Raw genomic sequence first — 115,006 nt, forward strand, 5'->3', positions numbered from 1 at the left:
GTGGGGACGAGGGCCGGGCGGGCGGGGCGTCCGTGAGGACGTGCGGGACTCGCATCGGCGCCCCCACGGTGCCGACGACCGTCGCGGCGTCGACGAGCACACCGAGGGAGGTGGCGAGGAGCAGGACGTCGCGCCACCGTTTGCGGCCGGTGCCCGCGGCGGCCGCGACCGCGTAGGTCTGCTCGCGCGTCAGCGAACCGTCGAGGCCGGCGAGCAGCGCCGCCTCCCCGGGCGTGACGCCCTCGACGACGGGAGCCCCTGGCAGCAGGCCGAACTGGACCTCACCGGGGCGGCGCACGTACGGGCGCAGCCACGCCGGCAGGCGAGGACGGTCGGGGACCGGGGAGGGGGACATCGGGACCTCCAGGGCGGCTCGGGCGGCGACGCCGAGGCCCGCGGGCCGGGCGTCCGGCTCCGCTCAGGCTGGCAGCCGCGTGAAGGGCCGCGAGCGCGTCGTCCACAGGTCCCCGGACGCGCACGAGGGGCGGGACCCGTGCGGGTCCCGCCCCTCGAAGTACGGCGTCAGCGACGCCGTCGCGACCTGGTCAGGCCTTGCCCAGAATGCGGTTGAGGTTCGTGCCACAGACGGGGCACTGGCCCTTGGCCATACGGCGACCGTTGTCGGAAACGACAACCTTGCCCTCGGCCTCGCGCTTCTCCTTGCACTTCACGCAGTAGAACTCGCCCTTGTAGGTCTCGTCAGCCATTGGTGTCTCCTTGTAGCTGGCGCCCATCCGACGGGCGCCTCGACTCCTGCAACCCTAGAGCACGCTGAGCACGAAATCATGCTCATCCCCCGCGGGGCGCGCGCGTCGGGGATGAGGTACAAGCCGTGCTCGACGACGCCCGCGCCCCCCGCGGTGCCGCCCGGACCCCGTGAGCACGGGCTGAGCACGCGCTGAGCACGACGAGAGCACGGCGTGAGCACGACCCCAGCACGACGTCAGCACCGGGCCCTCCCGGCCCCGTCCCGGCGCCCGAAACCCACGTCGACTGAGCACTGCGTCACCCCCGTACCAGTGACCCGTGTGAAGAGAGTGATGAGTGGGGCGGAGTGCTCACTCGACGGGGTGAGGTGGGTGTGGGAGGTGTGACGTGTGGGGCGGAGTGCTCACTCGAGGGGAGGTAGCCTGCGACGCGGCGCTACCGCGCGTCCGCAGCGTGCTCCCGCGCGCTGTCGGCGGGCTGGCCTAGCCTGCCCCTATGGCAGTGGCGTCGCGCGAGGTGGTGCACACGGTGGTCGACGGTGTCGCCGTCGAGGTCCGCCGCAGCCCGCGCCGCCGTCGCACCGTCTCGGCCTACCGGCAGGAGGGGCGGCTCGTCGTCCTCGTCCCGGCGCGGATGAGCCGCGCCGAGGAGGGGGAGTGGGTGCGCACCATGGTGGCGCGCGTCGCCGCGTCCGAGAAGCGCCGCCAGCGCAGCGACACCGACCTCCAGCGCCGGGCGCTCGAGCTGTCGCGCGAGCACCTCGGTGGCCGGGCCGTCCCCTCGAGCGTGCGCTGGGTCGGCAACCAGGCGAGCCGCTGGGGTTCGTGCACGCCGGCCGACGGCACGATCCGCCTGTCCGACAAGCTGCACGGGATGCCGTCGTGGGTCGTCGACTACGTGCTCCTGCACGAGCTCGCGCACCTGCTCCAGCCCGGGCACGGCCCGCAGTTCTGGGCGCTGCTCCAGGGCTACCCGCGCCTCGAGAGGGCGCGCGGCTACCTCCAAGGTGTCTCGGCCGCGGCCGGACTCGACCTCAGCGACGACTGACCGGCGTCGTCGGCCCGGCCCTGCACAGGTGGTCCCGGCGCGGACCGACGCGTCAGTGGCGCAGGGCGCGCAGCCCCGCTTCGACGAGCGGCCGCAGCTCGTCGCGGGTGCCCTCGGGCAGGTCGTCGACGGGCCACCAGCGCACGTCGAGCGACTCCTCGCTGACGCGCGCCCTGGCACCGCGCGGCACCACGGCGGCGAAGCGCACGTCGAGGTGCTCCCGGCACGCGCCGAAGTCGCCGACGAGCTCGTGCCGGTCCAGCTGGACGATCCCGGGCAGGACGGTGAGCCCGTCGATGCCCGACTCCTCCGTGGCCTCCCGACGCGCCGCGTGCCACACCGAGGCGTCCCCGGCCTCGTAGTGCCCGCCGAGCTGGAACCAGGCCAGGGCCCGGCGGTGGTGCGTGAGGAGCGTCGAGGTGCCGTCGGCGTCGAGGACGACGACGCTGCCGGTCAGGTGCGCGGGCGGCCCCTGCTTGCTCATGGCGTCGGGGTGGGCGGCGAGGTGGTCGAGGAACTCGGCGCGCAGGCGCTCCTGTGCAGCGTCGGGGGCCTGCCACGCCTCGAGCCGGGCACGGGCGTCGTCCCTGAGCCGCAGCCAGGCGTCCTCGACCGCGGCCGTGCCGTCCGCCTCCTGCTCGAGCGCCCTCCCGGTGCGTCGATCGGTCACCGCGACGGGCCGGGACCGTCGCCCGGCTCGCCCGGCTCTCCCGGCGCGTCGCCCGGCGCGTCGCCCCGGCGCTCGCGGTCGGCGTCCTCGAGGATCCCGCGCAGGACGGCGTCGAGGTCACCGAGCTCGCCGGCGCCGGTCGGCTCGCCCACGCCCGCGGCCGAGCCGCCACGGACCCGCTCGACGTAGCCGATCGGGTCGTCGAGGTCTGCCGAGGTGGGGGCGAGGTCGGGGTGGGCCCACCGGCCGTCGCGCAGCTCGGCTCCGCCCGCGCTCTCGAGGGCGGCCCAGAGGTTCGCGGCGTCGCGCAGCCGCCGCGGACGCAGCTCGAGGCCCACGAGCCCGGCGAACGTCTTCTGCGCCGCACCGCCGACCCGCCGCCGGCGGATCGTCTCGGCGAGGGCGGCCGACTGCGGCAGGTGCCTCGAGGTGGCGCGGTCGGTCACGTGGTCGACCCAGCCCTCGGCGAGGGCGAGAAGCGTCTCGAGGCGCTCGAGCGCGGCCTGCTGGGCGGTGGTGGGCTGGGGCCGGAACAGGTTGCCCTGCAGGGCGGCCCGAAGGGCCTCGGGGTCGGAGGGGTCGATCGTCGAGAGCGCCGACTCGATGGCGTCGGTGTCGATGGTGATGTTGCGCGCGTAGTCGGACACGGCCGACAGCAGCTGCGGCCCGAGCCACGGCACCTCGGCGAAGAGCCGGATGCGCGCGGCCTCGCGGACCGCGAGGTAGAGGCGCACCTGGGCGACGTCGATCTCGAGGGAGTCGGCGAGGGCCGCGACGTTGCCCGGCAGGAGGGCGACGAGGCCGGGCTCGGTCAGGGGCAGACCGACCTCCGTGCCGCCGACGACCTCGGTGGCGAGGGTCCCGACGGCCTGGCCCAGCTGGGCCGAGAACATCTGCCGGCTGAGGTTGCCGAGCATCGGGGCCCACTGGTCGACCATGGCGCGCGGGTCGAAGCCAGCCGGCAGGTCCTCGGGCAGCGCGTCGCCGAACGCCTCGGGGCCGAGCTCGCCGACCTGCTTGCGCAGCGCGTCGGACGTGGCGGCGGTGACGCCGTCGGAGACCGGCTCGATGAGCTCGAACCAGCGCGGCATCGTCGCCTCGACCCACTCGGCCCGGCTCAGGCCGGTGGCCCGCCAGGCCGGGGTCGACAGGGTGGTCTGCTCGTCGAGCCACAGCGAGGCGACCGACACGGCGTCGACGACCGCGCGCGAGGCGGCGTCGTCGTGCACGTCGTTGCCCTCGGCCGCGCTCACGTGCTTGCGGGCCACGTCGGTGGCGAGGTCGCGCGAACCGGTGGGGGAGTCCTGGGCGGCCATGAAGCTGCCGAGCTGGGCGCGCATCGCGGCCTGCGTGGCGGGGTCGGTGAGGTCGACGCCCATGCTGCGCATCGCCTCGGCGAGCTCGGGGTTGCCCGCGGCCTCGCCGAGCACGTGCTCGAGCATCGCGCTGAGGTCGCCCGTGGGCATCTCACCGCCGGCGCCGGGCCGGCGCAGGGGCAGCCCGAACGGGCTGTCGGCGCCGAAGAGGGCCGACGGGTCCGACGGGACGGGCGGCATGTCGGGCACGGCAGGCTCGGTGGGGCCCGCGGGCTCGGTGGGCTCGGTGGGCTCGGAGGTCCCGGCGTCGGGAGCGCTGCCCTCGACGCGGCCGTGCCCGCCCTGCCCGCGCTGCTCGTCGCGCTGTTCGTCGCCCTGCTCGTCGTCCTTGCGGGGGCCCTGGTCGTCGGCCATCCTGCTCATCCCCATCGCCGCTGTCGGTTGTCTCTCCAAGACAACCACGGACGCGTCCGGTTGGTTCCCCGCCGTCGCGCACACCGGGCGCGTCCCACGGCCGGGCAGCATACGATGGCCCGCGTGACGGTCACCCTTGCCGAGATCCGCGAGGCACCCCTGTCGGTCGACGAGGTGCTCGCGAGCGTGTCCGACCCCCGCGCGGGGGGCACGTGCCTCTTCGTGGGGACCGTCCGCGACCACGACGGTCCTGCCGACGCGTCCCCGGACGCCCCGGAGGCCAAGGGGGTCAGCCACCTCGACTACTCGGCGCACCCGCAGGCCACCGACGTCGCCCGCGAGCTGGCCGAGAAGCTCGCCTCCGACGGCCGGGTCGTGCGGATCGCCGTCGTCCACCGCGTCGGCCACCTCGAGGTCGGCGACGTCGCGGTCGTCGTCGGCGTCAGCGCCGAGCACCGCGGTGAGGCCTTCGAGGTGTGCCGCGCCCTCATCGACGAGTTCAAGGCGAACGTGCCCATCTGGAAGCACCAGCAGTTCACCGACGGCGCCGACGAGTGGGTCGGCCTGCCGTGAGGACGATCAAGCGGGTGCCGGACGAGCAGCCCGGCACGTTCCCGGGCGCGCCGCCCGACGGCACGGGCGCGCACGGCGCGGGCGCGAACCCCGGCGACGACGGCCGCCTCACGCGTGGCAACAAGGTCGTCCTCGGGCTGTTCTTCGCCTTCCTCGTCGCGATGGTCGTCGGCTCCCTCGTGCACCTGCCGTACGCCGTCATGAGCCCCGGCCCCACGCAGAACACGCTCGGTGTCTCGGCCGACGGCAAGAAGACCCCGATCATCTCGATCTCGGGTCTGCCCACCTACCCCACCGACGGTGCCCTGCGGTTCACGACGGTCCGCGTCGAGGGTGGTCCCGGCTACCCGGTCGACCTCTGGGACGTCCTGCGCGCGTGGATCGACCCGGCGCGCGACGTCTACCCGGTCGACGACGTCTTCGACCCGCAGGTCAGCGAGGAGCAGGTCGCCGAGGAGAACGCCGTCCAGATGGCCGGCTCGCAGGAGGAGGCCACCGCGGTGGCACTGCGGGCGATCGGCAAGGACGTGCCCACGCACATCGCCATCGCGGAGCTGACCGAGCAGTCCAAGGCCAAGGACCTGCTCAAGCCCAAGGACCGCATCGTGCGCGTCGACGGCACCGCGATCACCTCGGCCGACGACGTCCGCACGGCGCTGCAGCAGCGTCGCCCCGGCGACACCGTCGAGCTGACGGTCGCGCGCGACGGCAAGGACGTCACCGTGTCGGTCCCGACCATCGCCGGCCAGGGCGGGCGCACGGCGCTCGGCGTCATCCTCAGCCTCGAGCACGACTTCCCGGCCACGGTCAAGATCGACGCCGGGTCGATCGGCGGCCCGTCGGCCGGACTGATGTTCAGCCTCGGCATCTACGACAAGCTGACGCCGGGTCCGCTGGCGAACAACCACCAGATCGCCGGCACCGGCACCATCGACGACAACGGCGACGTCGGCCCGATCGGTGGCATCCGCCAGAAGCTCGCCGGGGCCCGGGCCGACGGCGCCACGTGGTTCCTCGCGCCGTCCGACAACTGCAACGAGGTCGTCGACCACGTGCCCGACGGCCTCCAGGTGGTCAAGGTGTCGACCTTCGACCAGGCCAAGACCGCCGTCGAGGCGATCGCCGCCGGGCGCACGGGCTCGCTGCCGCACTGCTGACGGCGCGCCGGTGCGGCGCGTCGGGACCGTTCGGCTCCGTGGGGTGTCGAGGGGCGGTCAGTCCGTCAGCGTGGCGCGCAGCGCCTCGACGAGACCGGGCGCGAGGTCGCGCCCGGTGGCCACGGCGTCGTCGGAGTCGTGCTCGCGCTGGCGCAGCAGGCAGATCGAGGAGCCGTCGCGCAGGACCGCGACGAGAAGGCGCACGTCCTTGCGGTCCGGGTGGGAGGCCAGCGCCTCGACGGCGTCGTCGGATCGGGTCGGCAGGTCGCGCTCGGCCTCCGGCGGCACGACCATCCGCTCGATGGCGAAGGCGCAGCCGTCGACCTCCTGCGGCCAGGCGATCCGGCCGAGCAGCGTCTCGAGCGAGCTCGTCTGCGGCAGGCCCTCCTGCTCGATCGCGGTCAGCGCACCCTCGGCGAAGTCGGCGGGCCCCATGCCCGCGCGCAGCTGGGGCTCGCGCTCGAGGAGGTCGGCGGTGCGCACGAGGGCGAAGAGGCGGGCCGGCTGGTCCCACCCGGACGCGGCGACGTGCCGCTCGGTGTCGAGGGCGGCGACGGAGAGGGGATCGATGACGGGCTGGGAGCTCACGCGTCCATGCTGCCGCATGAGGTCGCACGCGCCACCTCCGGACCCGCCCGAGTCACGGTGCGGTATCGGCTCGGTGGACCGCACGGGTCGCCGGGTTATGGTTTGGCTGGCGGTCCCGGCCGCCCCGTCGGCGGAGCCGAACCCGCCGACCGCCCTGCCCGACCCAGCACCCGAGGCAACTCCACGTGAGCGACAGCAACTTCGGTCCCCCTCCGCGCAACTTCGACGACGACGACGCGGGCCCGCCACGGCGCCCCGAGGGTCCGACGCTGCCGCCGGCGCGCCGTCCGCTCGTCACGGCCCTCGTCGTGGCCGGCGCCCTCGTCGTCGTCCTCGCCATCGCGGCCCAGTTCTGGACCGAGGTGCTCTGGTACCAGTCGGTCTCGTTCTCCTCCGTCTTCACGACGCAGCTGGTGACCAAGGTCGTCCTCGGCGTCGTCGGCGGCCTGCTCACCGCGGCCGTCGTGTGGTCGAGCATCCACGTCGCCTACCGCACGCGGCCGATCTACGCGCCCTCGCCCGACACCCAGGCGATGGAGCACTACCGCCAGCTCGTCGAGCCGATGCGGCGCACCGCCACGGTCGCGGCCCCGCTCGCGATCGGGCTCTTCGCCGGCCTGTCCGCCGCGACCCAGTGGGACACGTTCCTGCTGTGGCGCAACGGAACTCCGTTCGGCACCACCGACCCCGAGTTCGGTCTCGACGTCGGCTTCTTCGTCTTCGACCTGCCGTGGATCAACTTCGTCATCGCCTTCCTCACGATGATCCTCGTCATCGGCTTCATCACCGCGGCCTTCACGCACTACCTCTACGGCGGCATCGTCGCGAGCCAGAAGATGCGCTCGACGCAGGCGGCCCGGGTGCACCTGTCGGTCATCGCGGCCGCCCTCGTGCTCGTGCGCGGCATCGCCTTCTGGGTCGACCGCTACAACCTCGCCACGGCTCAGGGCACGAAGATCACCGGCATCCAGTACACCCAGGCGCACGCCGACATCCCGACCAAGGGGATCCTCGCCCTGGCCGCCGTCATGTGCGCGCTGATGTTCCTCACCGTCATCTGGACCCGGTCCTGGCGCCTGCCGGTCGTCGGCGTCGCGGTGCTGGCCGTCATCGTCGTGGCCGTCGGTGGCATCTACCCGGCGCTCATCCAGTCGCTCAAGGTCCGCCCGTCGGAGAAGTCGCTCGAGGTGCCGTACATCGCACGCAACATCGCGGCGACCCGGGCGGCCTACGGCTTCGACAAGATCGACGTCAAGTCCTACGACACCAAGACGGTGGCGCAGCCGAACGCCCTGCGCAGCGACGCTGCCACCGTTCCCGGCATCCGCCTCATCGACCCGAACATCGTCAGCCCGACGTTCAAGCAGCTCGAGGCGAGCAAGGGCTACTACCAGTTCGCCGACGTCCTCGACGTCGACCGGTACAAGATCGACGGCAAGTCCCAGGACACCGTCATCGCGGCGCGCGAGCTCGACCTCAACGGCGTGCCCGACCAGCAGCGCAACTGGCTCAACGACCACACCGTCTACACCCACGGCTACGGCGTCGTCGCGGCCAAGGGCAACACCCGCGACGACGACGGCGCCCCGACGTTCTTCGAGTCCCAGATCGGCACCCAGGGCGCCCTGGGCAAGTACGAGCCGCGGATCTACTTCGGCGAGTACTCGCCCGACTACTCGATCGTCGGCGGTGGCAAGAAGGAGTTCGACTACCCCGACCCCAAGGGCACCGGACAGATCCAGTACGCCTACCAGGGCACCGGCGGCGTCCAGCTGGACGGGCTGCGCCGGCTCGCCTACGCCGTCAAGTACCGCGAGATCAACTTCCTGCTCTCCGACGCCGTCACCAACGACTCGCGCATCCTCGACTACCGCACGCCCCGCGAGCGCGTCCAGCGTGTCGCCCCGTGGCTGACGCTCGACGGCAACGCCTACCCCGCGGTCGTCGACGGCCGGGTGCTGTGGATCCTCGACGGCTACACGACGTCGGCCAACTACCCGTACTCGCAGACCACGACCCTCGACGCCGCCACCGAGGACGCCGTGACGAGCACCCGCACCGCGGTCCGCGCCGTGCAGGGCGGGCAGGTCAACTACGTGCGCAACTCGGTCAAGGCCACCGTCGACGCCTACGACGGCTCGGTGACGCTCTACCAGTGGGACGAGCAGGATCCGATCCTCAAGGCCTGGATGTCGATCTTCCCGGGCACGGTCAAGCCGCTGTCCGACATCAAGGGCTCGCTCATGGAGCACCTGCGCTACCCCGAGGACCTCTTCAAGGTCCAGCGGCAGCTGCTGCAGAAGTACCACGACAACGACGCCAACTCCTTCTACGGCGGCCAGAACTTCTGGCAGGTGCCGGAGGACCCGTCGCAGACCGAGTTCGTCCAGCCGCCGTACTACCTGTCGCTCGCCATGCCCGGTCAGTCGAGCCCGGCCTTCTCGCTGACCTCGACGTTCATGCCGACCGGTGACCGGAACGTCCTGTCGGGCTTCCTCGCCGTCGACGGCGACGCCGGGTCCGAGACCGGCAAGAAGTCAGCCCAGTACGGCACGATGCGGCTGCTCGAGACCACCGGCGGCACCGTCAACGGCCCGGGCCAGGTGTACAACGCCATGCGCAGCTCGGCGGTGTCGTCCAAGGACCCGGAGCTGCCGACCACCCTCGCGCAGTACATCGGCACGACCAACTCCAACGGCAACTCGGTCATCTTCGGCAACCAGCTGACCCTGCCGGTCGGCGGTGGCCTGCTCTACGTCCAGCCGATCTACTCGCAGGCCCGGGCACAGTCCGGTTCCTACCCACGCCTCGTCGCGGTGGCCGTCTCCTTCGGCAACAAGATCGCCTGGGCCGGCTCGCTCGACCTCGCCCTCAACGACCTCTTCGAGGGCCAGTCCGGTGCGTCGGCGGGCGACACCGGGACCAACACCCCGTCGACGCCGGGCACGGGCGGTACGCCGACCCCGACGCCCACCGGCACGTCGACGCCGGGCCCGACGACGTCGCAGCCGGCTCCGACGGGCACACCCGACGCGGCCGCGCTGGCCCAGGCGATCAAGGACGCCCAGGCGGCCTACTCCGAGGGGGAGGCGGCGCTCAAGCGCGGCGACTTCGCCGCCTACGGTCAGGCGCAGGCGCGTCTGCAGCAGGCCCTGCAGCGGGCGGCGGACGCCGCTCCGCAGAGCAGCGCGACGAAGAGCCCCTGAGGCGCCGACCTCCGGTGCGATACCGCCGGGGCCGTTCCCGACTCGGGGACGGCCCCGACGCTCGTTCTCCCGGGCGTCCCGAGGGCGTCGCCGCCCGTTCACCCTCCGGCCCTAGCCTGCTGGCTCGTGCTGAGCTCACCAGGGTCGCTGCTCCGGGCCTGGCGCCGGGCGAGCGGACGCACCCAGGCTGAGCTCGCGCAACGCCTGGGCGTCACCTCGGCGGCCGTGAGCGCCTGGGAGACCGGTGTCCGAGGCATCCCCGTGCCGGCCCTCGAGCAGCTCGATGACGTGCTGGCGGCGGGCGGCTGCCTCGTCGGTCTCTGCCTCGCCCTCGGAACGATGCTGCTCGAGCCGCGGACCCGCTGGGGCCACGCCTTCCGCGAAGGCTCCGGCCCGGTGTGGGCGTGGGTCAGGCCGCGGTCGGCCGGGCGGGTGCGAGGGCTCGCGCGCCTGCGTGTCGTCGCCTTCGGCCTCGACCACGAGGTCGGGCCCGACGGGCTCTTCGTCGTGGCGCCTCGCCTCGACCCGAACTGGACGGTCAGCGTGCAGACGGAGACGCCCGTCTGGGTCGACTTCGGCCGCGGGGTGCCGCCGGACTGGTTGGGGGTGCCTCGCGTGTCATCCGTCGGACTGCGCGACATCGTGCTGACCCACCCGAGCGACCCGATGCTCGACCTGCTGCTCGACAGCGTCCGCCGGCAGGCCGGGGGAGACACCGAGTCGCTCCGGAGGCGGTTGCGCGGGCTGGTCGAGGACGTTCGCTGGGACGCCCTGGAGGAGCAGTGGCGCAAGGGCACGGACCTCGTGCCACCGCAGGGGGGCGACGACGCCGCTCCGCCTCGTACCCCCGAGGGCCGCCGCGCCCTCCACCGGCGCCTGCGGGCGGCGCGGGGCATGTCGCAGGCGGACGCCGCAGCGGCGACCACGCGTCTGCTGCAGTCGCGCGTCCGGCGTCCCCACCACGCCCGGGAGGTGCCGAGAGCCGTCTCGGCCATGCAGATCCACAACTACGAGACCGGTCGGCGTGGCCGGGTGCCCCACCTGCCGGCTCTGCTCGACCTCGCCTACGACGCGTTCGGGACCAGCTGCTTCGAACCGGTGCGAAGCACCGACCTTCGTCCGGGAGCGCTCGGGGTCGCCTTCCCCGACTTCTGGGTCGGGCCCGTGACGGTGACCGCTCGTCCCCTGCTGCGTGCAGGCGCGCCCGGCCCGATGACGCTGCGGTGGCGCGGTCGCCTCCGACAGGAGCAGCTGTGCTCGGCGCCGGTGACGCTCGGCTGTGTGCGCCTCGCCGAGGACGGCGATCTCATCGTGTCGCTGCCCCCGGGCTGGCGGCTCGACGCGTGGATGGGGCACGACCCGCGCGCGCGAGAGCTGGTCAGCGACTGGGTGCCGGTGAGCCCCGAGGCTGGTCGGGCGGCCGTCGAGCGGGTCCTGTCCAGCGTCTGCCGCGCCGTCGGGGTCGCGGAGGAGGACCTGAGGCGCGCCATCGCCGGGACCGCCGACGGGCAGGTCCGTCATCCGGATGCCCCGGACCCGACGGCCGCGTGCACCTCAACACCCTCTTGCACGACCGACCGGTACGCCCCGACCCGTTAACCCGGAGTTCGTCCGCGCGCCCCGTCGATTCCGGCCCCGGTCCCTAGGTTCCTCGGTGTCCCATTCGTCCACCGACGGGATCGACATGCAGACGACGCCGGCCGTGAGGGCCCGCCAGCTGACCAAGTCCTTCGACGACGTCGTCGCCCTGGACGGCGTCGACCTCGACGTCGCCGAGGGCGAGGTCCACGGGCTCGTCGGGCCGAACGGCGCGGGCAAGACGACGCTGCTCGGGCTCCTGCTCGGTCTCGCGGTGCCCGACGCCGGCAGGCTCGAGATCCTCGGGGTGCCCGTCGCGCGGGCGCTGGCGGTGCCCGACGGCGTGGCCGGCTTCGTCGACGGTCCGGGGCTCTACCCGACGCTGACCGCACGCCAGAACCTCTCCGCCCTGGTCCGCCTCCACGGCGGCGGGGCGGCATCACGGGCGGTGACCGACGCGCTCGATGAGGTCGGCCTCGACGCCGTCGCCGACGACCTGGTCCGCGGGTTCTCGCTCGGGATGCGCCAGCGGCTCGGGCTCGCCGCCGCGCTCCTGACCGGACCGCGTCTGCTCGTGCTCGACGAGCCAGCCAACGGCCTGGACCCGGCCGGCAAGAACCACGTGCACGGCGTCATCGCCCGGCTCGCCGACGCCGGTACCGCGGTCGTGCTGTCGAGCCACCGCATGGACGACGTCGCCGCGCTCTGCTCGGAGGTGACGCTCCTGGCCACCGGGCGGGTCGTGTTCACGGGTCCGGTCGACAAGCTGGCGCTCGAGAGTCGCGAGGCCGACTACCGGGTCGTGACCTCCGACCCCGGCAAGGCCGCGCGGATGGCCCTCGAGGTGCCGGGCCTGCGCACGCCGCCGGCGGACGAGCCAGCCGGCCGTCCGGCGAGCCGCGGACTCGTCGTGCGCGGCAGCGTCGCGTCGATGGACGAGCTCGTGGTGCGGCTCGTCGGCGCCGGGGTGGCGGTGCGCGAGCTGGCGCCCGTCGTGACGCCGCTCGAGTCCGCCTACCTCGCCCTGACCGCCACCGAGGAGTCCCGATGACCCCGACGATGGCTGTCCCCCGAGAGCAGGTACCGGCCCACGGCGCCTCGAGGCCCCGACCGGCGGCCCTCATCGAGACGTTCCGATTCGAGCTGCGGAAGACCCTGTCGCTGTGGAGGATCCGCCTCGTGCTGGTCGTGGCGCTCGTCGGCCCCGGCGTGCTCGTCGCTGTCATGGGCAACCAGACCTCGCTGCCCGCGGACACCGTGTTCGGGCGGTGGATGGGCACGAGCGGGTGGGCCGGGGCGCTTGTGGTCCTCGACGCCGCGTGCTCCTACGGCCTGCCGCTGCTCACCTCGCTGGTCGCCGGCGACGCGTTCGCGGCCGAGGACCGCATCGGCACGTGGCGCCACCTGCTCATGGCCGTCCGGTCGCCCCGGCGCATCTTCGCCGCCAAGGCGCTCGCCAGCCTGACGGTCATCTGGCTCGTCGTCCTGCTGCTCGCGGTCTCGAGCGTCGCCGGCGGCCTGCTCGGCATCGGCAACCACCCCCTGGTCGGCCTCGACGGATCGGTCCTCGAGCCGGCCGCGGCGGCGCGCGGCGTCGCGCTCGCCTGGCTCGTCGTTCTCGTACCGACGGCCGCCTTCGCGGCGCTGGGCCTGCTCGGTTCGGTCGTGCTCGGCCGGTCGCCGATGGGGCTGCTCGTGCCTGCGGTGGTCGCGTCCGTCATGGCCCTGGCCCAGCTGCTGCCGCTCCCCGTCGCGCTGCGGATGGCGCTGCCGACCCAGGCCTTCGTCGCCTGGCGCGGCCTGTTCACCGAGCCGCCGCAGACCGGCCCGCTCGTGCTCGGCCTCGTCGTCAGCCTCGCGTGGGCGGCGCTCGCCACCGCGGTGGCCCTCCGGCTCTTCCTGCGGCGCGACTTCACCGACCTCGCCCACGACGGGTCGGGCCGCCGGGCCACCCTCGCAACCGCCCCGCTCGTGGGCCTGACGGTCGTGACCGGCCTCGTCGTCGCCGTGGCGGCGCCCGGCGGGGGCACGGGCTCCGGCATCGAGCGTCCGAAGCTCGAGGCGTCGCTCGCCACGTCGTTCGCCCACCTCTACCGGCTCCAGACCGAGGAGCTGCACCGGGCAGCGGTCACCGAGGCGCAGCTGGCCACGACGGCCTCGTGCGACAAGGGCGGCAGCCGCCTCGAGGACACCGGACCCGGTGCGGACTGGCGCTGCGTCGTCACCTGGCACCTGCCCGGCGCGAGCGCCGTCGGCACCGCCGTCTACCAGCTCGACGTCACCGCCGACGGGCGGTACGTCGCCGACGGGGACGGACCCAAGGAGGTCAACGGCAGCTTCACCGTCCGCTCCTCCCGCGGCGACGCCCCCAACCCGCTGTGGCAGCTCGACGGCACCGTCGACCTGCTCGACCCCACCCCGAAGGGATGACCCACCCATGCACGTGACCAGACACAGACGCGAGCACGCCCAGCGCGGCGCCGCCTTCGCCCGAGGCCGTCGGGCCCGGATCGTCCTCGCCTCCACCGCCGCCCTCGTCGTGGCCGGCACCGCCGTCGAGGCCTACGCGAGCACCGTCGGGTTCGGCGACCAGCAGGTCGGCACCGAGTACGCCGCCGGGCTGCAGGTCTCCTCCAACCAGGTCGTCAAGCCGTACGGCGAGCGCCTCGTCACCGAGCTCGGCAAGTTCATGGGCTCGACGGTCAGCGCCGACGGCCGCTACCTCGCCGCGACGAGCAACGACCGCTCGATCTCGGTGCAGGTCTTCGACCTGCGCACCTACAAGCTCATCTGGACCGTCGGCAGCGCCGCCGCGGCCGACCAGAAGGTGTCCGACAACAGCGTGGGGCAGGATGGCCCGACCTACTCCCCGGACGGGAAGTTCCTCTGGGTGCCGCAGGCCACCGGCCTGACGCGCTACCCGGTCAACGCCGACGGCACGCTCGGGGCCGGCACGAAGGTCGCCATCCCCGCGATCGACGGCGCCCAGGCGCTCACCGGCAAGGCCGCCTTCTCGCCCGACGGCTCCCGGCTCTACGTCGCCGTCAACGGCCAGAACCGCGTCGTCCTCATCGACCCGGTCGCCGGCACCGTCACGCGCAGCTGGACCACCGGCATCGCGCCGCGCCACCTCACCTTCGTCGGCGACAAGCTGTACGTCAGCAACGAGGGCGGGCGCTTCGCACAGTCGGGGGAGACGACCATCAACTCCTACGGCACGCAGGTGCCGGCCGACGGCAACCTCGGCACCGCCACGACCGGCACGCTCAGCGTCATCGACACGAGCACCCCTGGGGCCCAGGTCCGTTCGATCCCGGTGGGGCTGCACCCGACCGCGATGTACGCGTCCGGCAAGGCGCTCTTCGTCACCAACACCGTCGACGACACGGTCTCGGTCGTGAACACCGACTCCGACAAGGTCGTCCAGACGATCAGCACCCAGCCGTGGAAGGGCTCGGAGGTCGGGTACCAGCCGAACGGCGTCACCCTGACGCCCGACGGGCGTCTGCTCGTGACCCTCGGACGCGCCAACGCCGTGGCGGTGTACCGCTACCACGGCGACCCGCAGGAGCCGGTCAACTTCATCGGCCTGCTGCCGACCGACTACTACCCCTCGGCGGTCGCCGGCGTCGGTGGCCAGGTCGTCGTGACGAACACGCGGGGGATCGATGCCCGCGGTCCGCTCATCACCTTCAAGCAGGGTCCCGGCACCGACCCGGCCACCGGCCACGGGACGCACGGCACCACGGCATCGCTGACCCGCTTCACGCTGCCGAGCGACGACGCGATCGCCCGTGCCACCGGGGCGGTGTTCGCCCAGAACGGCTGGGGCCCGGGCGACACCGACGTCAAGCAGGCCTCGGGCAACAAGCAGAAGGCCGTACCCGTGCCGAAGCGCATCGGCGACCCGTCGACGATCAAGCACGTGTTCGTCCTCGTCAAGGAGAACCGGACCTACGACCAGGTGTACGGCGACGACACCCGTGGCAACGGCGACGCCTCGCTCGCACAGTTCGGCGCGACCGTCACCCCGAACCAGCACGCCCTCGCCAGGCAGTTCGGCCTCTACGACAACACCTACGACGTCGGGACCAACTCGGCCGAGGGCCACAACTGGCTCATGCAGGGTGACAACCCCGAGTACACGGAGTCGAGCGCCGGCGAGTACACGCGTAGCTACGACACGGAGGACGACGTGCTCGGCCACCAGCGTTCCGGGTTCCTCTGGACGGCGGCCACGGCCGCAGGCCGGAGCGCCCGCAACTTCGGTGAGTTCATGATGTGGGAGAACAAGCCCGCGGGCGCGACGTGGCAGAAGTACTACTGCGCCACGAAGAGCGTCGACGCCGGGGGCGACCCCGCGCAGCTGGTCGACCCGACGCTGCGGCTCGACGTCCAGTCGCCGATCCCGTCGCTCAACGCGATCTCGAACCACGACTCGCCGATGTTCGACACGAACATCCCCGACATCTACCGCTTCCAGATCTGGAAGCAGGAGTTCGAGAAGAAGGGGCCGGCGAACCTCAACATGATGTGGCTCTCGAGCGACCACACCGGTGGCACACCGGACGCCCGCGCGCAGGTCGCGGACGGTGACCTCGCCGTGGGTCGGGTCGTCGACGAGATCTCGCACAGCCCGTACTGGAAGGACTCGGCGATCTTCGTCGTCGAGGACGACAGCCAGAACGGCGCCGACCACGTCGACGGCCACCGCGCCCCGATCCAGGTCATCAGCCCCTACGCGGCCCACGGCAAGGTCATCAGCACGTACTACTCACAGATCTCGATGATCCGCACGATCTCGCAGATCCTCGGGGCCCAGCCGCTCAACCAGAAGGTGGCCGCGGCGTCGCCGATGTTCGACGCCTTCCAGTCGACGCCCGACTACACCCCGTTCGACGCGGTGCCCAACCAGGTGCCTCTCACGGAGGGCGTCGCGTCGGCGCCGGCGTGCGGCGCCGACACCCTCGGGACCACGGGCGCGGCCGCTCGGGCGGTCGACGCCGAGGTGGCTGCCCAGACGGCCATCCCGGCGTCGCAGAAGCGGGTGGCCGCGCAGTGGGACGCCTGGCGCCAGTCGAAGAAGCTGGCCGGCAACGGTGCGGTCGCCGACTTCGCCAACCCCGAGCAGATGAACCGGTTCACCTGGTACCAGGCGCACGGGTGGAAGACGCCCTACCCGGGCGACGCATCGGTGCTCGCGCCGTCGCAGGTGCCCGGCGCCGACCTGCCGCCGGCGGAGAACGAGTGACCGGAGTCGCGAAAGCGGATCGAAACGCGCTGGGGCAGCATCGGATTCGGGTGCTGCCCCAGTTGCGTACGCCCGTGCGGTGGCATCCGCACAGCCTTCGACGTCGGGGCCCAAGGGTGCCGGCAGGGCCGATTTGGTCTTTCCCGGGGGAGTCGTCTAGGGTTAAGACATACCGACGCGGGGTGGAGCAGCTCGGTAGCTCGCCGGGCTCATAACCCGGAGGTCGCAGGTTCAAATCCTGCCCCCGCTACCAATCGCGTCAGGCGAGACGAAGGCCCGGACCAACAGGTCCGGGCCTTCGTCGTTCTCCGCGCCTTCGTCGTTCTCCGGGCCGGTGTCCGGCCCGGCCCGGTCGCGGCCCGTTCAGTCCTGGGCGGAACGGGCCGCGGCGATGACCGTCGTGAGCGAGCGGTGCAGCTCCTGCAGCTGCGACACGTCCATGCCGAGCCGGGCGATGACCTGCGGCGGCACGCCGAGAGCCTGCCGGCGCAGGTCGCGACCCTCGGTGGTCAGGGTCACGTGCAGGGCCCGGTCGTCGTGGGGGTGCGGGTCGCGGCGGACCAGCCCGGCTCCCTCGAGGCGGCGGACGAGCGGCGAGACGGTGGCCGGCTCGAGGCTGAGCAGGTCGCCGATCTCCTTGACCGTCAAGGGTGCCCGCTCCCACAGGGCGAGCATGACGAGGTACTGCGGGTGCGTCAGCCCGAGGGGCTCGAGGACGGGTCGGTAGAGGCCGATGACGTTGCGGGCGGCCACCGCGAGGGCGAAGCACACCTGCTGGTCGAGCCGCAGCAGGTCGTCGGGGGAGTGCGCCTCGGTGTCCGGGTCTGCTCCTCGGCCGGAGTCCGTCGTGTGCTCCTCGTGGGTCGCGTCGTGCTCGGGTGCCGTCACCGCGTCGCCTCCTGTCCTCGTGGCTGCTCCGACAGGATAGTATGTGCACTAATCATCAGTGCACTAACGATCTTTCCGAGGTGGTCCTCCATGCCGCGATCCTCCCGCACCGGGCGCCTGTCCCTCGCCTACCGCGTCGGCTATGCCCTGCGGATGTTCGGGCTGTCGATCTTCGGGCCCGCGCAGCTCGGCGAGAGCAACGACCCCAAGGAGCGGCTGCGCCGCGAACGGGCGGCGCGCCAGGCGGCGGCCGACTCCGCCCGCGAGGCTGCCCGCCACTGACACGCGCCGGAGCGCGCGGGCGGGTTCCGCAAGAAAGGCGCGATCCTCCGACGCCGCCACCCCACGTCTGCCACAGTGCTCGCCTCGGGATTCATCCGTCCGGTTCGTCCGGCGCTCTTCGGAGGTGGGACCGATGCATCAGCACGCACCCGGGCGATGCGTGACCCGGGGCCGGCCCGCGGGTCGCGCCGCCCGCTCCCTCACGGCCGCCGTGGCCGCCGTGGGCGCGGTCGTCGGCACCGCTCTCGCCGTGGCGCTGCCTGCAGCTCCGGCGGAGGCGGCCACCGCGCCACCGCGCGCCATGTACGTGTGGCAGTGGCAGGACCCGCAGGCGGTCGTGTCCGTGGCGACCCAGCGCGGCGTCGGCACCCTCTTCGTCGCGGTGCCGCCCGACCTCCCGACCTCACCGCAGCTGCCGGCCGTCCGGACGCTCGTCGCCGCGGCGACCGCGAGCGGGCTGCGCGTGGACGCCCTCGGCGGCGATCCCGGCTGGGTCGACCAGCCCACGTGGGCTCTGGACCACTGGCTGCGCCCCACGCTCGCGACCGGCCTCTTCGCGGGCGTCCACGCCGACGTGGAGCCGTGGACCACCTCGGCCTGGACCAAGAGGCAGGCCACGACGGTCTCGCGCTACCTGACGCTGCTCGACTCGCTCGTCGCGGCAGCGGGCCCGCGGCCGGTCGAGGTCGACATCCCCTTCTGGTTCGACGGCATCGCCGCGGGCAAGCGCTCGACGCTCGATCGCGAGGTGTTGCGCCGGGTCGCCGGCGCCACCGTGATGGCTTATCGCAACACCGCGACGGGCAGCGACGGGACGATCGCCCTCGCGGCCACCGAGCTCGCGGTCGGCGCCTCGCTCGGCAAACCGGTCCGTGTCGGGCAGGAGACGATGTTCCTCGGCACCGACCCGGTCTCGGTCAAGCAGACCTTCTACGGCCAGACGCTGACCCGGATGGAGTCGCAGCTGGCGCTCGTCGACGCCGGGGCCGGGGCGTACGCGAGCTACGCCGGCATCGCCGTCCACGACTACACGGCGTGGTCGGCGATGGCGCCCTGACGGGCGCCCTGACGCCCGTCAGGGCGCCCGGGCCAGCCGGCCTCAGGGGCGGCCGGTGACCAGGCTCGTCGCGGGCAGCTCGAACCAGCGCAGGTGGTCGAAGTCGACGTCGACGCTGCCGGCGTCGCACGTCACCGGCCGCGCGTCGGCCAGCACGCGGCGCGCGTCGGCGAGGTGCTGCTCGAGGGCCTCCTCGCCGAGCCGGTCCGCGTGACGCGGGTAGCGCAGCCCCTCCGGCCCGAACGAGACGTCGCGCAGGCGCAGCGGCGGTTCGACGGGGCCGTTGCCGTGGCGCCAGAGGCCGGTGGCGGGCTCGAAGGAGTAGTCGCCGAGGAGGCGCCATCCCTCGCGCGCCACGAGCCGGACGGCCTCGATGACGTAGTCGGCCACGGCGTCGGAGATGAAGTAGTTGAAGTTGATGCGCACCCAGCCGGGCTTGATGCCCTCGCAGCCGCGACCGATCTCGCGCTCGAACTCCTGCGAGCGCTCGAGGTCGATGCCGAGCAGGTGGTGGCCGTACGGGCCGGCGCACGAGCACCCGCCGCGCGACTGGATGCCGAAGAGGTCGTTGAGCACCGCGACGACGAAGTTGTGGTGCAGGTAGGGCCCGCCCGGCGCCCGCACGACGAACGAGACGATCGACAGGCGCTCGGCGTCGAGGTTGCCGAGGATCTCGATGGCCGGCTCCTGGGTCCAGGCCTGCACGGCGCGCTCGAGGAAGGCGTCCTCGCGGGCACGGATGGTCTCGACGCCGACGGCCTCCTTGAGCCCGAAGACGAGCCCGGCGCGGATCGACTCGACGATGGCCGGGGTGCCGCCCTCCTCGCGGTGGGCGGGGTCGGTGAGGTAGTCGTGCGCGGTGGGGTTGACGTAGGCCACGGTGCCACCACCCGGCACGTCGGGGACGCGGTTGGTCAGCAGCTCGCGGCGCACGACGAGGACCCCCGGCGTGGCCGGCCCGCCGATGAACTTGTGGGGGCTCAGGAAGATGGCGTCCTTGCGGGCGAGCTCGCCTGCGACCCCACGGCCACCGCGCCCGTACATCTCGATGTCGACGTAGGGGCCTGCTGCCGCGAAGTCCCAGAAGGCGAGGGCGCCGTGCTCGTGCAGGAGGGTCGAGATGGCGTCGGTGTCCGTGACGATCCCGGTGACGTTGCTCGCCGCCGAGAACGAGCCGATGCGCAGCGGCCGGTCGGCGTGCTCCTCGAGCCGGGCGCGCAGGACGGCGAGGTCGACGTGGCCGTCGAGGTCCTGGGGGATGACGACGACGTCGGCGACGCACTCGCGCCACATGACCTCGTTGGAGTGGTGCTCGTAAGGCCCGATGAAGATGACCGGACGCTGGTCGGCAGGCACGAGATCGCTCGCGTGCCAACGGTCCTCGAAGTTCGAGGGCACCCGCAGGCCGAGGATGCCGACGAGCTTGTCGATGGCGCCGGTGCACCCCGAGCCGGCGAAGACGACGACGGTCTCGTCGTCGCCGCCCACCGCGTCGCGGATGGTGCGCCGGGCGTCCTCGCGCAGCCGGGTGGTCTGCAGGCCGGTGCCCGAGCTCTCGGTGTGGGTGTTGGCGTAGCGGGGGAGCACCTCGTCGCGGATGAAGTCCTCGATGAACCCGAGCGCCCGGCCCGAGGCCGTGTAGTCGGCGTAGGTGACCCGCCGCGGGCCGTAGGGCCCGACCATGACCTGGTCGTCGCCGATGACGCTCGCGCGGATCGTCGCGAGCAGGTCGGGCTGCGGTGCGGTGCTCATGCCCCAACCATAGCGCTAGGTGATGCTAATCCGCACACCTATAACCATTAGTTAGGGACGTGGGAAGCCGGACAGCACGACGCCCCGCCGGCCGGGGCCGGCGGGGCGTCGCGGAGGAAGACGGCGTCAGCGCACCGCGCCGAGGCAGATGACGTTGCCGTTCGTCTCGCCCTCGCGGTACTCGAAGTACGTCGTCGTCGTGGCCTCGTACGGCGCGCACGTCTGGTCGGCGAGCGACTGCACGGTGTCCTTCTTGATGAAGACGACCTTGTACTCGGCCTTCGCGTCGCCGCAGTCGACCTTGGCGATCGAGTCGTCGTCGCCGCTCTTGACGCACTGGCCCACCGACAGGGAGTCGGCGACCGGCTGGTCGGCCAACATGTAGCCGAGGCCGAACTTCACGGCGAGCACGACGACGACCGTGGCGATGGCCGAGAGGATCTTCTTGCGCTTGGAGCCGGCCTTCGGTGCCTCCGGGCCGGGGGTGGCGGGGGCGGCCGGGTCGGCCGGGGCGGCGGGCACGGTGGAGGCCCCGGGTGTCGCAGGCGTCGCAGGCGTCGCGGACGCGTCGGGCGTGGCAGGCATGCCGGACGCGTCGGGCGTCGCGGGCGCGTCGGGCGTCGCGTCGGAGGTGGGCTGCTCGGGCATGGTGAATCGCTCCTCATGGAGAAAGTTGGGACCCCTGGTGATGGCCGCAGTGCGGCCCCGACGGCGGCGCGCGCGGTCGGCCAGCAGATCATGGCGGGTCCACGGGGCCCGTGGTGCCCGATGAGGCCCCGGACCGGTAACGACTTCGCAAAAGTTGTCGCATAGGGTCGAGCGCGTGACGTCGATCTCCTACCCGCTCGCGGAGCGCACGCTGGACAACGGCCTGCGCGTCATCGTCAGCGAGGACCACGCCGTGCCCAACGTCGCCGTCAACCTCTGGGTCGGCGTCGGTTCGCGCCACGAGGCCCCAGGCCGCACCGGTTTCGCCCACCTGTTCGAGCACCTGATGTTCCAGGGCAGCCGCAACGTCGCGTCGGGAGAGCACTTCTCGGCGCTCATGGACGAGGGGGCACGCCTCAACGCGACGACGTGGTTCGACCGCACGAACTACTTCGAGACCGTCCCCACCGGCGCCCTCGACCTCGCCCTGTGGCTCGAGGCCGACCGCCACGGCTACCTCCTCGACGCCGTCAACCAGGAGAACCTCGACAACCAGCGCGACGTCGTCAAGGAGGAGAAGCGCCAGCGGTACGACAACGTGCCCTACGGCACCGCCCTCATCGACATCTACGCGACGGCGTTCCCGGGCGACCACCCCTACCACCACCCGACGATCGGGTCGATGGAGGACCTCGACGCCGCGACCGTCGAGGACGTCCACGCCTTCTTCCGCGCCCACTACGGCCCGAACAACACCGTCCTGACGCTCGTCGGCGACGTCACCCCCGAGGACGGGTTCGCCGCTGCGGAGCGCTACTTCGGCCACCTGCCGGCCATCGCGCTGACGGAGCGGCCGCGCCTGCCGCAGCTGGCCCCGCTCACGGCGCCGGTGCGCCTCGACCGCGTCGGCGACGTGCCCAACGACCGCCTGTACGTCGCCTTCCGCCTTCCCGTCGACACGACGCCCGAGTACCACGCGTGCCAGGTCGCGGTCGACGTGCTCGGCGGCCTGGCGAGCTCACGGCTCATCCGTCGCCTCGTGCGCCGCGACGAGACCGCGGTGGCCGTCGGGGGCTGGACCATGGGGCTCGTCGACGGCGTCGGGCTCGGGGCCTTCACCATCGACGTCGCCGAGGGCGCCGACGTCGAGGCGATCGAGGAGGTGCTCTGCGAGGAGCTCACCGCGCTCGCCGAGCACGGTCCTGACGCCGAGGAGATGGAGTCGGTCGTCGCCGACACCGAGCGCTCCTGGCTCAGCGCCCTCGCCAGCATCGAGGAGCGCGCCGACCACATCAGCCACCACGCCCTGCTCACCGGCGACCCGGGGTACGTCAACGCGTTCGTCGACCACGTGCGGGCCGTGACGCCCGAGGACGTCCGGGCCGCCACGGCTGCCTGGCTGGCCCCGGAGTCGCGCGCCGTCGTGCGCTACCTCGCCGACCCCGCCGGTGCGGGCGACGAGGGGGAGGAGGCGGCATGAGCACCCCCGACGCCACTCCCGCGGTCGCGCGCCCGGCGGTCGCCCCGCCGCAGCCGTGGGCGTTCCCGGAGCCGGTGACCCACGACCTGCCCAACGGCCTGCACCTCGTCACCTACGACGTGCCCGGCCAGTACGTGCTGTCGGTCCGGCTCGGCCTGCCCGTGTCGCTGCGCGACGAGTCGCGCGACCGTGAGGGCGTCGCGACGATCATGGCCCGCACCCTCGACGAGGGCACCGAGCAGCACACCGCCGACGAGTTCGCGCGCCTGCTCGAGCGCAAGGGCGTCGGGTTCGGCGCCGGCTTCTCCGAGGCGGGCCTCTCCGTCGACCTCGACGTCGTCAAGGGCAACCTCGAGCCCGCCCTCGACCTGCTGCGCCAGATCCTCACCGAGCCGGTGTTCCCCCAGGCCGAGGTGGCGCGGCAGGTGCGCACCCGGCTCGCGGAGATCGAGCAGGAGCGGTCGGTCGCGGCGCACCGGGCGATCCTCGAGTTCGTCCGCACGTTCTACGCCGCCGACGACCGTGCGTCCCGCCCCACCGGCGGCACCCGCGACACCGTCTCGGCGATCACCCGCGAGGACGTCGTCGCCTTCCACGCCGAGCACGTCGTCGCCGCCGGGGTGACGATGGTCGTGGCCGGCGACCTCGAGGGGCTCGACGTGCCCGCCCTCGTCGAGGCCTCGCTCGGCGGCTGGCAGCACGGGCCGCGCGATCGTGGCCGCCACCTCGACACCGCCGCCCGGCTGGCCGAGGACCGCTCCCGCGTCGTCTTCGTGTCGCGGCCCGGGTCGGTGCAGACCGAGCTCGTCGTCGGGGCCCCCGGGCCGGACCGGTCGGTGCAGGGCGGCTGGGCGCCGTTCCCGGTGCTCGGCTTCGTGCTCGGCGGGTCGCCGAACGCCCGCGTCGACGCCGTGCTCCGCGAGGAGAAGGGCTACACGTACGGCATCCGGTCCAGCTTCCGTCCACGACGCCGAGGCGGCCTGTTCCTCACGACCGGCTCGGTCCGCTCCGACTCCACCGAGGACGCCGTGCGCACGCTGCTCGAGATCCTCGGTGGCGGCTCGACCGGGTTCAGCGACAAGGAGATCCGCTCCGGCGTCGACTTCATCTCGAAGACTGCGCCGGGTCGCTACGCGACGGCCGACACCATCGCCGACGAGGCCGTCGGCATGGCGCTCGACGGTCGCACAACTGCGTTCACGACCGAGAACCTCCGCGACCTCGCGACCGTCGACGCCACCCGCGTCGACGCCGCGTTCCGGCGCTTCGCCGCGGAGGCGGGGATCACCGGCGAGGGGCTCGGCACCGGGTGGACGATCGTCCTCGTCGGCGACACCGACGCGCACCTCGAGGCGGTCCGCGGTCTCGGCCTCGGCGAGGTCACCGTGGTGCGCGACTCCGCCCGCTGAGGCGGCGTCCGTGCGGGGTCAGGCGAGCGGCTGCTCGAGGACGTAGTCGTCCTCGTACTGGCCGCCGACGAGGAACCGTTTGGTGCCGACGTGCTCGAAGCCGCTCTTGGCGTAGAAGCGCTGGGCACGCTCGTTCTGCTGGTTGACGCCGAGCCAGACGCCGGCCGCGCCGGTGGAGCGGGCCCAGCCGATCGACTCGGCCATGAGGCGCGAGGCGGTGCCGCCGCCGTGGGAGGTGGGCAGGACGTAGATCTTGCTCAGCTCGACGGTGGGGCGGTGCCGGATCGCCGCCCGGACGTCGTCGTCGGCGGGCTCGCCGGCGACGAGCATCGCGTAGCCGACGGCCGTGCCGCCGTCCTCGGCGAGCAGCAGGTGGCGTGCCGGGTCGGCGAGGTAGCCGGCGAACCGCTCCGGTGAGAGCACGTCGGCGACGAAGGCCTCGACCCGCTCGCGCGACATGCTCGGGGGGCACGCGAGCCCGAACGTCTCGGCAGCGACGGCGGCCAGCGCCGGCACGTCGTCGGGCAGCGCTTGGCGTACGAGCAGGCCCATGGCTCAGGCGTTCTCGTGTCGGGACGGCATGCCGATGCGCTCCAGGACGGTGTCGTGGAGCAGGCCGTTGGTGGCGAGCGCGTTGCCGCTCCAGCAGCCCGGGCGCCCGTCGAGACCGGTGAAGCGCCCGCCCGCCTCCTGCACGATGGCGACGAGGGCGGCCATGTCGTGCACCTCGAGCTCGGGCTCGGCGGCGATGTCGACCGCGCCCTCGGCGACGAGCATGTAGGACCAGAAGTCGCCGTAGGCGCGGGTGCGCCAACAGTCGTCCATGAGGTCGAGGACGTCGTCGCGCCGCCCGCGCACCCGCCAGCCGGACAGCGAGGAGTAGGACAGCGACGCATCGCCGAGGCGCCCCACCTGGGAGACGCCGATGCGCTTGGCCGAGGCCAGCGAGCGGCCGGTCCAGGCCCCGCTGCCGACGGCGGCCCACCAGCGGCGCCCGAGGGCCGGTGCCGACACGACGCCGAGCACCGGCTCGTTGTCGACGACGAGGCCGATGAGGGTGGCCCACACCGGCACGCCGCGCACGAAGTTCTTCGTGCCGTCGATGGGGTCGATGATCCAGCGGCGCGGTCCGTGGCCGGTGGTCTCGAACTCCTCGCCCTGCACCGCGTCGCGGGGGCGGGTGCGCTTGAGCTGGGAGCGGACGAGCTCCTCGGCGGCCCGGTCGGCGTCGGTGACGGGGGTGAGGTCGGGCTTGCTCTCGACGACGAGGTCGGCGGCTCGGAAACGGGCCATCGTCACGCGCTCGACGGCGTCGGCGAGCACGTGGGCGAGGCGGAGGTCGTCGTCGTAGGAGGTCACCGGCTCAACCTAGCCTGCGGTGGTGTCGTGCGGCGGCCAAGCCTGCTCCGGGGGGGTCGCGTCCGGACGCAGGGGTGGACCGGTCGTACGGGCACGACTGCGGCTCAGCGTTCCTCGCCCGAGCGGCTCGACAGGAGCCGGCGCAGGGACGCCAGCCGCGACGGGCCCGCCGGGCCCGCGTGCCCACCCGCCACCCACGCGTCGAGGGCGCACTCCTCCTCGTCGTGCGTGCAGCCGCGCGGGCACTCGGCCGTGCCCTCGGCGAGGTCGGGGAAGTGGTCGATGATCCGGTCCGGGTCGATGTGCGCGAGCCCGAAGGAGCGCACCCCCGGGGTGTCGATGACCCAGCCGTCGTCGCCCGGCAGGCGCAGGGCCACGGCGTTGGTCGAGGTGTGCCGCCCGCGGCCGGTCGTGTCGTTGACGTCGCCCGTGGCGCGCATCGCCGTGGGCACGAGCCCGTTGACGAGGGTGCTCTTGCCGACGCCGGAGTGGCCGACGAGCACCGAGACCCGGCCCGAGAGCCGCTCGCGCAGCTCCTCGAGCCCGGTGAAACCGTCGGCGGTCCGGGAGGTCACGACGTGCTCGACCTCGAGCGGCGCGTAGCTCGCCAGGAACGGCGCCGGGTCGACGAGGTCGGCCTTGGTCAGGGCCAGGAGCGGTTCGAGGTCGGCGTCGTAGGCCGCGACGAGGCAGCGGTCGACCATGCGGGGCCGCGGCTCGGGGTCGGCGAGCGCCGTGACGATGACGAGCTGGTCGGCGTTGGCCACGATGATGCGCTCGTAGGGGTCGGTGTCGTCGGCGGTGCGTCGCAGCACCGAGCGGCGCTCCTCGATGCGCACGATGCGGGCCAGCGCGTCGGGACCGCCGGCGAGGTCGCCGACGAGCGCGACGTCGTCACCGACGACGACGCGGGTGCGCCCGATGTCGCGGGCCTTCATCGCCGTGACGACGCGCTCGGGCTCCTTGCGGCCGAGCGCGCCCTTCGGCACGAGGCACGTGTAGCGGCCGCGGTCGATGCCGATGACCATCGCCACGACGGCGTCGGCGTGCGCCGGCCGCTCCTTGGTGCGGGGCCTCGAGCCCTTCCGGCTGGGACGGACGCGGACGTCGCCCTCGTCGAGGTCCCGCCAGCTCATCGGGGCAGCACCACGGGCGCCGTGCCGGCGAGCATGCCCTGCCACAGGCCGACGAAGTCGGGGAGCGTCTTGCGGGTCGTCTGGACGTCCTCGACGTGGACCCCGGGCACGCGTAGGCCGAGGATGGCGCCGGCCGTGGCCATGCGGTGGTCGTGGTAGGTGCGGAACCGCCCGCCGTGCAGCGTCGCGGGCGCGATGCGCAGGCCGTCGTCGGTCTCGGTGACGCGGCTGCCGAGCGCGCCGAGCTCGGCCGTCAGGGCGGCGAGGCGGTCGGTCTCGTGGCCGCGGATGTGCGCGACACCGCGGATCCACGTCGGGCTCGAGGCGAGCGCCGCGAGCGCGGCGACGGTCGGGGTCAGCTCGGCGGCGTCGTGCAGGTCGATGTCGATGCCGGCCAGCTCGTCGCCGCCGCTCACGGTGAGCCCGGTGCGGTCGAGTCGGACGTCGGCGCCCATCGAGTCGAGGATCTCGCGGAGCATGTCGCCGGCCTGGGTCGTGTGCTGCGGCCAGCCGGGCACCCGGACCGTGCCGCCCGCGACGAGCGCGGCCGCGACGAACGGCCCGGCGTTGGACAGGTCCGGCTCGACCGACACGTCGAGCGCGTTGATCTCCGACGGCTCGACGCGCCACGTGTTGGGCTCGCTGTCGTCGACGATGGCCCCGGCGTCGCGGAGGGTCTCGACGGTCATGAGGATGTGCGGCTCGCTCGGCACCGGCTTGCCGTCGTGGTGCACGGTGACGCCGTCGTCGTAGCGGGCCCCGGCGAGCAGGAGGCTCGAGACGAACTGCGAGGACATCGAGGCGTCCATCGTGACGCTGCCGCCGGCGAGGCCGCCGCGGCCGTTGACGGTGATCGGCAGGTGCCCCTCGGCGTCGTCGATGTCGGCGCCGAGCGCGCGCAGGGCGTCGACGACCGGGCCCATCGGGCGCACCCGCGCCTGCGGGTCGCCGTCGAGCAGCACGGGCCCGTCGGCGAGCACGGCGACGGCCGGCAGGAAGCGCATGACCGTGCCGGCGAGGCCGCAGTCGACGCGGCCGCCGCCGCGGAGGGTCTCGGGCGGCGTGACGAGCCAGTCGTCGACGGCGCCGGGCGACGCGTCGCCCTCGGCGGGCACGTCGTCGATGCCGACGCCGAGGCTGCGCAGCGCGTCGGCCATGAGGAGCGTGTCGCGCGAGCGCAGCGGCGCCCGGAGGCGCGACCGGTCGCTCGCGAGGGCCGCGAGGACGAGGTAGCGGTTGGTCAGCGACTTGCTGCCGGGCAGCACGACCGTGGCGTCGAGCGGGCCCGACGCCGTCGGTGCCTCCCAGTCGCCGTCGGGGTCGGCCGTCAGGACGCCCGCGGCCGAGCCATGGTGCGGGCGGTGCGGGTCGTGCAGGTCGTGCGGGTGGGGCTGCAGGTGCTCTTCGGGGAGGGGATCGGCGGGACTCAAGTCAGCTCACGACGTCCTGGGCTCGATGGGCGAGGAGGCGGGCCTCGCGCGCGGCGGTTGCCTTGGCGTGGCGTGCCTCGCGGCGGGTGGTCTTCGTGGCGTGCTGGGCGCGCCAGGCCAGACCGGGGCGGCCCTCGGTGTCGACGGCCGCGAGGAGCAGGCCGCCGAGGAGGCCGACGTTCTTGAGGAAGAGGCTGCGGCTGGCGGCCTTGCGGTCGGGATCGGTCTCCTCCCAGAAGGCGTGCTCGATGGCCGTCGTCGGCACGATCGAGGCGGCCAGCACGGTGGAGGCGAGGCGGGGGAGCCGGCCCGTGGCGAGGAGCAGGCCGCCACCGAGCAGGGCGGCGCCGTTGGCCCGGACGACGAGGTCGGGGTCCTTGGCCGCGCGGGCCACCTTGTCGGCGCCCGGCACCTGGTCCGGCACCTTCTCGAGCAGGTGCGCCGCCTGGTCGGTGCGCGCGGACGGGTTGCGCAGGGCGTCGACACCCGCGGCGATGAACACGGACGCGAGCAGGGGACGAGCGAGACGGCGGACGATCATGACCTTCCTCCTCCGGCCGGGCCGTGCGTGACGGGCCGCGGCCATCGTGGACCAGTGGGACCTACGGTAGCGACATACCCAAGGCGGCACGCCCGATGCCCGTGACGGTGGACGCACCTAGGCTGGGCGCCATGTGTGGGAGGTACGCCGCCAGCGCCCGGCCGGACGAGCTCGTCGAGGCCTTCGACGTCGACGAGGACCACACCGGCGACCCCGCCCGCAGCATCCTGAAGAACCCGCAGAGCCCGCCGGCCGGCGAGCCCGACTGGAACATGGCGCCGTCCAAGCAGGCACCGGTCGTGCTGACGCGGGCACCGCGTCCGGTGGACGGCGAGCCCGACGCCGACGCCCCGACGCGGCAGCTTCGCCTGCTGACGTGGGGGCTGGTGCCCGCGTGGGCCAAGGACGTCAAGATGGGCCTGCGGATGACGAATGCGCGGGCCGAGTCGGTGCTCGGCAAGGGCGCCTTCGCCAAGGCCGCTTTGTCGCGGCGCTGCATCGTGCCGGCCGACGGCTGGTACGAGTGGCAGGCCTCGCCCACCGCGGTCGACGCCAAGGGCAAGCCGCGCAAGCAGCCCTTCTTCATCCACCGCGCCGACCGCGAGAAGGTCGGCTTCGCCGGCCTCTACGAGTTCTGGCGCGACCGCGACCGGCCCGACGGCGACCCCGACGCGTGGCTCACGACGTTCACGATCATCACCACGGCCGCCGACCCCGGCATGGACCGCATCCACGACCGGCAGCCCCTCGTCCTCGAGCCCGACCAGTGGGAGCGCTGGCTCGACCCCGCCGAGAAGGACCCCGACTACGTGCAGGGCGTCCTCGACTTCGCGCGCCCCGGCCGGTTCGAGGCCTACCCGATCGGCCGCGGCGTCGGGGCGACGGCGAACAACGGCGCCCACCTGCTCGACCCCGCGCCGCGCGAGGAGCTCGTCGGGGTGCTCGACCCGATGACCGGTGAGGTGATCGGGTCGTGACCGGAGGGCTCGAGGCCACCGTCGGGGGAGTGCGGCCCCGTGTCCGCGAGATCGAGACGCCGCAGGGGCCCGCGCGCGTGCACGTGTGGCGTCCGGTCGGGGCGGGCTCGACCGTCGTCCTCGGGCACGGCGCCGGCGGGGGGCTGCGGGCGCTCGACCTCACCGTCGCCCGCGAGGTCCTCGTGGCGTCGGGGCGCGCGGTCGCGCTCGTCGAGCAGCCCTGGCTCGTCGCCGGCCGGAAGATCGCGGGGCGCCCGCCGACGCTCGACGAGGCGTGGGTCCCCGTCGTGGAGGCGCTCCTGTCCGGGCGGGGGAAGCTGCCGCGTCCGCTCGTCGTCGGCGGCCGGAGCGCCGGGGCCCGGGTCGCCTGCCGCACCGCGGCGACCCTGGGCGCCGACGCCGGCCTGCTGCTCAGCTTCCCCCTCCACCTGCCGGGCCGCCCCGACCGGCTCCGGGCCGACGAGCTCGCCCTCGCGCCCGACCCCACCTGGGTCGTGCAGGGCACCCGCGACAGCTTCGGCACGCCCGAGGAGGTGCGCCAGCACCTGCCGCCGGGGGCCACGCTCGTCGAGGTGCCCGGCGCGCACAGCTTCCCGACGGGGTCGCGGGCCCGGCTCGTCACCGAGCTCACCCGCATCGCGGGAATGCTCCCCGGCACCTGACCGTTGCACCGGGCATGGTTCCCAGCCCCTGCGTCGCCCCAGAGCGCCCGTCCGGATCGCCCCACGAGGGGCTCCGCGCGGGCGCAACCGTGACGACCCGCCCGGCGCGGCTAGGCTGGGAGGCGATGGCAAAGGACAAGCAGACCGACCCGACGGCCCCGCTGGGCCTCGTGGAGCCCGGCCCGGGTGCCCCTGTGGCGAACGGGGCCGACGTGATCGACGACGCGACCGACGACGCGATCGACGACGTGACCGGCGCCGTCACCGACGCCGAGGCCCAGGCCCGCGCGGACGCGTCCGTCGACGTCAAGGCCGAGACCTCCGAGCAGCGCCGCGCCCGCTTCGAGCGCGAGGCGATGCCACTGCTCGACCAGCTCTACAGCGCCGCCCTGCGCACGACGCGCAACCCGAGCGACGCCGAGGACCTCGTCCAGGAGACCTTCGCCAAGGCGTACGCGGCCTTCCACCAGTACCGCCCGGGCACGAACCTCAAGGCGTGGATGTACCGCATCCTCACCAACACCTACATCAACAGCTACCGCAAGAAGCAGCGCCAGCCGCTCGAGTCCGACGCGTCCGACATCGAGGACTACCAGCTGGCCCGCGCCGAGTCCCACTCCTCGTCCGGGCTGCGCTCGGCCGAGGCCGAGGCGCTCGACCACCTGCCCGACAGCGACGTCAAGCGGGCCCTGCAGGCGATCCCCGAGGAGTTCCGCCTCGCGGTGTACTTCGCCGACGTCGAGGGCTACTCCTACAAGGAGATCGCCGAGATCATGGAGACGCCGATCGGCACCGTGATGAGCCGGCTGCACCGCGGGCGGCGCCAGCTGCGCGAGCTGCTCTCCGAGTACGCCGCCGGTCGGGGCTTCGCCCAGGCCGGCGCCTCCAGCGCGACGAGCGGGGCGGCCGGCAGCGGCCGTCCGGGCACGGAAGGAACCGGGTCATGAGCCACCACGACACCACGGGTGGGGACAGCGGGCGCACCGACTGCTCCGAGGCGCTGCTGCGGGTCTACGAGTACCTCGACGGCGAGCTCGGTCCGGAGGACTGCGCCAAGATCCAGGCCCATCTCGACGAGTGCGGGCCCTGCCTCAAGGAGTACGACCTCGACACGACGCTCAAGGCGCTCATCAAGCGCTCGTGCGGTCGCGAGGAGGCGCCCGACTCGCTGCGCACGACGATCATGTCGCGCATCTCGATGACGGTCATCACCGTCGAGCGCGGCCAGTAGCAGGCCAGCAGCAGGTCCGGCACCGCCCGGGAACGACAAAGGCCCGCCTCCCCTCGGGGAGGTGGGCCTTTCGACGTCTTCGTGGCTCAGGCGTTGGGCTTGCGGCCGTGGTTGGCGGCGTTGCCCTTGCGCGAGCGACGCTTGCGGGCGCGCTTGCTCATCGGGGTCTCCTCGTGGATGCTTCTGGGGTGCTGCCCGGTACGGGCACGAGGCAGCAAGTCTCCCACACGCGTGACGCGGCGCCGAATCCGCAGGGGGTTGACGCGCACAAACGTAAAATCTTGGTATAGATCCGGGCGCTACCGACCGGCTCTACTTCCGTGCGCCTTCACGCTGGTGCCACGATGAAGCAGAGGGAAACCTCTGTGTTCTTGTGCTACCGCGGCAACGTCCCTCCATGGCGCACGCATCCGGAACATCACCACCTGAAGGAGCCCCCCACCATGTTCGCTGCCCTCCTGTCGGCCCTCGCCGCCACCAACGACTTCACGACCCGCGCGCTCATCTCGTTCGCCAACACGTGGACCTGGAGCTGAGCGCAGACCCTCGCCACGTCCAACGGTTCGGTCCTGCCACTCGCCAGAAGTTGCGGGACCGATCCGTCGTGTCGTACGCCTAACACGTGACCAGCAGACCCGAGCCCGACTCCTCGTCGCGCCTCCTGCCGTACTACATCACCCTCGTCGTCACCCTGTCGCTCGCCGTCGGCCTCGTTGCGTGGGTCTTTGGGCGGCGGCCCGAAGCAGGTCCCCTCGTGCTCCTGGTCGCGATGGGCGTTCTGAGCTACGTCCTCCGTGAGCCGGACGTCACCTCACGGATCGGGTTCTCGTTCCTCTCGATCATCCTGCTCGCCTCCGGGGCGATCCTCGGGCCCTTCGGTGCCTGGTTCGTCGGGCTGAGCTCACAGGCCATCGAGCGCCAGCAGATGGAGTGGTACAAGCGCCTGTTCAACGCGGCGATGACGAGCATCATCGGCTTGGTCGGGGCCACGGCCTACATCCTCTGCGGCGGGGCGTCCTCGCTCGAGCAGGTGACCGGCTTCTCCGACCTCGCGCTGCGGGTCGGGCTGCCCCTCATGGTGGCCGACGTCGTCCAGTGTCTCACCAACGCCTTTCTGGTGGCCGGCGCCGTCGCGCTGTCCCAGCCGGTCCCGTTCTGGGTCTTCGTCCGCCGGATCCTCGTCAGCTCGGGCGTCGCCTACATCGGCTACGGCATCATCGGCTTCCTTTTCGTCGTCCTCTGGTACCCGGCCGGCCTCGGGGCCTTCAGCGCCCTGCTCGTCATGGCGCCGCTGCTCGCCGCCAGGTGGGCCTTCGTGCAGTTCGGCGAGGAGCAGCGCTCCCACGAGCGTGTCGTCGAGACGCTCGTGACCTCGCTCGGCACCAAGGAGCCGCCCGCCGTCGAGCGGAGCGCCCGCGTGGCGCAGCTCGCCGAGTGGACCGCAGAGGAGCTGGGGCTCGGGCCCCGCCAGATCGCGACGGTCACCTACGCCGCCACCCTCCACGAGATCGGCCACCTCGGCGTACCGACGCGCCTGCTGCGCCGGGCGCCAGGTGCGCTGACCGAGTCCGAGCGGCGCATCGTCGACCGGCACAGCGTCATGGGCGCGCGCATGATCGAGGGCATCGAGTTCCTCGAGGAGGCCCGTTCCGGTGTCCGCCACCAGCGTGAGCGGTTCGACGGGCGCGGGCTTCCCGACGGGCTCGCGGGCGCCGACATCCCTGTGGCGGCGCGCATCGTCGGCGTCGTCACGGCAGTCGAGGCCAGTCTGCCCGAGGACGTCGGAGGTGCCCCGCCGTCGGCCGAGCTCTACCGCATGCTCACGACCGACGCCGGCCGCTTCGACCCGGCCGTGGTCGACGCCGCGTGGGCCGCGCTCCACAAGCACGGCATGCCCACCGGGGCGGGGGCGGTGAGCGCGTCATGAGGCTGGCGCTCTACCGCGACCCCGTGGCCCTCGTCGTCGGCCTGCTCGGCCTGGTCCTCAGCGTGGCCGTGGCCGTGGGCACGGGCGACTCGCCGGGCCTCGACGGGCAGGTGTCGTTGCTCGTCACCGCGGCGTTCGCCGTGACCATCGTGCTCGGGGAGTGGTTCCAGCTGTCCGCCCCGGGCTTCCGCGGATCGGCCCCGATCGCCACGGCCACCGCGCTCGCGTTCGCCTTCGCCGTCCAGGTCGGGCCCGTCGAGGTGGCCTTCTCGACGCCGTACGTGCTGGCGGTGACGTCGGTGTCCATGGCGCTCGGCGCGGGCGCGCGGGTGCTCGGCGGGCGGGAGGTCAGCCTCGTCGAGACGACCGGCCGCTTCATCGCCGTCGCCGTCGCGGCGCTGCTCTACCGCAACGTGCACCTGGGGCAGAGTCCCGGCGGCCCGCCGCGCGACGACACCCTGGTGCCGTGGCAGCGAGCCATGTTCATGCTCGCTGTCTGCGTCGCCGCCCTCGTCGCCGACACCCTGTTCACCTCGGTCCTGCGGGCCACGGCCACGGCCGACCTGCGCCGCACCTTCGTCGACGAGGCGCGGTCCTCCTTCGCCCTCTCCGGCGCGGTCGCGGTCACCGGGGTCCTCGTGGCGCTCGCCCTGCCGACGCTCGGCGTCATGGCCCTGCCGCTGTTCATCCTGCCGCTCGTGCTCACCCTGTTCGCCTTCCGTCGCTACGTCAGCATCCGCGCCACCTACCTGCAGAGCATCCGCACGCTGTCGCGCCTCACCGACGCCGCCGGCTACACGCCCTCCGGGCACTCGGAGCGGGTGGCTGCCCTCTGCGTGCGCGTCGGGCGGCAGCTGGGCGTGTCCGAGCGCGACCTGCTCGACCTCGAGTACGCGGCCCTGCTGCACGACATCGGCCAGGTGGCCCTCGTCGAGCCGATCCCGGGCGGGGCCACGGTGCTGGCCGCCCCCGCCGACCAGCGGCGGATCGCCGCCGACTCGGTGGCCATCGTGCGCGAGACCGGCGTCTTCGAGGGGGCGGCCCGCATCCTCGAGCACCAGACGACGCCCTACCGGCAGGTGCGCGAGCTCGGCGAGGAGATCCCGCTGACGAGCCGCATCCTCAAGGTCGTCAACGCCTACGAGGACCTCACGGCCGGGGCTCGGAGCGCCCGGGCCCGGGAGGCCGCGGTTGAGCGCATCTACCTCGGCCTGGGCTACGAGTACGACCCCCGCGTCGTCGACGCGCTGCTCGGCATCCTCGGCTCGACGCAGCAGGACTGAGACCCCCGCCACACGTCGGCTGCGGCCCTTGGGTGGCGCGGCGGCCTGTGCCAGACTCTGCGGATCGGGCAACCCCCGGACGCGTACGACGACGTGCAGGCAAGACCCCCGCACCGCTCCACCCAGCGAGGGCAGCCCTGCCCTCCTTCCTCCCACGCGAACGAGGTGTTCCGTCATGAGTGCGTTGCCCACCAGCCAGCTCGTCGACCCGAGGGACCCGGTCTTCCGGGCCCACGTGGGCGGCAAGCTCGGGGTACACGCCACGTCCGAGCTGCGCGACGCAGCCGACCTGTCCCTGCTCTACACCCCCGGCGTCGCCGACGTCTCCCGCGCCATCGCCGCCGACCCGACGCTCGCGGCCGTCTACACGACGCGTCGCAACACGGTGGCGGTCGTCAGCGATGGCACCGCGGTGCTCGGCCTCGGCGACGTCGGCCCGCTCGCCGCCATGCCCGTCATGGAGGGCAAGGCGGTCCTCTTCAAGCACTTCGCCGGCGTCGACGCCGTGCCGGTGTGCATGGAGACCGGCACCGTCGAGGAGATCGTCGACGCCGTCGCGCGCATCGCCCCCACCTACGGCGGCATCAACCTCGAGGACATCTCGGCGCCGCGCTGCTTCGAGATCGAGCGGCAGCTGCGCGAGCGCCTCGACATCCCGGTCTTCCACGACGACCAGCACGGCACGGCGATCGTGGCCCTCGCGGCGCTCGTCAACGCAGTGCGCGTCGTCGACAAGGCCCTCGAGGACGTCACCGTCGTGGTCTCCGGGGCCGGTGCCGCCGGCGTCGCGGTGAGCCGGATCCTGCTGGCCGCCGGCGTCGGCGACGTCGTCGTGGCCGACTCGCGCGGCGTGCTCGGACCCGACCGCGAGGACCTGGCCCCGCACAAGGCCGACCTCGCCGCCGTGACCAACCGTCGCGGCGTCACCGGGACGCTCGGTGACGCGCTCGAGGGAGCCGACGTCCTCGTCGGCGTCTCGGGCGGCACGGTCCCCGAGCGCGACCTGCTGCGGATGGCGCCGCGGGCCGTCATCTTCGCGCTCGCCAACCCCGACCCCGAGGTGCACCCGAGCGTCGCGACGCGGTTCGCCGAGGTCGTCGCCACGGGCCGCTCGGACTTCCCGAACCAGATCAACAACGTCCTCGCCTTCCCCGGCATCTTCCGCGGAGCGCTCGACTCGGGTGCCCGCGAGATCACCGAGGACATGAAGCTGGCCGCGGCGTACGCCATCGCCGGTCTCGTCGAGGAGCCCACGGCCGACTGCGTCGTGCCGAGCGTCTTCGACGAGCGCGTCGCCCCCACGGTGGCGCGGGCCGTCGCGGCGCTCGCGCCGTAGCCCCGGCCGCTGCCGGGCCGAGCCTGACGTGTCCGTGCGACCGGACGCGTCAGGCCGGCTCGGTGTCGGCGCGCTCGGCCACGTAGGGGTCGGTGAGGCCGCGGGCCGCGAGCGCCTCGCCCGTGGACCGGGCGAAGGCGACGACGTGCAGCGCCGTCGGCACGACGACCGCACGCGGGCTCCGTTCGAGCCCGCGCGCCCGAGCCGCGTCGCGCACCGAGGCGAACGACCCGGCCACCCACGGCACCGAGCGCACGACGACGGCGAGCGTCAGGGCCACGACCTCCGGGTCGACGAGGCGGCGCAGCGGGCGCGCGCCCCGGACGACGCCGTCGAGCAGGTCGGTGACGGGCGTCGTGGCCGTGAGGACGCCGGCGGCGAGGTAGGCGTTGACGATCCCCAGCACGACCCGGACGGCGTAGGCCGGTCCCTGCGCCCACCACTGGAAGGCGAGGAGCAGGACGAGCACCGGGGCGATCGCGCGCAGCGACCGGAGGACCCGTCGGAGGGGTAGGTGGGCCACGGCGGCCGTCACCACGACGAGGCCGAGGGTGACGAGCAGCGGCGTCAGGGACCGGGCCACCCACGGCACCACGCCGACGGCCAGGACGCCGGCGAGCTTGAGCCACAAAGGTGCTCGGTGCACGGGCGAGCTGCCGGGGAGGTGCGCCGCGAAGAGGCCGGCGGCGTTCACGAGCGGGACGCGAGGGCGCGGTAGTGGTCGACGGCCTCGGCCGGCGGTCCGTCGAAGACGACGCGTCCGGCGTCGACGACGAGGGTGCGGTCGGCGTCGAGGGCGAGCTCGAGGTCGTGCGTCGCGACGACGAGGACCTGCTCGAGGCCCGCCAGCAGGCGGCGCAGCAGCGCCGTGTTGCGCAGGTCGAGCAGCGTCGACGGCTCGTCGAGGACGAGGACTGCGGGCTCGGTGGCCAGGACGACGGCGAGGGCCATGAGCTGCCGCTCGCCGCCGGACAGCTCGTGGACGCTCCGGTCGGCGAGGTGGGACAGGCCGAACCGGTCGAGCACCGCCTCGGCGGCGGACCGGCGCTCGGCGCGCGAGCGGTGCACGCGACGCAGCGACAGCTCGACGTCCTCGCGCCCCGTCGGCATGACGAGCTGGGACAGCGGGTCGGTGAAGGCGAAGGCGACGCGTCGGCGCACCCGGGCACCGTCGTGCCGGGTGTCGAGGCCGTCGACGGCGACGGCGCCGCTCGTGGGCAGGACGAGCCCGTTGAGCAGGCGCAGCAGCGTCGACTTGCCCGAGCCGTTGGCGCCCACGACGGTGACGCGTCGTTCGGCCAGCTCGAGGTCGACGGGGCCGAGGACGGTTCGTTCGCGTCGACCGGGGTCGCCCTCGACGGGCACGGTGACCGTCGCGCCGTCGAGCCGGATGCGGCCGGTGCCTCCCGCTGTCACGCCCGGTGAGGCCCGGGGCGTACGAGGACGTCCGGGAAGGCCCGGTGCACGGCCGCGGCCGCGACGGCGGCGACGAGCGCCTTGAGCAGGTCGCCGGGCAGGAAGGGCAGGTCGGCCGCGACGGCGGCGGACAGCGGCAGGTGGAGGTTGAGGACGAGCCCCGCGACGCCGAGCACGTGGATGACCGCGACGGAGGTGGCCACGGCGACGGTGGCGAGCAGCGGCACCCACCAGCGTCGGTCGGTGCGGCGCACGACGAGTGCCGCACCCGCGCCGGCGACGACGGCGGCTGCGAGGAAGGACACGAGGTAGCCGGCCGTCGGGCCGCTCAGGACCTGCAGGCCGGACTGGCCCTTGCTGAACACGGGGAAGCCGACGAAGCCGATCGCGAGGTACACGAGCACCGCGAGCGCCCCGCGCTTCGGGCCGAGGACGAGACCGGTGAGCAGCACGCCGAGCGTCTGCAGCGTGATCGGCACGCCGAGGCCGCCGACGGGGATGCCCGGAACCACGGCCGTCGCGACGAGCAGCGCCGCGAAGACCGCGACGTGGGCGACCGAGCGGGCATCGACGCCGCGAGATGCACTCGAGCCGCCGGGGGAGGCGTCGCGGGTTTCAAGGGCTTCTCGAGCGGGTCGGGGGACGGCCTCGGTCCGGGTGTCGTCGGTCACGGCCCGCACCCTACCGGGGCCGCGCCGACCGCCCGCTCACTATGGTGCTGGGATGCTCGCTGCCTACGCCGCCAGTCAGTCCGCGTCCGACCCGCTCTCCGGCCTCGTCGTCGGCGAGCGCCCCGACCCCGAGGCGCGTCCCGGCTGGTCGGTCGTCCACCTGCGGGCCGCGGCCCTCAACCACCATGACGTGTGGTCGCTGCGCGGCGTGGGGCTGCCGGCCGACCGCCTGCCGATGGTCCTGGGCTGCGACGGTGCCGGCGTCGACGCGGACGGCCGCGAGGTCATCGTCCACGCGGTCGTGGCGTCGGAGGGCTGGCGCGGCGACGAGACGCTCGACCCGCGGCGCACGCTGCTGTCCGAGCTGCACGACGGGACGCTGGCCGAGAAGGTCGCGGTGCCGACCGCCAACCTCGTGCCCAAGCCGGAGGGCATGTCGTGGGAGACGGCCGCCTGCCTGTCCACGGCGTGGCTCACCGCCTACCGGATGCTCTTCACGAACTCCGGCGTGCGTCCCGGGGGCACCGTCCTCGTGCAGGGCGCCGGCGGCGGGGTGGCCACGGCCCTGGTCCAGCTCGGCGCGGCGGCCGGCTACCGGATGTGGGTCACCTCGCGCGACGAGGCCCGCGGCGCCAAGGCACTCGACATCGGCGCCGACCGGGTCTTCACCTCCGGCGAGCGGCTGCCCGAGCGCGTCGACGCGGTCATGGAGACCGTGGGCGCGGCGACCTGGTCGCACTCGGTCAACTCGCTCAACCCCGGCGGCACCATCGTCATCTCCGGTGCGACGTCCGGTGACGCTCCGGCCAAGGCCGAGCTGACGAAGATCTTCTTCAAGCAGCTGCGCGTCGTCGGGTCGACGATGGGCACGCGCGAGGAGCTCGCGCGCCTGGCCCAGCTCGTCGTCACGGCCGGCATCGAGCCGGTCGTCGACTCGGTGCTGCCCCTGGCCCGGGCCCGCGACGGCTTCGCCCGCATGGTCGACGGCGACGTCTTCGGCAAGGTCGTCTTCACCGTCGGCTGACCCGCGTCCTGCGGGCGGCGGCGCCCGGCGGCCTCAGCGGACCTCGGCCGCCGACACGTGGACGAGGACCGAGAGCCCGTCGGCCGCCGGGACGTCGGCCTCGCCGTGCAGCCCCTCGGCCCACAGGGCCACCTCGAGCCGGGCGACCGCCCGGCCGAGGTCGTGCGCGGAGTCGGCGCCGAGCGCCACCGTGAGCGGGCCGATGTCGGCCGTGCCCGACTCCACGGCGTGCAGGGCGGCGCGCACCGCCCGCGCCACCGCGTCGACGCGGGTGTCGGCACCGGCGGGGGCGATCCCGACGGCGAGCGCGTCCTCGCTCCCGGGCTCGACGCCGAGGGCTGCCCGGACGGCCTCGACGCGGCCGTAGCCGAACCAGTCGCCGGGGCCGGTGCGCACGAGGTCGCGCCCGCGCGGGTGCGAGGTCAGCGGCTCCTCGACGAGCGCGTCGACGAGCCCGCGCACCAGGGCCACCGGCACGGCGCTGACCTTGCCCTTGGCGAGGTCGGCGGCCGCGGCCACCTCGTCGGCGACGCACCGCGTCGTGACCTCCAGAGGCTTGCCGTCGGCGTCGACCCCGCCGCGGAGGTCGTCGAGCGCCCGGACGCCGTGCGCGCCGAGGGCGAAGTCGACCTGGCCGACGCGCCACGGCCGGCCGGCGGTGTCGGACAGCACGACGCCGAGGCGGACGCCGTGCCTGGCCACGAGCGCCTCGTGCAGGTCGGCGCATATGCCGTCGGGGTCGTGCGGCAGCAGCAGCCAGCCGCCACGGTCGCCGGTGTTCGAGCCGTCGACGCCGGCCGCGGCCATGATCGGCCCCGCCTTGGCCCGCACGACGCGCGTGACCCGGTCGCCGAGGGAGCGCTCGGCCACGACGTACTCGGTCTCGGCGTGGACGACGCGGTCCTTGTCGGGGTCGTGCGTGACGAGGCCGAGCGACTTGCTCGCGATCTTGCTCGAGACGACGACGACGTCGCCGTCCTGCAGGCTCAGGCCGGCGTGCTCGAGACCGCCCGCGACGACGTCGGCGAGGTCGTCGCCCTCACGCACCTCGGGGATGCCGGTGAGCGGCAGGACGCTGACCGCCCCGGGCGGGAGGACCGGTGCCGTCACGCGGGTGTCCTCGTGGCGCGCAGCCGCAGTCCGAGGTCGAGCGCCGCACCGGCGAGGTCGGCCGCGGCGTCGGGCGAGCTCATGAGCAGCGGGCGGCGCACCACCTCCAGGCCCCGAGGGGGCGGCATCGGGTCGTCCTCGGAGACGAGCCAGCCGTCGAGGAAGTCGGCGTAGAGGCCGGCGACGCCGGCGCTCGACTCCTCGACGCCGATGGTGCGCAGGCACACGTCGGCGTGGCCGCGCACGGGCCGGCCGCCGACGAGGGGGGAGACCCCGACGACGGGCGCGCGGCTGCCGCGGAGGGCGTCGCGCACGCCGGGGACGCCGAGGACGATGCCGATCGAGACGACGGGGTTGCTCGGCGGGAGCAGGACGACGTCGGCGTCGCGGATCGCGTCGAGGACCCCGGGGGCGGGTGCCGCGGCGTCGAGGCCGGCGACGACGAAGCGCTCGGCCGGCAGCTCGGCGCGGTGGCGCACCCACCACTCCTGGAAGTGGATGGCCTGCGGGCGGCCGCCGTCGTCGACCACGACGTGCGTCTCGACGGGGGTGTCGGTCATCGGCAGGAGGCGCACCCCCTGCTCGGGCAGGCCCCACCGGGCGGCCAGCCGGTCGACGACCGCCGACAGGGGCAGGCCCTGGCCGAGCAGCTGCGACCGGAACACGTGGGTGCCGAAGTCCTTGTCGCCCAAGGTGAACCACTGCGGCGTCGCGCCCAGCGCGGCGAGCTCGTCGGCCACGTGGTGCGACTCGTCGGCCCGGCCCCAGCCCTGCCCCTCGTGGACGGACCCGCCGAGCGTGTAGAGCAGGGTGTCGAGGTCGGGACAGACCCGCAGGCCGAACAGGGTGATGTCGTCACCGGTGTTGCCGATGACGGTCAGCTCGACCGGCTCGTCGCCGACGACGGACGCGGGGGAGTGGACGTGGCGGAGCAGGCCGCGGAGGAACCGGGCGCCGCCGACGCCTCCGGCGAGGGCAGTGATGCGCATGGACCGATCCTCTCAGCAGCGTCCGGACGCCTCGGAAGATGGGTCGGCCGCTTGTCTACCACAGGCGGGCAGGCGCCTCACCGAGTTCGAGCAAATATCACTAACGGGCTTGACGTAGGGCATATGACACGCATGTAATTTCATTGTTGTATTCGTCGGGGTCGGTACCGAGGCCAACGGACCCACGTGGGGTGGGTCCAGTGCCAGGGGAACGGTGCCGCCGGGTACAGCGAGTGCTGACACACAAGAGAGTCAGGGTCGAGGAGGGGTCATGCACGAGCTGATGGTGGTTATGTCGGACGTCGGTACGGAGGAGGGTGAGCTCTCCTGGCAGGAGCGCTCGCTCTGCGCCCAGACCGACCCGGAGGCGTTCTTCCCGGAGAAGGGCGGCTCCACCCGAGAGGCCAAGAAGGTCTGCGTCGGGTGCGAGGTGCGAGCCGAGTGCCTGGAGTACGCCCTCGCGAACGACGAGCGCTTCGGTATCTGGGGCGGTCTGTCCGAGCGGGAGCGCCGCAAGCTGAAGAAGCGCGCGGTCTGACCGTGGTCGTAGGGCCCGGACCCCAGCAGGTGTCCGGGTGAACGTGACCGCTGTGCCAGACGAGCTCGCCGAGGACCGCAGTGCCCCCCGGGGCGCCGCGCCCGGGTCGATGTCCGCTCCCTCCACCGGACCCCGACCCAGCGCGCAGGTCGACGCGATCGTCGTCGTGCACAACGGTGCGACGTGGCTGGCGCAGTGTCTGGACGGGATCGCCACCCAGACACTGCCGCCCGCCCGTCTTCTCGTCGTCGACGTCGCGAGCAGCGACACGTCGGCGGCGATCGCGCAGGCGCACGCGCGAGTGCGCCAGGTCGTGCCCGTCGACGTCCTGCGCCTGCCCGCGCGCGTCCCGCTCGGGCGCGCCGTCGAGGCCGGCATGGAGCGCCTCGGTGCCACGGGCACCGGCGCCGCCCGGCACGACTGGGTCTGGGTGCTGCACGACGACACCGTGCCCGAGGCGACCGCGCTCGCCCGCCTGCTCCAGGAAGGCCTGCGCTCGCCGTCGGTCGGCATCGCCGGCCCCAAGCTCGTCGCGTGGGAGGACCCTCGGCGCCTCGTCGAGCTCGGCATCCAGATCACCCGTACCGGCCGCCGGCTGGGCCGCCCCGCCCGCGGTGAGGCCGACCAGGGCCAGTACGACCACCGCACCGACGTCCTCGCCGTGAGCACGGCCGGGATGCTCGTGCGCCGTTCCGTGTGGGACGACCTCGGCGGGTTCGACCCGGCCTTCACCGAGTACGGGGCCGACCTCGACCTCGGCTGGCGGGCCCAGCTCGCCGGCCACCGCGTCGTCGTCGTGCCCGGTGCCGTCGTGCGCGACGCGTCGGCCGGCGTCGACGGCGCCCGTCCCGGGGGCCCGCGCCCCCGCGAGGTCGAGCGGCGCTCGCGGCGTGCCGCCCGGCAGGTGACCCTCGCCCGCTGCACCCCGCTCGTCGCCCCGTTCCTCGCGGGCTGGCTGGCCCTGTCGAGCGTCCTCGCGGCCCTCGGGCTCCTCGTGGCCAAGCGGCCGCGGCTCGCGTGGCGCGAGCTGTCCGACGTGGCCGCCCTGTGGCACCCCGCCGCGACGACCGCCGCGCGGTGGCGCGGCCGGTCGACCAAGCGCCTGCGCCGCGACCACCTCGCGACGCTGTTCGTCCCGCCGTCCGTGGCCGCGCGCACCACCCTGGACCACTTCCAGGACGCCGTCGCCCCCGAGCGGGCCGCCCGCCGCGAGGCCGCGCCCACCACCGAGACCGGACCGACGGCCGAGGACACCGACTCGCTGGCCAACCTGCCGGCCTCGATCGGGCGGCGCGTGCTGACGCACCCGGGCTTCCTGGCCGTCGTCGCCGTCCTCGTCGCGAGCGCCGTGGCCTGGCGCGACACGATCCGCGCCGGCGGGCTCTCGCCGTCGCACACCGGCCTGGCCGGCGGCGAGCTGCGTCCCGTCGCCACGGGCTCCGACGGCCTGTGGCACGCCTTCCTCGACGCCTGGCACGGTTCCGGCCTCGGCACCGGCGTCGACGCGGGTCCGCACCTCGCCGTGCTCTCGGGCCTGACCTGGCTCGCCGAGCGCCTCCCCGGTGTCGCCGAGGGCCGCTCGAGCGCCGGCCTGACGATCGCCTGGCTGCTCGTGCTGGCCCCGGCCCTCGCGACGTGGTCGGCCTACCTCGCCGCCCGCGTCGTCACCACCTCGCGCGTGGCCCGGGGCGTCGCCGCGCTCGCCTGGGGCTCCTCGGGGGTCCTGGTCGCGGCCACCGCGCAGGGACGCGTGTCGCTGGCCGTCGCCCACGTGCTGCTGCCCTTCGTCCTGGCCGGCTTCGCCCTCGCGGCGCGCCGCGACGGCACCTTCACGGCGACCTTCGCCACGGCCCTGGCCACGGCCCTGGCCGGTGCGTTCGTGCCGCCGTTGCTCGCCGTGTCGACGGTGGCCGCCCTCCTGCTGCTCGTCCTCGGCCCGGGGCTGCGCCGGGCGCGCGCCCTCGTCCTGCTCGTCGTGCCCACCGCCCTGCTGGGACCGTGGGTGCTGCGCCTCGTCGACGACTGGCGCCTGCTGCTGTCCGGGCCAGGCCTCGTGGCCACGGGCTCCGACGCCGGGCCGTGGGGTCCCGTCGCGCTGGTCCTGGGCCAGCCGGGCGCCTCGTCGTGGACGGCGTGGCTCGCGGCTCCGCTCGTCGTCCTGGGGCTCCTCGGGCCCGGGGTCCGCGCCCGTTCCCGGGCCGAGTCCGTGGGCCTGGCGGTCGGAGCGGTGCTCGCCGTCGTCGGACTCGTCGCGGCCGTCGGTGGCTCGCGCGTGGTGCTCGGCTCGGCCGAGACCGGCGTCGGCACCTCCGCGGCCGCCCACCTCTGGGCCGGCACCGGCCTGCAGCTCTGGCTCGCCGGGGTGCTCGTGGGGCTGCTCGCCGGCAGCCGTCCCGTCCTCGCGCACCTGCGCGGGGGCGTCGGGCGCCTGCGCCTGGCCGGCGCGGTCGCGGCCGTCGTGCTCGTCACCGGGTCCGTCCTCGCCGGGGCGGGCGTCTGGGCCGTCCGCGGGGCCGGCCACACGCTCTCCGTCGGCCAGGCCACGCTGCCGGCGGTGGCCGTCGACCAGGCCACCGGCCCGCTCGGCAACCGCCTCCTGCTGCTGCGGCCCTCCGACGACGTCGTCGACTTCGTCCTCGCGGGCCAGGAGCCCGGCGAGCTGCTGCGCGACCTCGACCGGCGCCCCGACGCCGACGACACCCCCCTCGTGTCCGCGGTCGCGGCCATCGTCGGGGGCCGCGCCGCCGACTCCCTCGAGGCCTCGTCGCTCGCCCGCCTCGGCATCGGCTTCGTGCAGGTGACCGGCGGCGCCGAGAGCCCCCTCGCCCGACGACTCGACGCCGCCGAGGGGCTGAGCCGGCTCGGCAGCGGGGAGCACGGCGTGCTCTGGAAGGTCCGACCCCTCGCCGCCGCGTCGGGCGCCGAGGACACCACGGCGCCGTCGAGGGCACGCCTCGTCGACCGCTCCGGTGGCCTGCTCGCGGTCGTCCCCACCGTCGGCCCGCACGGCGCCGTCGACACCACGCTCCCGGCCGCGTCGGGCCCCCGTCGGCTCGTGCTCGCGGAGCCCGCCGAGTGGGCCCGGCACGCCGTCGTCACCTACGACGGCGCCCCCCTGAGCCCGGTGTCCGGGGCCACCCAACCCACCTACGACCTCCCGGCGGGGGCCGGCGCGCTGCGCGTCGACCTCGCTGCCGCACAGCCGTGGTGGCGCATCGGCCAGGCGGCGCTGCTCGCGTTCGTCGTGTTCATGGCGCTGCCGTTCGGCAACCGTCGCTCGAGGAGGCGCGCATGAGCCGGGCCGCCGGCATCGTCCGGGCCGCCGCCGTGGCCGTCGTCGCGGCCGGGGTGGCCGTCGGGGCCACCCACGTCAGCGGCTCGCTGCAGCTCGCGTCGCCCGGCGAGCGCGCCGGGCTGCCCGAGACCTCCAGCGTCCTCGTCGACGACGCCACGCTCGTCTGCCCGGGCCAGCAGCGGCTGGGCGGTGTCGGCCTGCGCGACGTCGAGGGCCAGGTCACCGTCGCCGCTGCCGCGCCCGACGCCGGGACCGTCGCCGGCAGCCCGAGCGGGGGTGCGCTGTCGCTGCTCAGCGGCAGCGACGCGTCGGGGCTCGCCCAGGGCGACGCCGCCGGCTCGCTCGTCAGCTCGACGACGACGTCCGCCGAGGCCGTGTTCGCCCGCGGCACCAAGGGACTCGCGCCCGGCCTCGTCGCCACGCAGGTGTGGAAGCACACCGGCGACGACGACCGCGGCCTCGCCGTCACCCCGTGCCAGGTGCCCTCCTCCGACGTCTGGCTCGTCGGTGGTGGCTCCGGCGCCTCACGCACCGAGCGCGTCGTCGTCACCAACCCGGGCGCCAACGCCGTCACCGTCACCACCGAGGTGCTCGGCCGGCAGGGTCGGGTCGCCGGCACCGACGACCGCAGCATCTCGGTCGCGCCGCGCTCACGCGTCGTCGTGTCCCTCGACGCCGTCGCCCCCGACGAGGCGGGGCCCGTCGTGCACGTCTCCGCCACCGGCGGCGTCGTGTCGGCCGTCCTCGACGAGCAGTGGATCGACGGCGCCACCGCGCGCGGCATCGAGGACGCCACGCGCGCCGCGACGCCCGGCACCGACCTCGTCGTGCCCGGCATCGACGCGTCGGGATCGGTCTGGGCCCGCCTGGCCAACCCGGGCACCACCGAGGCGCTGGCGCAGGTGCGCCTGCTCACCGATGCGGGCCCCGTCCAGCCCGACGCGCTGCGGGCCGTTCGGGTGCCCGCGGGGTCGACCGTCGACGTCGCCATCCCGCGGACCACCGGCGCGTTCGGCCTCGGCGTCCGCTCCGACCACGCGCTCGTCGGGGCCGCCTGGACCGAGCGTCGCGCCACGACCGGCGACCAGATGGGCGACTTCGCCTGGACCGCGGCCGCCCCACGGATCACCGGCGTCGGCGGCGTGCTGCTGCCCGGCCTCGGTGGCACGACCAAGCGACTGCTGCTGACCTCGGGCGAGGCCGCCTCGCGGGTGCAGGTGCGCATCGGCACCGGCGACGCCACACGCTCCACGACCGTCGACGTCCCCGCCGGCTCCACGGTCGCCACCGACCTCGGTGACGCCGACAGCGTCTGGGTCGTGCCGACCAGCGGCGACGTGCGTGGTGCCGTGTCGGTCGTGGGCAGCGACGGCGGCGTGCCGACGTTCTCGATCGCGGCGGTGCTGTCCGCGCCGGTGCGTGCCCTCTCGGTCCCGGTGCGCCAGGTCCGCAACTGACGCGCGCCCCCGCCCGTCCGCGGGCGGGCGCGTGGCGTCAGTCGCCGAGATCAGTCGCCGAAACCCGGGTCCAGCTCCTCCGGGGCGACCCCGAGCAGCCCGGCGACCTGCTCGGTGACGATGTCGGCGACGAGCGCGGCGACGTCACGGCGGTCCGACACGCGGGTCTCGACGGGCCGGCGGTACACGACGATCCGCGCCGGCCGGGCGCCGGTGGCCGGGTAGAGCCGCCCGAGCGGCACCTCGCGGTGGTCCCAGGCGGCAGGACCGCGGGGGACGTCCTCGACCGCGAACTCCACTGCGGGGAAAGCGCGCCCGCACGTGGCCTCGAGCCGGGCGGCCGCGTCGAGCACGAAGTCGTCGAACTCGTCGCGGCGCGACACCATCGCGGGCACCGGCGGCCAGGCGAGGGGGCCGCGGCGGCCGCGCCCGTGCCGGTCCCGGCGACGGGGCACGGGCTGCGAGGTCGTGCTGCCGGTGGTGCTGCCCGTGGTGCTCACGGCTCCACTGTAGATCGGGCCGCCACGCCGTCAGGGCAGGACGTCGTCGTGTCCACGGCGTGGTGATTCGTCCTTGCCCGACCGGGCGACTAAAGTCCCCGGACGTGGGTCTGACACGTGGTTGCTCGAAGACGGGGTGCGCGCGCCCTGCCGTGGCCACCCTGACCTATGCCTACGCCGACCGAGCCGTCGTCGTCGGTCCGCTCGCGACGTACGCCGAGCCGCACACCTACGACCTCTGCCTCGAGCACGCCGAGCGCATGACGGCCCCCCGCGGCTGGGACGTCGTCCGCGTCGGCGGCGAGTTCCCCGAGCCGCAGCTCGCCGGTGACGACCTGCTCGCGCTCGCCGACGCCGTCCGCGAGGCCGCCCGCCCGCGCCAGCCCCGCCCCGGCGAGCGCAGCGACCCGCGCGGCCAGGCAGCCGCCGAGGCCCAGGCCGGCGTCGTCGAGTCCGGCCGCCGCGGACACCTCCGCATCCTGCGCGACACCTGACCACTAGGGTGGGGCCCGTGCCTCAACTCGTCGACTTCGTCAAGGCCTACGACGTCCGGGGGATCGTCCCCGACCAGCTCTCGCCCGACGTGGCCCGCGCCATCGGCGCCGCGTTCGCCGAGGTCGTGGCCATCCCCGACGGCAGCCCCGCGGTCGTCATCGGACACGACATGCGCCCCAGCTCGCCCGAGCTGTCGCAGGCCTTCGCGGCGGGGGTCACCTCGCGCGGCGTCGACGTCGTGCACATCGGGCTGTGCTCGACCGACGGCCTCTACTACGCCAGCGGCGCGCTCGACCTGCCCGGCGCGATGTTCACCGCGAGCCACAACCCGGCCCAGTACAACGGCATCAAGCTGTGCCGATCGGCCGCGCGCCCGGTCGGGCAGGACTCCGGCCTGGCCGAGATCCGCGACCTCGCGCAGTGGCTCCTCGACGGCGGCACCGGCCTCGCCGAGCCGGTCGGCGGCCCGGGCAGCGTCACCACGCGCGACCTGCTCGGCGACTACGCCGGCTTCCTCCGCTCGCTCGTCGACCTCTCCGGCTCCCGCCCGCTCAAGGTCGTCGTCGATGCCGGCAACGGCATGGGCGGGCACACCGTCCCCGCCGTCCTCGGCACCGGCGCCGGGCTGCCCGAGCTGCCGCTCGAGGTCGTCCCGATGTACTTCGAGCTCGACGGCACCTTCCCGAACCACGAGGCCAACCCCCTCGACCCGGCCAACCTCGTCGACCTGCAGGCCGCGGTCCGCGAGCACGGCGCCGACATCGGCCTGGCCTTCGACGGCGACGCCGACCGCTGCTTCGTCGTCGACGCCGACGGCGAGCCCGTGTCGCCGAGCGCCATCACCGGCCTCGTCGCCGTCCGCGAGATCGCCCGCGCCCGCGACGGCGGCGACCGCGACGTGTCGATCGTGCACAACGTCATCTCCAGCGCCGCGGTCCGCGAGGTCGTCTCCGAGCAGGGCGCCAACCCGGTGCGCACCCGCGTCGGCCACTCCTTCATCAAGGCCGAGATGGCCCGCGCCGGAGCGGTCTTCGGCGGCGAGCACTCGGCCCACTACTACTTCCGCGACTTCTGGTTCGCCGACACCGGAATGCTCGCCGCGATGCACGTGCTCGCCGCGCTGGGGGAGCAGGACACCCCGCTGTCGCAGCTGTGCAGCGAGTACGAGCGCTATGTCGCCTCCGGCGAGATCAACTCGACCGTTGAGGACCAGGCCGCCGTCGTCGAGCAGGTCCGCGCCTGGGCGCAGGTGCGCGGTGCCGGCACCGACGAGCTCGACGGCCTGACGGTGAGCTGCCCCGAGGGCGCCGAGCCGATGTGGTGGTTCAACGTGCGCGCCTCGAACACCGAGCCGCTGCTGCGGCTCAACGTCGAGGCCGCCGACCGTGAGACCATGGAGCGCGTCCGCGACGAGATGCTCGCCGTCATCCGTTCGGGCGACGGTGTCGCGGACGCCGCGACGGACCCGACCGACGCAGGAGACGCATCGTGAGCACCCAGCCGACCATCGAGCCGTGGCTGCGCGGCATCCTCCGCTGCCCCAAGTGCAAGGGCGAGCTGACCGACGCCACGCACGACTCCGGTTCGGGTGAGATCCCCGAGCTGCGTTGCGCCACAGACGGTCTCGCGTTCCCGGTGGAGTCCGGGGTGCCCGTCCTGCTCGTCGACCTCGCCCGGCACGTCGAGGGCTGACACGGTCTCCGCCGTGTTCGACGAGACGCGCCTCGACGACGAGGGATCGCTCGCGTCCCTCGACCGCAGCGACACGCTGCTCGCCCTGGCCTCCGCCGGGGCCCAGGTGCGGCGCTCGCTCGCCGCGGCGTCCGACGCCGGGCTCGAACGGCTCCGTGGCCTCGACCCCCGGGGCATCGTCGTGGCCGCCGCCGGGGGCTCGGCCGCCGTAGCCGACGTCTTCGAGGCGCTGGCGTGCGCGGGCGCCTCGTTGCCCGTCCAGAGCTGCTCTGCCGGACCGCTGCCGGGGTGGGTGGGCTCGCTCGACCTCGTCATCGCGGTGTCGCAGTCGGGCCGCGCCGCGGGCACGCTCGCGCTGGCCGCCGAGGCCCAGCGGCGGGGCGCGTCGCTGCTGACCATCGGAGCCGCCGACTCGCCGCTCGCAGAGATCAGCGCCCGGGCCCGCGGCGTCCACGTGCCGATCCCGGTGTCCGGCTCGTCGTCGCGCACCTCGATGTGGGCCCAGGCCACGCCGGCACTCCTCGCCGCCGACGCGCTCGGCATCGCGGCCGTCGGCCCCGACACCCTCGAGTCCCTCGCCGACGTCCTCGACCGGTGCGCCACGGATGCCCGGCCGGCCTCGGAGTCGTTCGTCAACCCGGCCAAGGTGCTGGCCACCGAGGTCGCCGAGTCGGCGCCGATCGTGCTGGGGGAGGGGCCCTTCGGCGGTGTCGCGGCCCGGCGGGCGGCCTCGATGTTCGGGCGCACCGGCCGGGTGCCGGTGGCGCACGGGGCCCTGCCCGACGCCGCGAGCCAGATCGTCGCCTGCTTCGACGGACCGCTCGCCGGGGGCGGGGCCGAGGGCGGCGGCGACGACATCTTCGCCGACCCCTTCCTCGACGGCCCGACGCGCCCGCCGCTGCGGCTCATCATGCTGCGCGACACGAGCGAGGGCGCCGACGAGCGGCTGACCTCGACGATCGTGTCCGTGGCCGAGGACGTCGGCGTGCGCGTCTCCCTCGTCGACGCCCCCGCGACCGACCCGCTCCTGCGCTTCGCCCACCACGTCGCCCTCACCGACTTCGCGGCCACCTACCTGGCGCTGGGGCAGGGGTTCGACCCCGCGACCTCGCCCCACGTCGAGCTGCTGCGCGGGGCGCGCGGTCGCTGAGCCCCGCGTCCGCCGCCCGAGCGCGGGGCCGGACGGGAGGGGTGCTTCCGCCTGCGCCGGCCCGGGCGTCCGTAGGCTGCGGGCGTGGCCCACTACGACCTCGCGATCATCGGCTCCGGCAGCGGCAACTCGCTCGTCACACCCGACTTCGCCGACAAGCGCGTCGCCGTCATCGAGGGCGGGACCTTCGGCGGCACGTGCATCAACGTCGGGTGCATCCCGACGAAGATGTTCGTCTACGCCGCCGAGGTGGCCGACGCGGTGCGCGGCGCCGCCCGCTACGGCGTCGACGCGACGCTCGACGGCGTGCGCTGGCGCGACGTGCGCGACCGCGTCTTCGGACGGATCGACCCGATCTCCGAAGGGGGTCTGCGCTACCGCCGGGAGGGGCCCAACACGGCCGCCGTGCTCGGTCACGCACGGTTCACCGGCGAGCGCGAGCTGACCGTCGAGCTGACCGGTGGAGGCGTCGAGGTGGTGACGGCCGACCAGGTCGTCGTCGCGGCCGGCGCGCGTCCCGTGGTGCCCGACGTCGTCACCGACTCCGGCGTGCCGTTCCACACCTCCGACACGGTGATGCGCATCGACGAGCTGCCGCGCAGGATGGTCGTCATCGGTGGCGGGTTCATTGCCGCCGAGATGGCCCACGTGTTCTCGGCGTTCGGCGTTCACGTCACGGTGCTGGCCCGCAGCTCGCAGCTGCTGCGCCACCTCGACACCGAGATCTCCCAGCGGTTCACCGACCTCGCGCGCGAGCAGTGGGACGTGCGCACCGGCGTCGAGGTCGCCTCCCTCGAGCAGGTCGACGGTGGCGCGGTCCGCGTCCACCTCACCGGTGGGGCGTGCGTCGAGGGCGACCTGCTGCTCGTGGCCACGGGGCGGCGGCCCAACACCGACGACCTCGGCGCCGACGCCGTCGGGCTGCGCCTGCACGAGGACGGTCGGGTCGTCGTCGACCAGTACGGCCGCACCAGCCTGCCCGGGGTCTGGGCGCTCGGTGACGTCAGCTCGCCGTGGCAGCTCAAGCACGTCGCGAACGCCGAGGCGCGAGCCGTCGCGCACAACCTCGTGCACCCGGACCGCCTGTGGCGGCTCCCGCACGCGCACGTGCCCTCCGGCGTCTTCAGCCACCCTCAGGTGGCCACGGTGGGTCTGAGCGAGCAGGCCTGCGTCGACGCGGGGGTCGAGCACGTCACGTTCGTGCAGGCCTACGGCGACACCGCCTACGGCTGGGCGATGGAGGACGCCTCGAGCGTCTGCAAGCTCGTCGCCGACCCGCGCTCCGGCCGGCTGCTCGGCGCGCACCTGCTGGGGCCGCACGCGACGAGCCTCGTGCAGCCGCTCGTGCAGGCCATGTCGACCGGCGCCCACGTCCACGACGTCGCCCGCGGGCAGTACTGGATCCACCCGGCGCTGGCCGAGGTCGTCGAGAACGCCCTGCTCGGGCTCGAGGTCGACGCGCCCGCCTGAGGCCACCCGTCGCCGCGTGCCCGGCCGCCCACGCGTCGGGACCCGACCCTGAGAGAACGCTGGGACGGGCCCTAGGCTGTGCGCATGGCAGGTGGACTCGTAGCGCTCCTCGACGACGTCGCGGCCCTCGTCAAGCTCGCGGCGGCCTCGGTCGACGACGTCGGCGCGGCCGCGACCAAGGCCAGCATCAAGGCGACCGGCGTGGTCGTCGACGACACCGCAGTGACCCCGCGCTACGTGCAGGGCCTCGAGCCGGAGCGCGAGCTGCCGATCATCCGCAAGATCGCCCTCGGCTCGCTGCGCAACAAGCTGCTCATCATCCTGCCCGTCATCATGGTGCTCAGCCAGTACCTGCCGGTGCTGCTGACGCCGATCCTCATGGTCGGTGGCGCCTACCTCGCCTACGAGGGCGCCGAGAAGGTGTGGGAGCTCGTCTCGGGCCACCACGAGGAGGAGGCCGAGGGCGGCGAGGTCGACGAGAATGCTGTCGTCTCCGGGGCGATCCGCACCGACTTCATCCTGTCGGCCGAGATCATGGTCATCGCGCTGAACGAGGTCGACACCGAGCCGTTCCTCTCGCGCCTCATCATCCTCGTCATCGTCGCCCTGCTCATCACGGCGCTCGTCTACGGCGTCGTCGGGCTCATCGTCAAGATGGACGACGTCGGCCTCGCCCTCGCCCAGCGCGAGTCCGGCGCCTCTCAGCGCGTAGGCCGGGCGCTCGTCCGGGGCATGCCGAAGCTGCTGTCGGTGCTCTCGACGGTCGGCATCGCCGCGATGCTCTGGGTCGGTGGCCACATCCTGCTCGTCGGCGTCGACGAGCTCGGCTGGCACTGGCTCTACGGGCAGGTGCACCACCTCGAGGAGGCCGTCGGGGGAGTGGCCGGCATCGGCGGGGTCTTCGCCTGGCTCGTCAACACGCTCGCCTCGGCGCTCATCGGCCTCGTCGTCGGTGCCGTGATCGTGGCCGTCCTGCACGTCCTGCCCCGACGCCGCACGGCCGACAAGGCCCCGTCCTCGCACTGAAGGCGCACGGGTCGAGGTGATCCGCGACCGCAGGCGGTCGCCGATCACCTCGAACGGCGGGGGCGGGGAAGGTTCGACAGCGGCATTGGGGCTGCGGGGCCCTCCTCGGTAGACTGGTCAACCGCCGGCGTGGGTGATGACCCGCGAACGATGGCCCAGAGGGGCGCGCCGGGTCTGCACACCGACCACCAGAGGAAGCGATCACCCATGTCCTTCGACTACAAGGTTGCCGACCTGAGCCTCGCCGAGGCGGGCCGCCACCAGCTGCGCCTGGCCGAGCACGAGATGCCCGGCCTCATGGCCATCCGCGCCGAGTACGCCGACGCCCAGCCGCTCAAGGGCGCCCGCATCGCCGGGTCCCTGCACATGACCGTCCAGACGGCCGTGCTCATCGAGACCCTCACCGCGCTCGGCGCCGAGGTCCGCTGGGCCAGCTGCAACATCTACTCCACCCAGGACGAGGCCGCCGCGGCCGTCGTCGTCGGCCCGAACGGCTCGGCCGACGACCTGCAGGGCGTCCCGGTCTTCGCCTGGAAGGGCGAGACCCTCCCCGAGTACTGGTGGTGCACCGACCAGATCCTCACCTGGCCCGGCGGCGAGGGCCCGAACATGATCCTCGACGACGGCGGCGACGCCACGATGCTCGTGCACAAGGGCCTCGAGTGGGAGAAGGCCGGCCAGGTGCCGCCGACCACCGAGGAGGACTCCGAGGAGTTCGGCGTCTTCAAGGAGCTCGTGCGCCAGACGATGGCGCTCGACCCGCAGAAGTGGACCACGGTCGCCGCCGGCATCAAGGGCGTCACCGAGGAGACCACGACCGGCGTCCACCGCCTCTACCAGCTGGCCGAGGCCGGCGAGCTGCTCTTCCCGGCCATCAACGTCAACGACGCGGTGACCAAGAGCAAGTTCGACAACACCTACGGCTGCCGCCACTCGCTCATCGACGGCCTCAACCGCGCCACCGACGTCCTCATCGGCGGCAAGGTGGCGGTCGTGGCCGGCTACGGCGACGTGGGCAAGGGCTGCGCCGAGTCGCTGCGCGGGCAGGGCGCCCGCGTCATCGTCACGGAGATCGACCCGATCTGCGCGCTGCAGGCCGCGATGGAGGGCTTCCAGGTCGCCCGCATGGAGGACGTCGTCGAGACCGCCGACATCTTCATCACGACGACCGGCTGCTACGACGTCATCACCGCCGAGCACATGACGAAGATGAAGAACAAGGCGATCGTGGCCAACATCGGCCACTTCGACAACGAGATCGACATGGCGGGCCTGGCCCGGGTGCCCGGCGTGACCAAGACGCAGATCAAGCCGCAGGTGCACGAGTGGACCTTCGACGGCGGCAGCTCGATCATCGTGCTGTCCGAGGGTCGCCTCATGAACCTCGGCAACGCCACCGGTCACCCGAGCTTCGTCATGAGCAACAGCTTCAGCAACCAGACGATCGCCCAGATCGAGCTCTTCACGAAGACCGCCGAGTACGACAAGCAGGTCTACACCCTGCCCAAGCACCTCGACGAGAAGGTCGCGCGTCTGCACCTCGACGCCCTCGGCGTCCAGCTCACCGAGCTGACCAAGGGCCAGGCCGAGTACCTCGGCGTCGACGTCGCCGGTCCGTACAAGCCGGAGCACTACCGCTACTGACGCCCGACGCGTCCCGACGCGTCAGCGACCGTGTGCCGCTCGCCCCACCCGGGGCGGGCGGCACCCGTGCGTCAGGAGCCGGACGTCGTCGGGGCCTCGAGCAGGACGAACTCGCTGTCCTTGGCCGCGACCCGCCAGCCGGTCTGCTTCTGCAGCGCCTCGGAGGCCGACGACGACGTCGACACCAGGGCCCACCGGCAGCCGGTGTGCGTCAGGTAGGCGGTCCAGCCCGGGCTCGCGGCCGAGAACGCGACGTACTCGCGCACGTGGTCGAGGCTGTACACCTCGACGCGCCCGTCGATCGCCGGCCGCACGTTCGGGTGGCGCCAGATGAGCCAGCCGCCGATGCCGTAGTCGTTGCACACGACGGTGCCGGCCGGCAGCTTGTCGAGGGCCGGGTCGAGACCGGTGGCGCCCCAGCCCGGCACGACCGCCCGCGCCGCGACGACGACCGCCGCCACGGCGAGCCCGAGCGCGGTCAGCCCGAGCGTGAACCCGACCTCGCGCCGCTCGAGCGGCTCGGGCCGCGTGGGCAGCAGGCCCTGGAGCGTCACGGCCGCGACCGGGGCGACGACGGCGGCCCCGACGGCGACGGTGCGCGCGTAGAGCAGTGCGAGCCCGGTGCCGACGACGAGGAGGAGGACGTCGGTCCAGGACACCTTGGTGCGCGAGCGCGACCACACGAGCACGACGACGGCGACCATCCCGACGAAGAACGCGAAGCCGGGCTGCTTGATCGAGGGGGCCATCCACTCCTGGATGTACTGCGTCGTCTCGTTGACGGCGAACGGCGACAGGAGCAGCTCGGGCCCGGTGGGCGTCAGGGCAGCGACGGCGAGCGAGGCGAGCGGCACGAGGGCCAGGCGTCCCCACTGGCGGCGGGTGACGCGTCGGTCGAGGGCGAGGCCGAGCAGCGCGACGACCCCGACGAGCACCCCCATGAACCACATGCCGTGCGAGCAGGCCCACACCCACGTCAGCGGCACGAGCCACCAGCGGGCTCGGCGGTCCTCCCACGTGCGCAGCCACGCTCCCGTGGTGACGACGGTGAGCGCGAAGGTGACCAGGTGCGGGCGCAGCGACAGGCTCTGGCTCATCGCGGCCAGCGACACCGCGGTGACCGCGGCCGACACGAGCAGCGAGCCGCGCCTCCGGGTGACGCGCCACAGCGCGAGCCCGATGCCGGCCACGCCGAGCGGCAGCAGCCAGGCGACCCCGGGCAGCCCGAACAGCTGCTGCAGCCCGCTCATGAGCAGCTCGGGGAGCCACTCGTGCAGGCGCCACGGCTGCGTCGACATGGTGCTCCACGGGTCGGGCCCGTTGAAGACCCACGTCTGCCGGAGCCGGTCGCCGGCGGCGAGGTGCCAGAACGTGTCGGGGTCCGACACCGGCCGGGCGACCTGGACGACGGCGGCGAGCACGACGAGACCGGGCAGCAGCTGGCGCACGCGGTAGGGCAGCGGCGGCCGTCGCGTTGCTGCGTCTCCCGACGCCCGGTCATCGCCCGACGCGTCGGACGCGGCAGTGTCCTCCGGGGCGGTGGCGCGGGTCGTGTCGCTCGTCACGGCCCCGATCATCCCCGCTCGACGCGTCCGGCAGGGTCGTTTTGGCCCGATCGGTTCCCGGCACGGCGGCCTCGGCCCGGCACCCACGTGCGAGGATCTGAGGGCAACTCACTCCGTCTGCCAGCAGGGACCCTCCATGAAGAAGCTCACGACACTCGCGCTCGCCCTCGCCCTCTCCGTGTCGCTCGCGGCCTGCAACAAGTCCACCGGCACCACGGCGACCTCCTCGAGCACCGCGCCCACCGCGTCGACGTCGTCCTCGACGCCGTCGGACACGACCTCGGGCAGCGCCACGGGCGACTCGACCACCGCGGCGACGCCGGTCGCGGTCGACCAGTCGACGCCGGAGGCCGCGATGACCTCCTGGCTCGGCTCCATGGTCGCCGGCGACGGCAAGACCGTCTGCGAGCTCATGGCCACCGGCGGCAAGACGATCTCGAGCATCCCGGGCGCGGCCGCCGCGTGCGGCAAGACGATCACCCCGATGCTCGACCAGCTCAAGGAGCTCGCCGGCGCCTTCCAGGGCCTGAAGATCACCGGCGCCACCGTCAACGGCAACAAGGCCACCTTCGAGAGCGTCACGACCGAGCCGGCGCTCGCCGCCGACGTCGTCTCCAACTTCAAGGCCGTCCGCATCGGCGGGAAGTGGTACGTCACCCAGGGCTGACGCCGGCGGTGCCCACGGCACCGACGCCACCAGGACGGCCGGTCCCCGCGCGGTACCGGCCGTTCTGCCTGCCTGTGTGATGATGTGCCAAGGACTACGGGACGCCGGACACCGCCGTCCCGGGAATGGAGTGTGTCGTGAAGGGTCGGGTACTGGTCGTCGACGACGACCTCGCACTCGCCGAGATGCTCGGGATCGTGCTGCGCAACGAAGGGCTCGAGGTCTCGCACGTGGCCGACGGCGCCGAGGCGGTCGCGGCCTTCCGTGAGTCGCGTCCCGACCTCGTCCTGCTCGACGTCATGCTGCCCGGGCTCGACGGCATGGAGGTGTGCCGGCGGATCCGCTCCGAGAGCGGCGTGCCGATCGTCATGCTGACGGCCCGCACCGACACCGTCGACGTCGTCGTGGGCCTCGAGTCCGGCGCCGACGACTACGTCGTCAAGCCGTTCAAGCCCCAGGAGCTCATCGCCCGGGTCCGCGCCCGGCTGCGTCGCGGCGACGAGCCGGCACCGGAGAAGCTCGCCATCGGCGACCTCGAGATCGACGTCGCCGGCCACTCGGTCAAGCGCGACGGCCGGCCGCTGTCGCTGACGCCGCTCGAGTTCGACCTGCTCGTCGCCCTCGCCCGCAAGCCGTGGCAGGTCTTCACCCGCGAGGTCCTCCTCGAGCAGGTGTGGGGCTACCGCCACGCCGGCGACACGCGCCTCGTCAACGTCCACGTGCAGCGGCTGCGCTCGAAGATCGAGCACGACCCCGAGCGCCCCGAGATCGTCGTCACGGTCCGCGGCGTCGGGTACAAGGCGGGTCCGGCATAGCCATGCCCACGGGGTCGGGCCGCACGTCGCGCGCCACTGGCGTCGCCGGTCTCGCCGGTCTCGGTGGCCGAGCCGGCTCCGCCCTGCGCCGGGCCGGGTCTCGCCTCGTGCACCTGTGGCGGTCCTCGCTCGGGTTCCGCGTCGTCATGGTGACGATGCTGCTCGGGATCCTCGTGCTCACGGCCGTCGGCACCTACCTCTACGGCTCGATCGCCCAGGGGCTCGTCGACAGCCGGCAGCGGATCGCCGCCGACGACAGCCTGCGCGATGCCATCGACGCCCAGAAGAAGTTCGACTCGACCGACCAGAACGGCTCCGACGCCGCGCTGACCCAGTTCGCGACGACCCTCGTCAACCAGTACCGCCGCGACGCCGGCAACGAGAAGCGCTACGTCGTGCTCTCGCGCCTCGACAACACGACCGGGCGCATCGTCTTCGGTCCCGTCGAGAGCGGCGCGGTCGGGGCCCGGTTCATCCCGGAGGAGCTGCGCCACCAGGTCGCGACCCAGCCCGACCGCCAGCACCTGCAGGTCGCGACGATCGAGGAGGGCAGCGACTCGATCTCGGCGGTCATCGTCGGCCAGCGGATCGCCACCGGGGTGGCCGGCGACTACGGCCTGTACTTCATCTACCCGATGCACCGCGAGCGCGAGATCATCTCGTTCATCGGCCAGACGTTCCTCGTCGGCGGTGCCATCCTCGTGCTCCTCATCGGGGCCATCGCCTTCGTCGTCACCCGCCTCGTCGCCGACCCGGTGCGCCGGGCCGCCCTCGTGGCGGAGCGCTTCGCCGAGGGCAACCTCAACGAGCGGATGCGCTCCAAGGGCGAGGACGACCTCGCCCGCCTCGGCAACTCCTTCAACGCCATGGCGGCCTCGCTCCAGCAGCAGATCGCCCAGCTGGAGAACCTCTCCCGGGTCCAGCAGAGGTTCGTCTCCGACGTCTCGCACGAGCTGCGCACGCCGCTGACGACGATCCGCATGGCCGGCGACCTCATCCACGACTCCCGGGCCCGCTTCGACCCGACCGTCGCCCGCTCGGCCGAGCTGCTGCACAAGGAGCTCGACCGGTTCGAGTCGCTGCTGACCGACCTGCTCGAGATCTCCCGGTTCGACGCCGGGGCCGCGGTGCTCGAGGTCGAGTCCACCGACCTGCGTGCGTCGGTCGAGCGAGCCGTCGACGCCCACCGGGCGCTCGCCGCGAGCCGCGGCACCGAGCTCGTGCTGCGCATGCCGTCGCGACCGGTGCTGGCCGACATGGACTCCCGCCGCATCGAACGGATCCTGCGCAACCTCGTGTCCAACGCGGTCGAGCACGGCGAGGGCCGGCCCGTCGAGGTGACGATCGGCGAGAACGACTCGGCGGTGGCCGTCACGGTCCGCGACCACGGCGTCGGCCTGCGTCCCGGTGAGGCGGCGCTCGTCTTCACGCGGTTCTGGCGGGCCGACCCGGCCCGCGCCCGCACCACGGGCGGCACCGGCCTGGGCCTGGCCATCGCCCTCGAGGACGCCCGCCTGCACGCCGGTCGCCTCGAGGCGTGGGGCGCGCTGGGGGAGGGGTCCTGCTTCCGGCTCACCCTGCCGCGCATGGCCGACGCGACGATCACGAGCTCGCCGCTGCCGCTGAGCCCGCTCGCGGCCGAGGCGGCCCGCGCGCGCCGCCAGGGTGCGGCCCTCGGCGAGGCCACCCGCAGCGACGGCACCGGCGGGAGCGACGAGGACACCCTGCGCCTGCGGCGCATCGCCGTGGAGCGTTCCCCGTGACCGAGGCCCGACGCCGCGGCCCGCACCGCCGGGTGCCCCGCGCGGTGCTCGCCGTCGTCGCGGTGGCGGCCTCGCTCGTGCTCACGGCCTGCGGCGGGCTGCCCGGTACCGGTCCGGTCGTCGAGGGCCGCGCGCTCGGCGACAGCGCCGTGGAGCCCGTCCGCGTCGCGGCCGTCGGACCCGCCGACGGCGCGAGCCCGCAGGCCGTCATCAGCGGCTTCCTGCGCGCCGGCGAGGACAGCGACGAGACCCACCAGACCGGCAAGCTCTACCTCGCGCCGCAGTCGGTCGACCTCTGGCACCCGGGGACCGGGGACGTCGTCGTCTACGACGGCGACCTGTCCTTCCGCCGCATCGACGAGGACACCCTCGAGGTGTCGACCGACGAGGTCGCCCGGCTCTCGCCCGACGGGCGCTACGAGGAGCAGGAGCAGGGCACCCGCGCCAAGATGGTCCTCGGCCTGACGAAGGTCGGCGGGGAGTGGCGCATCGAGCTGCCCTCCCGCGGCTTCGGCCTCTGGCTCGACACCGACCAGTTCGAGCGCACGTACACCAACCAGCTCGTCTACTACGTGACGAAGACCGGCCGCGACCTCGTGCCCGACTCGCGGTGGTTCCCCATCGGCACCCGCCTGCCGACGACCCTGGCCCGCGCACAGCTCTCGCCGGTTCCGGCCTACCTCGCCGGCGCGGTCTTCTCGGCCGTGCCGTCCGGCACCACCCTCGGGGTGAACGCGGTGCCCGTCGAGAACGGGCAGGCGCAGGTGATCCTCAGCAACCAGGCGCTGTCCGCCGACCCCGACGGCCGCGCCGCGATGTGGGCGCAGATGACCGAGACGCTGCGCCAGGTCTCGGCCGTCTCGTCGGTGTCGCTCGCGGTGGCCGCCACGACGCTCGAGCTGCCCGGGGGGCTGACCTCCGTCGAGGCCGCCGTCGACCTCGGCTTCGACACCGTCAACCGGCCCCCGCAGGACACCGCGCTGCTGCGCTCCGGCGACGCGATCTACCGGATCGACCCCACGTACGTGCCCGACACGAGCAACGGCGGCCGCCGACCCGACCTCAAGCCGCGCGACGGCGACGTCGCCCGGGTGCCCGACACGTGGACCGGTCTGGCCCTCTCGGTCGACGGCAAGCAGGTGGCCGCGGTGTCCACCGGCCGGGCCGAGCTGTCGATCTGGAGCGCCACGGCCGAGACCCGCTTCTTCGCCCCCTTCGCGACGTCGCTGACCCGGCCGAGCTACGACGCCGGCGGCTACCTGTGGCTCGGGGGGCAGGACCGCGACGGCGCGTCCCACGTCTACGTCCTCGACTCCGTGTCGAAGGACCCTGCGGCCAAGCCCCGCGCCGTCAGCGCACCGTGGCTGGCCGGCCGCCGGGTCGTCGCCGTCAGCGTGTCGGCCGACGCGGCCCGGGCCCTCGTCATCAGCACCGACCGGTTCGGTCGCGACCAGCAGCTCGGGCTGACCGGCATCGTCCGGTCGAGCAACGGCGAGCCGCTCTCCCTGACCCGGCCCGAGCGCGAGGCCCAGTCGCTGACCCAGCTGCAGGACGTCACGTGGCTCGGCCCGGCGTCCTACGCGGTGCTCGGCGCCGAGGGGGTCAAGGGCCGGATCCGCCCGTGGACCGGAACGCTCGGGGCCGGGATCGACGGCCGCCGCCACTCCGCCGCCGCCCTCGGTGAGGTGGCCGGTGCCGTGCGGATCACGACGGTCGGGGGGCCCCGCGGGCTCGTCATCGTCACCTCCGACGACCGCGTGTGGGTCCGCGCCGGGTCCACGTGGCGGCGGATCGAGAACGGCAGCGACGTCCTCGTCCCCGGCGGCTGACCTGCGGCTGATCCCCGACTGACCTGCGACTGGCCTCCGGGTGCGGGCGGGGGCGCCTGCCGTGGCGGCGGTCGGCCCGACGTGGCCCGTCCACACCTCCCGCGCGGCCGGGTCTCCCGTCCACAGCCGGCCCGGGGCGCGGCGCGCCCGACGCGGGCGGCGCGGTGTCATGGGGCGGTGCCCGTCCCGTCCGAGGTGGCCGGACGCGTCCGGGCGCTCGCGGCCGGGCTGCTCCTGCCGCTCGCCGACCTCGTCCTGCCCGTCGAGTGCGCCGGGTGCGGCCGCCCGGGACGCCCCTGGTGCCGACGCTGCGCCGGGGCGCTGACGGGCCTGGCCTTCGGGAGCGCGCCCGGGCGTGACGTGGTCGACCGCACGTGGCCGGGAGCCCGGGTCGTGCCGCCGCGTGCACCTGCCTCGCTGCCGCCGGTGTGGGCGTGGGGGCCCTACGAGGGGCCCCTGCGTCGGGCCGTGCCGGGATGGAAGGACCACGGGCGCCGCGACGTCGAGGCGGTCCTCGCGCCACTGCTGACGGCCGCGCTGGGAGCGGCGGTGCGGGGGTCCGGGTGGCCCGCCGGACCGGTGCTCGTCGTGCCGGTGCCGTCCTCGCGACGCGCCGAGCGACGCCGCGGCGACACGCCGCTCGTCGGGCTCACGACCCGCGCGCTCGGCGTGTCGCCGCCCATCTCGGCCGACGGCGCCCTCATCGCCACGCGGCTGGCGACGGCCCTCGCCCCGGCCCGTCGCACCAAGGACCAGGCCGGCCTCGACCGCACGGAGAGGCGCCGCAACCTCGAGGGTTCCATGATGGTGAATCCTTTGTGGCACAGGGTGGTCCGTGGTCGGCGGTGCATCGTCGTCGACGACGTCCTGACCACCGGAGCCACCCTGGCCGAGGCCGCCCGAGCCCTGCGAGAGGCCGGCGCGGCGGACGTCGTGGGCGCCACCGTTGCCGCCACCCCGGCACCGGCGACACGCGCGGAACGAGGCCCACGGGGCCCGCGACTGTGATGTTCGACCAGACACCGGGGTCTGCTTCCACCCGCGTCGCAGCCGAAGTAGGGTCGGTTCATGGAACCCCGTCCTCCGGGGTGCGGCATCCGGGTATGACCAGTGGGTCAGTGCTCCGGCGCCGGACCGGAGGCGTGATCGAGCGGAAGGGGTGGTGCCGACCCGACAGTGGGCCGGCCCCCGCGTGGCCCGGCCCGTACCGCATGTCTGCGCCGCACGAAGAAGCCGTGCGCGATCAAGGAGGAACCGTGGAGATCGTCGTCACTGGGCGTCACGTCCAGATCCCCGACCGATTCCGTCAGCAGCTGGACGAGCGACTGGCCAAGGTGCCCGCGCTCGCCCCGAAGGTGCACCGCATCGATGTCGTCGTCACCCACGAGCGGGTCGCCCGAGGGTCCGAGAAGGTCGAGATCACGTGCCGGGCCAAGGGCCCCGTCATCCGTGCCGAGGCCTGTCTCGACGACAAGTACGCCGCGCTCGACGCGGCCGTCGACAAGCTCATGGATCGGTTGCGGCGCCTGCACGACAAGCGGAAGGTGAGCCGGGGACGCCGGGTCCCCGAGTCGGTGGCACAGGCGACGGCACGCATCGACGCCGCGGGCGAGCCCGCCGCGCTCGACACGGCCCCCGACGACGGACGCATCGACGACCTCGACCGGTTCGGCGCGCTCGGCAACAGCCCGATCGAGGTGCGCGAGAAGGTCCACACCGCCGCGCCGATGTCCCTCGAGGACGCCGTCAACCAGATGGAGCTCGTCGGCCACGACTTCTTCCTCTTCCACGACGCCGACACCGACCGCCCGAGCGTCGTCTACCGGCGCCGCGGCTGGAGCTACGGCGTCCTGCACCTGGAGACCGACCAGGAGGTCGCGGCGGCCGGCTGAGGCCCGACTGCACCCGTGGCACCGGGGCGCCGTCCGCACGAGCGGGCGGCGCCCCGTCGCGTGTCCGGCGCGGGTCCGGCACCAGTCCGTCGCGGGTCCGGTCCGCCCGGCCACGCGACTCGTGCGCGCGGCGTCGTGCGTTGTCGCCGTGCTTTGACAGGATGGGCAGGTGAACCCGCCGCCGGACGTGATCCGTGTCCTCATCGTCGACGACCACGCGCTCTACCGCCGCGGGCTGCAGACCGTCCTGGAGACCGAGGACGGCATCCAGGTCGTCGGGGAGGCCGCCGACGGCGTCGAGGCCGTCAGCGTCGCCGAGGAGAAGGCGCCCGACGTCATCGTCATGGACGTCAGCATGCCCAAGCGCGGCGGCATCGAGGCCTGCCGTGCGATCAAGGCACGGATGCCCTCGGCGCGCATCCTCATGCTGACGAGCTCGGACGAGGAGGCCAACCTCTTCGAGGCGGTCCGGGCCGGCGCCAACGGCTACCTGCTCAAGGACGTGCCGCCCGAGGAGGTGGCCGACGGCATCCGCCGGCTGCACGACGGGCAGTCGCTCGTCTCGCCGATGATGGCCGCCAAGCTGCTCAGCGAGTTCAAGCAGATCAGCGAGCGCGACGTCCCCGCCGCCCCGACACCCGGTCTCGAGCTGCCCCGCCTCACCGACCGCGAGCTGCAGATCCTCACCCGGGTGGCCAAGGGCAAGCTCAACCGCGAGATCGCCAGCGACCTGTTCATCTCGGAGAACACGGTGCGCAACCACATCCGCAACATCCTCGACAAGCTGCAGATGCACTCGCGGATGGAGGCGGCGATGTACGCCGTGCGCCAGCGGCTCATCGACCCCGACTGACGACCCGACCCCGACTGATCTCGATCCCGACGAGGACCTTCCGTGACCGCTGCCCCGCGCCGGCTGACGCGCGCCCAGGCCCGACGCGTCGCCATCGCCGCGCAGGGCTTCCTCGACCCGCGCCCCGAGCCGTTCGCCGCGACGATGCGCCACGTCCAGCGCGTCATCGACCGCGTCGGCGTCATCCAGATCGACAGCGTCAACGTGCTCGCGCGCAGCCAGTACCTCCCGCTCTTCTCCCGCCTCGGCCCCTACGACACGGCGCTGCTCGACCGCGCCCGCGACCGCGCGCCCCGGCGCCTCGTCGAGTACTGGGCCCACGAGGCCAGCCTCATCCCGCCGTCCACGTGGCCCTTGCTCGACCCGCGCATGCGCGCCGCCGCCGAGAAGGCCTGGGGCGGCATGCGGCGCATCCTCGCCGAACGCCCGGACTTCGTCGACGTCGTCGAGGCCGAGGTCGTGGCCCGCGGGCCCATGACGGCGCGCGAGGTCGAGGCCGCCCTCGAGCACGACCAGCCCCGCCGGAAGGACCACTGGGGCTGGAACTGGTCGGAGGTCAAGCAGGCCCTCGAGTACCTCTTCTGGGCCGGGCGCATCAGCTCGGCCGGGCGCACGACGCAGTTCGAGCGCCGGTACGCCTCGCTGGCCGCCACGGCCCCGCCGCCCGAGCGTCCCGCGTGGACGCAGCGGCCCGGCCCCGACGCCGACCCCGACCGGTACCTCGAGCTCGTCCGCATCGCGGCCCGCGCCCACGGCGTCGGCACCGAGCTGTGCCTGGCCGACTACTTCCGGATCAAGCGCGAGGACGCCCGTCCCGCCATCGCGCGCCTCGTCGCCGACGGCGAGCTCGTCCCGGTCGAGGTGCCCGGCTGGCGTCCGGCGTGGCTGCACGCCGAGGCCCGCCTGCCCCGACGCGTCCACGCCGAGGCGCTCGTCAGCCCCTTCGACTCGCTGGTGTGGCAGCGCGAGCGGATCCACGACCTCTGGGACTTCCACTACCGCATCGAGATCTACACCCCGGCCCACCAGCGGGTGCACGGCTACTACGTCCTGCCCTTCCTGCACGGCGAGGCCCTCGTCGCGCGGTGCGACCTCAAGGCCGACCGGGCCGGCGGCGTCCTGCGCTGCCCACGCGTCACCTGGGAGCCCGGGGCACCGGCCGAGGCGAGGCCCGCGCTGGTGCGCAACCTCGAGTCGATGGCGCAGTGGCTGGGGCTCGGGCGGGTCGACCTGCCGAGCGGCTGGGCCGACGCTCCGTGAGGCGACCGTGACCGGTTCGGAACCGAGCCGGTCCGGTGTGCGTTGGTCGGAGAGTCGGAAGGGCGGCTAGCCTAGGCGGGTCCCGTGACGTACCACGGGCGATGGAGCCCGCCCACCGGGCGAGCCCACACGTTCAGTCGGGAGTGAGATCACCAGATGGCCGTCATCGAGAAGCTGCTTCGCGCCGGCGAGGGCCGGACCCTGAAGAAGCTCCAGGGCATCGCCAAGCAGGTCAACGCCCTCGAGGCGGACTTCGAGAAGCTCACCGACGAGGAGCTGCGCGACGAGACCAAGGGCTTCCGTGAGCGGCTCGAGAACGGCGAGACCCTCGACCAGCTGCTCCCCGAGGCCTTCGCCGCCGTCCGCGAGGCGAGCAAGCGCACCCTCGGCAAGCGCCACTTCGACGTCCAGCTCATGGGCGGCGCTGCGCTGCACATGGGCAACGTCGCCGAGATGAAGACCGGTGAGGGCAAGACGCTCGTCGCGACCCTCCCGAGCTACCTCAACGCCCTGACGGGCAAGGGCGTGCACGTCATCACCGTCAACGACTTCCTCGCCGAGTACCAGTCCGAGCTCATGGGCCGCGTGCACCGCGCCCTCGGCATGGAGACCGGCTGCATCCTCGCCTCGATGACGCCCGAGCAGCGTCGGGCCGAGTACGCCAAGGACATCACGTACGGCACGAACAACGAGTTCGGCTTCGACTACCTGCGCGACAACATGGCCTGGGAGCCCGCCGAGCTCGTCCAGCGTGGCCACAACTTCTGCATCGTCGACGAGGTCGACTCCATCCTCATCGACGAGGCCCGCACGCCGCTCATCATCAGCGGCCCCGCCGACCTCGCCACGAAGTGGTACGTCGAGTTCGCGCGCATCTCCCAGCGGCTGCACCGCGGCGAGGACGGGCGCGGCGACTACGAGGTCGACGAGAAGAAGCGCACCGTCGGCGTCCTCGAGTCGGGCATCGCCAAGGTCGAGGACGTCCTCGGCATCGACAACCTCTACGACACCGTCAACACGCCCCTCATCGGCTACCTCAACAACTCCATCAAGGCCAAGGAGCTGTTCAAGAAGGACAAGGACTACGTCGTCATGAACGGCGAGATCCTCATCGTCGACGAGCACACGGGCCGCATGCTGCCGGGCCGGCGCTACAACGAGGGCATGCACCAGGCGATCGAGGCGAAGGAGGGCGTCGAGATCAAGAACGAGAACCAGACGCTCGCCACGATCACCCTGCAGAACTACTTCCGCATGTACGACAAGCTCTCGGGCATGACCGGTACCGCCCAGACCGAGGCGGCCGAGCTCAACTCGATCTACAAGCTCGGCGTCATCCCGATCCCGACCAACCGCCCGATGATCCGCAAGGACCAGGCCGACCTCGTCTACCGCACGGAGGTCGCCAAGTTCGACGCCGTCGTCGACGACATCGTCGACCGCCACGGCGAGGGGCAGCCGGTCCTCGTCGGCACGACGTCGGTCGAGAAGAGCGAGTACCTCTCGCAGCAGCTGAAGAAGAAGGGCATCAAGCACGAGGTCCTCAACGCCAAGCAGCACGAGCGCGAGGCCGCGATCGTCGCCGACGCGGGGCGCAAGGGCGCCGTCACCGTCGCGACCAACATGGCCGGTCGAGGCACCGACATCATGCTCGGTGGCAACTCGGAGTTCCGCGCCGTCGCCGAGCTCAAGCGTCGGGGCCTGGACCCCGAGGAGACCCCGGAGGAGTACGAGGCAGCCTGGGACGAGGCGCTCGCCTCGGCCGAGGAGGCCGTCGCCGCCGAGCACGCGGAGGTCACCGAGCTCGGTGGTCTCTACGTCCTGGGCACCGAGCGCCACGAGTCGCGACGCATCGACAACCAGCTCCGCGGCCGTTCCGGCCGTCAGGGCGACCCGGGCGAGTCCCGCTTCTACCTCTCGCTGCACGACGACCTCATGCGCCTGTTCAACGCGGGCATCGTCGACCGCTTCATGCAGACGGCCGGCATGGAGGACGACGTGCCGATCGAGAGCAAGATGGTCTCGAACTCGATCCAGAAGGCCCAGGGAGCGGTCGAGGCGCAGAACTACGAGATCCGCAAGAACGTCCTCAAGTACGACGACGTCATGAACCGCCAGCGCCAGGTCATCTACGAGGAGCGGCGTGCCGTCCTCGAGGGTGAGGACCTGCACGAGCAGCTGCGCCTGTTCGTCAACGACGTCGTCGGCGGGTACGTCGACGCCGCGACCGCCGAGGGCTTCGCGGCCGACTGGGACCTCGAGCAGCTGTGGGACGCGCTGCGCCAGGTGTACCCGGTGTCGCTGTCGATCGAGGAGATCGAGGACGTCGCCGGCGGCCGCCAGTCGATCTCGGCCGGCCTGCTGCGCGAGCAGCTGCTCTCGGACGCCCACCGCGCCTACGACCAGCGCGAGGAGTCGCTCGGCTCCGACACGATGCGCGAGGTCGAGCGGCGCGTCGTCCTGTCGGTCCTGGACCGCAAGTGGCGTGAGCACCTCTACGAGATGGACTACCTCCAGGAGGGCATCGGCCTGCGCGCCATGGCCCAGCGCGACCCGCTCATCGAGTACCAGCGCGAGGGCTTCCAGCTCTTCGAGGCGATGATGGAGGCTATCAAGGAGGAGTCGGTCAGCCACCTCTTCTCCGTCGAGGTCCAGGTGGCGCCGCAGCCGGCGTCCGTCGGTGCGGCCCCGATGGCGGTCTCCGACCTCGTGGGCGGGGTCGCCGCGGCGACCGCGGACCGCACGGGTGCGGCTGCGGAGGGTGCCGATGACGCTGCCGACGGCGAGGGCTCGCGGGCCTTCGGCTCGGGCGTGCGCGTCTCGGGCGTCGACCACTCCGACGGCCAGCGTGCGGGCGCGCTCAGCTACTCGGCCCCGGGCGAGGACGGCCGTGCCGTCGTCACCGACGACCAGCAGCCGGTCGAGCGGCGCGCCGACCGACGCGGCAAGAAGGTCAAGCGCAAGCGCCGCTGACACGCGGCGAACCACACGCGACGAACACCACGCGGGCCCCGACCACTTCGGTCGGGGCCCGCGGCGTGTTCGTGGTGCTGCTCGTCGTGCGGGTCAGTTCGTGGCGCCTTTGCCGGCGTCCGCGCCGCCTCAGCCGATCGTGAGGGCGGTGACGACCCAGCGGCCGTCGAGGCCCTCGAGGCGGAGCGCCAGCGCGCGCACCCGGCCGTGCGAGAGCACGACGGCGCAGGCCTCGACGACCCCGTCGCGCGGCTCGCAGACCCGGACGCGGCGCACGATCGCCGGGCGTCTGGGACCGGGCGTGCGACGGCGGCCCGCGACCATGCCCTGGCGGGCGAGCACCGAGTAGGTCGCGGGGCTCGTGTGCCGGATCAGCTGCGGGGCCGGGCGCTGTCCGGAGACGACCTCGACGACGGCCTGGGACAGCTTGGCCACGAACGCCGTGGCGTCGGGCAGCTGGCTCGTGCGCGTGGGGCGGCGGCCGAAGTCGTCGTCCTCGCGGGCTCCGAAGAAGTCGAGCGCGAGCGCGTCCTGGGCGTAGGGCTGCTCGCCCTGCCAGGCCTCGTCGGCGGAGATGACGGCCGGTGCCGTCTGGGGCAGGGCCCGCACGGTGAAGCCGTCGGGGAGGGTGGCTCTGGGGGTCGACACGGTGATCACTCCTTCGGGACCAGGTGCTGGGTCGAGGTGCCGGCGGCCGGGGCGTCGGGGGCCGGCGGGACGAGCTGCTGTCCGGGGACGAGGAGGTCGGGGTCGCCGCCGATGACCTCGCGGTTGGCGGAGTACCAGCGGGGCCAGGCCCGGGCGACGTCGGCGTCCGACGCGCCCGGCCCCAGGTGGGCGCGCGCGATGCTCCAGAGCGAGTCGCCGCGGCGCACCGTGACGAGGCCGTGCGACACCGACGACGGGCGCGGGCTCGGGGCCAGCAGCCGGCCCTGCTCACCGTCGGCGACGCGTACGGGCGCGGTGGGGCGGAAGCCGGGGGACAGGTTCGGGGACGGTTCGGCCGGGCGGGTGTGCGCACCCGACGCGGTCATCGCGGTGGCGGCCGGGGCAGCGGGGTCGGCGCTCGGCCGGAACCCCGGGCCCAGGGGTGCCGCGACGGCGACCCGGTCGACGGTGGCGCTCGGACCCGACGGGCGGAACCCGGGGCTCATCACGGCCGACACCACGGCATCGGGGGCGTCGGGGGCAGCCAGGGCGCCCGGGCCGCCGGCGTGACCTCGCGCCGCCACGGGGGACCCACCGGCCGAGGAGACCGGGGCCGGCGGCAGCGCCAGCGACCCGACGGACGCCCCGAGCAGGAGGGTCAGCGCCTTGCGGACCGCGAGCGGCGTGACGCGGTCGGCCACGGTGGCCGCCAGCCGCCCGACGGCGCCCGGCACGAGGGCGATCAGGGCCAGCGCGGAGCCGACGGCGAGCCAGAGGGCGAGGGCGACCCCCAGCCAGGCGAGGCCGACGAGGACGAGGTCGTCCGGCCGCGCGGCGCCCGGTGCGCGGACGCCCTCGGTGGCCACCTCCACGAGCAGCCGGGCGGTGCCGGCGCTGACGAGGACCCCGGTCGCCGCCCACCCGGCCGCCAGGAGCCGTCTTCGGGCGGACGTCGTCGAGTGGTGCGTTCCCCTGTTCATGGACTCATTCAATGCAGTTTGCCTTCGTTTGGCAACATTTGGAGTTCAGAACCTGTGGAAGGAGCGACTGGCGCGTGGGCCCAAGACGCGCCAGAGTGACCCCATGCGATGGGACCGGCTCTTCGACGACCTCGAGGCACAGGCCGAGGCCGACGAGGCGCGCGCCCGTGTGGCAGAGGTCGCCGACCGCGTCCGCCGCGAGCGGGCCCAGCTCGACCTGCACACGCGCCTGCTCGCGCAGGTCGGTGGGGGAGCGCTGACCCTCCGACTGCCCGGCCGCGCTCTCACCGGCGCCCTGGCCGACGTCGGGCCGGACTGGCTGCTGGTCGAGCCGGCGGCCGACCGGCAGGTGCTCGTCGCCCTCGCCGCCGTCCGTTCGGTCACGGGGCTGGGGCGGGGCGCGCTCACGCCCTCGGTCGTCGCCAAGCGCTTCGGCCTCGGTGCCGCGCTGCGGGCCGTGAGCCGCGACCGCGTGCCGGTCGAGCTCGCCGACGTCGACGGGCGTCAGGCCACCGGCACCATCGACGTCGTCGGTGCCGACCACCTCGAGCTGGCCGAGCACGCCGCCGACGAGCCGCGGCGCCGGGACAACGTCACCGGCTCGGTCGTCGTGCCGTTCGCGGCGCTGGGCACGGTGCGGCGACTCGCCTGAGCGGGTCGCCGGCGGTCAGTCCTCCTCGCCGGCCCCGCCGAACGGGTGGGACTTCACAAAGGTGCGCGTCTCGGCGTACATCCGCTGGATGTAGCCCTCGAGCTCGGTCGCCTCGACGCGCCACTGGCCGCGACCGCCGATCTTGATGGCCGGAAGCTCGCCGGAGCGCACGAGCGCGTAGGCCTGGGCAGAGGAGATGTTGAGGATCTCGGAGACCTCGGCGAGCTGCAGGAACCGCTGGGCCACGTCCGCTCCTAGTCGTGTCGGCGGTCGGGAGAACCGCCTGGCTGTCGTGGGCGTCGGGTCGCGCCGACGGCGGGCCCGTCGACGGACGTCGTGGGCGCGCCGGGCGCCCGAGGTGCCCGTACCCGTCCCCGGCGGCTCGTACCCCGTACGCCCGGCATCCCCTGCAGCGACCGGGCGTCGGGTGCGGCTGCGTCCGACTGCCTCATGGTAGGTCCCGGTGCACCGCGTCGCTTGCGTTCGTCCACAGGTGTCGGTGCCGGCGCGCGGTCGGCGTCCGGGCTGGTGCAAGATGGTGCGCTGTGCCGGGTGTGTCCCGGATCGTCCACCGCACGCGACCACAGGGGGTCCCATGTCCGAGCTGGCGCGTCCCGCCGCCAAACGACTCGAGCGACCGGGCTGGCGCGACAGCCGCCTCGTCATCGGCATCCTGCTCGTCGTCGTCGCGGCGACGCTCGGGGCCAAGGCCGTCGCGAGCGCCGACGACCGGGTGCCCGTCTGGGTGGCCGGGTCGGACCTCGTCGCGGGCGACCGCGTCGAGGCATCCTCGTTCGTGCGCGCCGACGTCCAGCTGGGCGACGGCACCTCGCCCTACCTCGGGGCCGACGCTCCCGCACCTGTCGGGTCCTACCTGCTGCGCGACGTGCGCGCGGGCGAGCTCGTGCCCTCCTCGGCCGTCGGCAGCGGCGACCAGGTCGACGTCCAGCGCGTCACCGTCCGTGCCGACTCCGCCTCGGCTCAGGGCCTGGCGCGCGGCTCCCGCGTCGACGTCTTCGTCACGCCGCGCACGACCACCGCCTCCGACGCCGCCGACGCGCGCACCACGCGCCTCATCGAGGGTGCCGCGGTGTCGGCGGTGCTGACGAGCCAGAGCGGCTTCGGCTCCGACGCCACGACCTCGGTCCAGCTGCTCGTGCCGAGCGGCAAGGTGCAGTCCCTCGTGGAGGCGGTCGACGCCGACGCCCACCTCACGCTCGTACCGGTCGCCGGCGCGGTCTCGGGTCCCGGCGCATGACCGAGGTCCTGACCGGCCTCAGCCCGCGGTGGGAGTCGCCGGTCGCCGAGGCCCTGGAGGCGCTGCCCGGGGTCAGCATCGCGCGGCGCTGCGCCGACGTCGCCGAGCTGCTGTCGGTCGCCGAGGCCGGCCTCGGGTCGGTGGCCGTCGTGTCGTGGGACCTGCGCGGTCTCGACCTCGATGTCGTCAGCCGACTGCGCCGCGGCGGCTTCGTCGTCGTCGGCCTCGTCCCGGCCGGCGATGAGGACGCCGAGCGTCGCCTGCGCCAGCTGTCGGTGCAGCGCGTCGTGCCCGTCGACGCCGAGCCCGAGCGCCTCGCGGACGCGCTGGCCGACCGCGACACCGGCTCCGCCGACGCCCTGGAGGCGGCCTTCGGGCCCCTCGGAGCGGCCGGGGCAGAGGGGTGGCCCGGCCGTCCCGGCGACGACCTCGACGCGCCGGGCGGCACGTCCACCGCCCCGACCGACCACACCGGTGACGCCGGCGGCGCCGACGACGCAGGGGCCGCCGCGTCCGGCTCCGGGTCGTCCGGCTGGACGCCGCAGGGCGCCGACGCGTCCCCCTCCTCCCACGGGTCCGACGCCGGAGGCCCGGCGTCGCCGGACGCCCGGGCGTCGGCGACCACGGCCGAGGCGACGCGCCCCACCCGTGCTCCGATCATCGCCGTCTGGGGCCCGAACGGTGCCCCGGGCCGCACCACCCTCGCGACGACGCTGGCGGCCGAGCTCGCGGCGCGGGAGGCCTCGGTGCTGCTCGTCGACGCCGACACCTACGGCGGCTGCGTCGCGCAGGCGCTCGGCCTGCTCGACGAGGCCCCCGGCGTCGCGGCCGCGTGCCGGGCCGCCGACCAGGGCCTGCTCGACCTGCCGATGCTCGCCCGCACCGCGCCCGAGGTCGTCCCCGGGCTGCGGGTGCTCACCGGTCTGCCCAAGGCCGAGCGGTGGCCCGAGGTGCGGGCGGGCGCACTGGAACGGGTCCTCGACCTCGCCCGCTCGCTCGTCGAGGTGGTCGTCGTCGACTGCGGCTTCTGCCTCGAGGACGACGAGGAGCTGAGCTACGACACCTCGGCCCCGCGTCGCAACGAGGCGACGCTGACGACCCTCGCCGTGTCCGACCTCGTCGTCGCCGTCGGTGGCGCCGACCCGGTGGGGCTGCAACGCTTCGTGCGCGGTCTGCAGGAGCTCGGGACCGTCCCGTCGGGCGAGCCGGTCGCGGTCGTCAACCGGGTGCGCGCGTCCGCGGTCGGCAACCGGCCGCAGGCCCGCATCGCCGACTCCCTCGCGCGGTTCGCCGGGCTGGCCGCGGTCCGCTTCGTGCCCGATGACCCCGAGACCGCCGACGGCGCGATGCTCGCGGGGCGGTCCGTCGTCGAGCACGCCCCCGACTCGTCGCTGCGCCTCGCCGTGGCCGACCTCGCCTCGCACCTGGCGCCGTGGACCGCCCTGCGGCAGCGGGCGGGCGGGCGCCGGCGTCGGGCCGGACGGGGCCGCCGCGTGGCCGTCAGGGCGTGAAGAGGATCGTCAGCCCGCCGAGGGTGTAGAGGATCATCACGACCATGAGCGGCACCTGCCCGATGACGGCGGCGCGCCGCGGGAGCACGGTGATGGCCCGCTCGTGCGCCGCGAGGACTCCGAGCAGGTGCCCGACGACGATGCTGAGGGCCTGGACCGTGGCCACGAGCGTCGGCCGGATCAGGGCGTCGTTCGGCACGAGGTGGGCGGTGCCGAGCAGGTCGGCGCCGGTGCCGAGCGGGTCGGTGAGCAGCACCCACGCGTACTGCCCCTGGTAGACGAGCAGCGACCAGTAGTGCGCGACGACGTACCCGCCGGCGATGGGCACGAGCGAGGGTGCGATGTCGCTGACGAACGTGAACGAGCGGGCGCACGGCTCGCCGGCCAGGCGCACCGAGACGACCGACGCGAGCCAGATCGTGCCGGCGACGAGGTGGAAGAAGGCGACGAGGGTGGCCGTCTTGAGCAGGGCCGAGGGCAGCGGCGAGCTCTGGATGAACGTCGACCACGACAGGTTGGCCGAGAAGCCGTCGTAGGCCGTGCTGCCGAGCATGACCGAGACCGTCGCGACGAGCCCCCGGCAGCCACGCAGCGTGTTGACGCCGTGCAGCGGCGTGCGCAGCACCCACCGGCGGTCGGGGCGGCGTCCGAGCGGGGAGAGCAGGCCGAGCAGGCGCGACCACGCCTCGAAGGGGTCGGCCTCGTCGAACCACGCGCGCCCGAACACGGCCGAGCCGAGGAGCGTCACCGCGACGTAGGCCCCGATGGCGAGGCGGAGGAAGGACAGCTCGGTGTTGTCGGCGGCGACGAGCTCGACCCACGTGAACGCCCCGAGGCCGAACGCCGCCGGCCACAGCCCGGCCCGGTAGGTGGCCACCGAGGTGTCGGGGGAGACCCGCGCGAGCGCGAGCAGCCCGCGGTGCAGCAGGCGCAGCGGGTTGACGACGCGCCACACCGGTCCGAGGAGCATCGAGGTGAAGGCGAGCCCGACCCAGAACCACACGTAGACGACGTGCGGCACCGGGTTGCGGGCCGAGTCGGGTCCGGCGACGAGGGCGAGCAGCGTCCACAGTGTGGCCGCGCCGACGGCGACCCGGGCCACGACGCGCAGCCAGCGGGAGTCGAGGAACCGGCACAGCGCGAGCGGCAGCGGCACGCCCTGGTCCTCGCGGAGCCGGGGCTCGCGCCACAGGACGCCGATGGCGACGAACGAGATGAGCAGCGCCGCGACCGCCGCGACGACGAGGGCCGTGAACGGCAGGGGGAGGTCGCCTCGGCTGCCGACGCCGTGGGCGGGAGCCAGGGCGGGCACGAGCGAGGCAGCGGGGGCGGTCACGACGCGTCCGCCCGGGTCAGCGGACCGCGACGGTCAGCAGGGTGAGCGCGGGGTCGTGGGTCTCGACCTCGTAGAGCCCGGCGTCCTTGGCCGTCAGGCGCAGTGTCGTCGGCTGACCGGCCTTGAGCTGGGCCTCCTGGTCGAAGCCGTGCGCGTGCAGCTCGTCGTCGTGGTCGCTCGTGACGACGAGCTCGAGCGTCGACCCGACCGGCAGGTCGACCTGCGCGGGGGCCGGCGTCACGGTCGTGCCGGTGATCGTGACCTCGAGGCGCTTGACCGCGCCGGTGCCGCTGACGCTCGCGGCGGGCGCGCCGGTGCCGGGGTCCGAGCTGCTGCACCCGGCCGCCCCGAGGAGGGCGAGGACGCAGACGACGGGCGACAGGGCACGGATCACAGGCATGGCCACGATCCTAGATGTGGGGGTCTGGCAGAGTGTGAGCATGTCCGACCGGCTGACCTCGCTCGACGCGTCGTTCCTCTACCTCGAGGAGACGACGACCGCGATGCACGTCGGGTCGGTCATGGTCTTCGAGCCGCCGCGTGAGGGCTTCGACTACGAGCGGCTCGTCGGCATCATCGGCAGCCGCATCGGGGCGATCCCGCGCTTCCGGCAGAAGGTCCGTGACGTCCCGGGCCGGATCGCCAACCCGGTGTGGGTCGACGACGAGTCGTTCGACATGAGCTACCACGTGCGCCGCGCCGCGCTGCCCCGCCCGGGCACCGACCGCCAGCTGCAGGACTTCGTCGCGCGGGTGCAGCCCCGCCGCCTCGACCGCACGCGTCCGCTCTGGGAGGTCTACCTCGTCGAGGGCCTCTCAGGCGGTCGCTTCGCCATCGTCACGAAGACCCACCAGGCGCTCATCGACGGCGTCAACGCCCTCGACATCGCGCACGTCATCGTCGACGCCGTCAAGGGCGAGGACCTCGTGGGTGACCCCGTGCCGTGGGACCCGCACCGCTCGCCGTCGTCGGTCGAGCTCGTCACCGAGGCCGTCGTCGACGTCGTGCGCCGCCCGCGGCAGGTCGTCGACCTCGTGCGCGGCGGCGTCAACGACGCGCTCAACGTCGCGGTCCGCGCGGCAGAGTCGGCGGGGCACCTGCTCTCGACCGTGGCGCGCACGGCGGCCCGGCCGGCGCCGGACTCGCCGCTCAACGCCGAGGTCGGCTCGGCCCGTCGGTGGGTCATGATTGCCACCGACCTCGAGGACTACCGGCGGGTGCGGGCGTGCCTGGCGCGCGGGGCCTACGCCGAGGACGTCACGATCAACGACGTCGTCCTGGCGACGATCGCCGGCGGCTTCCGCACCTGGCTGCTCGGTCGCGGCGAGCCGGTGTCGGCGGCCACGAAGGTGCGCGCCATGGTGCCGGTCAGCATCTACGGCGACGACCCGGCCGGCATGTACGCCAACCAGGTCATGGCGTGCGTCGTCAACCTGCCGGTGGGTGAGCCGGGCGCCTCGATGCGGCTGCACCAGATCGCCTTCGCGATGCGCCAGCAGATGGAGGGCGGGCAGGCCGTCGGTGCCACCTCACTGGCCAACCTCGCCGGGTTCGCGCCGCCGACGCTGCACGCCCTCGGGGCCCGGGTGGGCTCGGCGATGTCGCGACGGCTCTACAACGTCATGATCACCAACGTCCCGGGGCCGCAGTCCCCGCTCTACGCGGGCGACGCGCGGATGGTGTCGACCTACCCCGTGACGCCGCTCGCCAAGGGTCAGGCCCTCTCGATCGGCATCACGTCCTACGACGGCGGGGTCTACTACGGGCTCAACGCCGACCGCGAGGCGATGCCCGACGTCGACGTGCTCGGCCAGTCGATCCTCGAGTCCCTCGAGGAGCTGCGCAGTGGGAGGGAGTCCTGATGCCGGTCGTCCGCGTCTACGTGCCGCTGGGGCGTGACGGGCTCGAGGAGCTCGCGACGTCGGGGCGGCTGAACGCCGGGCCGGGCACGCCCCGGGTCGCGTTCGCAGTGACCGGCGCCCTCGAGGCATCGGCGCCTGGCCACGACGTCGAGGACCTCGAGTACGCGGCGTTCAGCGACGCCGTCGACGCCGCGGGTGGGTTGCGCGTCGCGCGCGCCGACCGCCGGGTCGTCGCCTCGGCCGACGCCGACGCCGAGTCGGTCGTCGACCAGGTGGCGCCGCGCGAGGGTGCGCCCGTGTCGCGCGTCGTCGTCACCGCTCCGGTGCCGCTCTCGCGGGTGGCCTCGTTCCACGTCGACGACGAGGTGGCGGTCGGCCAGCCGGACGACGAGGCCGACGAGCTGCTCTGGTACGACGTCACCGAGCTCGACGACGTCCGGGCCTTCTTCGCCTGAGCCGCAAGGAGATTCGCGTGGACGAGCAGGTGGCGCTCTACGACGACGAAGGTCGGGTGAGCGGGAGCGTGCCGCGTTCGATGATGCGGTCGCGCAACCTGCGCCACGCCGCGTCGTCCGTCGTCGTGCGCGACCCGTCCGGGCGCGTCTACCTGCACCGGCGGACGACGACGAAGGACGTCTACCCCGGACTCCTCGACTTCGCCGCGGGTGGCGTCGTGCTCGCCGGGGAGGACCCCGCCGACGGGGCGGTCCGCGAGGTGGAGGAGGAGCTCGGCGTGCACGGCGTGCCGCTCGTCGACCTCGGCGTGGCCGACTACGCCGACGACGCGACGCGCTACCGCGCCTTCCGCTACACGGTGACGTGGGACGGCCCGGTCCGGTGGCAGCCGGAGGAGGTGTCGTGGGGCGCCTGGGTCGACCTCGCCGAGCTGGTGCGCCTGCTCGACGAGGAGACGGGAACCGTCGTGCCCGACAGCATCGCGGTGTGGGGGGCCACGTTGCGCGAGTGGCTGGGCGACGGCGGCTGACGGGTTCGGCGCCGGCCCCTTGTCAGAACCGAACGATCGTGCTTTTATGGCGGCATGGGCAAGGGTGACTCGACGAAGCAGGCGGTCCTCGAGGAGGCGGCCGAGCTGGCCTCCCTCGTCGGCCTCGGTGGCCTGACGATCGGCACGCTCGCCGCTGCCACGAAGCTGAGCAAGAGTGGGCTCTATGCCCACTTCGCCTCCAAGGAGGCGCTGCAGGTCGAGGTGCTGGAGCACGCGCGCGAGCGCTTCACCGACGTCGTGCTGCGTCCGGCCCTGGCCGCGCCGCGGGGGGAGCCACGGCTGCGCGCCTTCTTCGAGGCGTGGCTCGCGTGGCAGTCCCGGGGCTACAGCGGTGGCTGCATCTTCGTCGACGCCGCAAGCGAGTTCGACGACCAGGAAGGGCCGGTGCGCGACGAGCTCGTCCGTGCCGAGCGCGACCGGCAGGAGTCGGTCGGCCTCATCGTCGGCACCGCCGTCGCCGAGGGCCACTTCCGCGATGACGTCGACCCCGAGCAGTTCGCCTACGAGCTCGAGGGCATCGTCCTCGCCCACCACCAGGCGGGGCGGCTGCTGCGCGACCCGCGGGCGGGGGAGCGGGCGCTCCGCGCGTTCGACCGGCTCCTCGACGCGTGCCGCCCGGTCGCGCGCACCGCCTGACCACCGACCGGCAGCGCCGCGCAGGGCGCGCCCTCCGTGAAGGAACACCATGACACAGAACTCGTTACAGAAAAGCACGAACGGTCGGTCGTTTTACATGGCCGCCCTCCGAGGCCTCGGCCTCGTCGCACCCGCCGCGGCGGCGCGCCTCCTCGAGCGGGCCTGGTTCCGCGTGCCCGAGTCGGCGCGCAGCGGGGCCACCGCGGGCGTCAGCACCGACGCCGATCCCTCGGTCCGCGAACTGCTCGGCTCGCCCTTCGAGGTCCGCGCCGGCGGGCGCGCGGTACGCGGCTGGTCGTGGGGCACGGGTCCGGTCGTCTACCTCGTCCACGGCTGGGGCGGCACGCTCGAGCACCTCGCGCCGTTCGTCGGGCCGCTGCTCGACGCCGGCCTGCAGCCGGTCGCCTTCGACGGCCTGGGCCACGGCACCTCCGAGGAGGGTGCGCACGGCCACGGCACGAGCGACGCCGTCGAGCTCGGCCGGTCGCTCGACGCCGTCGCGGCACGCTTCGGCCCGGCGCGGGCCGTCGTCGCCCACTCGATGGGCGGCCTCGCGGCGCTCCTCGCCCTCCGTGACGGTTGGGTGGGCACCGAACGGCTCGTCCTCGTCGCGCCAGTCCCGGGGGTGCCGGCGCTGCTCGAGCGGCTGCGCGCCGAGCTCGCCCCGGGGGAGCGGACCCTGCGCCGGCTCGCGGCGCGGGCGGAGCGCCGCACCGGATACCCGGTCGCCGACCTCGACCTCGCGCGGCTCGGTGCCGACCTCGAGCGGGCCGGTGACCGGGCGGCCCACGGTCCGGCCGCCGGGCCGGGGCGCCCCGAGCTCCTCGTCGTGCACGACCTCGGTGACCGCGAGGTGCCCCACGACGCGTCGGCGGCGCTCGTGCGGTCGTGGCCCGGCGCCCGGCTGCTCAGCACCGTCGGGCTCGGGCACCGGCGCATCCTCGCCGACCGGGCCGTGGCTGGGGCCGTGGCCCGGTTCGCGGCGCGGCTGCCGATGGAGGCGAGCCTGCACGGTGCCGACGCCCCGGCCCCGTGGCCCTTCGCCGCGGAAGCGCCGGACGCCGTGACGTGGTCGGTGGCCGCGGCCGGTGACGTCGCCTGAGCGTCCCACGGAGTGGGCCGGGGGAGTCGCGCGGGCCGTGCGGGTTGTTACGTTGCGCGGATGGACTTCACCGCTGACGAGTACGCACGCCGGGACGCCGACCGGCTCCGGGAGATCCTCGCCGGCCCGCCGGTCACCTGGGTGTTCCTCGGCGACAGCATCACCCAGGGGGTCGTGCACACGCACGGCCGGCGCAACTACGTCGAGCTGTTCGCCGAGCGCGTCCGCGGCGAGCTCGGCCGGCTCGGCGACGCCGTGGTCAACTCAGGGGTCTCCGGTGCCACGGCCGAGGACCTCCTTCCCGAGTTCCACTGGCGCGCGGGCCGGTTCGGACCCGACGTCGTGTTCGTCATGTTCGGCACCAACGACATCGTCGCCGGCGCCGACGGCATCCGCGCGTTCCGGTACCGCATCGACCAGATCGTCCAGCGGTCGCGCGACGTGGGGGCCACGGTCGTGCTCCAGACCCCGCCGCCGGTGCTCACCGACGGGGCGCGCTCGCCGGAGCTCATCGAGCTCTACGCCGGGGCCGTCCGCGAGGTCGCCGAGTCGCTCGGCGTGCTCGTCGTCGACCACGCCGCGGCGTGGCGCGAGGCCGCCGACGCCGCCGGGGCCGAGGTCGCGCCCGAGGGCTGGCTCGACGACACCTTCCACCCCGGGGCACGCGGCCACCACGAGATGCTCCTGACGCTCCTGCGCACGCTGGGCATCGCCGACGCGTCGAGCGCCGTGTGCTCGCTGGTCGTCGACGACACGGTGGGTGCGGGCGCCTGACGCGCCGCCGACGCTGATCGCACCAGCGCCCGCACCGGTCAGCGACCGGCGCGGGTCAGGGGCGGGTCAGGGTCGGATCAGGGCCGTCCCCAGCAGCGCCGAAGGGCGTCCGCGGGCGACGATGAGGTCATGACACAGCCGATTCCCAACCCTTACGGCCAGGCCCTGACGCCGACGCGCGACGAGCGCACGTGGGCGATCCTCGGGCACCTCGCCGCCATCGTCGCCGCCGTCATCTCCGTCGGCTGGCTCAGCTTCGTCGGCCCGCTGCTCATCTGGGCCGTCTACAAGGACCGCAGCGCCTTCGTGCGCCAGGCGGCCGCCGGCTCCTTCAACTTCAACCTCGCCGTGTGGGCCGCCATCATCGTCGGCTGGCTCATGTTCTTCACGGTGATCCTCATCCCCGTGGCCATCATCGTCTGGGTCGTCGCCGTGCTGGCCGCGCTGTGGTTCCACGTCCGCGCCGCGATGGCCGCGAACCGGGGCGAGTCCTACCGCTACCCGTGGGGCATCCCGGTCCTGCACTGACGACGCTGCCGACCACTGCGGAGGTCATGGAACGATGGGGTGGCCCGCCCACGAGGCGGCCACCCCATCGCCCGTTCGGGGCGACGACAGCGAGAACCGCGCCAACCCGCAGGAGAACTTGATGGACGCCGTGACCCACGTGCCCGCACCGGCCAACGAGCCGGTGCTCGACTACGCGCCGGGCTCGCCCGAGCGCGCCGCGCTCGAGGTCGCTCTCGCCGAGCTGGGCAGCAGCCAGCGCGAGCTGCCCCACACGATCAACGGCGAGCGCGTCACCGGGACCGGTCGCAAGGTCGCTGTCCGCCAGCCGCACGCGCACCGCAAGGTGCTCGGCACCCTGCGCAACGCCACGGTCAAGGAGGGCCAGGCGGCCGTCGACGCCGCCAAGGCCGCCGCCCCGATGTGGCGCGAACTGTCGTTCGACGACCGCGCCGCGATCCTGCTCAAGGCCGCCGAGCTGCTCTCCGGCCCGTGGCGCGCGCGCCTCAACGCCGCGACGATGCTCGGCCAGAGCAAGACCGCCTACCAGGCCGAGATCGACAGCGCCTGCGAGCTGATCGACTTCTGGCGCATCAACGTCCACTTCGCGCGCCAGATCCTCGAGCAGCAGCCGCCGCTCAACGCCAAGGGCATCTGGAACCGCTCGGACTACCGCTCCCTCGAGGGCTTCGTCTACGCCATCACGCCGTTCAACTTCACGGCCATCGCCGGCAACCTGCCCACCGCTCCCGCCCTCATGGGCAACACCGTCGTGTGGAAGCCGAGCCCCACCCAGCAGCTGGCCGCCCAGCTGACGATGGAGCTGCTCGAGGAGGCGGGCATGCCGCCGGGCGTCATCAACATGGTCACCGGCGACGGCATCAACGTCAGCAAGGCGGCGCTGCGCGACGAGGACCTCGCCGGCATCCACTTCACCGGCTCGACGCCGACCTTCAAGCACCTGTGGCACGAGGTCGGCACCAACCTCGACCGCTACCGCACCTACCCGCGCCTCGTCGGCGAGACCGGCGGCAAGGACTTCATCCTGGCCCACCCGAGTGCCGACCCCGCCGTGCTGCGCACCGCGATGATCCGCGGCGCCTTCGAGTTCCAGGGCCAGAAGTGCTCGGCCGCCTCGCGCGCCTACGTCCCCGCCTCGGTCTGGAAGCAGATCAAGGGTGACCTCGTCGACATCACGAACGGCCTGACCCAGGGCGACGTCACCGACCTGTCCAACTTCATGGGCGCCGTCATCGACGACCGCGCGTTCGCCAAGCACAAGGACGCCATCGACCGCGCCCACGCCACGAAGGGCATCGACGTCGTCGCCGGCGGCACCTACGACGACTCCGTCGGCTACTTCGTGCGCCCGACGGTCCTCGAGATCAAGGACGCCGCCGACGAGTCGTTCCGCACCGAGTACTTCGGCCCGATCCTGTCGGTGCACGTCTTCCCCGACGCGCAGTACGACACGGTGCTCGACCAGATGGAGCGCTTCGCCCCCTACGGCCTGACCGGCTCGATCATCGCCCAGGACCGTCGCGCCATCGCCGACGCCACCCAGCGCCTCCGCTTCGCGGCCGGCAACTTCTACGTCAACGACAAGCCGACCGGCGCCGTCGTCGGCCAGCAGCCCTTCGGTGGCGGCCGTGCGTCCGGCACGAACGACAAGGCCGGCGCCGCGCAGAACCTGCTCCGCTGGACGAGCGTCCGCTCGATCAAGGAGACGTTCGTCCCGCCGACGAACCACGCCTACCCGCACATGGGCTGAGGCGCCGCACCAACGGCAGGAGGCCGGTCCCCGTCAGGGGGCCGGCCTCCGCTGCGTCCTCGGTGTCCGGGATCGGTGCTGGCTCAGGCGTGCTCGGTGAGCCAGGCCCGACCGGTCTGCTGCTCGCTGCGGATGGCGTCGACGACCGCAGGGGCGGCCGCCTTCTCGACCTTGCCGCCGAACAGCGGGATCGAGGCCTTGAGGTCGCCCTCGATGGTGATCGTCGTGCCACCGCCCGAGGGGAACAGGCGCACGTCCGAGCGCATCGCGACCGGGGCGCCGGCGACCTCGACCGTGAGCGTGCCGGTGCGGCCGGCGTCGCCGTCGGGGCCGGACCACTCGTAGGTCTCGGTGATCGACAGCGTGCTGCCGACGACCGACTTGGCGAAGTCGGGCAGGCCGTCCGTGGGCAGGTCGCGGCGGGTGACGACGCGGGCGCCGTCGCCGGCCGACGTCACTGCGGCGTCGTGGCGCAGCGCGCCGGCCTCGACGCACTTGCGCTCCTGGAACTGCGGGTCGGTGACCATGGCGAAGACGGCGTCGGGGGCGGCGACGTACGAGATCGTCTCGGAGATCCTCATGGGCGACACGCTATGCCACGGCAGTCCGCGCTCGTCCGCGGCGCCGCGGTGCGGGCCGTCACGTACCGGAGCGGGACCGGTCGGAGACGCGGGACAGGGCGCCGATCGAGCGCTCGAGCTCGCGCCGCAGACGGGCCAGCTCGCGGGCGCGGGTGGAGGTGATGCGGTTGAGCAGCTCCTGCAGCCGCGCCCGCTCGCGCAGGCGGGTGTCGGGCTCGACGCGGCTCGGGCCGGGCGCCTCGACGACGAGCGGCCCGTCGAGCAGGAGGCCGGCGCGGCGCAGGTCGGGCTCGAGCGCGCGCAGGCGGGCGGCGCTCTCGGCGGTGGCGGCGGTGAGCGCCTGCAGGAGCCCGCCGACGGCGTCGAGCTCGGTGGCGGTGCGGGTCAGCAGGTCGCGCTCGCGGGCGGTGGGGTCGGCCTCGCCGCGCCGGACCTGCCGACCGGCCGGGGCGTTGAGGTCGTGGACGTGGTCGGCGAGCCGGCCCGCGCCACCGCGCAGCGTGCCGCCCAGGGCCGAGATCGAGGCGGGGTCGCCGTCGGCACCCCTCACGGCGTCCACCCCCGGTGCCCGGCCGCGTCGACGGCGTCGACGGCGTGGTCGGCACGGTCGGTGCGGGCGGTGCCCGCGGACCCGAGGTCGAGGAGCCGCTCCTCGAGGGCCTCGGCCAGCGCCCGGAGCGTGTCGGCGCCCTGCTCGACCCACGCGTCGAGGAGCCGTTGGGTGGCCAGGTCGCCGACGTCGGGCAGGTGCGTCAGCAGCGCATCCGACAGCGACCGGGCCCCGGCCCGGGCGTCGGCGAGGGCCCGGAGGGTCGCCGGGTCGGCGGCGCCCGCCGCCCGCTGCCCGGTCCCGTCGGTCCCGTCGGTCATGGGCCCCACTCTAGGCAGTCGCGGCGCCGTCCCTCGGGAGTTCTCCACCGTCTCGCGACCGGCCGCCGGGGGTGGTGCGGCGTCGGCGGCCGACGGGGATAGGCTCACATGGTGAGATGCCGGCACAACGGCGTGCCGTGCACGAGGCCCACGGTGAGGAATCCGAACAGCGCATGTCCGCGTCACTCGAACAGACTCGAATCGACGTCCTGAAGGCCGCGGCAGCGGCCGTCGCAGCGCCGGCCCCGAGGAGGGGCCGGGGCGTTGCAGACCACACGAGCGAGCTCGTGGAGTACCTGCTCGCCTACTACCGGCTCGTCGCCACCGAGGACCTCCTCGCGCGACCGGCCCGCGAGCTGGCCACGATCGCCCAGGAGCACCGCGCCTTCGCGGCGGAGCGGCCGGTCGGCACCTTCAACGTCCGGGCCTTCAACCCGACGCCCGAGGACGAGGGCTGGTCGACGACCCACACGGTCGTGCAGGTCGTCGTCGACGACATGCCCTTCCTCGTCGACTCCGTCGTCGCAGCGCTCGGCGGCTTCGACCGTGGCGTCCACCTCATCGTCCACCCGCAGATGACGGTGTCGCGCACCATCACCGGCGAGCTGCAGACCGTCGTCACCGACGGCAGCACCACGGTGCCGAGCGGCGGCGTCGGCCTCGTGCGCGAGTCGTGGATGCACCTGGAGATCGACCGGCTGCCCGACGACGCCCTGCCCGACGTCGAGAACCGCCTGCGCCACGTCCTCGACAACGTGCGCGACAGCGTCGAGGACTGGCCCAAGATGCGGGCCCACGCGCTGACGATCGCGAGCGAGCTGCGCTCGGCGACGCCCCCCGGCACCGACCCGCACCAGGCCCGCGAGGCGGCCCGGTTCCTCGAGTGGCTGGCCCACAACAACTTCACCTTCCTCGGCTACCGCGAGTACTCGCTGAGCCACGAGGACGGCAAGGACATCTCGCGGCAGGTGCCGGGCACCGGCCTGGGCCTGCTGCGCTACGACCGTCCGCGTGCCGGCAGCGGCCTCGTGCTGACGCCCGCCGCCAGCCACGCCGCCCGCGACTCCACGATCCTCATCATCACCAAGGCCAACTCGCGCGCCACGGTGCACCGCGACGTCTACCTCGACTACATCTCGATCAAGAAGTTCGACGCGCGCGGCGAGTGCGTGGGGGAGCAGCGCTTCCTCGGCCTCTACGCGTCGGCCGCCTACAACGACACGATCCACGACATCCCGCTCGTCGACGTGCGTGCCCAGGAGGTCCTGCGCATCACCGGGCTGTCGGCCGACAGCCACTCGGGCAAGGACATCCTCCAGATCCTCGAGACCTACCCGCGCGACGAGCTCTTCCAGACGAGCGCCGCGCAGCTGGCCGACATCGCCACGAGCGTCCTGCACCTGCAGGAGCGTCGCAAGACCAAGCTGTTCCTGCGCCGCGACGAGTTCGGCCGCTTCGTCTCCTGCCTCGTCTACCTGCCGCGCGACCGCTACAACACGACGGTCCGCCTGCGCATCGAGGCCCTCCTGCTCGAGGCGTTCGGCGGCGAGAACATCGACAACACGACCCGCGTCAGCGAGTCGGTCCTCGCGCGCCTGCACTTCGTCGTGCGGATGCCGGCCGGCGTCGACATCCCCGACGTCGACGAGGCGGCGCTCGAGCAGCGCGTCATCGACGCCACCCGCACGTGGGACGAGGACCTCGCCGAGGCCCTCGCGAGCGCCCGGGGCACCGACGGCGCCGCGCGGGCCATGGCGGCCTACGCCAAGGCGCTGCCGGAGGCCTACAAGGAGGACTTCGACGTCGCCACCGCGGTCGAGGACCTCGACCGCATCGAGGCCCTCGGCGACGGCGACCTCACGACCGCCCTGCACCTCTACGAGGACACCGCGAGCGACGCCGCCCAGGAGCGACGCTTCAAGCTCTACCGCCGCGCCGAGCTGTCGCTGACGCAGGTGCTCCCGCTCTTCACCCACCTCGGCGTCGAGGTCGGCGACGAGCGTCCGTACGAGCTGCGCGGCGCCGACGGGCGCACCCTGCGCATCTACGACTTCGGCCTGCGCGCCGACGCCGACCTGTGGGCCGGCACGACCGCCGGTACGGGCGCCGACGACGTGCGCCACCGCTTCGAGGACGCGTTCCGCGCGGTCTGGGACGGCCGCGCGGAGTCCGACGGCTTCAACGCGCTCGTCCTCGGCGCCGGGCTGACGTGGCGCCAGGTCGTCATCCTGCGCACCGTCGCCAAGTACCTGCGCCAGACCGGGTCGACGTTCTCGCAGGACTACGTCGAGTCGGCCCTCGTGGCGCACACCGGCCTCGCCCGCAGCCTCGTCGAGCTCTTCGAGGCCCGGTTCGACCCCGACGCCTTCCCCGACACCGACGCCGGCCGCGACAAGCGGGCAGCCCGGCAGAAGGCGATCGTCACGCACGTCAAGGAGGCGCTCGACGACGTCGCGAGCCTCGACCACGACCGCATCGTCCGGGCGCTGCTCGGCGTCATCCAGGCCAGCCTGCGCACGAACTTCTACCAGCCCGACGAGCACGGCCACGACAAGTCGTACGTCTCGCTCAAGCTCAACCCCAAGAAGGTCCCCGACCTGCCGGCGCCGCGGCCGATGTTCGAGGTGTGGGTCTACAGCCCGCGCGTCGAGGGCGTGCACCTGCGCTTCGGCAAGGTCGCCCGCGGCGGCCTGCGCTGGTCGGACCGCCGCGAGGATTTCCGCACCGAGGTCCTCGGCCTCGTCAAGGCGCAGATGGTCAAGAACGCCGTCATCGTGCCGACCGGCTCCAAGGGCGGGTTCTACGCCAAGCAGCTGCCCGACCCCGCCGTCGACCGCGCCGCCTGGATGGACGAGGGCATCGCGTCCTACAAGCTGTTCATCTCCGGCCTGCTCGACCTCACCGACAACCTCGTCTCGGGCGAGGCCGTGCCGCCGCACCGCGTCGTGCGCCACGACGAGGTCGACACCTACCTCGTCGTCGCGGCCGACAAGGGCACGGCGAAGTTCTCCGACATCGCCAACGGCATCTCCTCCGACTACGGGTTCTGGCTCGACGACGCCTTCGCCTCGGGCGGCTCGGCGGGCTATGACCACAAGGGCATGGGCATCACGGCCCGCGGCGCGTGGGAGTCGGTCAAGCGCCACTTCCGCGAGCTGGGCGTCGACACGCAGAGCGAGGAGTTCACCGTCGTCGGCGTCGGCGACATGAGCGGCGACGTCTTCGGCAACGGGATGCTGCTGTCCGAGCACATCCGCCTCGTGGCCGCCTTCGACCACCGGCACATCTTCGTCGACCCCGACCCCGACGCCGCGGTGTCCTTCGCGGAGCGGCGCCGGATGTTCGACCTGCCCGGCTCGTCGTGGGCCGACTACGACGAGTCGCTCATCAGCAAGGGCGGCGGTGTCTTCCCGCGCTCGGCCAAGTCGATCGCCGTGACGCCGCAGATGGTCGCGGCCCTCGGCCTGCGGGCCGGCACGAAGAGCCTGACGCCCGCCGAGCTGATGAAGGCGATCCTGCTCGCGCCTGTCGACCTGCTCTGGAACGGCGGCATCGGCACCTACGTCAAGGCCGCGGCCGAGACGAACGCCGAGATCGGTGACCGCGCCAACGACGCCATCCGCGTCAACGGCGTCGACCTGCGGTGCAAGGTCGTCGGCGAGGGCGGCAACCTCGGCCTGAGCCAGCTCGGGCGCATCGAGGCGGCCCTGGCGGGCGTGCGCGTCAACACCGACGCCATCGACAACAGCGCCGGGGTCGACACCTCCGACCACGAGGTCAACATCAAGATCCTGCTCACCGAGCTGACCCGCACCGGCGAGCTGACGACGAAGCGCCGCAACACGCTGCTCGCCTCGATGACCGACGAGGTCGCCCAGCAGGTGCTGCGCGACAACTACGAGCAGAACGTCCTGCTCGGCAACGCCCGGGCCCAGCAGCACCAGATGCTCGTCGTGCACGAGCGGCTCATCCAGTTCCTCGAGGAGCACGGCGAGCTCGACCGCGCCCTCGAGTTCCTGCCGAGCGACTCCGAGATCAACCGGCGCCAGAAGGACGGCCTCGGCCTGTCCTCGCCGGAGTTCTCGGTGCTCGTCGCGTACGCGAAGCTCTACCTGAAGAACCAGCTCATCGCCACGTCGCTGCCCGACGACCCGTGGTTCGCCTCGACGCTGTCGGAGTACTTCCCGAAGCCGTTGCGCGGCAAGTACGCCGAGCAGATCGAGGCGCACCCGCTGCGTCGGGAGATCATCACCAACGCGGTCGCCAACTCGATGGTCAACCGCGGCGGCATCACGTTCGCCTACCGCGCCACCGAGGAGACCGGCGCGTCGCCGGAGCAGGTCGCCCGCGCCTACGTCGTGTGCCGTGAGGTGTTCGACCTCGCCGGCTTCGTGCGACGCGTCGAGGCCACGGACAACCAGGTGTCGACGGCCGCGCAGACGGCGCTCTACCTCGAGTTCCGCCGTCTCATCGACCGCGCGGTGCGCTGGTTCCTCACGGCCCGACCGGCCGAGCTCGACCTCGCGGCCGAGGTGGCCCGGTTCCGGCCCGGTGTGGAGGCGTACGCGGGACGGATGGCCGAGGTGCTGCAGGGCAGCGAGCGCACCCGCCTCGTGCGGCGCGCCCGCGACCTGCAGGGCAAGGGCGTGCCCGAGGACCTCGCGCTGTCGGCGGCCTCCCTGCTCGACGCGTACTCGCTCCTCGACTGCATCGAGGTGGCCGAGGACACCGGAGAGCCGCTCGAGAGCGTCGTCGGCGTGTACTTCCTCGCCTCGGAGACCTTCAGCATCGACGCGATGCTGACCCGGGTCACCGCCCTGCCGCGCGAGGACCGCTGGGACGCCCTCGCCCGAGGCGCCATGCGTGACGACCTCTACGCGGTGCTCGAGAGCCTGACGCGCTCGATCCTCGAGGTCAGCGACCGCTCGGCCGAGCCCGCCGCGCGGCTCGAGGCGTGGTCCGAGCTCAACGCCGACGCCCTGGGCCGGGCCCGTCAGGCCCTCGGCGGCATCGAGCGGATGAGCCACGCCGGCATCGCCGCCCTGTCGGTGGCGCTGCGCACGCTGCGCACGGTGACGCGTCCGGCGGCCTCGTCGGCGCCGCAGCCGGCGGACGTGCCCGCGCTGCCGGCCGGCCCGGCGAAGAAGGCGGCGACGAAGGCTGCGAAGAAGGTCGCCAAGAAGGCCACCCAGAAGGTCGCTGCGTCTCCCGCGGCGTCGAACGGCTCGAAGGCCCCGACGAAGGCCCCGACCAAGGCTGCGGCGAAGGCACCGGCGAAGGACACCGCGAAGAAGACGGCGACCAAGAAGGCGTCCAAGGCGGCCGCGAAGGTCACCGCGAAGAAGGCGCCGGCCAAGAAGGCATCCGCGAAGAAGGCCGCGTCGTCGGCCCGGGCCCGCGGCTGACCGGACCGTCCCACCGAGCGCCCCGCCGCCACCGTCGCACGACGGAGGCGGTGGGGCGTTCGCCGTCCCGGGACGTGAGAGGGCCTGCGAGACCGCCGGGCGCGTCCGGCCGCACGCTCACTAGGCTCGTGACGTGGCGACCCTGAGCGAGCTCCTGCGCGGACGCACCGACCTGCCCGACCACGACATCGAGTGGCTCCAGCTCCTCGTCGGCGACTGGCAGCTCGTCGCCGACCTGTCCTTCGCCGACCTCGTCCTGTGGGTCCGCTCGGTGGGCGACCGCTGGGAGGCCGTGGCGCACGTGCGCCCGACCACGGGCCAGCTCGTCTTCGTCGACGACCAGGTGGGCCGGGTGGCCGACCCGGGCCGCACCCGCGACCTGCTCGACGAGGCGGCGGCCGAGCAGCGCATCCTGCGCGTGCGCCAGGTCGTCGTGCCGCACGAGCAGGGGCCCGACCAGTCGGTCCGCGAGGAGTACATCCCCGTCGTGCGCGGCGGGCACGTCGTCGCCGTCATGACGCGGCACACCAACCTCTGGACGACGCGCACCCCGAGCCGCCTCGAGCTGACCTACCTGGCCACGGCCGACGCGCTGTGCCGGATGATCACCGGCGGGGAGTTCCCGCACGGCAGCGCCCCCACCGGGCTTCGCCGTGGCGCCCCGCGCGTCGGCGACGGCGTCATCCGCCTCGACGTCGACGGCGTCGTCACGTACGCGAGCCCGAACGCCGTGTCGGCGCTGCACCGCCTCGGCCACCTCGGCGAGGTCGTCGGGGCGAGCCTGGCCCAGATCGTCACCGACAACGTCCGCGAGTCCTTCCCCGTCGACGAGGGCCTGCCGCTCGTCGTCACCGGCCGGCAGCCGTGGCGCACCGAGGTCGTCGCCGGCGGCACGACCGTCTCGATGCGGGCCATCCCGCTGACCGAGGCCGGCCAGCGGTTCGGGGCCATCGTCCTGATGCGTGACGTCGGCGAGCTCCGGCGGCGCGAGCGCGAGCTGATGACCAAGGACGCGACGATCCGTGAGATCCACCACCGCGTCAAGAACAACCTCCAGTCCGTCGCCGCCCTTCTGCGCCTGCAGGCCCGACGCGTGCCGCAGGGGGAGGCGCGGATCGCGCTCGAGGAGGCCGAGCGGCGCGTCGGCACCATCGCCATGGTCCACGACCAGCTGAGCCAGGGCTTCGACGAGACCGTCGACTTCGACGCCATCTCCCAGCGCGGCCTCAACGCCGTCGTCGAGGTGGCCTCGAACGGCGCCCCGGTCCGTGCCGTCACCGAGGGCTCCTTCGGGCGGCTGCGCGCCGAGGACGCCACGGCGCTCGCGATGGTCATGAGCGAGCTCGTGCAGAACTCCATCGAGCACGGCCTGGGCGATGCCGGGGGAGTGGTGCGGGTGCACGTCGACCGCCAGACCGACGACCGCGGCCAGCCCATGGTCGTCGTGTCGGTCGAGGACGACGGCAAGGGCATCGACCCGGCCCGCCGCCCGGGGTCGGGCCTCGGCACCCAGATCGTCCAGTCGCTCATCGCCGACCTGCAGGGCCGCATCACGTGGGAGCCGGTCTCGCCGCACGGCACCCGGGCCCGGTTCACGGCGAGCCTGCGCCCGATCACCTGACGCGCCCGCCCCGGATCACCAGACGCGTCCGCCCCCGGCGCGCGTCCGGGCAGCGGAAAGCCCGGCGACCGTGACGGTCACCGGGCTCGCTTCGGTGGTGCGTGAGGGGTGTGGTGCGCAGTGCGCCGGCCTCAGCCCGCCCGACGGGCGCGCGCGTTGCGGCGCTTGAGCGCTCGGCGCTCGTCCTCCGAGAGGCCGCCCCAGACGCCGGCGTCCTGGCCGGTCTCGAGCGCCCACTTCAGGCACGTGTCGATGACGGGGCAGGTCCGGCACACGGCCTTGGCCTCCTCGATCTGCAGGATGGCCGGGCCGGTGTTCCCGATCGGGAAGAACAGCTCGGGGTCGGCATCCAGGCAGGCAGCGCGGTCGCGCCAGTCCATGCGGATCTTGCTCCTTCAGGTTGGTTGCGGCAGCCAGGAACGGGGTGCCGTCCTGCTGCAGGTCTCGGGCGCCATCGTCATTGTCGGAGCCTGGGTCTCGGCGGGTGGTCCAAGAGGGTTGCCCCCTGACCAACGACGACGCGCACGAAGGTGTTCCGTACGCGTCGAGGCCGTGAACCAGTGTGACCAACATCCATGTCCGTGTTCAACGCCGCGGGCGCAGATCACACCAAGGATTGATCTTATCGGCAGATGCCTTCCAGTTCCAGACCGGCGCCCGGGCTGTGACCGACGGCTCGGTACGCTGCGGCGGTGAGTGCCACCGACCCCTCGCCAGCCCCGACCCCGGCGACCCCGGCCACGCCCGGTGCGGCGCAGCGCCTCGCGGGGGCGCTGACGCTGCTCCAGGCGCTCGTCGTCGTCGGGTTCGCCGGCTTCTTCGCCTACGAGATCGCCACGGGCGCCACCTCGACCGTCACGACGGCCGTCATGTCGGGGCTGCTCATCCTCGTCTTCGGCGTCGGCCTCGGGCTGCTGGCCCGCGGCTGGTTCCGGGGCCGCGACTGGCCGCGGACCCCGACCCTGCTGTGGAACGCCCTCCTGCTGCCCGTCGCGTGGTCGCTGCACGACTCCGACCGCACGCCCGTGGCGCTCGGGGTGGCCGCCGTGGCCCTCGTCAGCATCGGGGCCGCGCTCGCCACACCGATGCGTCGCGACGCGGGGACGCCCGACGGACCCGACGAGCAGGATGCGCGGGACACCCGGGACTGAGCGCTGAGCCTGACGCCCGACCGGGCGCACATCGCCCGGCCGGGCCCTCAGCTGAGCGAGAGCCAGTCGTTCCAGCCGTTGTGCAGCACGAGCCAGGCGATAAGGCCGTAGCCGGCCTGGCCGGGGTGCGCGCGGTCGGGGCTCGCCGCGAGGTCGGCCATCCACTGGTCGTGGGTGACGAGCGGGCGGAAGCAGTCGACGTAGGTGATGCCGCGGCGGGCGCAGACGTCGGCCTGGGCCTCGGCCAGGGCCTCCAGGCGCCGGTTCAGCTCGGCGTCGAGCGTCGGGGACAGGCCCACGACGAAGACGCCGATGCCGGCGTTGGTGGCCTCGTCGAGGATGTTGGCGAGGTTGAGCCGCGAGCGGGCCATCGTCATGCCCGACAGCACGTCGTTGGTGCCGACCGACAGCACGAGGCGACGCTCGCTGCGGCCCTTCCAGCGCGGGTGGCACTCGGCCCCCCAGCGGGCCACGACGTCACCGGACGTGTTGCCACGGACGCCGAGGTTGTAGGCCGTCAGGTCGAGGTCGGGGTGCTGCGTACGGGCCACGACGCGCCCGACCCAGCCCAGGCCCTTGGGGTCGCCGTAGCCGGCCGTCTGGGAGGCCCCGACGAAGACCATGCCGACGTCGCGCACGCCGTCGGAGACGGTGAGCTCGGCGCTCGGGGTGTAGTAGGGCGTCGTCGGCTCCTCGGCCACGGGCGCCTCGGCAGGCTCGGGCGCCTGGGCCGGGAACCGGTTCGGCGTCGAGTCGGTGAACTGGGTGTGCGACGAGGGGTAGGCCGGGCCCACGCCGTACGGGTCGCGGGTGTCGCTGTCGCTGCTGTCGGTCACGGATCAGTCCTCGTCGTCGTCCAGCCGGGCGAGCCACGTGGCCAGGCGCTCGACCGGCACCTCGAACTCGGGGTTGAGGTCGACGAAGACGCGCAGCTGCTCGGCGAGCCACTCGAGGGTGACCTCCTCCTCGCCGCGACGGGCCGCCAGCTCCTCGATGCCCCGGTCGGTGAAGTACACGTGGGGAGGTTATCGCGTCAGCCGCACGGCTCGGCGGAGGCGGGCCGGGAACGCGGGAAGGGCCCCCGCCACGGTCGGCGGGGGCCCTCCTCGAGCACTGCGGGTGCGGCGTCCTCACCGGGTGGTCAGGACGCGTCGGATCAGCGGTCGAACGCCTTGGACAGCAGCTCGGCCTGCTCGGCGGCGTGCTTCTTCGAGGAGCCCGTCGCAGGCGACGCGGCGGCCTTGCGGGCCACGACGCGCCACGGACGCTGCTCGCCGACGTCGCAGAGGTCCTCGTGCAGCCACTGCGCCATGATCGGCCAGGCGCCCTGGTTGCGCGGCTCGTCCTGGACCCACACGAGCTCGGCGCCCGGGTAGGCCGCGACGGCCTCGGCGATCTCCTCGACCGGGATCGGGTAGAGCTGCTCGACGCGGACGATCGCCGTGGAGCGGTCGCCGCGCTTGGCGCGCTCGGCGTCGAGCTCGTGGACGATCTTGCCCGAGGCGAGCAGGACGCGGGTGACCTGGTCGGTGACGCCCTCGTGGTCGGGCAGCACCGGGCGGAAGCCGCCGGTCGTGAAGGCCTCGACGCCGCTGGCTGCGGCCTTGCTGCGCAGCATCGACTTCGGGGTGAAGACGACGAGCGGGGTGCGCGGTCGGTTGTAGGCCTGGCGGCGCAGCAGGTGGAAGTAGCTCGCCGCGGTCGAGGGGTAGGCGACCGTCATGTTGTTCTCGGCGCAGAGCTGCAGGTAGCGCTCGATGCGCGCCGAGCTGTGGTCGGGACCCTGGCCCTCGTAGCCGTGCGGGAGCAGGAGCACGACCGAGCTGCGCTGGCCCCACTTCTGCTCCGAGCTGGAGATGAACTCGTCGACGATGGTCTGCGCGCCGTTGCCGAAGTCGCCGAACTGGGCCTCCCAGAGGACGAGGGCATCGGGTCGCTCGACCGAGTAGCCGTACTCGAAGCCCATGGCCGCGTACTCCGACAGCAGCGAGTCGTAGACCCAGAAGCGGGCCTGGCCCTCGCCGAGGTAGAGCAGCGGCGTCCACTCCTCCGCGTTGTCCTTGTCGATGAGGACCGCGTGTCGCTGGACGAACGTGCCGCGACGGCTGTCCTGGCCGGCGAGGCGGATCGGCGTGCCCTCCTTGAGCAGGGTGCCGAACGCGAGCAACTCGGCCATCGGCCAGTCGATGCCGCCGTCGTGCACCATCTGGGCGCGCTTGTCCATGAGCTGCTTGAGCTTCGGGTGGATCGTGAAGCCCTGCGGCGGGTTGGCGAAGGTCTCGCCGATGTGGACGAGCTCGGCGGCCGCGACCCCGGTCTCGGTGGCCGAGCGCACCGGGCGCGCGTCGTCCTGCACCTGGGCGGTCGGACGCTCGAGCCCGGCGTTGTCGGGCGCGTCGCTGTCGGCGTCGGTCTGGCCCGCGGCGGCGGCCGCGGCGCTCTTCTTCGCCTCGCGCGTCTCGATGAAGACCCGCTCGAGCTGCTGCTGGTAGTCGCGCAGCGCGGCCTCGGCGTCCTCGACGCTGATGTCGCCGCGGCCGATGAGCGACTCGGTGTAGAGCTTGCGCACCGAGCGCTTGGCCTCGATGAGGTTGTACATGAGCGGCTGGGTCATCGACGGGTCGTCGCCCTCGTTGTGGCCGCGACGGCGGTAGCAGACCATGTCGATGACGACGTCCTTGTTGAACGCCTGGCGGAAGTCGTAGGCGAGCTCGGCGACGCGCACGCACGCCTCCGGGTCGTCGCCGTTGACGTGGAAGATCGGCGCCTGGATCATCCGCGCGACGTCGGTGGCGTACACCGACGAGCGCGAGCTGCTCGGCGAGGTCGTGAAGCCGACCTGGTTGTTGATGACGACGTGGATCGTGCCGCCGGTGCGGTAGCCGCGCAGCTGGCTGAGGTTGAGCGTCTCGGCCACGACGCCCTGGCCGGCGAACGCGGCGTCGCCGTGCATGAGCACGGGCAGGACGGTGAAGGCCTCGCCGGCGAGGTTGAGGCGGTCCTGCTTGGCGCGGACGATGCCCTCGAGCACCGGGTTGACCGCCTCGAGGTGGCTGGGGTTGGCCGCGAGGTAGACCTTCGTCTTGCTGCCGTCCTCGGCGACGAACTCACCCTCGGTGCCCAGGTGGTACTTGACGTCGCCGGAGCCCTGGACCGACTTCGGGTCCTGGGTGCCCTCGAACTCGCGGAAGATCTGGCCGTAGGACTTGCCGGCGATGTTGGCGAGCACGTTGAGGCGGCCACGGTGCGGCATGCCGATGCAGACCTCGTCGAGGTCCTCGCTCGCGGCGCGGCACAGGATCCGGTCGAGCAGGGCGATGACCGACTCGCCGCCCTCGAGGGAGAAGCGCTTCTGGCCGACGAACTTCGTCTGCAGGAAGGTCTCGAAGGCCTCGGCGGCGTTGAGGCGGCGCATGATCCGCATCTGCTCGTCGCGGTTGGCCTTCTCGTAGGGCCGCTCGACCTTGTCCTGGATCCACTTGCGCTGCTCGGGGTCCTGGATGTGCATGTACTCGATGCCGACGGTGCGGCAGTACGAGTCGCGCAGGATGCCGAGGATCTTGCGCAGCTTGAGGAACGGCGCCCCGCCGAACCCGCCCGTGGCGAACGTGCGGTCGAGGTCCCAGAGGGTCAGGCCGTGCGTCGTGACGTCGAGGTCGTGGTGGCGACGCTGCTTGTACTCGAGCGGGTCGGTGTCGGCCATGAGGTGGCCGCGGACGCGGTAGGCGTGGATGAGCTCCTGGACGCGGGCGACCTTGTTGATGTCGTCGTCGTGGGAGGAGTCGATGTCCTGGATCCAGCGGACCGGCTCGTACGGGATGCGCAGCGACTCGAAGATCTCGTCGTAGAACGCGTTCTTGCCGAGGAGCAGCTCGTGGATGATCCGCAGGAACTCGCCGCTCTGGGCGCCCTGGATGATCCGGTGGTCGTAGGTCGAGGTGAGCGTCAGGATCTTGCTCACGGCGTTGCGGTTGAGCGTCTCGTTGCTCGCGCCCTGCCACTCCGCCGGGTACTCGAGGGCGCCGACGCCGATGATGGTGCCCTGGCCCTTCATGAGGCGCGGCACCGAGTGCACGGTGCCGATGCCGCCGGGGTTGGTCAGGCTGATCGTCGTGCCCTGGAAGTCCTCGACGGTCAGCTTGTTGCCGCGCGCCTTGCGCACGAGGTCCTCGTAGGCGGTCCAGAAGTGGACGAAGTCCATCTCCTCGGCCGACTTGACCGAGGGGACGACGAGGCTGCGGCTGCCGTCGGGCTTGGCCAGGTCGATGGCGAGGCCGAAGTTGACGTGGGCCGGGCGCACGAGCGCCGGCTTGCCGTTGACCTCGGTGAAGCCGTGGTTCATCTCCGGCAGCATCGAGATCGCCTTGACCATGGCGAAGCCGATGATGTGGGTGAAGCTGACCTTGCCGCCGCGGGAGCGGGCGAGGTGGTTGTTGATGACGACGCGGTTGTCGATGAGCAGCTTGGCCGGGACGGCGCGCACGCTCGTGGCGGTGGGCACCTCGAGGGAGGTCTCCATGTTGGACACGACGCGCGAGGCGGCGCCGCGCAGGGGCACGACCTCGTCCTCGTTGACCGGGCCGGTGTCCTTGACGGCCGGGATGTCGCGCGGCTTGGGGGCCTCGGCGGCGGGCTCGGTCTTGGCCTCGGTCTTGGGCTCGGTCTTGGCCTCCGGCTTCGGCTCGGTCTTGGCCTTTGCCTCCGGCTGCGCAGCGGCGGCCGGCTTGGCGACGGCGGGAGCGGCCGCGGCGGTGCCGTTGGTGCCGTTGGTCGCCGGGGCGGGGGCGGGCGCCGGAGCCGCGGGAGCCGGCTGGGCCTTGGGGGTGGTCGTCGTGGCACCGTTCGCGTCCGTGTCCCCGGGTCGGTAGTCCTCGAAGAACCCCCACCAGGCCTTGTCGACGGACTGCTTGTCCGTCAGGAACTGCTGGTAGAGCTCGTCGACGAGCCATTCGTTCGGACCGAATGCTGCGATCGGGTCTCCGGACGTGGACTGATCGGACACGGCGAATGCGCCTCTTTCGTTGGCTTGGGTGCGTCGGTGCCTAACAGGGGTCAAGCCTAGCCCCGCGCGCTCGAATACCCGACATGGGCTCGGATGTCGAGCCGGGATCGTGACGAGGCATTCGTCACGTTGCGATCCGGCCCCGATCCTGCCTGCCCGACGCGCGTGGGCGGGTCGGGCGAGGCGGGCGTGTAGGCCGTCGGTCCGGACGCGTCAGCTGATGTCGCTGCGCACCGTGCGCCAGGTGCCGAGGCCGGCCATGAGGGTGGCGTAGCCGGCCAGGACGAGGGCCCCGGCCCACCACGACAGCTGCTCGAGGACCTCCCCGTTGAAGCCGCCGCCGGAGGTGTCGAGCATCGCCGCCGTGGCCCGGCTCGGCAGGTACGGCGCGATCGTCTTGCCCCAGTCGGTGAGGGCCAGCACGAGGCTGAGGATCGGCTCGAGGATCCAGGCGACGGCCACGGAGATGAGCAGGGCGGCCACCTGGTTGGGGATGAGGATGCCGGCGCCGAGGCCGATGAGGGCCCAGAGGCCGAGGACGAGCAGCGACAGCGCCAGGGTGCGCCAGATGGCCGGGTCGGCGAAGGGCTGGTGCCCCTTGGACCGGAGCACGAGGGTGCCGGCGGCGACGGAGCCGGCGAGCGACAGGACGCCGTAGAAGGCCCCGATCACGAGGAGCGAGACGACCTTGGCGCCCATGACGCGCCCGCGTCGGGGCGTGGCCAGGAAGGTGGCGGTGATCGTCTTGTGCCGGTACTCCGAGCCGATCGTCATGACGCCGATGGCGAGGGTGAGCAGGTAGCCGACCTGGATCCCGCCGGTGAAGACGGCCTTGGCCAGGGCGAGGTCGGTGCGCGGCACTGCCGCGGCCTGGGGCCCCTGGACGGCGTTGCTGGTGAAGACGTACGCGAAGAGCACCGCGAAGGCGGCGCCGGTGACCGTGACGGCGATCGCCATGCCCCACCAGAGGCGCGTCGTGAAGAACTTGCGGAACTCGGAGCGGATCGCGGCGGTCATCGGTCCACGCCCTCCGTCCGGGCTCCGGGGGCCCACGGGCCGGACGTGCCCGGCGATCCCGGCGTTCCCGGAGTCCCCGGGGCGCCCGAGCCGTCGGACGCGTCCGGCGGTGGCGCGTGCTCGACGGGGCGCCCGCTCGGAGGTGGCAGGTTCGGTGGGAGGTTCGGCGGCAGGTCGGCTGGGACGTCGGCGCCGGGGGAGTGCGTGGCGCCGTCGTCGCCGAGGTTGTCGCCGAGGTTGTCGCCGAGGTTGCGGTTGCGGTGCTCGCCGGACTCGGTGAGGTTGAAGAAGAGCTCCTCGAGGTGGGTCTGCTCGCCGCGCAGCTCGTGGACGGCGACGTCGTTGGCGTGGGCGACGTCGCCGACGACCTGCAGGTCCTGCGTGGTGACGCGCAGCGCGGCGCGGCCCTGGCCGTCGACGGTGTCGACGCGCAGGCCGCGGCCGCGGAGGGCGCCGGCGAGGCGGTCGGGGTCGGAGGTGCGCACGAAGGCGGTCGGCTCGCCGCGCAGCTCGGCGACGGTGCCCTGGGCGACGCGTCGGCCGTTGGCGATGATGAGGACGTCGTCGACGGTCTGCTCGACCTCGGAGAGCATGTGGCTCGAGATGAGCAGCGTCTTGCCCTCACCGGCCAGGTGGCGCAGGAAGCCGCGCAGCCAGCGGATGCCCTCGGGGTCCAGGCCGTTCGCCGGCTCGTCGAGGATGACGACCTGCGGGTCGCCGAGGAGCGCCGCGGCCAGGCCGAGGCGCTGGCGCATGCCCATCGAGTAGCCGCCGGCGCGCTTGCGGGCGGCGGCGGGGACGCCGACGAGCTCGAGCAGCTCGTCGACGCGCCGGCTGGGCACGCCTGCCACCGAGGCCTGGACGCGCAGGTGGTCGCGGCCGCTGCGGCCGGGGTGGAAGTTCGTCGCCTCGAGGGCCGAGCCGACGACGGTCAGCGGGTTGGGGATGTCGACGTAGCGCCGGCCGTCGATCGTCGCGGTGCCCGCGGTCGGGCGGACCAGGCCGAGGAGCATGCGCAGCGTCGTGGTCTTGCCGCTGCCGTTCGGGCCGAGGAAGCCGGTGATCCGGCCGGGCTCGACGTCGAGGTCGAGGTGGTCGACGGCCGTGAAGGAGCCGAACCGCTTCGTCAGCCCGCGCACCTCGATGGTCCCGGTGAAACCCGGACGTGCACCCACCGCACGCTCCCTTCGTGTCCGCCGCGTGGCGTCCGGTGCGCTCCCGTCGCGCCGGCCCGACCTCGCGTGTGGCGCCCACTCAACCACAGCCGTGACACCACCGCGAAGGTCGGTATCGTCCGCGCATGAGTGACCACGAGGCGCGACTGCGCGCGTACTACGACGCGGAGATGGCCGAGCGGGACGTTCGACCCCTGGGGGAGCAGCGCGAGGCCCACGTGGCCGGCTTCGCCGCCCTGTGCACCGAGCAGCGGCGCGCGTCGGTCCTCGAGGTCGGCTGCGGCGCCGGTCGAGACGGCCGGATCCTCGCCGCGGCGGGCCTCGGGTACACCGGCGTCGACCTGTCACGGGCGGCCGTGGAGCTGTGCCGCGCCCACGGGCTCGAGGCGCACCTCGCGAGCGCGCTCGACCTGCCGTTCGAGGACGACACCTTCGAGGCCGCCTGGACCATGAGCACCCTCATGCACCTCGAGGGCGACGGCATCGTCAGGGCACTGGCCGAGGTGCGGCGGGTGGTGCGCCCCGGAGGGCTGCTCGAGATCGGGGTGTGGGGCGGCGACGAGGCGCGCGAGTGGGTCGACGAGGGCGGCCGGTACTTCCGGAGCAGGACCGATGCCGAGCTGGTCACGTTGCTGGCGGCCGTCGGCGAGGTGACGGCGTTCGACACGTGGTCGCGGTTCGAGGACGGCGGCCACTACCAGTGGGCCAGGGTCGTCATCGCCTGACGCGGGGACCGGGATCGCCCGACGCGGGCCCCGGCACCGGGCCCGGCGCGGACGCCGACCGCGGCCGAGGTCCTCGATAGGGTGGGCGGACCATGACACCCCACGAAGACGGCCACCGCCCGTGACCGAGTGGCTCCTCGTCCTCGGGGCGGTGCTGCTCACCGCGGGGACCGCCGTGTTCGTCGCGGCCGAGTTCTCCCTCGTGGCCCTCGACCGGCCGACCGTGCAGCGCGCCATCGACGAGGGCGACTCGCGCGCCCGGGTCGTGCTCCAGTCGCTCAAGCAGCTCTCGACCCAGCTGTCGGCGGCGCAGGTCGGCATCACCATCACGACCCTCGTCGTCGGCTACCTCGCCGAGCCCTCGATCGGGCAGCTCGTCTCCGGGCCGCTGACGAGCCTCGGGCTCGGGCCCGGCGCGGTCTCGGCCCTCTCGAGCGCCATCGCCCTCGTGCTCGCCACCGTCTTCTCGATGATCTTCGGCGAGCTGCTGCCGCAGTTCCTCGGCATCTCGGTGCCGCTCGCGACGGCCAAGGTCGTCGCCCTGCCCGTCCGCGTCTTCGCCACCCTGGCCCGGCCCCTCATCGTCGTGCTCAACGGGTCGGCCAACGGGTTCCTGCGGTCGGTCGGCATCGAGCCGCAGGAGGAGCTCTCCGGTGCCCGCACGCCGCAGGAGCTCGCGAGCCTGGTCCAGCGCTCCGCCGAGGCCGGCACCCTCGACCAGACCACGGCCCGGATGCTGACCCGCTCGCTCGGCTTCGGCGAGCGCACCGCCGACGACGTCATGACGCCGCGCGTGCGCTGCACCGGCATCCACCGCGACGAGTCGGCCGACGACGTCCTGCGCCTCTCGCGCCGCACCGGCTTCTCGCGGTTCCCGGTCCTCGGCGAGGACTGGGACGACGTCGACGGCGTCGTCCACGTCAAGAAGGCCATGGCGGTGCCGCACGAGCGACGCAAGGACGTGCCCGTCTCGGCCCTCATGTCCGAGCGGCTCGTCGTCCCCGAGACGATCCGCCTCGACCCGCTGCTGCGCCAGCTGCGCGAGGGCGGCTTCCAGATGGCCGTCGTCGTCGACGAGTACGGCGGCACGTCGGGCATCGTCACGCTCGAGGACGTCGTCGAGGAGATCGTCGGCGAGGTCTCCGACGAGCACGACCGCAGCCGCCAGAGCGGCCGCGAGCTGCTCGACGGGTCGTGGACCGTGCCGGGTCTCTGGCGCCCCGACGAGGTGCGCGACGCCTTCGACGCCGACGTCCCCGACGGCCCCGCCTACGAGACGATGGGCGGCTTCGTCATGGCCGCCCTCGGGCGCGTCCCGGCCGTCGGCGACACGGTGCACGTGGCGGGCTGGCGGATCAACGTCGTCGGCATGGAGGGGCGTCGGGTCGACCGGCTGCGCTTCGTGCCCGACCCCGACTCGCTGCCCCACGCCGGTGCCGGGGAGGATGCCGACCGCGAGCCCGACGCGTCGGGTCCCGTTGCGGGGGAGGGGCGCTCGTGAGCGGGGCCTGGGTCTACGTCGTCTCCGTGTTCCTCTTGTTCGGCAACGCGTTCTTCGTCGGCGCCGAGTTCGCGGCCATGGCCGTGCGCCGGTCGACGCTCGAGCCGCTCGCCGAGGGCGGCAGCAAGCGCGCGGCGTCGTGCCTGCAGGCCCTCGAGCGGCTCGGCTCGATGCTCGTCACCGCCCAGCTCGGCATCACGGTGTGCTCGGTCGGCCTGGGTGCGCTCGCCGAGGCGGCGCTGCACCACCTGCTCGAGCCGGTCTTCCACTCCGTCGGGCTCTCCGACGCGTGGGCCAGCGGCGTCGCCCTCGCGCTGGCGCTGCTCATCGTCAGCTACCTGCACGTCGTCGTCGGGGAGATGATCCCCAAGAACCTCGCGATCGCCGGGCCCGACCGGGCCGCGCTCGTCCTCGTGCCGCCGCTGTTCTTCATCGCCCGCACGCTGCGGCACATCGTCGCGGCCATGGAGGCCACGGCCAAGGCCCTCGTGCGCCTCTTCAGGGTCGAGCCGAAGGACGAGCTGACCTCGGCTTTCACGGTCGAGGAGGTCGCCCACATCGTCGGCGAGTCCCGGCGCGAGGGCCTCATCGAGGAGGAGCGGCACGGGCTCGTCACCAAGACGCTCGAGTTCTCCGACAAGCTGGCCCGCGACGTCGCGGTGGCGGCCGACGCGCTGAGGACCGTCGAGCTCGGTGCGACGCCGGCCGACATCGAGCGGCTCGTGGCCCGGCACGGGTTCAGCCGCTACCCGGTGCGCGACGCCGCCGGCGAGCTCGCCGGCTACATCCACCTCAAGGACATCCTCTACGCCGACGACGAGCGGCACGAGCAGCCGGTGCCCCCCAAGCGCGTCCGGCGCCTCGCGACCGTCCGCGAGGGCGACGAGGTCGAGGACGTCCTCGCCACGATGCAGCTGACCGGCGCCCACCTGGCCCGGGTCATCGACGACGGGGCGCACGTCACCGGCGTCGTCTTCCTCGAGGACGTCCTCGAGGAGCTCGTCGGCGAGGTCACCGACACGACCCAGCGCTGACGCGTCAGCCGTCGGTGCCCTCGGCGTCGGGCTCGATGCCGGGCTCGATGCCGGGCTCGGCGTCGGGGTCGGCGTCGTCGCGTGCCGCCCGCCAGTCGAGGTAGGCCTGACCACGCGGTGCGAGCTCGTAGCCGACGTCGTGGCTGATCGTCAGCCCGAGCGCCTTGAGCTTGCGGATGTCGACCTTCATCGGCAGCAGCTCGACCTCGCGCAGCGCGGCCAGCTCGCGGGCCACGACGTGCGGGTTGTCGCGGATCCACTCGAGGATCTCGCGGGTCCACGGACCACTCGGGCGGGCGTCGAGCCGGTCGAGGCGCCTGCCGAGGTCCTCGAGCGCGGCGGCGTCGGGGAGCGCGTCGCGCAGCTCCAGCCGGGGATCCTCGCCCGCCCACTCCACGTGCACCCGGTACACGTGCCGGCCGCCCTTCGAGCCGCGCGGCGAGGGCTTGCGGTCCTTCGGCGCCAGGGCCCGGCGCAGCGCCTCGGCGTCCTTCATCCCGGCCGCACGGGCGGCGCGGTCGGAGATGCGCTCGACGTCGCCGACCCGGGTGACGCGGGTGAAGCGCACGAGCCCGGCGGAGGTCAGCTGCGTGCCGCCGACGGTGACGCGCGGTGCGTCCCACCGGCGGTACTGCGTGGTGACCCTGCCGGCACGGATGGCCTCGGCGACGGGTTTGGAGATGAGCACGGGACCCAGCCTCGCAGAACGAGCCGGCACGGAGGTGCGACGACGACGAAGGCCGAGGTGGAACGGCGCTCTGCGCCCTCCACCTCGGCCTTCGTCCGTCGGTGCCCCCGGCAGGATTCGAACCTGCGCTCCCGCCTCCGGAGGGCGGTGCTCTATCCCCTGAGCTACGGGGGCGACACACGCACTTTCGTGCGCCCGGTGAGAGTAGCAGCCCGCCTCTGGCATCCGTGAATCAGCCCCGACCGGGCCGGAAGGGCCCGGCTCGTAGACTCGGCGACATGACGCCGGAGCAGCTGCGCGCCCTCCTCTGCGAGGTCGCGGCGCGGGCCGCGCGCACCGGCGAGCTGCCCGACGAGGCCGAGGCCGGACCCCCCGCCGGGCCGCTCTTCCGCCCCGCCGACCCGCGGTCCGCCGGCGTCGTCGCCGACTGGGTCACGCCCGTCGCGCAGCGCTGGGCGCCCCAGCTCGGGCTCGCACCCCGTGACCTCGCCCGCACCCTCGCCCAGGGGATGGTCGAGCAGCGGCCGGTGTCGGCGGTCGAGGTCGCCCCGACCGGCCTCATCGCGCTGACGCTCGAGGACGCCGACCGCGCCGCCATCATCGAGGTCGTCCGCAGCGAGGCCGACACCTACGCGTGCCCGCACGGCACGGCCCACGTCGAGGTCACCGAGCGGCCGGGCCAGCGCGACGCCACCGACCCGCTCCGCGCCGTCCAGCTGGCGCACGCCCGGCTGTGCCGGCTGGTGCGCAACGCCGAGGCGGCGGGCGTGCAGGTGCGGGCCTCGACGCGTCCGGAGGTCCTGACGCACGTCACCGAGCGGCACCTGCTCGTGGCGCTCGCCGACCTCCCGCAGCGGCTCGAGCACCACCGCGGCGACACCGCCGCCCAGGTGCGGGCGCTCGGCGAGGTCGGACGCCTCGCCGACGCCTGGGACCACCCGCTGCGCCCCCGCGTCGTCGACGCCCCGATCGCGGGCGTCCACGGGGCGCGGCTCGCGCTCGCCGACGCCGCGCGCGTCGTCTTGCGCAATGGACTCGGCCGCCTCGGTGCGGCGGCCCCGGAAAGGATGTAGGGATGCGCGCACACGAAGCCGGAGCGCTCCACGCCGAGGGCTACCGCGGCCCCGCGTGGCTCCAGACCCCCGTCGACGTCAACGCCCTCGTGCCCTCGCTGTGGGCCTCGTCGGTGGGCCGTGGGTCCGACGGCGCCCTCACGGTCGGCGGGGTGTCGGTCGTCGACCTCGCCCGCGAGTTCGGGACCCCTGCCTACATCATCGACGAGGACGACTTCCGTTCCCGCGCAAGGGAGTTCAAGCAGACCTACGCCGAGGTCTTCGACGACCTCTGTGGCGGCGCCGACGTCTACTACGCCGGCAAGGCGTTCCTCTGCACCGAGGTCGCGCGCTGGATCGACCAGGAGGGGCTGCACCTCGACGTCTGCACCGGGGGCGAGCTGGCCGTCGCGATCCGTGCCGGCGTGCCGGGGGAGCGGGTCGGCCTGCACGGCAACAACAAGAGCGTGGCCGAGATCCGCCAGGCCCTCGAGTACGGCGTCGGCCGCATCGTCGTCGACTCCTTCGACGAGATCGAGCGCGTCGCCGGTGTCGCCGCCGAGCTCGGCGTCGTCGCGCCGGTCCTCGTCCGCGTCACGGTGGGCGTCGAGGCGCACACCCACGAGTTCATCGCGACGGCCCACGAGGACCAGAAGTTCGGGCTCTCGCTCTCGGGCGGCCAGGCCTTCGAGGCCGTCCGCCGCATCCTCGAGCGGTCCGAGCACCTGCGCCTGCTCGGCCTCCACAGCCACATCGGCTCGCAGATCTTCGACACGTCCGGCTTCGAGGTGTCGGCCCGCCGCATCCTCGGCCTGCACACCCGGGTGGCCCGCGAGCTCGGCGTCGAGATGCCCGAGCTCGACCTCGGCGGCGGCTTCGGCATCGCCTACACCACCGAGCACGACCCGCTGTCCCCGAAGCACCTCGCGGCCGGGATGGCCGAGATCGTCGAGCGGGAGTGCCGGGCCGACGGCGTCGCGGTGCCGCGCATCTCCATCGAGCCCGGCCGCGCCATCGCCGGCCCCAGCACGTTCACGCTGTACGAGGTCGGCACGGTCAAGCCGGTCGACCTCGACGGCGGCGCGCGACGCGTCTACGTGTCCGTCGACGGCGGCATGAGCGACAACGTCCGCACCGCCCTCTACGACGCCAACTACTCGTGCACGGTGGCCGGCCGGGCCTCCACGGCGCCGCCGGTCCTGGCCCGCGTCGTCGGGAAGCACTGCGAGAGCGGCGACATCGTCGTCAAGGACGAGTTCCTGCCCGCCGACGTCGCGGCCGGCGACCTCGTCGCCGTGCCGGGCACCGGCGCCTACTGCCGGTCGTTGTCGAGCCAGTACAACCACACGCCGCGGCCTCCCGTCGTCGCGGTCCGCGACGGCGTCGCCCGGGTCATCGTGCGGCGCGAGACGGTCGACGACCTCCTCGCGCTCGACGTCTGATGCGCCCGCAGATCCTGCGCCGCGCATGTCCGGATCGCGAAACAATGGCCGTCCAGCACCCGGACACACGGCAGGATTCGCACGGTGGACAGCGCTGTGAGTGACCCGAAGCCGTTGCGCGTCGCCCTCCTCGGGGCCGGCGTCGTGGGTGGAGCCGTCGCGCGTCTGCTCACGGAGCACGCCGACGACATGGCCGCCCGCGTGGGGGCCCCGCTCGAGATCGTCGGCATCGCCGTGCGCCGGGCCGGGCGCGACCGCTCCGAGCTCGGCATCGACCCGGCGCTCTTCACGACCGACGCCGAGGACCTCGTGACCCGCGCCGACGTCGTCGTCGAGGTCATCGGCGGCATCGAGCCGGCCCGCTCGCTCATCCTGCGCGCCATGGAGCACGGCGCGTCGGTCGTCACGGCCAACAAGGCGCTCCTCGCCGAGGACGGCCCGACCCTCTACGCCGCGGCCGCCGAGCACGGCGTCGACCTCTACTACGAGGCCGCCGTGGCCGGCGCGATCCCGCTGCTGCGCCCGCTGCGCGAGTCGCTCGCCGGCGACGAGGTCACCAAGGTCCTCGGCATCGTCAACGGCACGACCAACTACGTCCTCGACAAGATGGACACCACGGGCGCCGGTTTCGCCGACGCCGTCGAGCAGGCCCAGTCGCTCGGCTACGCCGAGGCCGACCCGACCGCCGACGTCGAGGGCTTCGACGCCGCCGCCAAGGCCGCCATCCTCGCCTCGCTCGCCTTCCACACCCGGGTCGCCGGCACCGACGTGCACCGCGAGGGCATCACCGAGGTCAGCGCGGCAGACGTCGCAGCGGCCCGCGCCATGGACGCCGTCGTCAAGCTCCTCGCGATCTGCGAGCGCACCGACGCCGGCGTCAGCGTCCGCGTCCACCCGGCGATGATCCCGCGCACGCACCCGCTCGCCGGGGTCCGCGAGGCCTTCAACGCCGTCTTCGTCGAGGCCGACGCCGCGGGCCAGCTCATGTTCTACGGCAAGGGCGCCGGCGGCGACCCCACCGCCTCGGCCGTGCTCGGCGACATCGTCGCCGTGGCCCGTCACCGCGTCGGGGGAGGCCTCGGACCGGGGGAGTCGACCTACGCCGACCTGCCGGTCCTGCCGATGGGGCAGGCGCAGACGCGCTACCACATCAGCCTCGAGGTGGCCGACCGCTCCGGCGTCCTCGCCCAGGTCGCGGCCGCGTTCGCCGACCAGGACGTCTCCATCGAGACCGTCCGCCAGCAGCTCGTCCGCGACGAGGACGGTCAGGGTGCCCGCGCCACCCTCATCATCGTCACGCACACGGCGAGCGACGCCGCGCTGTCGGCCACCGTCGACGCGCTGCGCACCCTCGACGTCGTCCGTGGCGTCAACTCCGTGATGCGCGTGGAAGGTTCGTGATGGCCCACCAGTGGCGGGGCGTGATCCCCGAGTACGCCGACCGGCTGCCGATGCTCGACGGTGCCCCGGTCGTGACCCTCCGCGAGGGCGGCACGCCGCTCATCCCCGCCGAGAAGCTCTCCGAGCGCGTCGGCGCGGAGGTGCACCTCAAGTACGAGGGCCTCAACCCCACCGGCTCCTTCAAGGACCGCGGCATGACCGCCGCGATCAGCCTGGCCGCCAGGAAGGGCGCCAAGGCGGTCATCTGCGCGAGCACCGGCAACACGAGCGCGTCGGCCGCGGCCTACGCCACCAAGGCCGGCATGACGTGCGGCGTCCTCGTCCCCGACGGCAAGATCGCCATGGGCAAGCTGAGCCAGGCGATCGCCCACGGCGCCACGCTCCTGCAGGTCGAGGGCAACTTCGACGACTGCCTGACGCTGGCCCGCAAGCTCGCCGAGGCCTACCCGGTCGAGCTCGTCAACTCGGTCAACCCCGCCCGCATCGAGGGCCAGAAGACCGCGTCGTTCGAGGTCGTCGACGCGCTCGGCGACGCCCCCGACATCCACTGCCTGCCCGTCGGCAACGCCGGCAACATCACGGCCTACTGGAAGGGCTACCGCGAGTACCTCGCGACGCCCGTCACCGACGCCCCGGCCGGACCGGCCACGCACCTGCCCGTCATGTGGGGCTTCCAGGCCGCCGGCGCCGCGCCGATCGTCCTCGGCCACCCCGTCGACGAGCCCGAGACCATCGCCACGGCGATCCGCATCGGCAACCCGGCGTCGTGGGAGCAGGCCGTCGCCGCGCGCGACGAGTCCGGCGGCCGCATCGACGCCGTCACCGACGAGCAGATCCTCGTCGCACACCGGTTCCTCTCCGCCGAGGAGGGCGTCTTCGTCGAGCCGGGCTCGGCGGCATCGGTCGCGGGCCTGCTCGCCTGCCACGAGGCGGGACTCGTGCCGGCCGGCGCGCGGATCGTCTGCACCGTCACGGGCCACGGCCTCAAGGACCCGCAGTGGGCCCTGCGCACCGCCGACGGCGGCGACGTGACCCCGGTGCGGGTGCCCGTCGACGCCGTGAGCGCCGCGCATGCCCTCGGCCTCGAGGACTGACGCGTGACCCGCGTCGCCGCAGGACGCTCGGTGCACGTGCGCGTGCCCGCGAGCAGCGCCAACCTCGGACCCGGCTTCGACTCGATCGGCCTGGCGCTCGGCCTCTGGGACGAGTACGTCGTCACGACGTCGGACACCCCCGGGCTGACGATCACCGTGGCCGGCGAGGCCGCCGACGAGGTGCCCACCGACGAGAGCCACCTCGTGCACGCCACGATGCGGCACACGTGGGACCGGCTCGGTGTCGAGGCCCCGGTCGGTCTCGTCATCGACGCCCGCAACGGGGTGCCGCACGGGCGCGGTCTCGGTTCGTCGGCGACCGCGATCGTCGCGGGCGTCGTTGCGGCACAGGCTCTCTCGGGCCCGGCTGCCGGGTGGAGCCGTGACGCGTCCATCGGCGACGGCGAGGCGTGGCCCGCGCCGGGAGAGCCGCTGCCGGTCGACCTCGACCTCGCCGACGACGTCGCGAGCCTGCTCGAGGGCCACCCCGACAACGCGTCGGCCAGCGTGTTCGGAGGGCTCACCGTCAGCTGGATGCCCGACGGCACCGGCGCCGACCGCGGCGCGCACACCGTCACCGCGCGGCTGGCGCTGCACCCCGACGTCGACGTCGTCGTCCTCGTGCCCGGCACCCAGCTGGCCACCCGCACCGCGCGCGCCGTCCTGCCCGCCGCCGTCCCGCTGCGCGAGGCCGCGGCCGGCGCGGGCCGGGCCGCCCTTCTCGTCCACGCGCTGACCGTCGACCCCTCCCACCTGCACGCCGCGACCCGCGACTGGCTGCACCAGGAGGCGCGCCGGCCCTCCTACCCCGACACGATGGACGTCGTCGACGCCCTGCGGGCGCAGGGTCACGCGGCCGTCGTCTCGGGCGCCGGCCCGAGCATCCTCGTGCTCACCACCCGCGCCCGCGCGGGAGAGGTGCAGGTGCCTCCCGGGCACGAGGGCTGGCGCCGACTCGCGCCGGGCGTGCCCACGAGCGGCGCGAGCGTCACAGCCTGCTAGCGCGCCGTCCGACCCCGCGAGGGGGCCGGATGGTATCCTGCGGGTGCACCACACGCCGCGAGCTTTCGCAGGCCGGTGCATCACCCCCACGCAGAGGCCCACTCATCGCCTCTCGGCGCCGTGCGCCGTCGTGGACCACCTTCAGGCCAGCACTGGCCCAAGTCCGACCCGTGCGAGTCCGCCCCGGGTCGCAAACGAGGGGGAAGGATCCTTCGTGTCAGAAACCACCACCCGCCCGGTGTCGGGCCTGTCCGCCATGAAGCTGGACGAGCTCAAGGGCGTCGCGTCCTCCATGGGCATCAAGGGCACCGGGAAGATGCGCAAGAGCGACCTCGTCGAGGCCATCCGGGCCCGCCAGTCGGGCGGCTCGTCGGCTCCGGCCGCCGCTCCCGCCGGCGGCTCGTCCGCCGCCGCGTCCACGGACGCCCCCGCCTCCGACGCGCCGGCCGCCGGCCGCTCAGCCGGTTCCGACGCCCCGGCGCAGGAGGCCGGCACGGGCCGCGCCCGTACCTCGCGTCGCGCCAGCCGCCCGGCGGGCTCCGCCGGCGAGGCCGCCACGGGCGGCACCGACGCCGCGGCGTCGGGCGGCTCCGCCGGTGACCGCGCTGCGGCCACCGAGGGCGCCGACGCGCCGCGCGAGCGTCGCGACGAGCGCGCCCGCTCCCAGCGCGGCGAGCAGCAGAACCAGCAGAACCGCGACCAGCAGAACCGCGACGAGCGTGCCGACCAGGCCGTCCGCGAGGCCCGCGAGGGCCGGCAGGGCGATCGCCAGAACGAGCGCCAGAACGAGCGCCAGGGTCAGGGCGCCCAGGGTCGGGGCCAGCAGAACCAGGGCCAGAACCGCGACCAGAACCGTGGTCAGGACCGCGAGCAGAGCCGTGGCCAGTCCGGCCAGTCCGGCCAGTCCGGCCAGTCCGGCCAGTCGGGCCAGGGTGGCCAGGACCGACAGGATCGGGACCAGAACCGGATCGACGACGACGAGCGCGGCGGCCGCCGCAGCCGCAACCGCCAGCGCAACCGTGACCGCAAGCGCGGTCGTACCACCGAGCGCGGCGGCGACTGGGCCGAGAGCGACCTGCAGGTCGGCGACGACGACGTGCTCGTGCCCGTGGCCGGCATCCTCGACGTCCTCGACAACTACGCGTTCGTCCGCACGTCCGGCTACCTCGCCGGCCCGAACGACGTGTACGTGCCGCTCGGGATGGTCAAGAAGCACGGCCTGCGCAAGGGCGACGCCGTCACCGGCGCCGTCAAGGCGCTCCGCGACGGCGAGCAGCCCCAGGGCAACGTCGGCCGGCAGAAGTACAACGCGCTCGTGCGCCTGGACAGCGTCAACGGGGCCGGCCCCGACGACGCCGCCAAGCGCGTCGAGTTCGGCAAGTTGACGCCGCTCTACCCGCAGCAGCGCCTGCGGCTCGAGACCGAGCCGGGCAACCTGACCACGCGGATCATCGACCTCGTCGCCCCGATCGGCAAGGGCCAGCGCGGCCTCATCGTCGCGCCCGCCAAGGCCGGCAAGACGATGGTCATGCAGGCCCTCGCCAACGCCATCACGACGAACAACCCCGAGTGCCACCTCATGGTCGTCCTCGTCGACGAGCGTCCGGAGGAGGTCACCGACATGCAGCGCGCCGTCAAGGGCGAGGTCATCGCCTCGACCTTCGACCGGCCGGCCGAGGACCACACCACGGTCGCCGAGCTCGCCATCGAGCGCGCCAAGCGCCTAGTCGAGCTCGGCCACGACGTCGTCGTCCTGCTCGACTCGATCACCAAGCTCGGTCGCGCCTACAACCTCGCCGCCCCGGCGAGCGGCCGGATCCTGTCCGGTGGCGTCGACTCGGCCGCGCTCTACCCGCCGAAGAAGTTCTTCGGCGCCGCGCGCAACATCGAGAACGGCGGCTCGCTGACGATCCTGGCCACGGCCCTCGTCGAGACCGGCTCGAAGATGGACGAGGTCATCTTCGAGGAGTTCAAGGGCACCGGGAACATGGAGCTCAAGCTCGACCGTCAGCTGGCCAACCGCCGCATCTTCCCCGCGGTCGACATCAACAGCTCGGGCACCCGCCGCGAGGAGATCCTCCTCGCGACCGAGGAGCTGAAGATCATGTGGAAGCTGCGCCGGGTCCTCGGCGGGCTCGACGCGCAGCAGGCCATCGAGCTGCTCCTCGACCGGCTGCGCAAGACGAAGACGAACTACGAGTTCCTGACCCAGGTGCAGCAGACGAGCGGCAACCGCCTCGACTCGGACGCCTGAGCCCGGGCGGCCTGCGCAGGCCGTACCGCACCACCACCTCGAAGGGGTGGGACCCCACGACGCGGTCCCACCCCTTCGTCGTCCCGTCTCTCGGCGTTTCAAGTCGGAACTGTCCGAAATGTTCGTAAACTGGGTCGACCCACCTGCCTTACCCGTGATGGAGTGCCATGACCGCGCCTGTTGGCGACCCTGTCTCCGCCAGCGACGACCCGGTTCGCGTCCTCGTCGCCGACGACGACGCCGACATCCGAGACCTCGTCGAGTTCAAGCTGGCCCAGGCGGGCTACGCCGTCGAGGCGGTCGCGGACGGTGCGTCGGCGTGGGAGTCCTTCGAGGCCAACCCGCCGCAGCTCGTCGTCCTCGACGTCATGATGCCGGGCCTGTCGGGCATCGACGTCCTCCGCAAGATCCGCGAGAGCGAGCACCCCGGCGTCCCGGTCCTGCTGCTCAGCGCGAAGTCGCGCGACTCCGACGTCGACACCGGCTTCGCCGTCGGCGCCGACGACTACGTCATCAAGCCGTTCAGCCCGCGCGAGCTGCTGCACCGCGTCAACGGCATGCTCGCCCGGGCCCGCTGAGGAGAGGCCCGTGCTGACCTTCAGTGCGCAGCTGCTCGTGGGTGCGACGATCGCCGTCCTCGGCACCTGCCTCGTGCTCGTCGTCGTCGTCATCGCGGTCCGGATGCGGCGGCAGGGTCTGCAGAAGCGCGACGAGATGCTGCTCGCGCCGCTGCGCGGCCCCCTCATCACCGTCGCCTCGGGCGAGGACGACGACGGCACGGCCACCGAGCAGCTGACGTGGGCCACCGGGGTCACGCGCGACGTCCTCGACGCCGCCATCGTCGACCTGCTGACCAAGATCCGCGGCTTGCCGGCCGAGCAGCTCGTCCGGGTGCTCACGGCGCACGGCGCCGTCGACCGCGCCAAGTCCGACCTGCACCACCGTTCGCTCGTCCGCCGGGCCAAGGCGGCCCAGATGCTCGGCCTCACCGCCGGCCCCGACGCCGTGCCGCTGCTCGTCGAGGCGCTCGGCGACAGCACGGTGCAGGTGCGCAACAGCGCGGCCTGGGGGCTCGGGCTCATCGGCGACGCCTCGGCCGCGGGCGCGGTCCTGGCCGCCACGGGCGGCGAGCAGGGCGGCATCCCGGCCAGCACGTCGGCCGAGACACTCCAGTCGATGGGGGTCGGGATCTCCGACGTCCTCGGCGACGCCTTCGACGACGGCGACGCCCGAACCCGCATGGTCGCCGCGCACGTCACCGGCGACCGCAGCTTCACCCGCGGCCTGCCGGCGCTGCGTCGCCTGCTCGCCGACGACCCCGACCTCACCGTCCGCGAGACGTGCGCGACGGCGATCGGCCGCCTCGGCCGCGAGGAGGACGTCGCGGTGCTCGCACGGCACGTCGCCGTCGACGAGCCGCTCAGCCTGCGCCGCGCGTGCGCCGCGGCGCTCGGTGAGCTCGGGGAGGGCGGCGCCGTCCCCGTGCTGGCGGCGCTCCTCGACGACACCGACCCGCGCCTGGCCGAGATCGCCGCGTCGGCGCTGCTCGGCCTCGGCGCCGACGGTCGCGCGGCGCTGGCCGGCCGCGAGGACACCGCGCCTGTCCGGGCCGCCCGCACCGTCGCCGAGCTCCAGCGGACGTCGGCATGACCGGTTTCCTCGAGGGGCTGCGCTCCGCCGTCGTCTGGGTCATGGACGTCACGTCCATCCCGATCCTGGCCTACTTCCTGCTCATCAACACCTCGCTCATCGTCCTCATCGTCCTGGCCTACCTCGAGTTCCGGGCCCAGGAGCGCCGCCGCCAGACGGCCGTCGAGTGGCAGGGTGCCGGCCTCGCGCCCGGGGTCTCGCTGCTCGTCCCGGCCTACAACGAGGAGGCGGGGATCGTCACGGCGGTCAAGTCCTTCCTCACGCTGCGCTACCCCCGCCACGAGGTCGTCGTCGTCGACGACGGCAGCACCGACGAGACCTTCGCGCGTCTCGAGCAGGCCTTCGACCTCGTCGAGGTGCCCCGCGAGCTGCCGCACGAGGTGCCGGTGCGAGCCCGCGTCCTCGGGGTCTACGTCCCGCGCGACGGCCGCACCCGCCTGCTCGTCGTCCGGAAGGAGAACTCCGGCCGGTCCGAGGCCATCAACGTCGCGATCAACGCCGCCACCGAGCCGCTCGTCGCGATGATCGACGGCGACTCCATCCTCGAGCCCGACGGCCTGCTCCACGTCACGCGCCCGTTCGCCGACGACCCCACGCGCATGGTCGCCACCGGCGGTGCCATCCGCCCGGTCAACGGCAGCCGGGTCATCGCCGGGCGCATCGTGCGCGTCGAGATGCCGCAGACGTGGCTGCCGCGCATCCAGCTCGTCGAGTACCTCCGCGCGTTCCTGCTCGGCCGCACCGGCTGGTCGCGCCTCGGCTCGCTCATCCTCATCAGCGGCGCGTTCGGCCTCTTCCGCCGCGACGTCGTCGTCGAGGTCGGGGGTCTCGACCCGAACAGCATCGGCGAGGACTTCGAGCTCGTCATGCGCATCCACAAGCGCCTGCGCGACGAGGGCCGTGACTACCGCATCGAGTTCGTCCCCGAACCGGTGTCGTGGACCGAGGTCCCGGTCACGGCCAAGGTGCTGCGCAACCAGCGGCGCCGCTGGCACCGCGGGCTGTGGGAGACGCTGTGGGCCTATCGCTCGATGCTCTTCCGGCCCAAGTACGGACGCGTGGGCTGGGTCGCCCTGCCGTACTACTGGCTCTTCGAGCTGTTCGCGCCGCTGCTCGAGTTCTTCGGCATCATCATCGTGCCGCTCGCGCTGTTCCTCGGCGTCGTCAACATCCCGTTCGCGATCCTCTTCCTCGTGCTCGCATACGGCTACGCCGTCCTCGTGACGCTCGCGGCGATGCTCGTCGACGAGTGGGCCTTCCACAAGCACGACCGGTGGCAGGCGCTCGGCGTCACGGTCGCCGCGTCGGTCCTGGAGAACATCGGCTACCGCCAGGCCACGGTCTGGTGGCGGCTCGAGGGCTGGTGGTCGAGCCTGCGCGGCAAGAAGCACGTGTGGGGCGTCATGACGCGGACGGGCTTCGACGAGGGCTCCGCGTGAGCGTCGGGCTGCGGCCCTTCACGCGCAGCTCCGTCGGCACCCAGATCCGCATCTTCGTCGGCATCATCGTCGTCCTCGTGACCCTCGGCGCGGTCGTGTCGGTCGTGACGATCCAGATGCAGAGCCAGTCGGTCCGCGCGCTCACGCTCGTCTTCGAGCCGGCCAACGACGCCAACAACGACGTCGCGCAGTCGATGGCCCAGGCGCACGCCGCGTGGCAGCTGGCCGCGGTCGGCCGCCCGCCGGCGCTCTCGGCCGGCGGCTACCGCTCGACCGTGCAGGCCGACCTCGACCGCCTCGTCGCCTCGATCCGCCAGCCCGAGCTGCCCGAGGCCGACCGTGCCGCGTACGAGCGCTACGCCGGCGCCCAGCAGCAGGCGGCCACCCGGTGGTTCGACGCGGTCGACCGTGCGCTCGCCGACCATTCGCCGGCGGCCGAGGTGCCGCCGGGCGTGCAGTCGACCGTCGAGGACGCCTACTCGACGTTCCTCGGTGCGAGCACGGCGATCGGGGTCCAGGTGCGGGGCGACCGCAACGAGGCCCGGATCGACTCGCGCAACGGCTCGAGCCTGGCCTCCGACGTCCTCATCGGCGTCACGATCGTCGTGGTGCTGCTCCTCGTCGCGGCCGGGTTCGGCATGGACCGTGCCGTCGGACGTCCCATCGCGCGGCTGCGCGAGGTGGTGCGCCGCCAGGCCGAGGACGACGTCATCGCCATGGCCAACCAGGAGGAGGGCGCCCTCGAGGTCCGCATGCTCGCCCGCGACTTCAACGACCTCACCCGCGCCAACGCGCGCCTCGTCGACCAGCAGGCCGCGGTCCTCGAGATGCAGGAGCTCGTCCTCGACGTCGGCCGCCG

At 73.5% G+C, this 115,006-nt stretch carries 102 protein-coding genes and 2 tRNA genes (1 of these 104 cut by a window edge); 67 read left to right on the top strand and 37 right to left on the bottom strand.

The genetic code is table 11. The annotated features are described in order from the left end of the window. Both BIV28_RS00005 and BIV28_RS19810 read right to left on the bottom strand, forming a co-directional pair. The coding region (locus BIV28_RS00005) for a hypothetical protein (RefSeq protein WP_207555668.1) at positions 1 to 355 on the bottom strand (355 nt) is incomplete at its 3' end. Between the two features lie 190 nt (positions 356 to 545). Beyond that, positions 546 to 707 (bottom strand): DUF5679 domain-containing protein, encoded by a 162-nt coding sequence (locus BIV28_RS19810; protein ID WP_020143053.1) that lies wholly within the window; start codon positions 705 to 707, stop codon positions 546 to 548. Between the two features lie 496 nt (positions 708 to 1,203). Between BIV28_RS19810 and BIV28_RS00010 the strand changes: the two genes are divergently transcribed. Then, positions 1,204 to 1,755, top strand: coding sequence for a M48 metallopeptidase family protein (locus BIV28_RS00010; protein ID WP_076258212.1), 552 nt, complete (start codon positions 1,204 to 1,206; stop codon positions 1,753 to 1,755). Positions 1,756 to 1,807: 52 nt separating this feature from the next. Here BIV28_RS00010 and BIV28_RS00015 read toward each other — a convergent pair whose 3' ends face one another. Together BIV28_RS00015 and BIV28_RS00020 are read right to left on the bottom strand one after the other, a co-directional pair. Then, the gene (locus tag BIV28_RS00015) at positions 1,808 to 2,425 is read right to left on the bottom strand and encodes an NUDIX hydrolase (protein WP_207555669.1); all 618 of its coding nucleotides are present in this window, start codon (positions 2,423 to 2,425) and stop codon (positions 1,808 to 1,810) included. Next, positions 2,422 to 4,155, bottom strand: a complete 1,734-nt coding sequence (locus BIV28_RS00020; protein ID WP_076258213.1) for a zinc-dependent metalloprotease — start codon at positions 4,153 to 4,155, stop codon at positions 2,422 to 2,424. Before BIV28_RS00020 ends, BIV28_RS00015 begins: the two co-directional genes overlap by 4 nt. 114 nt (positions 4,156 to 4,269) lie before the next feature. Between BIV28_RS00020 and BIV28_RS00025 the strand changes: the two genes are divergently transcribed. Both BIV28_RS00025 and BIV28_RS00030 read left to right on the top strand, forming a co-directional pair. Beyond that, positions 4,270 to 4,728, top strand: coding sequence for a molybdenum cofactor biosynthesis protein MoaE (locus tag BIV28_RS00025; protein WP_076258215.1), 459 nt, complete (start codon positions 4,270 to 4,272; stop codon positions 4,726 to 4,728). After that, positions 4,725 to 5,885, top strand: coding sequence for a YlbL family protein (locus tag BIV28_RS00030; protein WP_076258216.1), 1,161 nt, complete (start codon positions 4,725 to 4,727; stop codon positions 5,883 to 5,885). Before BIV28_RS00025 ends, BIV28_RS00030 begins: the two co-directional genes overlap by 4 nt. Before the next feature lie 57 nt (positions 5,886 to 5,942). Here the strand turns inward: BIV28_RS00030 and BIV28_RS00035 are convergent, their stop codons facing one another. Continuing rightward, a complete protein-coding gene (locus BIV28_RS00035) occupies positions 5,943 to 6,491 on the bottom strand; it encodes a PPA1309 family protein (protein ID WP_076258223.1) in 549 nt (182 codons plus the stop codon). 167 nt (positions 6,492 to 6,658) lie between these two features. Between BIV28_RS00035 and BIV28_RS00040 the strand changes: the two genes are divergently transcribed. The 6 genes from BIV28_RS00040 (at position 6,659) to BIV28_RS00065 (ending at position 16,761) form a co-directional block, all read left to right on the top strand. Beyond that, positions 6,659 to 9,679, top strand: a complete 3,021-nt coding sequence (locus tag BIV28_RS00040; RefSeq protein WP_076258224.1) for a UPF0182 family membrane protein — start codon at positions 6,659 to 6,661, stop codon at positions 9,677 to 9,679. 126 nt (positions 9,680 to 9,805) lie between these two features. Beyond that, on the top strand, positions 9,806 to 11,278 hold the full coding sequence (locus BIV28_RS00045) for a helix-turn-helix domain-containing protein (RefSeq protein ID WP_076258225.1): 1,473 nt from the start codon (positions 9,806 to 9,808) through the stop codon (positions 11,276 to 11,278). Between the two features lie 55 nt (positions 11,279 to 11,333). Beyond that, positions 11,334 to 12,308, top strand: coding sequence for an ABC transporter ATP-binding protein (locus BIV28_RS00050; protein WP_242652694.1), 975 nt, complete (start codon positions 11,334 to 11,336; stop codon positions 12,306 to 12,308). After that, a complete protein-coding gene (locus tag BIV28_RS00055) occupies positions 12,305 to 13,687 on the top strand; it encodes an ABC transporter permease (RefSeq protein ID WP_076258227.1) in 1,383 nt (460 codons plus the stop codon). Before BIV28_RS00050 ends, BIV28_RS00055 begins: the two co-directional genes overlap by 4 nt. Before the next feature lie 13 nt (positions 13,688 to 13,700). Further along, complete coding sequence (locus tag BIV28_RS00060; protein ID WP_242652696.1) at positions 13,701 to 16,508, top strand: alkaline phosphatase family protein; 2,808 nt, start codon at positions 13,701 to 13,703, stop codon at positions 16,506 to 16,508. 176 nt (positions 16,509 to 16,684) lie between these two features. After that, positions 16,685 to 16,761, top strand: a tRNA-Met gene (locus BIV28_RS00065). Between the two features lie 110 nt (positions 16,762 to 16,871). Here the strand turns inward: BIV28_RS00065 and BIV28_RS00070 are convergent. Next, positions 16,872 to 17,300 (bottom strand): MarR family winged helix-turn-helix transcriptional regulator, encoded by a 429-nt coding sequence (locus BIV28_RS00070; RefSeq protein ID WP_076258480.1) that lies wholly within the window; start codon positions 17,298 to 17,300, stop codon positions 16,872 to 16,874. 186 nt (positions 17,301 to 17,486) lie between these two features. On the opposite strand from BIV28_RS00070, the gene BIV28_RS00075 reads away from it, so the two are divergent. Together BIV28_RS00075 and BIV28_RS00080 are read left to right on the top strand one after the other, a co-directional pair. After that, positions 17,487 to 17,678, top strand: coding sequence for a hypothetical protein (locus BIV28_RS00075; RefSeq protein WP_076258229.1), 192 nt, complete (start codon positions 17,487 to 17,489; stop codon positions 17,676 to 17,678). Between the two features lie 133 nt (positions 17,679 to 17,811). After that, a complete protein-coding gene (locus BIV28_RS00080; RefSeq protein WP_207555670.1) occupies positions 17,812 to 18,735 on the top strand; it encodes a hypothetical protein in 924 nt (307 codons plus the stop codon). A gap of 42 nt (positions 18,736 to 18,777) precedes the next feature. On the opposite strand, the gene BIV28_RS00085 is transcribed toward BIV28_RS00080, so the two are convergent. Together BIV28_RS00085 and BIV28_RS00090 are read right to left on the bottom strand one after the other, a co-directional pair. Continuing rightward, positions 18,778 to 20,487: an aminotransferase class V-fold PLP-dependent enzyme gene (locus tag BIV28_RS00085; protein ID WP_076258232.1), complete on the bottom strand. Its 1,710-nt coding sequence runs from the start codon at positions 20,485 to 20,487 to the stop codon at positions 18,778 to 18,780. A gap of 126 nt (positions 20,488 to 20,613) precedes the next feature. After that, complete coding sequence (locus tag BIV28_RS00090) at positions 20,614 to 21,135, bottom strand: LppU/SCO3897 family protein (protein WP_076258234.1); 522 nt, start codon at positions 21,133 to 21,135, stop codon at positions 20,614 to 20,616. Positions 21,136 to 21,310: 175 nt separating this feature from the next. Here BIV28_RS00090 and BIV28_RS00095 point away from each other — a divergent pair, with 175 nt between their 5' ends. Continuing rightward, positions 21,311 to 22,615, top strand: coding sequence for a M16 family metallopeptidase (locus tag BIV28_RS00095; RefSeq protein WP_076258236.1), 1,305 nt, complete (start codon positions 21,311 to 21,313; stop codon positions 22,613 to 22,615). Further along, on the top strand, positions 22,612 to 24,024 hold the full coding sequence (locus tag BIV28_RS00100) for a M16 family metallopeptidase (protein WP_076258238.1): 1,413 nt from the start codon (positions 22,612 to 22,614) through the stop codon (positions 24,022 to 24,024). Before BIV28_RS00095 ends, BIV28_RS00100 begins: the two co-directional genes overlap by 4 nt. 18 nt (positions 24,025 to 24,042) lie before the next feature. Here BIV28_RS00100 and BIV28_RS00105 read toward each other — a convergent pair whose 3' ends face one another. From BIV28_RS00105 to BIV28_RS00125, 5 genes are all read right to left on the bottom strand, one after another. Continuing rightward, a complete protein-coding gene (locus BIV28_RS00105; RefSeq protein ID WP_076258240.1) occupies positions 24,043 to 24,576 on the bottom strand; it encodes a GNAT family N-acetyltransferase in 534 nt (177 codons plus the stop codon). Positions 24,577 to 24,579: 3 nt separating this feature from the next. Further along, complete coding sequence (hisN, locus tag BIV28_RS00110) at positions 24,580 to 25,383, bottom strand: histidinol-phosphatase (RefSeq protein WP_076258242.1); 804 nt, start codon at positions 25,381 to 25,383, stop codon at positions 24,580 to 24,582. Positions 25,384 to 25,487: 104 nt separating this feature from the next. Further along, positions 25,488 to 26,519 (bottom strand): ribosome small subunit-dependent GTPase A, encoded by a 1,032-nt coding sequence (gene rsgA / locus BIV28_RS00115; RefSeq protein ID WP_076258243.1) that lies wholly within the window; start codon positions 26,517 to 26,519, stop codon positions 25,488 to 25,490. Continuing rightward, entirely contained in the window at positions 26,516 to 27,850 is a 1,335-nt protein-coding gene (aroA, locus tag BIV28_RS00120) for a 3-phosphoshikimate 1-carboxyvinyltransferase (RefSeq protein WP_076258482.1), read from the bottom strand. The genes rsgA and aroA overlap by 4 nt, the downstream gene beginning before the upstream one ends. A gap of 100 nt (positions 27,851 to 27,950) precedes the next feature. Beyond that, positions 27,951 to 28,490, bottom strand: a complete 540-nt coding sequence (locus BIV28_RS00125; protein ID WP_076258245.1) for a DoxX family membrane protein — start codon at positions 28,488 to 28,490, stop codon at positions 27,951 to 27,953. Positions 28,491 to 28,621: 131 nt separating this feature from the next. On the opposite strand from BIV28_RS00125, the gene BIV28_RS00130 reads away from it, so the two are divergent. From BIV28_RS00130 to rsrA, 4 genes are all read left to right on the top strand, one after another. Beyond that, positions 28,622 to 29,467: an SOS response-associated peptidase gene (locus BIV28_RS00130; RefSeq protein ID WP_076258247.1), complete on the top strand. Its 846-nt coding sequence runs from the start codon at positions 28,622 to 28,624 to the stop codon at positions 29,465 to 29,467. Beyond that, positions 29,464 to 30,129, top strand: a complete 666-nt coding sequence (locus BIV28_RS00135; RefSeq protein WP_083706905.1) for an alpha/beta hydrolase family protein — start codon at positions 29,464 to 29,466, stop codon at positions 30,127 to 30,129. The genes BIV28_RS00130 and BIV28_RS00135 overlap by 4 nt, the downstream gene beginning before the upstream one ends. 125 nt (positions 30,130 to 30,254) lie before the next feature. Beyond that, a complete protein-coding gene (locus BIV28_RS00140; RefSeq protein WP_083706906.1) occupies positions 30,255 to 31,076 on the top strand; it encodes a sigma-70 family RNA polymerase sigma factor in 822 nt (273 codons plus the stop codon). Beyond that, entirely contained in the window at positions 31,073 to 31,360 is a 288-nt protein-coding gene (rsrA, locus tag BIV28_RS00145; protein WP_076258249.1) for a mycothiol system anti-sigma-R factor, read from the top strand. The genes BIV28_RS00140 and rsrA overlap by 4 nt, the downstream gene beginning before the upstream one ends. 86 nt (positions 31,361 to 31,446) lie before the next feature. Here the strand turns inward: rsrA and BIV28_RS20505 are convergent, their stop codons facing one another. Further along, positions 31,447 to 31,521, bottom strand: a complete 75-nt coding sequence (locus tag BIV28_RS20505) for a 50S ribosomal protein bL37 (protein ID WP_369791897.1) — start codon at positions 31,519 to 31,521, stop codon at positions 31,447 to 31,449. A 461-nt stretch (positions 31,522 to 31,982) separates the two neighbouring features. Between BIV28_RS20505 and BIV28_RS00150 the strand changes: the two genes are divergently transcribed. From BIV28_RS00150 to BIV28_RS00160, 3 genes are all read left to right on the top strand, one after another. Then, entirely contained in the window at positions 31,983 to 33,287 is a 1,305-nt protein-coding gene (locus BIV28_RS00150) for an HD-GYP domain-containing protein (RefSeq protein WP_076258250.1), read from the top strand. Then, positions 33,284 to 34,570 carry an HD-GYP domain-containing protein gene (locus BIV28_RS00155; RefSeq protein WP_076258252.1) on the top strand — a complete coding sequence of 429 codons (1,287 nt, stop codon included), beginning with the start codon at positions 33,284 to 33,286 and terminating at the stop codon, positions 34,568 to 34,570. Before BIV28_RS00150 ends, BIV28_RS00155 begins: the two co-directional genes overlap by 4 nt. Before the next feature lie 175 nt (positions 34,571 to 34,745). Next, a complete protein-coding gene (locus BIV28_RS00160) occupies positions 34,746 to 35,906 on the top strand; it encodes an NAD(P)-dependent malic enzyme (protein ID WP_076258254.1) in 1,161 nt (386 codons plus the stop codon). Positions 35,907 to 35,955: 49 nt separating this feature from the next. On the opposite strand, the gene BIV28_RS00165 is transcribed toward BIV28_RS00160, so the two are convergent. The 3 genes from BIV28_RS00165 to BIV28_RS00175 are packed head-to-tail and all read right to left on the bottom strand — an operon-like array spanning position 35,956 to position 37,993. After that, the gene (locus BIV28_RS00165; RefSeq protein WP_076258256.1) at positions 35,956 to 36,600 is read right to left on the bottom strand and encodes an energy-coupling factor transporter transmembrane component T family protein; all 645 of its coding nucleotides are present in this window, start codon (positions 36,598 to 36,600) and stop codon (positions 35,956 to 35,958) included. After that, positions 36,597 to 37,322: an energy-coupling factor ABC transporter ATP-binding protein gene (locus tag BIV28_RS00170; RefSeq protein WP_423221526.1), complete on the bottom strand. Its 726-nt coding sequence runs from the start codon at positions 37,320 to 37,322 to the stop codon at positions 36,597 to 36,599. Before BIV28_RS00170 ends, BIV28_RS00165 begins: the two co-directional genes overlap by 4 nt. Beyond that, complete coding sequence (locus BIV28_RS00175) at positions 37,319 to 37,993, bottom strand: biotin transporter BioY (protein WP_242652698.1); 675 nt, start codon at positions 37,991 to 37,993, stop codon at positions 37,319 to 37,321. The genes BIV28_RS00170 and BIV28_RS00175 overlap by 4 nt, the downstream gene beginning before the upstream one ends. A 52-nt stretch (positions 37,994 to 38,045) precedes the next feature. Between BIV28_RS00175 and BIV28_RS00180 the strand changes: the two genes are divergently transcribed. After that, positions 38,046 to 39,017: a zinc-binding dehydrogenase gene (locus BIV28_RS00180; RefSeq protein WP_076258258.1), complete on the top strand. Its 972-nt coding sequence runs from the start codon at positions 38,046 to 38,048 to the stop codon at positions 39,015 to 39,017. Between the two features lie 33 nt (positions 39,018 to 39,050). Here the strand turns inward: BIV28_RS00180 and BIV28_RS00185 are convergent, their stop codons facing one another. Both BIV28_RS00185 and cofD read right to left on the bottom strand, forming a co-directional pair. After that, complete coding sequence (locus BIV28_RS00185; protein ID WP_076258260.1) at positions 39,051 to 40,127, bottom strand: coenzyme F420-0:L-glutamate ligase; 1,077 nt, start codon at positions 40,125 to 40,127, stop codon at positions 39,051 to 39,053. Then, complete coding sequence (gene cofD, locus BIV28_RS00190; RefSeq protein ID WP_076258262.1) at positions 40,124 to 41,116, bottom strand: 2-phospho-L-lactate transferase; 993 nt, start codon at positions 41,114 to 41,116, stop codon at positions 40,124 to 40,126. The genes BIV28_RS00185 and cofD overlap by 4 nt, the downstream gene beginning before the upstream one ends. Positions 41,117 to 41,387: 271 nt before the next feature. On the opposite strand from cofD, the gene BIV28_RS00195 reads away from it, so the two are divergent. From BIV28_RS00195 to BIV28_RS00205, 3 genes are read left to right on the top strand one after another with little or no spacing between them, the layout of a single operon-like run. After that, entirely contained in the window at positions 41,388 to 41,654 is a 267-nt protein-coding gene (locus tag BIV28_RS00195; protein ID WP_076258264.1) for a WhiB family transcriptional regulator, read from the top strand. A gap of 43 nt (positions 41,655 to 41,697) precedes the next feature. After that, positions 41,698 to 44,949 (top strand): glycosyltransferase family 2 protein, encoded by a 3,252-nt coding sequence (locus tag BIV28_RS00200; protein ID WP_242652699.1) that lies wholly within the window; start codon positions 41,698 to 41,700, stop codon positions 44,947 to 44,949. Next, positions 44,946 to 46,406: a DUF5719 family protein gene (locus tag BIV28_RS00205; protein WP_076258268.1), complete on the top strand. Its 1,461-nt coding sequence runs from the start codon at positions 44,946 to 44,948 to the stop codon at positions 46,404 to 46,406. Before BIV28_RS00200 ends, BIV28_RS00205 begins: the two co-directional genes overlap by 4 nt. 50 nt (positions 46,407 to 46,456) lie before the next feature. On the opposite strand, the gene BIV28_RS00210 is transcribed toward BIV28_RS00205, so the two are convergent. Next, positions 46,457 to 46,906 carry a metallopeptidase family protein gene (locus BIV28_RS00210; RefSeq protein WP_076258270.1) on the bottom strand — a complete coding sequence of 150 codons (450 nt, stop codon included), beginning with the start codon at positions 46,904 to 46,906 and terminating at the stop codon, positions 46,457 to 46,459. Positions 46,907 to 47,010: 104 nt separating this feature from the next. Here BIV28_RS00210 and BIV28_RS00215 point away from each other — a divergent pair, with 104 nt between their 5' ends. The 7 genes from BIV28_RS00215 to ahcY all read left to right on the top strand — a co-directional run bounded on the left by BIV28_RS00215 (position 47,011) and on the right by ahcY (position 54,383). After that, positions 47,011 to 47,400, top strand: coding sequence for a DUF3499 domain-containing protein (locus BIV28_RS00215; RefSeq protein WP_076258272.1), 390 nt, complete (start codon positions 47,011 to 47,013; stop codon positions 47,398 to 47,400). 17 nt (positions 47,401 to 47,417) lie between these two features. After that, positions 47,418 to 48,893 carry a phosphomannomutase/phosphoglucomutase gene (locus BIV28_RS00220; RefSeq protein ID WP_076258273.1) on the top strand — a complete coding sequence of 492 codons (1,476 nt, stop codon included), beginning with the start codon at positions 47,418 to 47,420 and terminating at the stop codon, positions 48,891 to 48,893. Continuing rightward, positions 48,890 to 49,093, top strand: a complete 204-nt coding sequence (locus tag BIV28_RS00225; RefSeq protein ID WP_076258275.1) for a Trm112 family protein — start codon at positions 48,890 to 48,892, stop codon at positions 49,091 to 49,093. The genes BIV28_RS00220 and BIV28_RS00225 overlap by 4 nt, the downstream gene beginning before the upstream one ends. 13 nt (positions 49,094 to 49,106) lie before the next feature. Continuing rightward, complete coding sequence (locus tag BIV28_RS00230; RefSeq protein WP_076258277.1) at positions 49,107 to 50,243, top strand: SIS domain-containing protein; 1,137 nt, start codon at positions 49,107 to 49,109, stop codon at positions 50,241 to 50,243. Positions 50,244 to 50,327: 84 nt separating this feature from the next. Further along, complete coding sequence (locus tag BIV28_RS00235; protein ID WP_076258279.1) at positions 50,328 to 51,713, top strand: mycothione reductase; 1,386 nt, start codon at positions 50,328 to 50,330, stop codon at positions 51,711 to 51,713. Positions 51,714 to 51,797: 84 nt separating this feature from the next. Then, complete coding sequence (locus BIV28_RS00240; protein ID WP_076258281.1) at positions 51,798 to 52,739, top strand: DUF808 domain-containing protein; 942 nt, start codon at positions 51,798 to 51,800, stop codon at positions 52,737 to 52,739. Between the two features lie 207 nt (positions 52,740 to 52,946). Then, positions 52,947 to 54,383, top strand: coding sequence for an adenosylhomocysteinase (gene ahcY, locus BIV28_RS00245; RefSeq protein WP_076258283.1), 1,437 nt, complete (start codon positions 52,947 to 52,949; stop codon positions 54,381 to 54,383). A 71-nt stretch (positions 54,384 to 54,454) separates the two neighbouring features. Here ahcY and BIV28_RS00250 read toward each other — a convergent pair whose 3' ends face one another. Then, positions 54,455 to 55,948, bottom strand: a complete 1,494-nt coding sequence (locus tag BIV28_RS00250; protein ID WP_207555672.1) for a hypothetical protein — start codon at positions 55,946 to 55,948, stop codon at positions 54,455 to 54,457. A 136-nt stretch (positions 55,949 to 56,084) separates the two neighbouring features. Here BIV28_RS00250 and BIV28_RS00255 point away from each other — a divergent pair, with 136 nt between their 5' ends. From BIV28_RS00255 to secA, 9 genes are all read left to right on the top strand, one after another. Beyond that, positions 56,085 to 56,615, top strand: a complete 531-nt coding sequence (locus BIV28_RS00255) for a hypothetical protein (RefSeq protein ID WP_076258287.1) — start codon at positions 56,085 to 56,087, stop codon at positions 56,613 to 56,615. A 137-nt stretch (positions 56,616 to 56,752) separates the two neighbouring features. Next, positions 56,753 to 57,430 (top strand): MtrAB system response regulator MtrA, encoded by a 678-nt coding sequence (mtrA, locus tag BIV28_RS00260; protein WP_076258289.1) that lies wholly within the window; start codon positions 56,753 to 56,755, stop codon positions 57,428 to 57,430. Between the two features lie 2 nt (positions 57,431 to 57,432). Next, a complete protein-coding gene (gene mtrB, locus BIV28_RS00265; protein WP_242652700.1) occupies positions 57,433 to 59,193 on the top strand; it encodes an MtrAB system histidine kinase MtrB in 1,761 nt (586 codons plus the stop codon). Beyond that, positions 59,190 to 61,022: an LpqB family beta-propeller domain-containing protein gene (locus BIV28_RS00270; protein ID WP_076258291.1), complete on the top strand. Its 1,833-nt coding sequence runs from the start codon at positions 59,190 to 59,192 to the stop codon at positions 61,020 to 61,022. Before mtrB ends, BIV28_RS00270 begins: the two co-directional genes overlap by 4 nt. A gap of 177 nt (positions 61,023 to 61,199) precedes the next feature. Further along, a complete protein-coding gene (locus tag BIV28_RS00275; RefSeq protein WP_242652702.1) occupies positions 61,200 to 62,030 on the top strand; it encodes a ComF family protein in 831 nt (276 codons plus the stop codon). Positions 62,031 to 62,278: 248 nt separating this feature from the next. Further along, complete coding sequence (gene hpf / locus BIV28_RS00280; protein ID WP_076258293.1) at positions 62,279 to 62,914, top strand: ribosome hibernation-promoting factor, HPF/YfiA family; 636 nt, start codon at positions 62,279 to 62,281, stop codon at positions 62,912 to 62,914. 169 nt (positions 62,915 to 63,083) lie between these two features. After that, positions 63,084 to 63,767: a response regulator gene (locus BIV28_RS00285; RefSeq protein ID WP_076258294.1), complete on the top strand. Its 684-nt coding sequence runs from the start codon at positions 63,084 to 63,086 to the stop codon at positions 63,765 to 63,767. 42 nt (positions 63,768 to 63,809) lie between these two features. After that, on the top strand, positions 63,810 to 65,027 hold the full coding sequence (locus tag BIV28_RS00290; protein WP_076258296.1) for a winged helix-turn-helix domain-containing protein: 1,218 nt from the start codon (positions 63,810 to 63,812) through the stop codon (positions 65,025 to 65,027). A gap of 156 nt (positions 65,028 to 65,183) precedes the next feature. Beyond that, positions 65,184 to 68,000, top strand: a complete 2,817-nt coding sequence (gene secA / locus BIV28_RS00295; protein WP_076258297.1) for a preprotein translocase subunit SecA — start codon at positions 65,184 to 65,186, stop codon at positions 67,998 to 68,000. 129 nt (positions 68,001 to 68,129) lie between these two features. On the opposite strand, the gene BIV28_RS19650 is transcribed toward secA, so the two are convergent. Both BIV28_RS19650 and BIV28_RS20170 read right to left on the bottom strand, forming a co-directional pair. Further along, complete coding sequence (locus BIV28_RS19650) at positions 68,130 to 68,648, bottom strand: Rv3235 family protein (RefSeq protein ID WP_207555674.1); 519 nt, start codon at positions 68,646 to 68,648, stop codon at positions 68,130 to 68,132. Between the two features lie 5 nt (positions 68,649 to 68,653). Further along, entirely contained in the window at positions 68,654 to 69,628 is a 975-nt protein-coding gene (locus BIV28_RS20170; protein WP_076258299.1) for a LysM peptidoglycan-binding domain-containing protein, read from the bottom strand. A gap of 103 nt (positions 69,629 to 69,731) precedes the next feature. On the opposite strand from BIV28_RS20170, the gene BIV28_RS00310 reads away from it, so the two are divergent. After that, on the top strand, positions 69,732 to 70,280 hold the full coding sequence (locus BIV28_RS00310; protein ID WP_076258300.1) for a hypothetical protein: 549 nt from the start codon (positions 69,732 to 69,734) through the stop codon (positions 70,278 to 70,280). A gap of 15 nt (positions 70,281 to 70,295) precedes the next feature. On the opposite strand, the gene BIV28_RS00315 is transcribed toward BIV28_RS00310, so the two are convergent. Further along, positions 70,296 to 70,526, bottom strand: a complete 231-nt coding sequence (locus tag BIV28_RS00315; protein WP_076258302.1) for a helix-turn-helix domain-containing protein — start codon at positions 70,524 to 70,526, stop codon at positions 70,296 to 70,298. A gap of 349 nt (positions 70,527 to 70,875) precedes the next feature. Between BIV28_RS00315 and BIV28_RS00320 the strand changes: the two genes are divergently transcribed. Together BIV28_RS00320 and BIV28_RS00325 are read left to right on the top strand one after the other, a co-directional pair. Next, positions 70,876 to 71,538 (top strand): CpaB family protein, encoded by a 663-nt coding sequence (locus tag BIV28_RS00320; protein WP_076258304.1) that lies wholly within the window; start codon positions 70,876 to 70,878, stop codon positions 71,536 to 71,538. Continuing rightward, entirely contained in the window at positions 71,535 to 73,049 is a 1,515-nt protein-coding gene (locus BIV28_RS00325; RefSeq protein ID WP_076258305.1) for a CpaE/TadZ family protein, read from the top strand. The genes BIV28_RS00320 and BIV28_RS00325 overlap by 4 nt, the downstream gene beginning before the upstream one ends. On the opposite strand, the gene BIV28_RS00330 is transcribed toward BIV28_RS00325, so the two are convergent. Together BIV28_RS00330 and BIV28_RS00335 are read right to left on the bottom strand one after the other, a co-directional pair. Then, positions 73,039 to 74,385, bottom strand: coding sequence for a hypothetical protein (locus BIV28_RS00330; RefSeq protein ID WP_076258307.1), 1,347 nt, complete (start codon positions 74,383 to 74,385; stop codon positions 73,039 to 73,041). The genes BIV28_RS00325 and BIV28_RS00330 overlap by 11 nt on opposite strands. 16 nt (positions 74,386 to 74,401) lie before the next feature. Beyond that, on the bottom strand, positions 74,402 to 74,785 hold the full coding sequence (locus BIV28_RS00335) for a hypothetical protein (protein ID WP_076258309.1): 384 nt from the start codon (positions 74,783 to 74,785) through the stop codon (positions 74,402 to 74,404). 40 nt (positions 74,786 to 74,825) lie between these two features. Here BIV28_RS00335 and BIV28_RS00340 point away from each other — a divergent pair, with 40 nt between their 5' ends. The 8 genes from BIV28_RS00340 (at position 74,826) to pruA (ending at position 82,043) form a co-directional block, all read left to right on the top strand. After that, on the top strand, positions 74,826 to 76,247 hold the full coding sequence (locus tag BIV28_RS00340) for a WS/DGAT/MGAT family O-acyltransferase (protein ID WP_076258310.1): 1,422 nt from the start codon (positions 74,826 to 74,828) through the stop codon (positions 76,245 to 76,247). Continuing rightward, on the top strand, positions 76,247 to 76,702 hold the full coding sequence (locus BIV28_RS00345; RefSeq protein ID WP_076258312.1) for a DUF6912 family protein: 456 nt from the start codon (positions 76,247 to 76,249) through the stop codon (positions 76,700 to 76,702). Before BIV28_RS00340 ends, BIV28_RS00345 begins: the two co-directional genes overlap by 1 nt. 17 nt (positions 76,703 to 76,719) lie before the next feature. Further along, a complete protein-coding gene (locus BIV28_RS00350; protein WP_076258313.1) occupies positions 76,720 to 77,232 on the top strand; it encodes an NUDIX hydrolase in 513 nt (170 codons plus the stop codon). A 54-nt stretch (positions 77,233 to 77,286) separates the two neighbouring features. Continuing rightward, positions 77,287 to 77,889: a TetR/AcrR family transcriptional regulator gene (locus tag BIV28_RS00355; protein WP_076258315.1), complete on the top strand. Its 603-nt coding sequence runs from the start codon at positions 77,287 to 77,289 to the stop codon at positions 77,887 to 77,889. A 97-nt stretch (positions 77,890 to 77,986) separates the two neighbouring features. Next, positions 77,987 to 78,991, top strand: coding sequence for an alpha/beta fold hydrolase (locus BIV28_RS00360; RefSeq protein WP_076258317.1), 1,005 nt, complete (start codon positions 77,987 to 77,989; stop codon positions 78,989 to 78,991). 60 nt (positions 78,992 to 79,051) lie between these two features. Next, positions 79,052 to 79,765, top strand: a complete 714-nt coding sequence (locus tag BIV28_RS00365; RefSeq protein ID WP_076258319.1) for an SGNH/GDSL hydrolase family protein — start codon at positions 79,052 to 79,054, stop codon at positions 79,763 to 79,765. Between the two features lie 129 nt (positions 79,766 to 79,894). After that, a complete protein-coding gene (locus BIV28_RS00370) occupies positions 79,895 to 80,293 on the top strand; it encodes a DUF4870 domain-containing protein (RefSeq protein ID WP_076258321.1) in 399 nt (132 codons plus the stop codon). Positions 80,294 to 80,414: 121 nt separating this feature from the next. Continuing rightward, positions 80,415 to 82,043: an L-glutamate gamma-semialdehyde dehydrogenase gene (pruA, locus tag BIV28_RS00375; RefSeq protein ID WP_076258322.1), complete on the top strand. Its 1,629-nt coding sequence runs from the start codon at positions 80,415 to 80,417 to the stop codon at positions 82,041 to 82,043. 83 nt (positions 82,044 to 82,126) lie between these two features. On the opposite strand, the gene BIV28_RS00380 is transcribed toward pruA, so the two are convergent. The 3 genes from BIV28_RS00380 to BIV28_RS00390 are packed head-to-tail and all read right to left on the bottom strand — an operon-like array spanning position 82,127 to position 83,494. Further along, complete coding sequence (locus BIV28_RS00380; RefSeq protein ID WP_076258324.1) at positions 82,127 to 82,624, bottom strand: DUF2505 domain-containing protein; 498 nt, start codon at positions 82,622 to 82,624, stop codon at positions 82,127 to 82,129. A 58-nt stretch (positions 82,625 to 82,682) separates the two neighbouring features. Further along, positions 82,683 to 83,174 carry a hypothetical protein gene (locus tag BIV28_RS00385; protein ID WP_076258492.1) on the bottom strand — a complete coding sequence of 164 codons (492 nt, stop codon included), beginning with the start codon at positions 83,172 to 83,174 and terminating at the stop codon, positions 82,683 to 82,685. After that, entirely contained in the window at positions 83,171 to 83,494 is a 324-nt protein-coding gene (locus BIV28_RS00390) for a hypothetical protein (protein ID WP_076258325.1), read from the bottom strand. Before BIV28_RS00390 ends, BIV28_RS00385 begins: the two co-directional genes overlap by 4 nt. Before the next feature lie 173 nt (positions 83,495 to 83,667). Here BIV28_RS00390 and BIV28_RS00395 point away from each other — a divergent pair, with 173 nt between their 5' ends. Beyond that, positions 83,668 to 88,899, top strand: coding sequence for an NAD-glutamate dehydrogenase (locus tag BIV28_RS00395; protein WP_076258327.1), 5,232 nt, complete (start codon positions 83,668 to 83,670; stop codon positions 88,897 to 88,899). A 133-nt stretch (positions 88,900 to 89,032) separates the two neighbouring features. After that, on the top strand, positions 89,033 to 90,520 hold the full coding sequence (locus tag BIV28_RS00400) for a sensor histidine kinase (protein ID WP_076258329.1): 1,488 nt from the start codon (positions 89,033 to 89,035) through the stop codon (positions 90,518 to 90,520). 131 nt (positions 90,521 to 90,651) lie between these two features. Here the strand turns inward: BIV28_RS00400 and BIV28_RS00405 are convergent, their stop codons facing one another. Continuing rightward, positions 90,652 to 90,900 (bottom strand): WhiB family transcriptional regulator, encoded by a 249-nt coding sequence (locus tag BIV28_RS00405; protein WP_013493302.1) that lies wholly within the window; start codon positions 90,898 to 90,900, stop codon positions 90,652 to 90,654. 312 nt (positions 90,901 to 91,212) lie between these two features. Here BIV28_RS00405 and BIV28_RS00410 point away from each other — a divergent pair, with 312 nt between their 5' ends. Beyond that, on the top strand, positions 91,213 to 91,671 hold the full coding sequence (locus tag BIV28_RS00410; protein ID WP_076258331.1) for a hypothetical protein: 459 nt from the start codon (positions 91,213 to 91,215) through the stop codon (positions 91,669 to 91,671). A gap of 47 nt (positions 91,672 to 91,718) precedes the next feature. Here the strand turns inward: BIV28_RS00410 and BIV28_RS00415 are convergent, their stop codons facing one another. The 5 genes from BIV28_RS00415 to BIV28_RS00430 all read right to left on the bottom strand — a co-directional run bounded on the left by BIV28_RS00415 (position 91,719) and on the right by BIV28_RS00430 (position 98,865). Then, positions 91,719 to 92,507: a GDSL-type esterase/lipase family protein gene (locus tag BIV28_RS00415; protein WP_083706911.1), complete on the bottom strand. Its 789-nt coding sequence runs from the start codon at positions 92,505 to 92,507 to the stop codon at positions 91,719 to 91,721. Positions 92,508 to 92,510: 3 nt separating this feature from the next. Beyond that, positions 92,511 to 92,687 (bottom strand): DUF6104 family protein, encoded by a 177-nt coding sequence (locus tag BIV28_RS19820; protein ID WP_207555675.1) that lies wholly within the window; start codon positions 92,685 to 92,687, stop codon positions 92,511 to 92,513. Positions 92,688 to 92,827: 140 nt separating this feature from the next. Further along, the gene (locus BIV28_RS00420; protein WP_076258333.1) at positions 92,828 to 96,673 is read right to left on the bottom strand and encodes a multifunctional oxoglutarate decarboxylase/oxoglutarate dehydrogenase thiamine pyrophosphate-binding subunit/dihydrolipoyllysine-residue succinyltransferase subunit; all 3,846 of its coding nucleotides are present in this window, start codon (positions 96,671 to 96,673) and stop codon (positions 92,828 to 92,830) included. A 213-nt stretch (positions 96,674 to 96,886) separates the two neighbouring features. Then, complete coding sequence (locus BIV28_RS00425) at positions 96,887 to 97,690, bottom strand: ABC transporter permease (RefSeq protein ID WP_076258335.1); 804 nt, start codon at positions 97,688 to 97,690, stop codon at positions 96,887 to 96,889. After that, a complete protein-coding gene (locus BIV28_RS00430; protein WP_083706912.1) occupies positions 97,687 to 98,865 on the bottom strand; it encodes an ABC transporter ATP-binding protein in 1,179 nt (392 codons plus the stop codon). The genes BIV28_RS00425 and BIV28_RS00430 overlap by 4 nt, the downstream gene beginning before the upstream one ends. Before the next feature lie 125 nt (positions 98,866 to 98,990). On the opposite strand from BIV28_RS00430, the gene BIV28_RS00435 reads away from it, so the two are divergent. The 3 genes from BIV28_RS00435 (at position 98,991) to BIV28_RS00445 (ending at position 102,125) form a co-directional block, all read left to right on the top strand. Further along, a complete protein-coding gene (locus BIV28_RS00435) occupies positions 98,991 to 99,590 on the top strand; it encodes a class I SAM-dependent methyltransferase (RefSeq protein WP_076258337.1) in 600 nt (199 codons plus the stop codon). 121 nt (positions 99,591 to 99,711) lie between these two features. Then, the gene (locus tag BIV28_RS00440) at positions 99,712 to 101,091 is read left to right on the top strand and encodes a hemolysin family protein (protein ID WP_076258339.1); all 1,380 of its coding nucleotides are present in this window, start codon (positions 99,712 to 99,714) and stop codon (positions 101,089 to 101,091) included. Beyond that, positions 101,088 to 102,125 carry a hemolysin family protein gene (locus BIV28_RS00445; protein ID WP_076258341.1) on the top strand — a complete coding sequence of 346 codons (1,038 nt, stop codon included), beginning with the start codon at positions 101,088 to 101,090 and terminating at the stop codon, positions 102,123 to 102,125. Before BIV28_RS00440 ends, BIV28_RS00445 begins: the two co-directional genes overlap by 4 nt. 4 nt (positions 102,126 to 102,129) lie before the next feature. Here the strand turns inward: BIV28_RS00445 and BIV28_RS00450 are convergent, their stop codons facing one another. Further along, the gene (locus BIV28_RS00450; RefSeq protein ID WP_207555676.1) at positions 102,130 to 102,813 is read right to left on the bottom strand and encodes an ASCH domain-containing protein; all 684 of its coding nucleotides are present in this window, start codon (positions 102,811 to 102,813) and stop codon (positions 102,130 to 102,132) included. A 102-nt stretch (positions 102,814 to 102,915) separates the two neighbouring features. Next, a tRNA-Arg gene (locus BIV28_RS00455) sits at positions 102,916 to 102,987 on the bottom strand. A 104-nt stretch (positions 102,988 to 103,091) separates the two neighbouring features. Here BIV28_RS00455 and BIV28_RS00460 point away from each other — a divergent pair. The 10 genes from BIV28_RS00460 to BIV28_RS00505 form a co-directional block, all read left to right on the top strand. Further along, complete coding sequence (locus BIV28_RS00460; RefSeq protein WP_076258343.1) at positions 103,092 to 103,886, top strand: DALR anticodon-binding domain-containing protein; 795 nt, start codon at positions 103,092 to 103,094, stop codon at positions 103,884 to 103,886. A 2-nt stretch (positions 103,887 to 103,888) separates the two neighbouring features. Continuing rightward, complete coding sequence (gene lysA, locus BIV28_RS00465; RefSeq protein ID WP_076258345.1) at positions 103,889 to 105,307, top strand: diaminopimelate decarboxylase; 1,419 nt, start codon at positions 103,889 to 103,891, stop codon at positions 105,305 to 105,307. A 96-nt stretch (positions 105,308 to 105,403) separates the two neighbouring features. Continuing rightward, a complete protein-coding gene (locus tag BIV28_RS00470) occupies positions 105,404 to 106,708 on the top strand; it encodes a homoserine dehydrogenase (RefSeq protein WP_242652703.1) in 1,305 nt (434 codons plus the stop codon). Next, positions 106,708 to 107,802 (top strand): threonine synthase, encoded by a 1,095-nt coding sequence (gene thrC / locus BIV28_RS00475; protein WP_076258348.1) that lies wholly within the window; start codon positions 106,708 to 106,710, stop codon positions 107,800 to 107,802. Before BIV28_RS00470 ends, thrC begins: the two co-directional genes overlap by 1 nt. A gap of 3 nt (positions 107,803 to 107,805) precedes the next feature. Continuing rightward, positions 107,806 to 108,804: a homoserine kinase gene (locus tag BIV28_RS00480; protein ID WP_076258349.1), complete on the top strand. Its 999-nt coding sequence runs from the start codon at positions 107,806 to 107,808 to the stop codon at positions 108,802 to 108,804. A 256-nt stretch (positions 108,805 to 109,060) separates the two neighbouring features. Then, the gene (gene rho / locus BIV28_RS00485; RefSeq protein WP_242652709.1) at positions 109,061 to 111,058 is read left to right on the top strand and encodes a transcription termination factor Rho; all 1,998 of its coding nucleotides are present in this window, start codon (positions 109,061 to 109,063) and stop codon (positions 111,056 to 111,058) included. 167 nt (positions 111,059 to 111,225) lie between these two features. Then, positions 111,226 to 111,636: a response regulator transcription factor gene (locus BIV28_RS00490; protein WP_076258352.1), complete on the top strand. Its 411-nt coding sequence runs from the start codon at positions 111,226 to 111,228 to the stop codon at positions 111,634 to 111,636. 10 nt (positions 111,637 to 111,646) lie between these two features. Next, positions 111,647 to 112,708 (top strand): HEAT repeat domain-containing protein, encoded by a 1,062-nt coding sequence (locus BIV28_RS00495; RefSeq protein WP_076258354.1) that lies wholly within the window; start codon positions 111,647 to 111,649, stop codon positions 112,706 to 112,708. Then, positions 112,705 to 114,147 (top strand): glycosyltransferase family 2 protein, encoded by a 1,443-nt coding sequence (locus BIV28_RS00500; RefSeq protein WP_083706913.1) that lies wholly within the window; start codon positions 112,705 to 112,707, stop codon positions 114,145 to 114,147. The genes BIV28_RS00495 and BIV28_RS00500 overlap by 4 nt, the downstream gene beginning before the upstream one ends. After that, a protein-coding gene (locus tag BIV28_RS00505) for a sensor histidine kinase (protein ID WP_076258356.1) crosses the window boundary here: on the top strand, positions 114,144 to 115,006 show its beginning. The gene runs 1,231 nt beyond the window's last position; only the first 863 of its 2,094 coding nucleotides appear in the window; its start codon is at positions 114,144 to 114,146; the stop codon falls past the right edge of the window. The genes BIV28_RS00500 and BIV28_RS00505 overlap by 4 nt, the downstream gene beginning before the upstream one ends.

The organism is Intrasporangium flavum (assembly GCF_001956915.1).
GTDB lineage: Bacteria > Actinomycetota > Actinomycetes > Actinomycetales > Dermatophilaceae > Monashia > Monashia flava.

Excerpts from the sequence above, each read along its gene's own strand:
- BIV28_RS19810 (WP_020143053.1), bottom strand. The coding sequence starts at position 707 with ATGGCTGACGAGACCTACAAGGGCGAGTTCTACTGCGTGAAGTGCAAG.
- BIV28_RS00010 (WP_076258212.1), top strand. The coding sequence starts at position 1,204 with ATGGCAGTGGCGTCGCGCGAGGTGGTGCACACGGTGGTCGACGGTGTC.
- BIV28_RS00020 (WP_076258213.1), bottom strand. The coding sequence starts at position 4,155 with ATGGCCGACGACCAGGGCCCCCGCAAGGACGACGAGCAGGGCGACGAA.
- BIV28_RS00025 (WP_076258215.1), top strand. The coding sequence starts at position 4,270 with ATGGCCCGCGTGACGGTCACCCTTGCCGAGATCCGCGAGGCACCCCTG.
- BIV28_RS00035 (WP_076258223.1), bottom strand. The coding sequence starts at position 6,491 with ATGCGGCAGCATGGACGCGTGAGCTCCCAGCCCGTCATCGATCCCCTC.
- BIV28_RS00055 (WP_076258227.1), top strand. The coding sequence starts at position 12,305 with ATGACCCCGACGATGGCTGTCCCCCGAGAGCAGGTACCGGCCCACGGC.
- BIV28_RS00075 (WP_076258229.1), top strand. The coding sequence starts at position 17,487 with ATGCCGCGATCCTCCCGCACCGGGCGCCTGTCCCTCGCCTACCGCGTC.
- BIV28_RS00080 (WP_207555670.1), top strand. The coding sequence starts at position 17,812 with ATGCATCAGCACGCACCCGGGCGATGCGTGACCCGGGGCCGGCCCGCG.
- BIV28_RS00085 (WP_076258232.1), bottom strand. The coding sequence starts at position 20,487 with ATGAGCACCGCACCGCAGCCCGACCTGCTCGCGACGATCCGCGCGAGC.
- BIV28_RS00090 (WP_076258234.1), bottom strand. The coding sequence starts at position 21,135 with ATGCCCGAGCAGCCCACCTCCGACGCGACGCCCGACGCGCCCGCGACG.
- BIV28_RS00100 (WP_076258238.1), top strand. The coding sequence starts at position 22,612 with ATGAGCACCCCCGACGCCACTCCCGCGGTCGCGCGCCCGGCGGTCGCC.
- BIV28_RS00105 (WP_076258240.1), bottom strand. The coding sequence starts at position 24,576 with ATGGGCCTGCTCGTACGCCAAGCGCTGCCCGACGACGTGCCGGCGCTG.
- rsgA (WP_076258243.1), bottom strand. The coding sequence starts at position 26,519 with ATGAGCTGGCGGGACCTCGACGAGGGCGACGTCCGCGTCCGTCCCAGC.
- BIV28_RS00125 (WP_076258245.1), bottom strand. The coding sequence starts at position 28,490 with ATGATCGTCCGCCGTCTCGCTCGTCCCCTGCTCGCGTCCGTGTTCATC.
- BIV28_RS00130 (WP_076258247.1), top strand. The coding sequence starts at position 28,622 with ATGTGTGGGAGGTACGCCGCCAGCGCCCGGCCGGACGAGCTCGTCGAG.
- BIV28_RS00140 (WP_083706906.1), top strand. The coding sequence starts at position 30,255 with ATGGCAAAGGACAAGCAGACCGACCCGACGGCCCCGCTGGGCCTCGTG.
- rsrA (WP_076258249.1), top strand. The coding sequence starts at position 31,073 with ATGAGCCACCACGACACCACGGGTGGGGACAGCGGGCGCACCGACTGC.
- BIV28_RS00155 (WP_076258252.1), top strand. The coding sequence starts at position 33,284 with ATGAGGCTGGCGCTCTACCGCGACCCCGTGGCCCTCGTCGTCGGCCTG.
- BIV28_RS00160 (WP_076258254.1), top strand. The coding sequence starts at position 34,746 with ATGAGTGCGTTGCCCACCAGCCAGCTCGTCGACCCGAGGGACCCGGTC.
- BIV28_RS00180 (WP_076258258.1), top strand. The coding sequence starts at position 38,046 with ATGCTCGCTGCCTACGCCGCCAGTCAGTCCGCGTCCGACCCGCTCTCC.
- cofD (WP_076258262.1), bottom strand. The coding sequence starts at position 41,116 with ATGCGCATCACTGCCCTCGCCGGAGGCGTCGGCGGCGCCCGGTTCCTC.
- BIV28_RS00195 (WP_076258264.1), top strand. The coding sequence starts at position 41,388 with ATGCACGAGCTGATGGTGGTTATGTCGGACGTCGGTACGGAGGAGGGT.
- BIV28_RS00205 (WP_076258268.1), top strand. The coding sequence starts at position 44,946 with ATGAGCCGGGCCGCCGGCATCGTCCGGGCCGCCGCCGTGGCCGTCGTC.
- BIV28_RS00240 (WP_076258281.1), top strand. The coding sequence starts at position 51,798 with ATGGCAGGTGGACTCGTAGCGCTCCTCGACGACGTCGCGGCCCTCGTC.
- ahcY (WP_076258283.1), top strand. The coding sequence starts at position 52,947 with ATGTCCTTCGACTACAAGGTTGCCGACCTGAGCCTCGCCGAGGCGGGC.
- BIV28_RS00255 (WP_076258287.1), top strand. The coding sequence starts at position 56,085 with ATGAAGAAGCTCACGACACTCGCGCTCGCCCTCGCCCTCTCCGTGTCG.
- mtrB (WP_242652700.1), top strand. The coding sequence starts at position 57,433 with ATGCCCACGGGGTCGGGCCGCACGTCGCGCGCCACTGGCGTCGCCGGT.
- secA (WP_076258297.1), top strand. The coding sequence starts at position 65,184 with ATGGCCGTCATCGAGAAGCTGCTTCGCGCCGGCGAGGGCCGGACCCTG.
- BIV28_RS20170 (WP_076258299.1), bottom strand. The coding sequence starts at position 69,628 with ATGAACAGGGGAACGCACCACTCGACGACGTCCGCCCGAAGACGGCTC.
- BIV28_RS00310 (WP_076258300.1), top strand. The coding sequence starts at position 69,732 with ATGCGATGGGACCGGCTCTTCGACGACCTCGAGGCACAGGCCGAGGCC.
- BIV28_RS00320 (WP_076258304.1), top strand. The coding sequence starts at position 70,876 with ATGTCCGAGCTGGCGCGTCCCGCCGCCAAACGACTCGAGCGACCGGGC.
- BIV28_RS00325 (WP_076258305.1), top strand. The coding sequence starts at position 71,535 with ATGACCGAGGTCCTGACCGGCCTCAGCCCGCGGTGGGAGTCGCCGGTC.
- BIV28_RS00335 (WP_076258309.1), bottom strand. The coding sequence starts at position 74,785 with ATGCCTGTGATCCGTGCCCTGTCGCCCGTCGTCTGCGTCCTCGCCCTC.
- BIV28_RS00340 (WP_076258310.1), top strand. The coding sequence starts at position 74,826 with ATGTCCGACCGGCTGACCTCGCTCGACGCGTCGTTCCTCTACCTCGAG.
- BIV28_RS00345 (WP_076258312.1), top strand. The coding sequence starts at position 76,247 with ATGCCGGTCGTCCGCGTCTACGTGCCGCTGGGGCGTGACGGGCTCGAG.
- BIV28_RS00355 (WP_076258315.1), top strand. The coding sequence starts at position 77,287 with ATGGGCAAGGGTGACTCGACGAAGCAGGCGGTCCTCGAGGAGGCGGCC.
- BIV28_RS00360 (WP_076258317.1), top strand. The coding sequence starts at position 77,987 with ATGGCCGCCCTCCGAGGCCTCGGCCTCGTCGCACCCGCCGCGGCGGCG.
- BIV28_RS00365 (WP_076258319.1), top strand. The coding sequence starts at position 79,052 with ATGGACTTCACCGCTGACGAGTACGCACGCCGGGACGCCGACCGGCTC.
- BIV28_RS00370 (WP_076258321.1), top strand. The coding sequence starts at position 79,895 with ATGACACAGCCGATTCCCAACCCTTACGGCCAGGCCCTGACGCCGACG.
- pruA (WP_076258322.1), top strand. The coding sequence starts at position 80,415 with ATGGACGCCGTGACCCACGTGCCCGCACCGGCCAACGAGCCGGTGCTC.
- BIV28_RS00380 (WP_076258324.1), bottom strand. The coding sequence starts at position 82,624 with ATGAGGATCTCCGAGACGATCTCGTACGTCGCCGCCCCCGACGCCGTC.
- BIV28_RS00390 (WP_076258325.1), bottom strand. The coding sequence starts at position 83,494 with ATGACCGACGGGACCGACGGGACCGGGCAGCGGGCGGCGGGCGCCGCC.
- BIV28_RS00395 (WP_076258327.1), top strand. The coding sequence starts at position 83,668 with ATGTCCGCGTCACTCGAACAGACTCGAATCGACGTCCTGAAGGCCGCG.
- BIV28_RS00405 (WP_013493302.1), bottom strand. The coding sequence starts at position 90,900 with ATGGACTGGCGCGACCGCGCTGCCTGCCTGGATGCCGACCCCGAGCTG.
- BIV28_RS00425 (WP_076258335.1), bottom strand. The coding sequence starts at position 97,690 with ATGACCGCCGCGATCCGCTCCGAGTTCCGCAAGTTCTTCACGACGCGC.
- BIV28_RS00435 (WP_076258337.1), top strand. The coding sequence starts at position 98,991 with ATGAGTGACCACGAGGCGCGACTGCGCGCGTACTACGACGCGGAGATG.
- BIV28_RS00460 (WP_076258343.1), top strand. The coding sequence starts at position 103,092 with ATGACGCCGGAGCAGCTGCGCGCCCTCCTCTGCGAGGTCGCGGCGCGG.
- lysA (WP_076258345.1), top strand. The coding sequence starts at position 103,889 with ATGCGCGCACACGAAGCCGGAGCGCTCCACGCCGAGGGCTACCGCGGC.
- thrC (WP_076258348.1), top strand. The coding sequence starts at position 106,708 with ATGGCCCACCAGTGGCGGGGCGTGATCCCCGAGTACGCCGACCGGCTG.
- rho (WP_242652709.1), top strand. The coding sequence starts at position 109,061 with ATGAAGCTGGACGAGCTCAAGGGCGTCGCGTCCTCCATGGGCATCAAG.
- BIV28_RS00490 (WP_076258352.1), top strand. The coding sequence starts at position 111,226 with ATGACCGCGCCTGTTGGCGACCCTGTCTCCGCCAGCGACGACCCGGTT.
- BIV28_RS00500 (WP_083706913.1), top strand. The coding sequence starts at position 112,705 with ATGACCGGTTTCCTCGAGGGGCTGCGCTCCGCCGTCGTCTGGGTCATG.